96 protein-coding genes are annotated in these 108580 nt (G+C 60.5%); 49 read left to right on the top strand and 47 right to left on the bottom strand.

The genetic code is table 11. The annotated features are described in order from the left end of the window. Positions 1–594: Gfo/Idh/MocA family protein (locus tag ACILSL_RS12525; RefSeq protein ID WP_395732375.1), on the bottom strand; the 594-nt coding region annotated here is incomplete at its 3' end. A 6-nt stretch (positions 595–600) separates the two neighbouring features. Beyond that, entirely contained in the window at positions 601–1221 is a 621-nt protein-coding gene (locus ACILSL_RS12520; RefSeq protein WP_395732374.1) for a Gfo/Idh/MocA family protein, read from the bottom strand. A 297-nt stretch (positions 1222–1518) separates the two neighbouring features. On the opposite strand from ACILSL_RS12520, the gene bioB reads away from it, so the two are divergent. Further along, entirely contained in the window at positions 1519–2556 is a 1038-nt protein-coding gene (gene bioB, locus ACILSL_RS12515) for a biotin synthase BioB (protein ID WP_395732373.1), read from the top strand. Between the two features lie 12 nt (positions 2557–2568). Continuing rightward, positions 2569–3288 carry a hypothetical protein gene (locus ACILSL_RS12510; RefSeq protein WP_395732372.1) on the top strand — a complete coding sequence of 240 codons (720 nt, stop codon included), beginning with the start codon at positions 2569–2571 and terminating at the stop codon, positions 3286–3288. A gap of 4 nt (positions 3289–3292) precedes the next feature. Here the strand turns inward: ACILSL_RS12510 and ACILSL_RS12505 are convergent, their stop codons facing one another. From ACILSL_RS12505 to ACILSL_RS12490, 4 genes are all read right to left on the bottom strand, one after another. Continuing rightward, positions 3293–4051 (bottom strand): purine-nucleoside phosphorylase, encoded by a 759-nt coding sequence (locus ACILSL_RS12505; protein WP_395732371.1) that lies wholly within the window; start codon positions 4049–4051, stop codon positions 3293–3295. A gap of 90 nt (positions 4052–4141) precedes the next feature. Continuing rightward, positions 4142–5068: a 2-dehydropantoate 2-reductase gene (locus tag ACILSL_RS12500; RefSeq protein ID WP_395732370.1), complete on the bottom strand. Its 927-nt coding sequence runs from the start codon at positions 5066–5068 to the stop codon at positions 4142–4144. A gap of 100 nt (positions 5069–5168) precedes the next feature. Beyond that, positions 5169–7634: a DEAD/DEAH box helicase gene (locus tag ACILSL_RS12495; protein ID WP_395732369.1), complete on the bottom strand. Its 2466-nt coding sequence runs from the start codon at positions 7632–7634 to the stop codon at positions 5169–5171. A gap of 61 nt (positions 7635–7695) precedes the next feature. Next, positions 7696–8307 (bottom strand): hypothetical protein, encoded by a 612-nt coding sequence (locus ACILSL_RS12490; protein WP_395732368.1) that lies wholly within the window; start codon positions 8305–8307, stop codon positions 7696–7698. A gap of 129 nt (positions 8308–8436) precedes the next feature. On the opposite strand from ACILSL_RS12490, the gene epsC reads away from it, so the two are divergent. The 3 genes from epsC to ACILSL_RS12475 all read left to right on the top strand — a co-directional run bounded on the left by epsC (position 8437) and on the right by ACILSL_RS12475 (position 12391). Then, positions 8437–9318: a serine O-acetyltransferase EpsC gene (epsC, locus tag ACILSL_RS12485; RefSeq protein WP_395732367.1), complete on the top strand. Its 882-nt coding sequence runs from the start codon at positions 8437–8439 to the stop codon at positions 9316–9318. A gap of 2 nt (positions 9319–9320) precedes the next feature. Next, on the top strand, positions 9321–9950 hold the full coding sequence (locus ACILSL_RS12480; protein WP_395732366.1) for a SprT-like domain-containing protein: 630 nt from the start codon (positions 9321–9323) through the stop codon (positions 9948–9950). 107 nt (positions 9951–10057) lie between these two features. Next, entirely contained in the window at positions 10058–12391 is a 2334-nt protein-coding gene (locus ACILSL_RS12475; protein ID WP_395732365.1) for a heparinase II/III family protein, read from the top strand. Positions 12392–12475: 84 nt separating this feature from the next. On the opposite strand, the gene ACILSL_RS12470 is transcribed toward ACILSL_RS12475, so the two are convergent. The 5 genes from ACILSL_RS12470 to ACILSL_RS12450 form a co-directional block, all read right to left on the bottom strand. Continuing rightward, positions 12476–12865 (bottom strand): DUF3368 domain-containing protein, encoded by a 390-nt coding sequence (locus ACILSL_RS12470; RefSeq protein ID WP_395732376.1) that lies wholly within the window; start codon positions 12863–12865, stop codon positions 12476–12478. Between the two features lie 96 nt (positions 12866–12961). After that, entirely contained in the window at positions 12962–13213 is a 252-nt protein-coding gene (locus tag ACILSL_RS12465; protein ID WP_395732364.1) for a UPF0175 family protein, read from the bottom strand. Positions 13214–13263: 50 nt separating this feature from the next. Beyond that, the gene (xerA, locus tag ACILSL_RS12460; RefSeq protein WP_395732363.1) at positions 13264–14184 is read right to left on the bottom strand and encodes a site-specific tyrosine recombinase/integron integrase; all 921 of its coding nucleotides are present in this window, start codon (positions 14182–14184) and stop codon (positions 13264–13266) included. Continuing rightward, complete coding sequence (locus ACILSL_RS12455) at positions 14157–14945, bottom strand: hypothetical protein (protein ID WP_395732362.1); 789 nt, start codon at positions 14943–14945, stop codon at positions 14157–14159. The genes xerA and ACILSL_RS12455 overlap by 28 nt, the downstream gene beginning before the upstream one ends. Positions 14946–14969: 24 nt before the next feature. Beyond that, positions 14970–16637: an FMN-binding protein gene (locus tag ACILSL_RS12450; protein ID WP_395732361.1), complete on the bottom strand. Its 1668-nt coding sequence runs from the start codon at positions 16635–16637 to the stop codon at positions 14970–14972. Between the two features lie 130 nt (positions 16638–16767). Between ACILSL_RS12450 and ACILSL_RS12445 the strand changes: the two genes are divergently transcribed. From ACILSL_RS12445 to ACILSL_RS12415, 7 genes are all read left to right on the top strand, one after another. Continuing rightward, positions 16768–16899, top strand: a complete 132-nt coding sequence (locus ACILSL_RS12445) for a hypothetical protein (protein ID WP_395732360.1) — start codon at positions 16768–16770, stop codon at positions 16897–16899. A gap of 18 nt (positions 16900–16917) precedes the next feature. Then, positions 16918–18075: a type III polyketide synthase gene (locus ACILSL_RS12440; RefSeq protein ID WP_395732359.1), complete on the top strand. Its 1158-nt coding sequence runs from the start codon at positions 16918–16920 to the stop codon at positions 18073–18075. Further along, positions 18072–19268, top strand: a complete 1197-nt coding sequence (locus tag ACILSL_RS12435; protein WP_395732358.1) for an FAD-dependent oxidoreductase — start codon at positions 18072–18074, stop codon at positions 19266–19268. Before ACILSL_RS12440 ends, ACILSL_RS12435 begins: the two co-directional genes overlap by 4 nt. A gap of 194 nt (positions 19269–19462) precedes the next feature. After that, complete coding sequence (locus ACILSL_RS12430) at positions 19463–19819, top strand: phosphopantetheine-binding protein (RefSeq protein WP_395732357.1); 357 nt, start codon at positions 19463–19465, stop codon at positions 19817–19819. Further along, entirely contained in the window at positions 19816–21075 is a 1260-nt protein-coding gene (locus tag ACILSL_RS12425; protein ID WP_395732356.1) for a beta-ketoacyl-[acyl-carrier-protein] synthase family protein, read from the top strand. The genes ACILSL_RS12430 and ACILSL_RS12425 overlap by 4 nt, the downstream gene beginning before the upstream one ends. Before the next feature lie 16 nt (positions 21076–21091). After that, entirely contained in the window at positions 21092–21739 is a 648-nt protein-coding gene (locus ACILSL_RS12420; RefSeq protein ID WP_395732355.1) for a hypothetical protein, read from the top strand. Between the two features lie 63 nt (positions 21740–21802). Continuing rightward, positions 21803–23371 (top strand): hypothetical protein, encoded by a 1569-nt coding sequence (locus tag ACILSL_RS12415; protein WP_395732354.1) that lies wholly within the window; start codon positions 21803–21805, stop codon positions 23369–23371. Here the strand turns inward: ACILSL_RS12415 and ACILSL_RS12410 are convergent, their stop codons facing one another. Then, a complete protein-coding gene (locus tag ACILSL_RS12410; RefSeq protein ID WP_395732353.1) occupies positions 23372–24943 on the bottom strand; it encodes a peptide ABC transporter substrate-binding protein in 1572 nt (523 codons plus the stop codon). A 106-nt stretch (positions 24944–25049) separates the two neighbouring features. Between ACILSL_RS12410 and ACILSL_RS12405 the strand changes: the two genes are divergently transcribed. The 3 genes from ACILSL_RS12405 (at position 25050) to ACILSL_RS12395 (ending at position 29913) form a co-directional block, all read left to right on the top strand. Further along, positions 25050–26732, top strand: a complete 1683-nt coding sequence (locus ACILSL_RS12405) for a sialate O-acetylesterase (protein ID WP_395732352.1) — start codon at positions 25050–25052, stop codon at positions 26730–26732. 86 nt (positions 26733–26818) lie between these two features. Continuing rightward, positions 26819–28321, top strand: a complete 1503-nt coding sequence (locus ACILSL_RS12400) for a PDZ domain-containing protein (RefSeq protein WP_395732351.1) — start codon at positions 26819–26821, stop codon at positions 28319–28321. Between the two features lie 41 nt (positions 28322–28362). Further along, positions 28363–29913: a PDZ domain-containing protein gene (locus ACILSL_RS12395; RefSeq protein ID WP_395732350.1), complete on the top strand. Its 1551-nt coding sequence runs from the start codon at positions 28363–28365 to the stop codon at positions 29911–29913. 3 nt (positions 29914–29916) lie between these two features. On the opposite strand, the gene ACILSL_RS12390 is transcribed toward ACILSL_RS12395, so the two are convergent. Continuing rightward, positions 29917–30606 (bottom strand): YceH family protein, encoded by a 690-nt coding sequence (locus ACILSL_RS12390; RefSeq protein WP_395732349.1) that lies wholly within the window; start codon positions 30604–30606, stop codon positions 29917–29919. Between the two features lie 133 nt (positions 30607–30739). Between ACILSL_RS12390 and ACILSL_RS12385 the strand changes: the two genes are divergently transcribed. Next, a complete protein-coding gene (locus ACILSL_RS12385; protein ID WP_395732348.1) occupies positions 30740–31276 on the top strand; it encodes a hypothetical protein in 537 nt (178 codons plus the stop codon). A gap of 145 nt (positions 31277–31421) precedes the next feature. Here ACILSL_RS12385 and ACILSL_RS12380 read toward each other — a convergent pair whose 3' ends face one another. After that, a complete protein-coding gene (locus tag ACILSL_RS12380) occupies positions 31422–32117 on the bottom strand; it encodes a pseudouridine synthase (protein WP_395732347.1) in 696 nt (231 codons plus the stop codon). Positions 32118–32480: 363 nt separating this feature from the next. On the opposite strand from ACILSL_RS12380, the gene ACILSL_RS12375 reads away from it, so the two are divergent. Beyond that, a complete protein-coding gene (locus ACILSL_RS12375) occupies positions 32481–33236 on the top strand; it encodes an SDR family NAD(P)-dependent oxidoreductase (protein WP_395732346.1) in 756 nt (251 codons plus the stop codon). 90 nt (positions 33237–33326) lie between these two features. Beyond that, positions 33327–34580: a hypothetical protein gene (locus tag ACILSL_RS12370; protein ID WP_395732345.1), complete on the top strand. Its 1254-nt coding sequence runs from the start codon at positions 33327–33329 to the stop codon at positions 34578–34580. A gap of 3 nt (positions 34581–34583) precedes the next feature. Here the strand turns inward: ACILSL_RS12370 and ACILSL_RS12365 are convergent, their stop codons facing one another. Further along, complete coding sequence (locus ACILSL_RS12365; protein WP_395732344.1) at positions 34584–35456, bottom strand: NAD(P)-dependent oxidoreductase; 873 nt, start codon at positions 35454–35456, stop codon at positions 34584–34586. 56 nt (positions 35457–35512) lie between these two features. Here ACILSL_RS12365 and ACILSL_RS12360 point away from each other — a divergent pair, with 56 nt between their 5' ends. From ACILSL_RS12360 to hflC, 3 genes are read left to right on the top strand one after another with little or no spacing between them, the layout of a single operon-like run. Next, entirely contained in the window at positions 35513–36481 is a 969-nt protein-coding gene (locus tag ACILSL_RS12360) for an NAD-dependent epimerase/dehydratase family protein (protein ID WP_395732343.1), read from the top strand. A 37-nt stretch (positions 36482–36518) separates the two neighbouring features. Beyond that, positions 36519–37520: an FtsH protease activity modulator HflK gene (gene hflK, locus ACILSL_RS12355; RefSeq protein ID WP_395732342.1), complete on the top strand. Its 1002-nt coding sequence runs from the start codon at positions 36519–36521 to the stop codon at positions 37518–37520. After that, positions 37517–38569, top strand: coding sequence for a protease modulator HflC (gene hflC, locus ACILSL_RS12350; RefSeq protein WP_395732341.1), 1053 nt, complete (start codon positions 37517–37519; stop codon positions 38567–38569). Before hflK ends, hflC begins: the two co-directional genes overlap by 4 nt. Before the next feature lie 247 nt (positions 38570–38816). Here hflC and ACILSL_RS12345 read toward each other — a convergent pair whose 3' ends face one another. Continuing rightward, on the bottom strand, positions 38817–41690 hold the full coding sequence (locus ACILSL_RS12345) for an alanine--tRNA ligase (RefSeq protein ID WP_395732340.1): 2874 nt from the start codon (positions 41688–41690) through the stop codon (positions 38817–38819). Positions 41691–41891: 201 nt separating this feature from the next. Here ACILSL_RS12345 and ACILSL_RS12340 point away from each other — a divergent pair, with 201 nt between their 5' ends. The 3 genes from ACILSL_RS12340 to ACILSL_RS12330 all read left to right on the top strand — a co-directional run bounded on the left by ACILSL_RS12340 (position 41892) and on the right by ACILSL_RS12330 (position 47273). Further along, positions 41892–42305 (top strand): type II secretion system protein, encoded by a 414-nt coding sequence (locus ACILSL_RS12340; protein WP_395732339.1) that lies wholly within the window; start codon positions 41892–41894, stop codon positions 42303–42305. A 102-nt stretch (positions 42306–42407) separates the two neighbouring features. After that, positions 42408–45803 carry a DUF1553 domain-containing protein gene (locus tag ACILSL_RS12335; RefSeq protein WP_395732338.1) on the top strand — a complete coding sequence of 1132 codons (3396 nt, stop codon included), beginning with the start codon at positions 42408–42410 and terminating at the stop codon, positions 45801–45803. A gap of 18 nt (positions 45804–45821) precedes the next feature. Continuing rightward, positions 45822–47273, top strand: a complete 1452-nt coding sequence (locus ACILSL_RS12330; RefSeq protein ID WP_395732337.1) for a DUF1501 domain-containing protein — start codon at positions 45822–45824, stop codon at positions 47271–47273. Positions 47274–47275: 2 nt separating this feature from the next. Here the strand turns inward: ACILSL_RS12330 and ACILSL_RS12325 are convergent, their stop codons facing one another. The 3 genes from ACILSL_RS12325 to hpt are packed head-to-tail and all read right to left on the bottom strand — an operon-like array spanning position 47276 to position 48743. Continuing rightward, entirely contained in the window at positions 47276–47902 is a 627-nt protein-coding gene (locus tag ACILSL_RS12325) for a macro domain-containing protein (protein ID WP_395732336.1), read from the bottom strand. Between the two features lie 41 nt (positions 47903–47943). Then, on the bottom strand, positions 47944–48189 hold the full coding sequence (locus ACILSL_RS12320) for a MoaD/ThiS family protein (protein WP_395732335.1): 246 nt from the start codon (positions 48187–48189) through the stop codon (positions 47944–47946). Continuing rightward, complete coding sequence (gene hpt / locus ACILSL_RS12315; protein ID WP_395732334.1) at positions 48186–48743, bottom strand: hypoxanthine phosphoribosyltransferase; 558 nt, start codon at positions 48741–48743, stop codon at positions 48186–48188. Before hpt ends, ACILSL_RS12320 begins: the two co-directional genes overlap by 4 nt. Positions 48744–48816: 73 nt before the next feature. On the opposite strand from hpt, the gene pdxH reads away from it, so the two are divergent. The 7 genes from pdxH (at position 48817) to ACILSL_RS12280 (ending at position 55625) form a co-directional block, all read left to right on the top strand. Beyond that, the gene (gene pdxH / locus ACILSL_RS12310; RefSeq protein WP_395732333.1) at positions 48817–49470 is read left to right on the top strand and encodes a pyridoxamine 5'-phosphate oxidase; all 654 of its coding nucleotides are present in this window, start codon (positions 48817–48819) and stop codon (positions 49468–49470) included. Positions 49471–49597: 127 nt separating this feature from the next. Continuing rightward, entirely contained in the window at positions 49598–50119 is a 522-nt protein-coding gene (locus tag ACILSL_RS12305) for a GbsR/MarR family transcriptional regulator (protein WP_395732332.1), read from the top strand. An 85-nt stretch (positions 50120–50204) separates the two neighbouring features. After that, entirely contained in the window at positions 50205–50621 is a 417-nt protein-coding gene (locus ACILSL_RS12300; protein ID WP_395732331.1) for a hypothetical protein, read from the top strand. Next, positions 50621–51085: a hypothetical protein gene (locus ACILSL_RS12295; RefSeq protein WP_395732330.1), complete on the top strand. Its 465-nt coding sequence runs from the start codon at positions 50621–50623 to the stop codon at positions 51083–51085. The genes ACILSL_RS12300 and ACILSL_RS12295 overlap by 1 nt, the downstream gene beginning before the upstream one ends. Continuing rightward, complete coding sequence (locus ACILSL_RS12290; RefSeq protein WP_395732329.1) at positions 51082–51507, top strand: thiol-disulfide oxidoreductase DCC family protein; 426 nt, start codon at positions 51082–51084, stop codon at positions 51505–51507. The genes ACILSL_RS12295 and ACILSL_RS12290 overlap by 4 nt, the downstream gene beginning before the upstream one ends. Positions 51508–51748: 241 nt before the next feature. After that, the gene (locus tag ACILSL_RS12285) at positions 51749–55030 is read left to right on the top strand and encodes a PVC-type heme-binding CxxCH protein (RefSeq protein WP_395732328.1); all 3282 of its coding nucleotides are present in this window, start codon (positions 51749–51751) and stop codon (positions 55028–55030) included. A 16-nt stretch (positions 55031–55046) separates the two neighbouring features. After that, entirely contained in the window at positions 55047–55625 is a 579-nt protein-coding gene (locus ACILSL_RS12280) for a xanthan lyase (RefSeq protein ID WP_395732327.1), read from the top strand. A 196-nt stretch (positions 55626–55821) separates the two neighbouring features. Here ACILSL_RS12280 and ACILSL_RS12275 read toward each other — a convergent pair whose 3' ends face one another. Then, positions 55822–56715: an RNA polymerase sigma factor RpoD/SigA gene (locus ACILSL_RS12275; protein ID WP_300199627.1), complete on the bottom strand. Its 894-nt coding sequence runs from the start codon at positions 56713–56715 to the stop codon at positions 55822–55824. A 397-nt stretch (positions 56716–57112) separates the two neighbouring features. Here ACILSL_RS12275 and ACILSL_RS12270 point away from each other — a divergent pair, with 397 nt between their 5' ends. Together ACILSL_RS12270 and ACILSL_RS12265 are read left to right on the top strand one after the other, a co-directional pair. Further along, positions 57113–58108, top strand: a complete 996-nt coding sequence (locus ACILSL_RS12270) for an alpha-ketoacid dehydrogenase subunit beta (RefSeq protein ID WP_395732326.1) — start codon at positions 57113–57115, stop codon at positions 58106–58108. 48 nt (positions 58109–58156) lie between these two features. Continuing rightward, entirely contained in the window at positions 58157–59449 is a 1293-nt protein-coding gene (locus tag ACILSL_RS12265) for a dihydrolipoamide acetyltransferase family protein (RefSeq protein WP_395732325.1), read from the top strand. Positions 59450–59546: 97 nt separating this feature from the next. On the opposite strand, the gene ACILSL_RS12260 is transcribed toward ACILSL_RS12265, so the two are convergent. Both ACILSL_RS12260 and ACILSL_RS12255 read right to left on the bottom strand, forming a co-directional pair. After that, positions 59547–60446, bottom strand: coding sequence for an HTTM domain-containing protein (locus ACILSL_RS12260; protein ID WP_395732324.1), 900 nt, complete (start codon positions 60444–60446; stop codon positions 59547–59549). Further along, complete coding sequence (locus tag ACILSL_RS12255; RefSeq protein ID WP_395732323.1) at positions 60443–61015, bottom strand: hypothetical protein; 573 nt, start codon at positions 61013–61015, stop codon at positions 60443–60445. The genes ACILSL_RS12260 and ACILSL_RS12255 overlap by 4 nt, the downstream gene beginning before the upstream one ends. Positions 61016–61161: 146 nt before the next feature. On the opposite strand from ACILSL_RS12255, the gene ACILSL_RS12250 reads away from it, so the two are divergent. Next, on the top strand, positions 61162–61521 hold the full coding sequence (locus tag ACILSL_RS12250) for an MmcQ/YjbR family DNA-binding protein (protein ID WP_395732322.1): 360 nt from the start codon (positions 61162–61164) through the stop codon (positions 61519–61521). A 32-nt stretch (positions 61522–61553) separates the two neighbouring features. On the opposite strand, the gene ACILSL_RS12245 is transcribed toward ACILSL_RS12250, so the two are convergent. Beyond that, complete coding sequence (locus tag ACILSL_RS12245; RefSeq protein ID WP_395732321.1) at positions 61554–61985, bottom strand: hypothetical protein; 432 nt, start codon at positions 61983–61985, stop codon at positions 61554–61556. 19 nt (positions 61986–62004) lie between these two features. Then, the gene (locus tag ACILSL_RS12240; RefSeq protein WP_395732320.1) at positions 62005–62760 is read right to left on the bottom strand and encodes an exodeoxyribonuclease III; all 756 of its coding nucleotides are present in this window, start codon (positions 62758–62760) and stop codon (positions 62005–62007) included. A 91-nt stretch (positions 62761–62851) separates the two neighbouring features. Here ACILSL_RS12240 and ACILSL_RS12235 point away from each other — a divergent pair, with 91 nt between their 5' ends. From ACILSL_RS12235 to ACILSL_RS12220, 4 genes are all read left to right on the top strand, one after another. After that, on the top strand, positions 62852–63487 hold the full coding sequence (locus ACILSL_RS12235; protein WP_395732319.1) for a class I SAM-dependent methyltransferase: 636 nt from the start codon (positions 62852–62854) through the stop codon (positions 63485–63487). A gap of 156 nt (positions 63488–63643) precedes the next feature. Further along, positions 63644–64492 (top strand): hypothetical protein, encoded by an 849-nt coding sequence (locus tag ACILSL_RS12230; RefSeq protein ID WP_395732318.1) that lies wholly within the window; start codon positions 63644–63646, stop codon positions 64490–64492. 166 nt (positions 64493–64658) lie between these two features. Next, entirely contained in the window at positions 64659–65672 is a 1014-nt protein-coding gene (locus ACILSL_RS12225; protein ID WP_395732317.1) for a DUF5077 domain-containing protein, read from the top strand. 9 nt (positions 65673–65681) lie between these two features. Further along, on the top strand, positions 65682–66293 hold the full coding sequence (locus tag ACILSL_RS12220; protein ID WP_395732316.1) for a YdeI/OmpD-associated family protein: 612 nt from the start codon (positions 65682–65684) through the stop codon (positions 66291–66293). Positions 66294–66296: 3 nt separating this feature from the next. Here ACILSL_RS12220 and ACILSL_RS12215 read toward each other — a convergent pair whose 3' ends face one another. The 3 genes from ACILSL_RS12215 to ACILSL_RS12205 form a co-directional block, all read right to left on the bottom strand. After that, the gene (locus ACILSL_RS12215) at positions 66297–68561 is read right to left on the bottom strand and encodes an FAD-dependent oxidoreductase (protein WP_395732315.1); all 2265 of its coding nucleotides are present in this window, start codon (positions 68559–68561) and stop codon (positions 66297–66299) included. Between the two features lie 41 nt (positions 68562–68602). Beyond that, positions 68603–69868 (bottom strand): tyrosine--tRNA ligase, encoded by a 1266-nt coding sequence (gene tyrS / locus ACILSL_RS12210; RefSeq protein ID WP_395732314.1) that lies wholly within the window; start codon positions 69866–69868, stop codon positions 68603–68605. 89 nt (positions 69869–69957) lie between these two features. Further along, positions 69958–70470 carry a hypothetical protein gene (locus ACILSL_RS12205; protein ID WP_395732313.1) on the bottom strand — a complete coding sequence of 171 codons (513 nt, stop codon included), beginning with the start codon at positions 70468–70470 and terminating at the stop codon, positions 69958–69960. A gap of 92 nt (positions 70471–70562) precedes the next feature. Between ACILSL_RS12205 and ACILSL_RS12200 the strand changes: the two genes are divergently transcribed. Continuing rightward, the gene (locus ACILSL_RS12200; protein WP_395732312.1) at positions 70563–72644 is read left to right on the top strand and encodes an arylsulfatase; all 2082 of its coding nucleotides are present in this window, start codon (positions 70563–70565) and stop codon (positions 72642–72644) included. Here ACILSL_RS12200 and ACILSL_RS12195 read toward each other — a convergent pair. From ACILSL_RS12195 to nrdR, 8 genes are all read right to left on the bottom strand, one after another. Continuing rightward, positions 72619–73941, bottom strand: a complete 1323-nt coding sequence (locus tag ACILSL_RS12195; RefSeq protein WP_395732311.1) for an O-antigen ligase family protein — start codon at positions 73939–73941, stop codon at positions 72619–72621. The two genes, ACILSL_RS12200 and ACILSL_RS12195, sit on opposite strands and share 26 nt — an antisense overlap. Continuing rightward, complete coding sequence (locus tag ACILSL_RS12190) at positions 73938–74378, bottom strand: DUF3592 domain-containing protein (protein ID WP_395732310.1); 441 nt, start codon at positions 74376–74378, stop codon at positions 73938–73940. Before ACILSL_RS12190 ends, ACILSL_RS12195 begins: the two co-directional genes overlap by 4 nt. A 71-nt stretch (positions 74379–74449) precedes the next feature. After that, entirely contained in the window at positions 74450–75094 is a 645-nt protein-coding gene (locus ACILSL_RS12185) for a class I SAM-dependent methyltransferase (protein WP_395732309.1), read from the bottom strand. Beyond that, the gene (locus ACILSL_RS12180; RefSeq protein ID WP_395732308.1) at positions 75094–76245 is read right to left on the bottom strand and encodes a DUF3419 family protein; all 1152 of its coding nucleotides are present in this window, start codon (positions 76243–76245) and stop codon (positions 75094–75096) included. The genes ACILSL_RS12185 and ACILSL_RS12180 overlap by 1 nt, the downstream gene beginning before the upstream one ends. A 216-nt stretch (positions 76246–76461) precedes the next feature. Then, positions 76462–76890, bottom strand: coding sequence for a hypothetical protein (locus tag ACILSL_RS12175; RefSeq protein WP_395732307.1), 429 nt, complete (start codon positions 76888–76890; stop codon positions 76462–76464). 86 nt (positions 76891–76976) lie between these two features. Next, the gene (locus tag ACILSL_RS12170) at positions 76977–77237 is read right to left on the bottom strand and encodes a hypothetical protein (RefSeq protein ID WP_395732306.1); all 261 of its coding nucleotides are present in this window, start codon (positions 77235–77237) and stop codon (positions 76977–76979) included. A gap of 250 nt (positions 77238–77487) precedes the next feature. Further along, positions 77488–77841, bottom strand: a complete 354-nt coding sequence (locus ACILSL_RS12165; protein ID WP_395732305.1) for a histidine triad nucleotide-binding protein — start codon at positions 77839–77841, stop codon at positions 77488–77490. A 6-nt stretch (positions 77842–77847) separates the two neighbouring features. Further along, a complete protein-coding gene (gene nrdR / locus ACILSL_RS12160) occupies positions 77848–78336 on the bottom strand; it encodes a transcriptional regulator NrdR (protein WP_395732304.1) in 489 nt (162 codons plus the stop codon). A 105-nt stretch (positions 78337–78441) separates the two neighbouring features. On the opposite strand from nrdR, the gene ACILSL_RS12155 reads away from it, so the two are divergent. Then, positions 78442–78984, top strand: a complete 543-nt coding sequence (locus ACILSL_RS12155) for a flavoprotein (RefSeq protein ID WP_395732303.1) — start codon at positions 78442–78444, stop codon at positions 78982–78984. On the opposite strand, the gene ACILSL_RS12150 is transcribed toward ACILSL_RS12155, so the two are convergent. Further along, positions 78968–79810, bottom strand: coding sequence for a hypothetical protein (locus tag ACILSL_RS12150; protein ID WP_395732302.1), 843 nt, complete (start codon positions 79808–79810; stop codon positions 78968–78970). The genes ACILSL_RS12155 and ACILSL_RS12150 overlap by 17 nt on opposite strands. 16 nt (positions 79811–79826) lie before the next feature. Continuing rightward, positions 79827–80867 (bottom strand): SMP-30/gluconolactonase/LRE family protein, encoded by a 1041-nt coding sequence (locus tag ACILSL_RS12145; RefSeq protein ID WP_395732301.1) that lies wholly within the window; start codon positions 80865–80867, stop codon positions 79827–79829. Positions 80868–80945: 78 nt separating this feature from the next. Here ACILSL_RS12145 and ACILSL_RS12140 point away from each other — a divergent pair, with 78 nt between their 5' ends. From ACILSL_RS12140 to ACILSL_RS12130, 3 genes are all read left to right on the top strand, one after another. Beyond that, a complete protein-coding gene (locus ACILSL_RS12140; protein WP_395732300.1) occupies positions 80946–82418 on the top strand; it encodes a glycoside hydrolase family 10 protein in 1473 nt (490 codons plus the stop codon). A 133-nt stretch (positions 82419–82551) separates the two neighbouring features. Further along, positions 82552–83142, top strand: coding sequence for a PAS domain-containing protein (locus tag ACILSL_RS12135; protein ID WP_395732299.1), 591 nt, complete (start codon positions 82552–82554; stop codon positions 83140–83142). A gap of 100 nt (positions 83143–83242) precedes the next feature. Continuing rightward, entirely contained in the window at positions 83243–83527 is a 285-nt protein-coding gene (locus ACILSL_RS12130) for a hypothetical protein (RefSeq protein ID WP_395732298.1), read from the top strand. A 25-nt stretch (positions 83528–83552) separates the two neighbouring features. On the opposite strand, the gene ACILSL_RS12125 is transcribed toward ACILSL_RS12130, so the two are convergent. From ACILSL_RS12125 to ACILSL_RS12115, 3 genes are all read right to left on the bottom strand, one after another. Further along, positions 83553–84416, bottom strand: coding sequence for a hypothetical protein (locus ACILSL_RS12125; RefSeq protein WP_395732297.1), 864 nt, complete (start codon positions 84414–84416; stop codon positions 83553–83555). A 240-nt stretch (positions 84417–84656) separates the two neighbouring features. Continuing rightward, positions 84657–86336, bottom strand: a complete 1680-nt coding sequence (rpsA, locus tag ACILSL_RS12120; RefSeq protein ID WP_395732296.1) for a 30S ribosomal protein S1 — start codon at positions 86334–86336, stop codon at positions 84657–84659. 238 nt (positions 86337–86574) lie between these two features. Further along, positions 86575–88170, bottom strand: coding sequence for a sensor histidine kinase (locus tag ACILSL_RS12115; protein WP_395732295.1), 1596 nt, complete (start codon positions 88168–88170; stop codon positions 86575–86577). 133 nt (positions 88171–88303) lie between these two features. Here ACILSL_RS12115 and ACILSL_RS12110 point away from each other — a divergent pair, with 133 nt between their 5' ends. Continuing rightward, entirely contained in the window at positions 88304–88936 is a 633-nt protein-coding gene (locus ACILSL_RS12110; RefSeq protein ID WP_395732294.1) for an RNA polymerase sigma factor, read from the top strand. An 18-nt stretch (positions 88937–88954) separates the two neighbouring features. Here ACILSL_RS12110 and ACILSL_RS12105 read toward each other — a convergent pair whose 3' ends face one another. From ACILSL_RS12105 to ACILSL_RS12090, 4 genes are all read right to left on the bottom strand, one after another. Next, a complete protein-coding gene (locus ACILSL_RS12105) occupies positions 88955–90004 on the bottom strand; it encodes an MlaD family protein (protein ID WP_395732293.1) in 1050 nt (349 codons plus the stop codon). 37 nt (positions 90005–90041) lie between these two features. Continuing rightward, positions 90042–90845, bottom strand: coding sequence for an ABC transporter ATP-binding protein (locus ACILSL_RS12100; protein WP_395732292.1), 804 nt, complete (start codon positions 90843–90845; stop codon positions 90042–90044). Positions 90846–90847: 2 nt separating this feature from the next. After that, complete coding sequence (locus tag ACILSL_RS12095) at positions 90848–91651, bottom strand: MlaE family ABC transporter permease (protein WP_395732291.1); 804 nt, start codon at positions 91649–91651, stop codon at positions 90848–90850. 131 nt (positions 91652–91782) lie between these two features. Beyond that, entirely contained in the window at positions 91783–92532 is a 750-nt protein-coding gene (locus ACILSL_RS12090; protein WP_395732290.1) for a hypothetical protein, read from the bottom strand. Between the two features lie 169 nt (positions 92533–92701). On the opposite strand from ACILSL_RS12090, the gene ACILSL_RS12085 reads away from it, so the two are divergent. The 3 genes from ACILSL_RS12085 (at position 92702) to ACILSL_RS12075 (ending at position 98370) form a co-directional block, all read left to right on the top strand. Beyond that, the gene (locus ACILSL_RS12085) at positions 92702–93142 is read left to right on the top strand and encodes a 23S rRNA (pseudouridine(1915)-N(3))-methyltransferase RlmH (protein WP_395732289.1); all 441 of its coding nucleotides are present in this window, start codon (positions 92702–92704) and stop codon (positions 93140–93142) included. 132 nt (positions 93143–93274) lie between these two features. Beyond that, entirely contained in the window at positions 93275–96217 is a 2943-nt protein-coding gene (locus ACILSL_RS12080) for a PAS domain-containing protein (protein WP_395732288.1), read from the top strand. 56 nt (positions 96218–96273) lie between these two features. Then, positions 96274–98370, top strand: a complete 2097-nt coding sequence (locus ACILSL_RS12075) for a hypothetical protein (protein WP_395732287.1) — start codon at positions 96274–96276, stop codon at positions 98368–98370. A gap of 350 nt (positions 98371–98720) precedes the next feature. On the opposite strand, the gene ACILSL_RS12070 is transcribed toward ACILSL_RS12075, so the two are convergent. Both ACILSL_RS12070 and ACILSL_RS12065 read right to left on the bottom strand, forming a co-directional pair. Then, on the bottom strand, positions 98721–100787 hold the full coding sequence (locus ACILSL_RS12070; protein ID WP_395732286.1) for a hypothetical protein: 2067 nt from the start codon (positions 100785–100787) through the stop codon (positions 98721–98723). Positions 100788–100897: 110 nt separating this feature from the next. After that, positions 100898–101614 (bottom strand): YebC/PmpR family DNA-binding transcriptional regulator, encoded by a 717-nt coding sequence (locus tag ACILSL_RS12065; protein WP_395732285.1) that lies wholly within the window; start codon positions 101612–101614, stop codon positions 100898–100900. 104 nt (positions 101615–101718) lie between these two features. Between ACILSL_RS12065 and ACILSL_RS12060 the strand changes: the two genes are divergently transcribed. Together ACILSL_RS12060 and ACILSL_RS12055 are read left to right on the top strand one after the other, a co-directional pair. Then, entirely contained in the window at positions 101719–101922 is a 204-nt protein-coding gene (locus ACILSL_RS12060) for a ribbon-helix-helix domain-containing protein (protein WP_395732284.1), read from the top strand. Then, positions 101919–102425, top strand: a complete 507-nt coding sequence (locus tag ACILSL_RS12055; RefSeq protein ID WP_395732283.1) for a hypothetical protein — start codon at positions 101919–101921, stop codon at positions 102423–102425. Before ACILSL_RS12060 ends, ACILSL_RS12055 begins: the two co-directional genes overlap by 4 nt. A gap of 511 nt (positions 102426–102936) precedes the next feature. On the opposite strand, the gene ACILSL_RS12050 is transcribed toward ACILSL_RS12055, so the two are convergent. Then, on the bottom strand, positions 102937–108555 hold the full coding sequence (locus ACILSL_RS12050) for an excinuclease ABC subunit UvrA (protein WP_395732282.1): 5619 nt from the start codon (positions 108553–108555) through the stop codon (positions 102937–102939). Positions 108556–108580 lie beyond the last annotated feature (25 nt).

Here is a 108580-nt window from a genome sequence, read left to right as displayed (position 1 = left end):
GAGCTTCAGCGCCTCCGCGTTGTTCAGCACCTTGCCGGTCTTCGGATCGCACTTCACCACGGTATTCGTGCGGTAGGCCATGTTGCCCAGGTGGCACATCATGGTGCTCTTCTGGCCTTCCTCGATGGGGCTGTTCAGCTTCGCATTGCCGCGAATGGCCTCGATGAAATTGCCCATGTGCGCGGGGTCGCCGCCACCAGCGCCTTTGCCCTTGCTCATTTCCACGCCCTTCAGGTCGTAGTTGATCCAGGAATCACGCGTGATGGCCATGGTGCCGTTGTCGCCATAGAAGATCACTTCGCCCAGCGGCTTCTCTGCCGCGCGCGCATGGCAGCTGCTCTGCACCCACTCGCAGCCGGCGTGGCCGAAATCATACACCGCCGTGCCGGTGTCCGGCGTCTCCTGCGCATCGTCGTAAAAATAGCGGCCACCATTGTAGGTGGTGCGCAGCGGATAATCGCCCTTGAGGCCCCAGCGCAGGATGTCCAGTGAATGGATGCCATTGTTACCCAGCTCGCCATTGCCCCAATGCCAGAACCAGTGCCAGTCGTAGTGAGCGAGCGATTTGAAATCATGCTTCGCATCATCCGGCACCGGGCCCTACCACAGATTGTAGTCGATGTCCGGCGAGGCGGGTTTCTCGTTCGTCGCCACGGATTTGCGCGTGTTGTAGTAAAACCCACGGCCAAAGCGCACCGGGCCGATGGCGCCGCCGTGCAGTGCCTCGATCGCCTCCTTCATCCAGGTGCGGCGCTGGTTGCCCATCTGCACCAGGCGGTCGTACTTCTTCGAAGCCGCCACGATCATCTCGGCTTCCTGCGCGTTCTGGCTGCCGGGCTTTTCCACATAGACGTGCTTCCCAGCCTGCATGCACAGGATGGCCGCTGGCGTATGCCAGAAATTCGGCGTGGCGATGAAGACGGCGTCCAGCGTCTTGTCATCCAAAATGGTGCGGAAATCCTTCACCCCCACGCAGGAGACCTTCTGCGTGTCATTCACCACCTTGAGGCCCAATTCCAAGCGCTTCGGGTCCACCTCCGCCAGGTAGGCGATCTCCACGCCCGGGATTTTGAGCAGGGCCTGCACATGCTGCATGCCACGCCCCAGCGCCACCACGGCCACTTTGACTTTCCTCCCGGCCTCATCCGCCGCGTAAAGTTTTGGCAGAGCGGACACCGCGGCGAGCGCGGACGTTTGGTGGAAAAAAGTGCGGCGGTTCATGATGGTGAAACCAAATCGCCCGCGAAGGGGGCTGTCTTGCACGCCATCGAATCGTCCTCGTCCTCTTACTCGAACTCGTCCTCGATCAAATCGAATTCGATGGGTCTGGGACCGGCGGATCACCTCCATGCCTCGCTGGCGAACGGCTTGGGATGACTCGATCACTCCGCATCCCCCTCGTGGATACAATCGGTCGAGGACGAGTTCGAGTAGGAGGACGAGGACGAAGCAGGGGGCCGTACTTTCCCCGTGCATCTTCCCCGTTTTTCGGCCACTATCCGGGCTGCATCATCCGCCATGACTTTCGCTGAACTCCACCGCATCTACCACCAGCCCTTTTTCGATCTCCTCAAGCAGGCCCGCGCCGTGCATGACGAGCATTGGACCGGCAATGAAGTCCAGCTCTGCACCCTCCTCAGCATCAAGACCGGCGGTTGCAGCGAGGACTGCGGCTACTGCGCCCAGAGCGCCCGCTACAGCACCGGCCTGCAAAAGGAAGATCTCATGCCCAAGGAGCAGGTCATGGAGCGTGCTCTCGCCGCCCGCGCCAATGGCTCCACCCGCTTCTGCATGGGCGCCGCCTGGAAGGGCGTGCGCAAAGGCACTCAAAAGTTCGACCAGGTGCTCGACATCGTGCGGGATGTTTCCAAGCTCGGCATGGAAGTCTGCGTCACCCTCGGCCAGCTCGGCGCGGAAGAGGCCACTGATCTCAAGGAAGCCGGCGTCACCGCCTACAACCACAACGTGGACACCTCCCCGGAGCATTACCCGAACATCGTCAGCACCCACACCTTTGACGACCGCCTGCGCACCATCCGCCACGCGCAGGATGCCGGCATGTCCGTCTGCTGCGGCGGCATCCTCGGCCTCGGCGAGACCATCGAAGACCGTCTGAAAATGCTGGAAGTCATCTCGAACTTCAACCCCCAGCCCGAGAGCATCCCGATCAACGCCCTCATGCCCATCAAAGGCACCCCCATGGGCGACAACGAAGTCGTCGATTCCTTCGCCTTCATCCGCATGATCGCTGTCACCCGCATCGCCGTGCCGAAGGCCAAGGTGCGCCTCAGCGCCGGTCGCACGAACCTCAGCCGCGAAGCCCAGGCCCTCGCCTACTTTGCCGGAGCCAACTCCATCTTCTACGGAGACAAGCTCCTCACCGCCGCCAACCCGCGCGCCAACGAGGACATGAAACTCCTCCGCGACCTCGGCCTCGCCGCCCAGGCCCCGAATCCGGAGATGGAAGCCCCCGAAGCCACCCAAGGCCGCCCGCTGATGCCCTGCTGCACCGAGGAGCACGCGTGTGAGATGGAGAAGGCGAACGGGTGCTGCTAATCACTCTCAGCCATGACTCTGCAAGAAGAGCGGGACTTCCTGATGCATTGTCGTCTTGGGAAGCTCGCCGAATGCAGGAGCTATCTTGAGTCAGGAGGCGACCCAAACGTCAAGGATGCTGCTGGGCGAGGTGCACTCGCCAAAGCGGCACTGGTTGCCCAAAATTTGGAACTTGTCCGCCTACTGATAAAGTATGGGGCGGATATCCGAAGTTTGGAAAATCATCTTCTCGTTTTGAAAGTCACGGGCGGGCCTGAACTTTCCCCAAAGTTGAAAGCTCTCAAGGAACGGTATGCCGAAGACCTGGCAGCTTTGGAATCAGATGTGCTGGTATCTTCGGCTATGGGCAAAATTGAAGCCAGTGCTCTACAAACACAGAAGACCCCTAGAGGCTTGATCAGCTTCTTGTGCTTTGCATGGCCTGCGAAAAATCGATCGGATAACTGCTTCAATGATGTTGCTACGAGCGAAAAGGAGACCCTGTCTACATCAGGGGAGTATCTTTACCGCCTGGGGTTGGTTCCAATAGCAGCGAATGCAGGCGGGGACGATTTTTGTATCGATCTGCATAACACCAAGTCCCTTGAAGAAATGCCGGTCTATTGGTTAGAAAAAGCTTCCTGTAATCAAGATTCCGCTTATCCAGCGGTGCTTGATGATGGCGAGAAGGTCGCAAGCTCTTGGAGGGATTTTGTGCGATACGTCGCTTTCAACGCCATGGAAGAATGGTGAAGTCTCACACCGCCGCCTTCAACAACCTCGCCAGGTACAAGCTCGCTGTCTTCCCCACCTCGACCACCTCGGCGTGGTGCAGTGTCTGCGCTCTCAATCCTGCGGCCCAGTTCGTGAGCATGGAGATGCCCGCGACCTCCATCCCTAGCGCGCGCGCTTGAATCGCCTCGGGCACCGTGGACATGCCCACGGCATCGGCGCCGAGGGTGCGCAGCATGCGGATCTCGGCAGGGGTTTCATACTGCGGGCCCAGCAGACCGGCATACACACCGGCGTGCAGCTTCAAACCGATCTCCACACTCGCCGCATGAAACTTTTCGCACCACTTCCGCGAATACACCTCGCTCATGTCATGGAAGTGCGGGCCGCCGAGCAGCGGGGTAGTGCCTTGCAGATTGAGGTGGTCGGTGATGAGCATGAGTCCGCCCACATGAAAATCCTCGCTGATCGCGCCCGCCGCATTCGTGAGCACGATGCGCCTCACGCCGATCTCGTGCATGAAGCGGATGCACGCTGTCACCTCATGCGCCGTGAGGCCCTCATACAAATGTCGCCGCCCCTGCGCGAGGAGGATCGGCTTGCCGTGATGCTGCGCCAAAACAAAGCGCCCTGCGTGCCCCGGCACCGTGGAGGCGCTGAGGCCGGGCACATCGGAATAGGCGACTTCACTTTCGATGCCAAAAGCCTCCGCCACACCTCCGAGACCGGAGCCGAGTACGATGGCTGTTTCAGGACGGGCGTTTTCAATATCAGTGAGCGACATAGGCGTGAGCAAAGTGGTCCGCACAGTCCCCTGTGCGGTCAGACGAGCGTCTCGTGACGGCGATCCCCGCACAGAGGACTGTGCGGACCACTATCTGGCGGCAATGCGCTCCTTCAACTCCTCATACAACCTGCCCACCTGCGGCATCTCCATCCCCGCGGCCTTGGCCTGACGTACCGGCTCGCCCCAGATCGCCTCCAGCTCCACCTCGCTGCCCGCCAGAAAGTCGATGAGGCTGCTTGGCTTGTACGGAGACATCGTGCGCGTGCGCTCGATCATGTCATCCATCAGCACCAGCGGAATCGCATGCCCCAGCTTCCCTGCAGTCTCGATGATCTCACGCATCAAATCACGCACCCGCTTTTCCAGTACCGCATCCGCCAGAATGGCCGCCGTATCCTTGTTTCCTGCTGCAATCGAAAGCCCATTAAAGGGAATATTCCACACCAGCTTCTTCCACCGCGCCGTGAGCAAACTCGGCTCCACTTTGCACTCGATCCCACAGCGCCGGAACTCCGTCGCCAGTGTCTCCGTGCGCACCTGCGGCGCACCGCTGTGCTCGCCCAGCGAGATCTGCCCCTGCGCGATGTGATGGATCTCTCCGGTTGCGGTGCGATTGATGCACACAAAGCACAGCCCGCCCAGCACATGCGTGGAGCCAAAGTGCCGCGCCAGAAAATCATCGCTGCCCAGCCCGTTTTGCAGCGTGAGGATCATCGTCTTGTTGTGCAGCAGCGGCGGCAGCAGTTCCAGCAGCGCCGCATTGGCCGTGGCCTTCATCGCGATGATCACCAGATCACACTGCCCGATCTCCGCCGTGCGTCGGTGGCAGTACACCTGCGGCAGCTCGAAGTCCCCATGCACGCTGCGGATTTTGAGCCCATGCTGCTTCACATGCGCATAGTCTGAGCGCATGAGGAAATGCACCTCATGCCCATGCTGCGCCAGCCGCCCGCCATAGTAGCAGCCGACTGCGCCGGAACCGACGATGGCGATGCGTGGATGCTCGAGGTTCATGTGCGCAGTGTGTAAAGCATTCGTGATTCTTCAAATCTCATCAGTAGTGCGGGCCATCCTGCCCGCCGATGAGCGCGTCATTCGCGGACAGGATTACCCACTACTTGACCATCAGATAATGCCGCGTCTTGCCATGCTTCTGCTTGTTCGTCAGCGGTGGCAGGTCGAGGTGGAAGAAGTGGCGCAGGGTTTTGGTGTGATGCTTGAGCGTCTGCTTCGCTGCTTCCTTCAAATCCTTCCATCTCCTCCACGGATGATCCGGCGCATGGGTGATGTGCCGCAGCAAACTCAGCCACTCCACATACGCACGGGAGATGTCCCCTTCCGCGATGCCCGCCTTCAAATCCTGCGCACCGGGCTGCTCCGGATGCAGCAGCGCATCCAGCAACTCCGCCGCGCCTTCGCCATAGTCGTCCGGCAGGCCGTTTTCGAGATAGCCGTGGTGATTCACAAACCCATAGGTCCCACGACACACCGCCGCGAGGCGTTCAGAACCGCAGTTCAGCGGCAGATCAAACTTGGAGCCGCTGCGCAGGTTTGCCATGTGATGCACCAGGTCGTCCGCAGGATAGCTTTCGTCTTCGAGTGCCGCGACGATCGCCAGACCCTCGCCATGCTGGAAGAAGCTGAAGATCTCTCCACGCCTTGTGGGCACACCCGCAGCATCGATCAGCCCCAGCGTTCGCCATGCATGAATCGGTGATCCGCCGCGCGGTTCACGGTCCGTGGTGGCCGTCTCGGCCATGTGCACCCCCGTTTCATTCTTCACCACCACGCTGCGTTCCTGCGGTGCAAAGAGCAGCCTGCCATGACCATCTTCATAGGCCATCACCTCGATGGGCGCGAGATCGAAGCAGGCAAAGACTAGGTTCTCCTTCATCACGGTGCCGATGAATTCCGGAGCCACGTCTGGGATGACGTCTTCCCCATGCGCGAGGATGGCCTGCGCGATGTCACCCACATGCAGCACGGTGATCTCCTCCAGGGGCACCGTCTCCGCGTTGCGCGGCAGCTTGAGCAACCGACGGATCGACTTCGTCGGCTTCACATCCTCCCCCACCGGAGTGCCGAGGCTGATCTCGACTCCGTAGGTCACTTCCTTCTCGCGGCGTATTTTTCCCACGCGGCCGATGCCGTGCGCAAACTTTGCCACAAAGGCCGGGATCGTCAGCACCGCATGCACGCGGCTCAGCGGCACGCGCTGCAGCGCATGGCGGTGCTTGCGCTCCCATTCGCCATATGAATTCAAGACCTGCTTCTCCGTGGCTTCGAGACCAAAGAGTGCCTTTGCATTCTCGTGCTGCGGAGGCACCACGTTCGGCTCCAGTTCCTCCAGCCCGAGCAGCGGCGGCACTTTGGCAAACAACCTTCCGGCAAAGCGCGTCGCGGCATCAAAGGGGTTCTCCTGCTGCAACGCCGCATGTTTCATCACCCGCAGAAAGATCGGCCACGCCAGCAGGGTGCTGCGGTGCAGCCGTGCAGGCCGCGCATCAAAGATGGAAGGACTGTCGCGGCTGGTGATCACATGACCCATGTCATCCAGCCCGCGTCTTCCGGCACGGCCATACATCTGCAGCAGTTCATCCGGCGCGAGTTTGTGCTCGCTCTTCCCGTCATGAAACGTCGTGCCCGCCACGTGCACGCTGCGCACGGAAAAATTGATCCCCGCCGCCAGGCCCATCGTTGCCACCACCACACGGAGCTGCCCCGCCTTTGCCAGCGGTTCGATGACACCTGCGCGCGCTCCATACGAAAGCCCGCTGTGATGAAAGGCCACGCGCTTCTCCAGCAGCGTTGCCAGATCCTTGCCGCACACCGCACGTTGTTCCGCTGTGAGTTCCAGCGGATCACCCATCGGGAGATCAGCGGCGAGTCTTCTCGCAATCGACTCCGCCTCCTTGCGGCGCGGTGCAAAGATCAGCAGCGGCGCTAGATCGGCCATCATCACCGCAGCCGCAAAGCGCGGCCAGTAGTTCTGAAACTGCTTCTGCCGTTGCGGCAGCGTCTCCATCGGTACTTCTTCCAGCGGCACGGGCCGTTCACGCGTCATCACCACTTCCGCCTTGCGGCCCAGGCTCACCAGCCACGCCGCCACATCTTCCGGGTTTGCCACAGAGCCGCTCAGCAGCAGCAGCCGTGTGTCCTGCGGTGCCAGCGCGATAGCCGCCTCGTAGTTCGCACCGCGTGAGTGATCCGAGATCATCTGGTACTCATCGATCACCAGCAGCGCCGGACCTTCGCCGCGCACCAGCCGCTCGATCTGCGTCTCCAGCGTGGCCACCACGACCGGCGCGTCCACATTCTCCGCGATGTCCCCTGTGGCGATGCCCACATTCCACTTCGCTTCCTTCCACTCCGCGTACTTGTCATTCGCCAGCGCCCGTGTCGGCACCGTGTAGATCGCCGGCCCCTGCAAATGCCGCCCCTGATGCAGCAGCTCAAAGATGTACGTCTTCCCTGCCCCCGTGGGTGCGCTGACCACCACATCGCTTCCAGTGCGCAGCAAATTCACCGCCTGGTGCTGCCATGGATCGGGAAGTTTGAGCTGGTTGAGAGAGGGGAGCACGACTCCTGTCTCTAGAACGGCGTCGCTCTGCCCGCAATGCTGGCGGTAGAAAACTCGGTGTTTAAATCGAGTCGATCAACGCCCGCAGATTCTCCCGTGCCTGCGATTCATAGCGCTCCCGTGCCCACGCGGTGAGGTAGATTTGAGCGCGCTTCACAAAGCCGCTCAGGATTTCTGCCCGCTTCTCCACATACACGGCTTCCGGCACCCACGCATACTCGGCACGAATCTGCCGTTCATACTCCCGCACACGCTCCATGGGCTGTGCGAAGATCGCGAGATCGATGTCGATGATCCAGGCATCATTCGGTCCGTCTCCCGGCTGGTGTGACTTCGTCAGCAGGATGAGCCGAGCGACCTCACGCGACAGCTGCCCTTCTCCAAGGGCCTCCACGGCCATCTGCGCGCTGAGTTCTTCGTTCTCGTTCCCCTGCGGGTCATACACCGCATCATGAAACCACAGGGCCATCTCGATGAGGTCCGGCTTCGCGATCAAACCGACCGCCTTGGCGTCGTCCAAGATGAGCAGGCATTCTTCGAGATGCTGAAGCGTGTGGTAGGCACGCTGCGGCTCCGCGTAGCATTCCAGCAGCCGCGCATGCCACACGGAGGCCTCGCCCGACAAACTCAGACGTCTCCAAAGGTTTTCAAAGCGTACGTTCGAAGTCATCATGAGGAGGAAACAATTTGGGACACGGGGCTGCAAATGCCAGACGAAGCTGCAAACCCTGAGTTATTCACAGCAATCATCTCACCCCCGCGCTTGAATCCAGATCGCAGCACGGTATCGCTGAGTGCACACATGGATTGCCGCCAAAATGAAATCATTTCCAGCTTGATGACCTCGTATCACGAGGTCGGCGGGATCAACCATGTCGATTGCGGCAATCTGCCGTCCAAGCGCGCCATTGCCACGCTCTGCGAGGACCTGCTGCATCTGCTCTTTCCCGGCTTCTTTTCGGATGAAGCCGTGTCTTCCCAGGAACTGGAGCTGATGACCAATGAACTCGTCGCCAGCATCCGTGAGCGCCTGAATGTGGAGGTGCGCCGCAGCCTGCGGCTCAATGGCAGCCATGAAAATCGCGATGCCGAAGCTGCTGACGTGGTGTGCAGTTTCTTGATGAAATTGGCCGAAGTGCGTGCCCTGCTGAAAATGGATGTCGAGGCCGCCTATGCCGGCGATCCGGCAGCGCGCGGCTTTGAGGAAATCATCCTCGCCTATCCCGGACTTGAAGCCATCGCCATCCAGCGCACGGCCCATGTGCTTTACCAGAAAAACGTGCCGGTGATCCCACGCATGATGACGGAGTGGGCGCACAGCCGCACCGGCATCGACATTCACCCCGGCGCGGAGATCGGCACGCACTTCTTCATCGACCACGGCACGGGCGTGGTCATCGGAGAGACGGCGACGCTGGGCAACCATGTGAAGCTCTATCAAGGCGTCGGTCTCGTGGCACGCTCCCTCGCCGCCGGGCAGGCGCTCCGCGGCAAGAAGCGCCACCCCACGCTGGAAGACCACGTCACCGTGTATGCCAATGCGACGATTGTCGGCGGCGACACGGTCATTGGTGCGCGCAGTACCATCGGCGCCAACGTATTCATCCTCGAGTCCGTGGCACCGGACATGCTCTACGCGCTTGGTCAGCAGGAGCACAAGGTGCAGGAAAAAAAGAAGAAGTGAGCATGCTCGATCTCTCCCAGTTGAATTTTGATTTTTCCGCCCTGCCGCACTGGGTGCCGTTTCGCAAGGTGCGTGACCTGACGCCCCCGCCAGAACCGGCGGAGGGTTCAGCCGAGGAAGCCATCCCTGATGGCCGCGATGCAGAACTGGAAGAACAAACGCGGGCTATGCTGCTCGCGCTGGATCTGCCGGGCGGAGCCAAACTCGTCACCGTGGCCTGGAATGCGCGCCTGCGCAGCACGGCAGGCTATGCGCGCTATCCGGGCTGGGCCATTGAGCTGAACCCGAAGCTGCGCGAATTTGAAGGCCAGGTGGAGCGCACCCTGAAGCATGAGCTGGCGCATTTGATCGCCTACCACCGCAGCGGCCGAAAGCGCATCGAGCCGCATGGCCGCGAATGGCGTCAGGCCTGTGCGGATCTCGGCATCCCTGATGAAAAAGCGCACCACCGCCTGCCGCTGCCGCGCAATGAAGTCGAACGCAAGCTGACCTACGCCTGCCCCGCCTGCCAGACCACCGTGCAGCGTGTGCGCAAGTTCCGCCGCCCCACCGCCTGCCTGCGCTGCTGCCGGTTGCATGCTGGCGGCCAGTATGATGGGCGTTTTCGCCTCGCGTTGGTGACCGGTAATTAGTTGCTGGGATACACGTCTTTCCGCCAAACTCGGGCATCCGAGCTGCGTTTATGCTTGACCTAGGTGCTCCCACCCGCTGCTTTAGCGTCACTCTCAACCCTTCCGTCATGAAAACCGCTTCGCGTTTCCTCTCTCTTGCTTCCATCTGCCTGTTCGCTGCCAGCGCCAGTGCGCAGCTCGCAGAAGAATTCCACACCTGGACGAACACCTCGGGCAAGACGGTGGAGGCGACCCTGATTTCGGTCGATGCCGTTGCCAAGACGCTGAAGATCAAGACGAAGGACGGGCGGGAGTTCGACGTGCCCATTGCCAATTTGAGCCCGGCTGACTTTGAATACGCCAAGGGGCGCTATGCCGCCATGCAGGCCGCCCCCGCTGCCGCACCCGCAGTGGCCATGCCCGCGACTCCAGCGGGGACACCCCCCGCCACTCCGCCCGCTGCCGCGCCCAAGGGAGGTGCCAAAACTGCCGCCGTCGTGAAAAAGCCTGCGCCTCCGCGGCCAGCCATCACGGTGGTGCCTGCGGCAAAATTCAAGGCCCCCTCGGCCAACGATTACCTCAGTGGCGTCGCCAAAGTGCGGCCGCGCCTGATTCACAATGCCGCTGGCTGGGCGGCGCTGAAAGGGCAGGTCGCAGTGGATCCGGTGCTGGCAAAAATCATGGAGGCCATGAAAGCCTCCGGGGAGGATCTGTTGAAGGACCCGGAGCTGACCCGTATCAACGGTGAAACCGGCGGTGAAGGTCCCAAGGCCGTTTACCGCATGGGCCTGCTCGGAGCCCTGCATTTCGGCGATGGAGACCTCAAATGGCAGGAGCGCGGCGCGCGTGAACTCATCGCCCTGACAGACAAAGTGACCTTTCGCGACTGGCACCCTGATCTGATGGACAATTTGACCGACTTGGTGGTGGCCACCTCGCTGGGATATGATTGGTTCCGCGCCGGATTGAACGCTGAGCAGGCTGCTGTCATCCGCACCTATCTCGCGGAGAAAGGTATCGGGGCTCTCATTGCACATCTTGAGGGCGAAGAAATCCCCGAGAGCGCCAAAGGCACCTCCGGTGGTCAGACAGGAACCAAATCCAAGGCCGCCCCCCCGAAGGCTCCTGCGAAGCCCCAGGCGAAACCCGATGTGGGCAAGCTCCTGCCAGACAGCAAGCAGATGGCCGCCGCCTCCGCCCTGCTGATCTCCGCCATCTGCCTCGTGGATGAGGACCCCTCCATCGCCAAGAAAGCGGCGGATGCGGCTGCCAAGGTCTTTGGCAAGGGCATCGTCCGTTTTGCTCCGGCAGGTGTCTGGCCCGAAGGCCTGCAGGCCGGTGAAACCGTGATGGATTACGTGGCCATGCTCTCCGAGTCCCTCAAGGCTGCTTCCGGGCGTGATCTCAACATCAGCCTGCTGGAAGGCATTCCGCAGTTCAACACCGCCCGCATGCACATGATGGGTCCCAGCGGTCAGACCTTCAATTTTGGAGATGCCACAAGTGCTGCTTCCTCCCGCCCATGGGTCGCCACCTGGCTCAGTGGCATCGCGGGCAATCCTGGCCTCCGTGCCGTCGCCGCCGCTGGCAAGCAGCCCGTGACCTCCGCCTACTTCGGCCAGGTCGGTAACTTCATCTACTACAACCCGCATGCCGCCGGAGACGGCACGGCAGACTCCTTGGACTACGCGCAGCCCGGTGGCTTTGTGGCCACCTCGCGCTCCGGGTGGGAAAAGACGGATTACTTCGTCGCGGTCAAAGGCGGCGAAAATGAAGACACCACGGCGCAGCTCGACATCGGCAGCTTTGTGATGGAGGCCGGCGGTCAGCGCTGGGGCATCGAGCTCGGTGCTGAAATGGACAAAGCCCCCGGCTTTGAAGTCAAACCCGGTGCGGACCGCACCAAGCGCTTTGCCCTTTACCTCGAAAACACGCTGGGTCAGAACACCCTCGTCATTGATGGCAATCAGCAGGAGTTCGACGCCAAGGCAGCGGTGCTGCTCGGTGCTTCCACACCGGAGCGCGGTCTCGCCGTGGTGGACATGACCAAGGCCTATTCCAAACCCGCGAAGGACGTCCATCGGGGCATCATGGTCGTGCGCGGGGACAAGCCCTACATCGTGGTGCAGGATGACCTCATCATGAAAAACACCGGCAACATCACCTGGAGCATGCACACCATGGCGGAGATCACCCCTTCAGGCACCTCGGCCAAGCTCACCCTCGGTGGCAAAACCCTCGTCGCCACGATTGTCTCACCCGCCTCGGCAACCTTCAGTGCAGGCGTACCGCCAGAGCCTGCCAGCGAACAGTCCCGTGATCTGGTGAAGGCCAACGTCCACGTGCTCAAGGCTTCGGTCGATGGTGCCAAAGGTCCACAAAGCCTCTGCATCACCTTTGCCATGGATGAAGCGCCGACCCATACGCCCACCCCTGTGGCGACGTGGGTGCCGAAGAAGTGATCATTGCAGCATGCTGCCGTTTTCTGATTGCCTTCAGGTCCGGCGCGGAGAACGGCGGCAGGCAGAAAGGTGACGCCCAGCACGCTATTCCCCAGCTTGGCGCAGGCACTCCGTCATGAGCTGAGGACCAATGAAGTAGCCTTTGGTGACAAGATTCTCCAGCACGGGTCTGATGCTTGGGAGCAAGCCTTCACGCTTTGCACGCAGGAACACTGCGCAGGTGCCGCGTACTTCCAGATGATAGGCCTCTGCTGCGATACGTCGCGCCCGGCGTTCATCAATCAAGACACCGGTGATGCCATGATCCCGCGCCGCCTGAATGATGGATGCCTCACCGGCATCCAGTTCGGTGACGAGCAGAGGGTCGGGTGTTGATGACTCCACGATTTCGACATGAGCGAGAGTTTGCCTGATCTCGGCGGCATCTCCCGCATCTTTGGCGGTTAGTTCGGCGACCACTGCCTGCGTGGTCATCACGCGCGGAAACAGCTTTGACAGTAATGCCCGAGGTTGGCACGGCTCACCGCAATGAGCGGGCCGGTGTTGCAGACAATGGGATGAGCAAAGAAATCAGCCATCGGCGAATTCCCGTTCGAGATCATCACCGTCCAGTTCGCTTACTGGAACTCCACAGCGGCTGCATTCGGCGAGGAAGGCCACCCGGCCCATGCCGCACATGGTTGCGGCCTGTCCTGAACTGACTTCTCCGAGTTCGAAGTACTTCAGCGCCAGCAGGAAGCGGCTGCGTTGTTCCACGTCTGCACGGCTCTTCGCGTGCAATGTCAAGGTGACCGGGAATTCGACTTCAAGCAAAGAGGTCATGAGAGTACTGATATTCTAAACCGACTCCTGGCTGCTTTCAATCTCTCAACTCACGCCCGAGGGTGCGCGGCCTCGTAGACTTCCTTCATGCGCTGCGTCGAGACGTGCGTGTAGATCTGCGTGGTCGAAAGGCTTGCGTGCCCCAGCAGCTCCTGCACGCTGCGCAGGTCCGCGCCGTTGTTCAGCAGGTGCGTGGCAAAGCTGTGTCGCAGCTTGTGCGGTGTCAGGTGCACCGGCAGGCCGGAGGCGCGCCAGTATTTCATGATCACATCGTCCACCGCCTGGCCGGTGATGCGGGTGCCCAGTTTGCTGCGAAACAGCGCCCCGTCATGCACGCCGGCCTTCGCACGGTAGCGCTGCACCGCCTCCAGTGCTTTGGAGCCCACCGGGCAGATGCGCTCCTTCCTGCCTTTGCCGAACACGCGCACGGATTCGGTGTAGGTGTCGATGTCCGCCACGTTCAGCGCCACCAGCTCGCTCAGTCGCATGCCGGTGCTGTAAAACAGCTCCAGGATCGCCGTGTCACGCTCTGGGGCCCACACAGCATCACGCTTGGATTTTTCCAGGCTCAGCGGCAGCGCCAGCATGGCCTCCACCTGCGTCACCGTGAGCACCACGGGCAGCTTCTTTTCCCGCTTGGGCAGCTGCACCTCCAGCAGCGGATTGGCTTTCCAGCCCCGCCGCCGCGTCAGCCATTTGAAAAAACTGCGCAGCGCCGCGAACTGCAGCCGGATCGTCGCCCGTCCGCGTTCGCGCTTCATCAGGTCAAACAAGAACGCGCGGAAGTCATCGGCGGTGAGTTCGCTCCAGCCTTTGAACGGCGTGCGCCATTCACGGAACTGGCGCAGGGCCAGCTCGTAGTTCGCCAGCGTGCGCTCCGAGGAGCGGCGCTCCACCTCCATGAACTCCAGAAACTCTGCGGCGAGCTTGTCCTCCATGGCGTTCAGCCTCCGGCCCGTTTTGCACGGCATTCGCTGCAGATTTCATCGCCGGAGTCCAGCACGCGGAACTCCAGGTGCGAATCATCCAGCTCCGTCTTCTTGCAGACCGAGCATTGGTGGAAAAAAGTGTCCTGGGGGATCTGGGCGGACTCAAAGCGGCTGCGGCGTGAGGCCACCTGGGCCATGCGCGCACGTTCGCTGAGGAATCCGGGGCCGAACGCGATGAAAAAATTCAGATGCCCCACCAGCACCGGAAACAGCAGCGAGGACTCACGCATCACCAGAAAGGCTGTCATACCCGCCGTCAAAGCGGCCACCCATTTCATTTTGATCGGCAGGATGAAGTAGATGTAAATTTCCTCATTCGGAAACAGGGACGCAAAGGCGAACAGCAAGGTTTGGAAGAGAAACATGCCTGAGGCAGGCCAGTGAAACAGCAGCGCCCCCAAAGTCACGGCAATCATCCAGCCGATGATGTAGAGATTGACCCGAAACGCTCCCCAGGCCGATTCCAAACCGCGGCCAATCCACATCATGAACATCGCGCCGATCAACGCCCAGATGAGGGAAAAATTGCCGGGGATGAACACATGCGTGACCAGCCGCCAGACCTCGCCGTGCATCACCCGGATCGGATTCAGTTCAAGAAACTGCAAATAGGCCGCCGCACCCTCCGGCGACATCACCATGACCATGAAGAGCACGAGCAGTTGAAACGCGGCGATGATCTGCACCAGGCCGGGAATGGCGAAGCGGCCGAATTTGGACTCTAATTGGGGAATGAGGGGCATGTCTGGTGTGTTGGTAGTCCGGTTTCAGCCCGGAGCCAAGAGAAGAACGAATGCCACGCACAGCGCGGCTAGCCAATCGTGCGCGCCGAAGCGATCTCCATCTCCGGTGAAGCGCAGCAGTTTGAACAACGCCCCCGTCGGGCAGCCGTAGCGGCAGTAGGCCAGCGGGGTGAAGAGCGACCACAGCAGGCCTGCGATGGCGATGACGATGCTGGCCCAGCCCGCCACGCGAAACAGATACGCATCAAAGGGCTCCAGCGCGTTCAGATTGACCGGCAGCGCCAGGGCCACGCTGAACAAAACGAAGGCGAGCAGCACGAAGGGAAGTTTGGAAAGCAGCTTGTCGAGCGCTTTCGAGGGCGACCACTGCCACGGCAGCCGCCGCGCCAAGAGCTGCTGCAGCGCCCCATGCGGGCAGATGTGGTGGCAGTAGAGCTGCTTGCTGGTGAACACCGGTCCCAGCAGCGCCACGGCAGCCAGCAGCACCAGCCCATGGGCGTTTTTCCAAGGGGTGCCGTGTGTCGCCCAGCCCGCGAGAAGGCCCTGAGACAGCATTTCCCCGGCGATGAACCCGCCATAGATCACCAGCAGCGCATGATGCAGGTGGCGGCACCATGCCCGGCCCCGCAGCGGGGTGAAGGCCATCACCAACGCCGCCAGCAGGATCACCACATGGCCGCTGTCCTGCCAGCGCCAGCGAATCTGCTGCCACCAGCCGCTTCGAGCTTCCTCTTCGTGGAGGAGTGACTCAGCCCGCACCCGCACTCCTTCGGCGATGCCGTAGCTCGTCTGCGTCGCTCCGGAAACACCTTCGACTCCGGCGGCATTGAAATCGATGTGCGCGATCTTCTCCGTCGTCATCCCATCAAACGTTTTCAAAAACGCCGGATCGCCGGTGACGTAGCCTACATACTGCTCCGTGTCATAGCTCCGCCGCAGCGCGATGCCACGCAGCGTCTTGCCGCTGGCATCCATCAGCATGAAGGTGTCACTCGGTCCCTTGTAGCCGACCGTTCCATCCGAGACCGGCGCCGTGCGCACCGCCAGCGCGATCACCGCGCCCTTCTCATCGAGCACTTCCTGGGAACCGGGATGCTGTTTGGATTCGCGCAGTTTCACCGCCCGGGGTTCGAGCTTTTTGACTTCCTCCAGCGTGATTGCGTCAGGGAAGCGCAGCGAAGTCGTCGCACTTTTGCCAAGCCGGCGCAGCACCCCTTCGGCAATCGCGCTGCTCGTCAGTGTTGCGCCTGAAACAGCCTGCGGTTGCATGTTCGCCAGCTCCGCAGCCTTCTTGCCCGTGAACTGCTTGAAGAACGAACGTTCGCGCACCACCTCGGCCAGATGATCCGTTGTATCGCCGCTGCTCAGGATGCGCAGCCCCAGGACTTTGCCACGTGAGTCGAGCGCGATGAGCGTGTTCGTCGGCCCCGAGTAGCCGATGATGTCATCCGCTTCCGGGGAAGTCTGCATGACATGACCGATCGTGATGCCGGATTCATCCTTCACCGCCTGCATGCCGCCCTGGGAGATCAAAGCCGCTGCGGCAGGAAAAAAATCCCGCACCCGGTCCACCGTCAGCTCCAGCACTGCCGCCGGCGGGTGGGAGCGCCGGATGGCCATGACTGCGAGCGCCAGCAGCGCCACGCGCCAGAGGCGCAGAGCGAGGGATTTCCAGCGGCGGGTGGAGGGCATGGTAAATCGTTAGCAGCATGGCCTGGAATGTCATTCACGAAGCCGTTGCCGTGCTGATTCGAATGATGAATTTGCATTTCAGGATGGAATTAACGTTCCAAGTCCCCAGGCTGGGTTATGATGGCACAACATGAACTGCCTTCTTCGTTCCCTGCTGGTGGACACTGGCAACTGCGACAAGACCATCGTTATCCTCGATTTCGATCTCCCGCTCAAAAGTGGCGACACCCAGCCCCCCTTCCGGCATGCCGCGTATCCCTGAAACGTAATCTTCCTGATCATGCCCGCTTTCATTCATCACATCGCCACCGAGACGCCAGATCACATCTACAGCAGTGAGTTTTCTCGTGAGCGCATGAAGAGCTGGGTGTCCGAGCCGCGGGCCAAACGTCTGGTCGAGATGATCTATGACCGCACGGGCATCGAGACGCGTTACAGCGCCAGCGACGACTTCATGACGGACAACGGCGATCTGTTTTACACATTGCCGGATGGCTCCATCAATTCCCCCACCACCGGCCAGCGCAACGCCCTTTATGCGAAGGCTTCGCGTGAACTCGCGGTGAAGCTCGCGCACAAGACGCTGGCCGAGTACCCACACTTTGCGAAGAGCGACATCACACATGTGGTGTTCGCCTCCTGCACCGGCTTTGCCAATCCGGGGCCGGACTACCACATCATCCGCGAAGTGGGGCTCAATGAAAACGTCGAGCGCTACACCGTCGGGTTCATGGGCTGCTACGCCGCCTTTCCGGCGCTGCGCATGGCCGCCCAGTTTTGTGAGGCCAATCCGCAGGCCGTGGTGCTGGTGATGTGCCTTGAACTCTGCTCCCTGCATCTGCAGGTCAGTGACAAACCGGAGAGCATCGTGGCCAATGCACTGTTTGCGGACGGCGCTGCTGCGGCCATCGTCAGCGCCCGCGAGCCGGCGCATGACCGGTCCTATTACCGGGTGCATGGATTTCAGTCGGCGCTGGTGCCTTCCAGCGAAGCGCACATGGCCTGGGACATCGGAGACCATGGTTTCAACATGGTGCTCTCGGCTTATGTCCCCGATCTCATCGGCAGCAACATCCGCGCGATGGTCGGCGGCATCCTCAACAAGCGCGGTCTCACGCCGGCGGACATTGACGAATGGGCGGTGCATCCAGGAGGTCGTGCGATTCTTGACCAGATCGAGGAGCAGCTCGCCCTGCCTGCCACGGCTCTGGAAATGTCCCGAAGCGTGCTGCGTGACTACGGCAACATGAGCAGCCCGACGGTATTGTTTGTTCTCAAAGGCTTCCTCGAAGAAGCAGAAACCGAGCGCGCCATGACTTGCGCCATTGCCTTTGGTCCGGGACTCACGGTGGAAACGGCGGTGCTGGAACGCTGCGGTGCCGCGATCCCGGCAGCCCAGAAAGCCCGGCCTGCCGCGCTGGCACACGTCGTGGCATGAGACCTAGCACTGCATGTCCGGCGGGTACCACTGACTACGATGTGATCATCGTGGGTGGCGGGCCTGTGGGTTTGTTGCTGGCCTGTCTGTTGAAGCAGCAGGGACTGCGCCTCCGCGTGCTGGAGCGGCGTGCGGAGCCCATCGCGTACTCGGCGGCCATCGGCATCACGCCACCCTCATTGCAAATTCTGGACAAGCTGGGTCTCGCCGCCGAGTTCGTCGCCAGGGGCGTGCAGGTACGCGACTGCCTTGTGCATGGCCAGCGTGGCCAGCTGGGTTGTGTTTCGTTCCGGGAGATTCCAGATGCGTACCGCTTCATTCTGTCACTTCCGCAGGCCACCACCATCGCAATCCTGCAGAAGCATCTGGGGCAGGAGCACGTCGAGTCTGGCTGCGAAGTCCGCGAGGTCAGGCAGTTTGATCAGCACTGCTGTGTCAAAACGGATGAGCACGCGCTCACTGCACGCTTCGTGATCGCGTGTGATGGCAGCCGCAGTCGGTTGCGTGAGCTCATCGGCATGCGGGCACCGGTCCATGTCTATGACTGCCACTTTGCCATGGGCGATTTTACCGACCGCAGCGGTTTTGGTGAGGAGGCGCACTTGTTTTTCACCGAGGCGGGTGCGGTGGAGTCTTTCCCGCTGCCCGGCGGCCAGCGGCGCTGGATTGTGCAGACTGAAACGCATCTGGATCATCCCCCACGGGGGTTGGTCAGTGAGTTGATCAAAAAGCGCACCGGTCTCGACATACCCGCCGCTGATCAGCTCAGTGAAAGCGCCTTCACACCGCGCAAATTCAACTGTGCCCGCTACGACGAAGGGCGCATCATCCTCTGCGGTGACGCCGCGCACGTCATGAGCCCCATCGGCGGCCAGGGCATGAACACCGGCTTTGCAGACGCAGAGTTCCTCGCCGCCATTCTTTGCCAGGCCGATCCGCGGAAATGGCTGCCAGCCTACAACCACTTCCGCCGCAAGGCGGCCCAAACAGCCATCATCCGCGCCGAGTGGGGCATGTGGCTTGGCACCCGGCGTGGCAAAGCGCCCTCGCTGCTGCGGGATGTCCTTTTGAAGTTCCTGCTCCGCCAGAAACCCGTCGCCAGACACATGGGATCTTTTTATGCGATGCTCACGATCCCGTTCAACACCCTCAAACAGGTTCCTTTGACCAGTCTGCAGCCGCGGCAGATCTGAACCCGAGTCCTTTGGGCGCAGCCCGTGTGTGGGCAGGTGGTACAAAAGGCGAAAGAGGGCATCATTCATACCATGCATACCCTATTTTAGCTCCACTATATAAGGGATAGCGCTGGCTGCCACGGCTGCCTAGGTGCCTTCCGCGCTGAAAAGCGTTGATCCATCAACATAATTGACTAAACACAGCCATGGCCGTGAGCGAAGACCGAAAACTGGAAATCACCAAATCCCTCAAACGTTGCAGTGAGGAGACGCTGGCCGCCGCGCTGCGCTTTGAAGAAACCAAGAAGCTCGACGAGTTGGACGCCATCATTCTAGGTGTGCTGGCACGTGATGCGGCCAATCCGCGGCCTGATGGTGTCGCATCGGTCACGGACGACATGAAGCTGATCGATGACATCGGCATGGATTCCTTTGGCATGATCGAGGTGGTGATGACGGCGGAAGAAGTCCTCGGCCTGACGATCGCCACGGAAGAACTGAGCGGCATTATCACGCTGGGTGATCTGAAGAAATTCCTCCGGGCCAAATTCGGTGCGAGCCTCTCATGAAGCGGGTGGTCGTCACCGGACTGGGGTTCATCTCCAGCATCGGCAACAACCGCGCGGCGGTGACGGAAAGCCTGCGTGAAGGCCGGTCTGGCATTGAGTTGGTTCCAGAACTGGCCGCCGCGAATGACCGTGTGAAGCTCGCAGGCACCGTGAAGGGCTTCGAGTTCCCAACATCTGATCCGCTCGACTGGACCTTTCCCGAACAGGTGAAACTGAGCCGTGCGCAGCTGCGCACCATGGTTCCCAATGCCGTTTTCGCCTATGCAGCCATGCAGGAGGCCATCGCTGATGCCAGACTCGATCCTGCGCAGGTATCAGATCCGCAAACCGGCTTGTACTGCGCTTCGGCAGGATCACCTTGGTTGACTTATCTGGCGATGGATTCGGTGATCAAACGTGGGCCGGCGCGTACTTCTGCCCCCATGGTCATCACGGGCATGCCGAATTCACTCCATCTGAATCTCACAGCCCTGTTCGCCATCAAAGGCGCTACCCTGGCCTTCAACAGCGCCTGCGCCTCCTCCTCGCACGCCCTCGGGCACGCCTGTGACATGATCCGGATGGGCCGGCAGAAAACCATGTTCGTTGTCGGTGCCGAGGACGCCCAGTTTCTGCACACCGTTTTGCCGTTTGCTTCACTGCGGGCCCTGAGTTCTCAAAGCGATCCTGCTTTGGCACCACGTCCGTTTGATGCAGGCCGCGATGGCTTCATCACCACCGGCGGCGGTGTGACCCTCGTGCTCGAAGAGGCTGAACACGCCGCCGCACGCGGGGCCACGGTCTACGCCGAGGTCACAGGCTGGGGCCAGGGCTCGGATGGCTACGATGTGGTGGCACCGGACCCAAGCGGCAGCGGACTGGCGCGTGCCATGACCAATGCACTGCAGGACGCCAGGCTGGAGGCTTCGGCGATCGACTACATCAACGCGCACGGCACCGCGACGAATGCGGGCGACATCGCCGAGCTGAGCGCGCTGAAAACCGTATTCACCGGTGATGTCCGGCCGAAGGTCAGCAGCACCAAGGCGCTGACGGGTCACGGACTCTGCCTGGCAGGAGCTTTGGAGGCAGGCATCTGCTGTCTGGCATTGAAGGAAGGCTTCATGCCGATCTCTGCGAAGATTCAGAATCTCGATCCCGCCTGCGAAGGCGTGAACATCCTCACCAGCCCGGTTGATCAGGCACCGCGTGTCGCGATGAGCAACTCCAGCGGCTTTGGCGGTTCGAATGTGGCGCTGATTCTCTCGCAGCCTTGACCCCGGCGCCGAAGCCATGAAAGAGCGCGTCTTCCAGCCCGAACTGCTCGACACGCTGCCGCCGAACGACCCTGATGCCATCCGCGCGCGCGAGGAAATGCTGCAGGTCAACGGCATCATGGGCAATCATCGCTGGATTGAGCGCATGGTTCGCCGACATCGCGAAGAAGGATGGCGCATTACGGAGCTGGGTGCGGGAGACGGGGCGCTGTCCCTGCGGCTCGTGGAAGCAGGCTGTTGCAAAGTGGCGGCGCTGCATGCTTTTGATCTGGCACCCAGGCCGGAGCTCTGGCCCGCACAGGCTCACTGGACGCGTGGCGATGTTCTGGCGCAGGCGCTGCCCGACACAGAAATCGTGATCGCGAATTTGTTTTTGCATCATTTCACCACGGGACAACTGCGCCTGCTGGGCTCGCGCCTGTCACCCGTGACACGACTGATCATCGCAGCTGAGCCAGCCCGTTACTGGATTCACAGCCTCTCCGGCAGGTTGTTTTGTGGACTGGCGGAACTCAATCATGTGCAGCGCCATGACATGCAGGCGAGCATCCGTGCGGGATTTCGGGGTGACGAACTGCGAGAGGCGCTCGCACTGGATTCCACCTGGCGGACCTGCGTCAGCCATCATCCGTGCGGGGCCTATCGTTTCATGGCGTGGCGCTGAAGCCGGACATTGAAGGCATGACACCCGTTGCCGTGGGGCGTGACTGCATTCATACTGCGGCACATGATCCGGCCCCATACGCCGCCAGAAACGCCCGAAGACAAGCCAGCGCACCGCGGAGAAGCGGGTGGTGCATGGTCGTCCCCTTGGGAGCTGGATCTGGAGTGGCTGGATGCGCCGCCCGGAAAAAAGAGACGCTACATCGAGGAGAAAAAGCGGCCTGCGCCACGAGAGCCCAAGACCGTATCCAAGCCGCCGGTGGAAACGCCGCCGCCAGTGGAGGTGGAAAAAGTACCCGCCGCACCGCGCCAGGCACCCCCTTCCCGGCTGGTCACGAAGCCTCGGCCCAAGGTGGCGGTTGGGCGTGAGGCCTCATGGTCCACGCTGGCCATTCTGAGCATGGGCTTGCTGGCGTTGGTCTTCATCGCCTGGCTCTATGTGGACGATCAGGCCCCGGGCCTGGATAAAGACCTGCTCTTGAACCGGCCGGTCGATCAGGCAGTTGCGATCCAAACACCCGACAAGCTGCGCAAGTTTTTGAATGCGTTGGTCCCTCTCGAAAACACACAGCTCTCAGGCAAACCGCCGTGGCTGTGGGACACCCCGACGCTCTCGCGCTTCGTGCAGTCCAATGCCACTACTCTCGAGAATTTGCGTGATCTTCTGGAGGACGCCGACTGGCATGCCACGCACGCCGCATGGCATGCTGCGGACCCCTGCGAGAATCCGCGCTGGCATCAGGTGCTGGTGCTCAAGCAGGCTGAGGCCGCCTATCTCTCCCGCCGCATGCAGGAAGAGGCTGCGTTCACTGCGGCCATTGATCTCGCGGAACTCGGCTGGCGGCTGGAGCAAATCTGGGCCTGGCCCACCTGCTACCAGCGCGCGCTGCAGGCACACACTCTCGCCGCCCAAACGCTGGCCGATCTTCTGCGGCAGACCAAGCTGCCAGAAGCCACGCTGCGGCAGTTTCAGCGCCAGTTCAAGGTCTGCCAGCCCACCGTAGAAGTGCTGGAAGGCGCGATGAATGCCTTCTACGTGCATGAGAAAAAACTCATCCTCGGCCCAAAGAGCGGCGAGAACCTCGACACCATGCCCGGCGGAGTTCAGCTGCATCGTCCGGGCCGGTTGTTTTTCAAACCCTATGAAACCCTGCAGCATTTCGCCACGGCTTTCCGGCAGATGAAGACGGAAGTGCAGACACCTCTGGCCCAAACCGCCGAAGTGCGGCTGAAAGAGGTTGCCGCCTCGGGTGCTTCTTACCAGCCCAATTCCGCCGGGCTTGCCTACTACCATGAGCGCATGAAGACCTACACTTCCATGCCTGCTGAGCTTGGGAAGGTGCGCGCCCGGGGAAATCTGATCATCACCTTGTTCGCCGTACGACGCTGCATTGCAGAGAAAAAATCGGTGCCCGCCAACCTCGAACAACTGCGCACTTTCAACTTCCTGCTCGATGTCCCTGTCGATCCCTACACCGGCGCTCCACTGCAATACAGCCTCGCACGCGGTCTGATCTGGTCCGTGGGCAATGATCTCAAATCCGCCAACGGCTCACCCACGGAACCGCCGATGAACGATGCTGCTGAGCCAACCGTGGAACTCGGCATCGCCGTGGCGGGCGTGGCGAAGTGATCACTTCCACCGCATGCAGCGGAAAGGATGGTCGTCGATCAGGTTCGCCTGCACGCCGGTGAGGCGGTCGGCGTGGAAAAACTGGACGCCGACATAATGGTAGATCGGGATGATGACGGCTTCGTCGGTGACGAGAAGCTTTTCGGCCTGCTGAAACAGCGTGTTACGCTGGTTCAAATCAGCTTCGCGAGCGGCTGCGGCGATGAGGGCGTCGTATGAGGCATTGGCGAAGCCGGTGCGGTTGTTGCCACTGGATGAGAGGAACATCTCCAAAAACGTGCCGGGGTCGTTGTAGTCGCCCACCCAGCTGCTGCGGCAGAGGTGGTAGTTTTTCTCCTTCATTGAGGCGAGGTAGATCTTCCATTCCTGCTTCGCCAGATCCACGCTGACACCCAGGTGCTCCTGCCACATGGCCTGCAGCTCCACGGCGATGTTGCGTTCGACCGGCTTGGGGAAGTAGAGGTACTCCACGCGTGGAAAACCTTTGCCACCGGGATACCCCGCTTCCGCGAGGAGCTTGCGCGCGCGCTCAGGATCAAACTCAGGGCCGGGGGGCGGCTGGTAGTTTTGTCCGGCACCGGGCGGGGTGAGGCTGAAGGCGTTGCGCTCGCCGAGCTGGGTGATCTTTTCGGTCACGCGTTTGCGATCAATCGCCAGCGAGAAAGCCAGCCGGATCTTCGGATTGTCAAAAGGCGCGCGGTTGACGTTGAAGCGGGTGAAGTAGCTGCCGAGGAAGGGGCCTGTGTGGAAGTAGGGCTCCTGTTTGAGCTTGGCGGTGAGGGAGGTTGGCACCATGCCCTTGTCCATGATAAGATCGGCCTGGCCGGTGAGGAAGTAATTGATGGCGGTGTTCGGCTCCGAGATGGGCAGGATTTCGATGCTCTTCATCGGCACATTGGCGGCGTCCCAATAACCCTCGTTGCGGCGCAGCACGATGCGGTCGTCCAGCAGCCAGTCTTCCAGCGTGTAGGAGCCGTTGCCGATGAGCGATCCCGGTTTGATCCACGCGGTGCCGTGCTGTTCAACGATGCGCTGCGGCACCGGGTAGAACGCGGTGAAGGCGCAAAGGTCGATGAAGTAAGGCGTGGGGTTTTCGAGCTCGACGCGCAGCGTGCGGTCATCCAATGCCGTCACACCCACCTGCGTGAAGTCCTTGAGCGTGCCTTCGTGGTACGCACGGGCGTTTTTGATGACGTAAAGCTGGCTGGCGTAGTCGGCCCCGAACTCAGGCGTTAGCACGCGCTTCCAGGAATAGAGGAAATCCTGCGTGGTGAGCGGCGCGCCGTCGCTCCAGGTCGTGTTCGGGCGCAGGTGAAAGGTGTAGGTCTTGCGGTCTGGCGTCATTTCCCAGCGTTCCGCCATTCCAGGCTGCGGTTTCCCCGCCTCATCAATGCGGCAAAGCCCCTCAAACAAGGCTGAGGCAATGCGCATGCCCACCTGATCGGTCACGACGTGCGGATCAATGCTCTCAGGCTCGGCCCCGTTGATAAAGACGAGGTCTGCACGCGGCCGCGATTTGCCGCAGGCGGCGAGGGTAAGCAGAAGTGCGGCGGCGAGGGCGAGGCGGATCACGTGAAAAGCTAGCACACGGTTGGCGCGGTCCGCAGCACATTCCTTGCATCAGGCTGCAATGATTTGCCTGCACGCAGCGTTCCCAACGCCCAGCTTTTTCCAGCCCATGCGCATCCTCTGCCTTCTCACCCTCCTTGCCGTCTCCGCCCGCGCGGAATTGAAACTCCCCGCCATCATTGGCGACAACATGGTGCTGCAGCAGAAGCAGGCGAATCCCGTCTGGGGCTGGGATGCCCCCGGCACCGAGGTCACCGTGACCTTTGCCGGCCAGACCAAGACCGCCAAGGCCGGCGCGGATGGCAAATGGACCGTGAAGCTGGATGCAGTGCCGGCGAATGCGAAGCCAGCGACGATCACCATCAAAGGCAGCAGCACCAAGGAGCTGAAAAACGTGCTCGTGGGCGAGGTGTGGATCTGCTCCGGCCAGTCCAACATGGGCTTCAATCTCTCCAGCGTCTGGGATGCGGACCTCGACATCGCGCAGGCGAAATTCCCGCAGATCCGCCTCATCTCCGTGCCACAGGTGGGCACGCAGGAGATCCAGAACGACTTCAAAGGCCAGTGGGAGGAATGCAGCCCCGCCAATGCCGGCCAGTTCACCGCCGTGGGTTACCATTTCGGCCGCGTGCTGCATGAGATGCTCGGCGTGCCGGTCGGCCTGATTGACAATGCCTGGGGCGGCAGCGCCTGCGAAGCTTGGGTGAAACGTGACGTGCTGGAAAAAGATCCGCGTTTTGCCTCCATCATCGCCCGCTGGAAGCAGACCGAATCCACCTTCACTAAGGAAGCTTTCGACAAGCAGCTGGCTGATCACAAGGCGAAAGTGGATGCCTGGTCGAAGGCCCGCGCCGCTGCAGTCAAAGCCGGCGAAATGTTCACCGCGCAGCCTCCACGTGCACCGCAGAATCCCATGACCGGCCAGCATCGTCCGGGCAACCTGTATGCGGGCGTGCTCCATCCGACGATTGGCTACGGCATCAAAGGCGTCATCTGGTATCAGGGCGAGTCCAATGCCAGCCGCGCAAAGGAATACGGAGAGCTGTTTCCCTTCATGATCGAGCATTGGCGCAAAGAATGGCAGCAGGGAGATTTCCCCTTCTACTGGGTGCAGCTGGCCGACTTCAAGCCCTACCAGACGGAGCCGGTGGAAAGCGACTGGGCCGAGCTGCGCGAAGCCCAGACCCTGACAATGAGCAAGCTGCCGCACACCGGCCAGTGCGTCATCACCGACCTCGGCGAAGCCAACGACATCCATCCGAAAAATAAGCGTGATGTGGCCGAGCGTCTTGCCCGCTGGGCTTTGGTGAATGATTACGGCCAGAAGCTGCCCTACCGCAGCCCTGAGATCAAAGACGCGAAGTTTGACGGCGGCAAAGCGTTGCTGACTTTTGACTACGCTCCGCAGGGACTGCGCACGGTCGATACGGATGAGGTCAAAGGCTTCATGATCTGTGGTGAAGACAAGAAATGGGTCTGGGCCAAGGCCAGCATCATCGGCGGTTCGAAGAAAGGCACCAACCAGATCGAAGTGACTGCCGATGGCATCGCCAAACCCGTGGCCGTGCGCTATGCCTGGGCTGACAATCCGGTCTGCAATGTCTATTCCGCCGAAGGCCTGCCCGTGACCCCGTTCCGCACGGATGACTTTCCGATGATCACTGACCCTTCCAATCCAAACAGCCTCGAGGCGCAGAATGCCAGGCAAAGGGAGGAAATCCTGAAGCTCAGAAAAATTCAGGCAGAACAGCAGAAGGCCATCGAAGCAAAGAAAAACGCCGGTAAAAAATAGGCGCCGGTCGACGCTGAGATTATTTCTTCAGCAAACTTGTGTTAGAAGCGGCGGACCGCGTATGTTTGTGACTTCACGTCACCCGCATGAACATCCGACCGCTTCTGCCTTTTCTCGCCCTGGTTCTGCTTCCTTCAGCCCTTTGCGCGCAACCCGCGCCGGCCCCTCCCGCGGCGAATCCGGCCATCGACACAGCTTCGGGAGCATGGGAAGGCATCGTAAACATCGATGTTTCAGTGCTGGTTCCCGACTACCGTGAGCCGTGGAACGCCGGCCAGCCCAGCGGTGGCAGCGGCACCGGATTCCTCATCGGCAAAAACCGCTTTCTGACCAATGCGCACGTCGTCAGCAATGCCACGCGCATTCTGATCCGCACCACCAACGATCCTGAGCCACATCCGGCCAAAATCGTTCACATCGCGCATGATTGTGATCTTGCCCTGATCGAAGCCGAGGACAGCAGCCACTTTGAAAAGCTCAAGCCGCTCGACTTCGGCGGCATCCCCCAGCTCAACACCGAGGTGATCGCCATCGGTTATCCCATCGGCGGTGATCGCATCTCCGTGACACGCGGTGTGGTTTCACGCATCGACTTCCGCCCTTACAGCCATACCAGCGTGGACTCCCATCTCGCCATTCAGGTGGATGCCGCCATCAATCCCGGCAACTCCGGCGGTCCGGTGATGCAGGCGGGCAAAGTCGTCGGCGTGGCCTTCCAGGGCTTCAGCGGCCGCGTGGCGCAAAACGTCGGCTACATGATCCCGGTGCCGGTGATCAAGCGCTTCCTCAAGGACATCGAAGACGGTCGGTATGATCACTATGTGGATCTCGCCGCCAGTGATTTCCCCATTGAAAATCCGGCGCAGGCCAAGGCGCTCGGCACCGGCAGTGATGGTGTCGGCGTGATGGTCGGAGATGTGGAGCCCCAGGGCAGCGTGGGCGATCTGCTGAAAATCGGCGATGTCATTCTCAGCATTGATGACAACCCGGTGATGAACAACGGCCTCGTGCGCTTCGAAGGCGAGCTGATGGACATGAATGAAATCGTTGAGCGCAAGTTCGCCGGCGACACCATCAAGCTGAAGTACATGCGCGCTGGCAAAAAGCTGGAGTCCACCGTGACGCTGAAACGCTTTGATCCCTATGTCCGCCTCGGCGCCCAGTACAACCAGCGCCCGCGCTACATCGTCAATGCGGGCCTCGTGTTTCAGCCGCTGGACCGCAACCTGATGGACGCCCATCAAATGCGCGACGACACGGTGAACTACGTGTTCGACAACTTCCTGACCGACAAGCTCTACGTGGAGCGTCCTGAGCCCGTCGTGCTGACGAACGTGCTGCCGGACGAAGTGAACACCTGGATCACGCCTTACGCCCACAGCATCGTGGATGAGATCAACGGCGTGAAAATCAAGACACTCAAGGATGTGGAGACAGCCCTGGCTAAAAAGGACAAGCCCTTCATCGAGATCGTGCTGCTGGAAAAAAACCGCCCGCTGGTGCTCAAGCGTGAACTCGCCGAGGCCGCCCACAAACGCATCATGGAGACCTACAACATCCTGGAAGACTCCTATCTTGGCGACGAATAGCCGCGTGATCCGACCTTGAACTTTTCAGCCTCGACGCATCCATGAAGCTCTCCCCGATTTTCCTTTTTCTCGCACTCGGTGCCACCACTTTGTCGGCGCAGGCGCCCGAGACAGAAGCTCCCAAAAAGAAGCGTGCCCCTGCGGTCGCAGAGGCGGGCTCTGCTCCGCAGCAGGTCGTGCAAAACAACTCGCTGGTGCGGGTGAACGCCACCTCCCAGCCCTACAGCCTGCACCTGCCCTGGCAGAAGGAATCGCCTTCCAGCCGGCGTGGACTCGGTGTCGTGCTTGCTGGCAACCGTGTGCTCGTCACCGGGCAGATGGTGGCAGACGCCACTTACATCGAGCTCGAACTGCCGGAGAAAGGCCAGAAGATTTCCGCCAAGGTCGTGGCGGTGGATTACGAAGCCAATCTGGCCCTGCTGGAATCAGCACCCTCCGACAAGCAGAAGGCGTTCTTTGCCGGTCTCAAGCCCATGGCGGTGGACAGCAGCACGCGCATTGATGACAAGGTGGACATCCTGCAGACCGGCCGCGTCGGTGAGCTGATCAAAAGTGAGCTGAGAATCAGCAAGGTGATGACCCGCCGCTACAATGTCGAAGGCTCCGGCTTCCTCGTCTATGAAGCCAACAACATCGTGCGCAGCGAGGCGAACAGCTTCACCCTGCCGGTGGTGAAAAGCGGCAGGCTCGTCGGCTTGCTGCTGAGCTACGATTCCAAGAACCAGGTCACCACCATTCTGCCTGCGCCGATCATCGAGCACTTTCTCAAAGACGTGGCGGACGGCAGCTATGAAGGCTTCCCCAGCCTCGGCATGGAACTGCAGACCACGCTGGACGAGCAGTTCCGCGAATTCCTCGGGCTCAAGCCCGATGCCCCGGGTGTGCTCATCAGCATGGTCATGAAGGGCGGCTCGGCTGAGAAGGCCGGCATGAAGAAGGGAGATGTCCTGGTGGCCATCAATGGCTTCGGCATTGATTCACGCGGAGACTACCGGGACCCGCAGTTCGGCGCCCTCAGTTCCAGCCATCTGGTGCGTGGTCGTGCCTATGTGGGTGACAAGGTCGAGATCCAGGTGATTCGCGAAAGCAAGGAAGTCACGCTCAAGGGAGAGCTCACCCGCCGCAAGCCGGATGACTTTCTCGTGCGGCCCTACCTGTTCGACAAAGGCCCGCGCTATGTGCTGATGGGCGGCCTGCTGTTTCAGGAGCTGTCACATCCGTATCTGGACGCCTTTGGCGAGGAGCAGCGCGGGGGTGCCATTCTGCGCCTCTCACGCGTCGCCTCTCATCCTGACAAGCATGAGGAGGAAGGCCGCAAAAAACTCGTCTTCCTCAGCCTCGTGCTGCCCACTCCCAGCGCCCAGGGCTATGACAAGCTCGGCGGACAGGTGGTCAACAAGGTGAACGGCAAGGCCATCAAGGATCTCAATGATCTCGCAGAAGCCTTCAAGAGCGTCAAGGACACCACGCATGTCATCGAGCTCAATGACTTCCCGCACATCCTCTACCTCGACACCGCCAATGCTGAACGCGACAACAAACGCCTGCTCGGCGGTGCGTATCGCATCGGCAGCCTGATGCGGCTGGAGTGATGGCTACTTCACCGCACCGATCAGAGTCTGCAGCCGTGACACCTGCGCCTTCAGCAGGGTGATCTCCGCCTCCATCTTCGCACGCCAGTCAGCATCAGAGGTGTCTTCTACCATCGGCACCGCCGGTGCATGGGCGGAGAGGGTCGCATCCGCTGCGCCTGCCACCTCACCGCAGAGCAAGTGCATGAACTGCGCCACGCGCTGCCCAGGGCCTGCGGGAATGCACTGCACCAGCGGGCCTTCGTTGTAGCCGATCAGCTCGGCCAGCGCGTTCTCCACGCTGGGCATGTCCGGGAATTCAAACAGGCGTTCGGTGCGCTGGCGCAGCTCGCCTGCCGTTTGTGATCCGCGCAGCATCAGCATGCACAGCAGTGCCATGTGGGGACGTTCCAGGCCTTTCAGCTTGCCCTTCAGGTTGTGCCGGTACTTCAGGGTGCGGCCACCCACGATGTTGACTTCAAAAACATAGCCGTGGGATTTCAGCGACTCCAGCGCCCGCAGCACCGTGCGCTCGTCATAGCGTACGATGGGGTCACGGTTCGTCGTCTGATTGCAGGCGGTGACCAGTGCATTCAGCGTCATCGGATAGTAGTCCGGCAGCGTGATTTCTTTTTCGATCAGGCAGCCCATGACTCGGGCGGCTTCGGGCGTGAGCGTGAAGAGGATGGCGGAGGTGACGGATTCGGCGGACATGTGAAAATGGCTTGGGAAAAGCGGTTAACTTCCACGGCTGCAGGCTGCGTTCAACATCCGGTCGGGGTTGGTTTTCAAGGAATGCGAATTTATTTCTGAATACATCTCTCTGGGGGGCGTCGAACTCACTGTCATGAAAACGAAACTTGTCCTCCTGTGCGGCGCAGTCTTCGCTGCTCTATCACTCTCCTCATGCGACATATACGGCTATCCCGGCTATGGCTACGGAGGGTACGGTGGCTATGGCCGCAGCTACTACAACAATAACTACTACTCGAGTCCTCTGCTCGGCTTCGGCGGTTACTATGGCGGTTACTCTAGACCCTACACTTATAGCAGCTATAACCGCAACTATTACTCCAGCCCCTATCGCTCCTTTGGTAACTTCAGCAACTTCGGGAATCTGGGCTATAACCGGAGTCACTACAGCACTCCGTTCTTGGGCGGCGGCAATTTCTCATCCTTGGGTCGTGGCTTTGGCGGCTCCTCATTCGGCGGACACAGCTTTGCCAGCCATAACATTGGCGGCTCTCCGTTCGGCGGCCATTCGATGCATAGCGGCTCCTTTGGCGGCCTGGGTGGCGGCCACAGCTTTGGTGGTGGCGGCCATAGCTTCGGCGGTGGTGGCCACAGTTTCAGCGGCGGCCATATGGGCGGCCATCATCATTGATCTGATGTAAGCCATTTCGGCGAACCCTCACGCAGCGCCCAAGGAACCTTGGGCGCTGTTTTTTATTCACTCACCTGGCCCGTTCGTAGTGCCGGAGTTCAACACTGGAAAAGCGTGCGGCATTGAAAGAAAGTCGTGCACGAACTCAGTGCACCACTTGTTCCAGCGAAAGCATCTGCCATTCGCCTTCCGCGAGATCTCCGAGCACATACGGGCCGAAGCGTTCGCGGTGCAGATTTTCCACATGCCAGCCCTGGCTGGCAAACATGCGGCGGACCTGATGGTAACGACCTTCTGTGATGGTGAGGCGGGCGGTGAGAGGGGAGACGATTTCGAGTTGCGCCGGGAGGCAGGGTTTGTCCTCGCTGCGGAGCATGAGATCGCCTTTGGCAAAGATGTCGATGAGCGAAGCATCGAGCTCGCGATCCACTTCCACAAGATACGTCTTCTCGATGTCTGATTTCGGCGAGGTGTAGCGATGCACGAGACTGCCGATGTCGGTGACGAGCAGCAGCCCGCTCGTGTCTTTGTCGAGACGTCCCACACTCGTCACGGCGGGGTTGCGGTCCGGCCAGTGGGAGGGCAGCAGCTCATAGATGTTCTGGCCTTCCTCCTCACTGTGCGTGCAGGCGTAGCCCACCGGCTTGTGCAGCATGGCCAGCAGGCCATCGGGGGCTTCCAGCGGTTCGTCATCCACAGTGATCAGCGCGGAATCCACGCGCTGATCCGAACGCTTCACCACCACACCGCCCAGCTTCACCCGGCCCTCTTTGACAAAGGCCATCGCCTCACGGCGTGAGCAGTAACCGAGGGCGGAGAGCAGTTGATCGAGGCGGCGCATGTGGGGGGAGGGCGAAGTGGGGCGAAGGGTCGCTGCTTGAGGCAGGATGTCATGTGGGAAGTGAGGGGACCTCCAAGCACGGCAGTATCTGCTCTAGCCAGCGCTGGAGGGCGGGTATCTCGGGGCTTTCGTACAGAACCGCCCTCACAGGATATGTGAAAAAGACTTCTCAGATGGGACCGGAGGCATGATTCAGCAGATCAGGATGGCCTCAGCCACCTTCGAGCAACTCATCGCGGTGAAGTTACAGATGCTGCCGCCATGACTTCCAGGCCCGGGGCAGAAAGTACGCTGAGTTGAAGTTTGCGGTCATGGCTGCAGCTGATCTTTGCACAAGCCGCGAGTGCGTTTCATAGTGGGGGTATGAATTTGAATCTTGAAGGGCAGTCGGTCGCTGTGTTTGGAGCTGCGCGTGGCATTGGCCGGGCGATTGCGGATGGGTTTGTGGCGGAGGGGTGCAGCGTGCGCGGGTTTGACCGGGAAAAGACGGCGGAGTTTGTGACTGCGGGGGATGTGGCGAGCTATGAGGCGGTGAAGGCTTTTGCGGGGGAGTTTGAGAGGGTGAACCATGTGGTGTTTTGCGTGGGCATCGGCTCGGGGAAGTTTGGGTTTCCGTTTTGGAACTTGGAGCCGTCCGATTGGGCGCGGGTGCTGGAGGTGAACCTCATCGGTGCGGTGAATGTGGCGCATGCGTTTGCGCCGAGGCTGATCGAGAGCGGCGGTGGATCGATGCTGTTTCTGGTTTCCGTGGCCGGGCAGATGGGATCGCAGACGGATCCGCCGTACAGTGCGTCGAAGGCGGGGCTGATTAATTTTACGCAGTGCGCTGCGAAGGATCTGGGGCCGCACAACGTGCGCGTGAATGCGCTGGCTCCAGGGATGGTGAAGACGGAGCTGAATCAGAGCATCTGGGCGGCAGGGCAGAAGAAGCTGCCGGAGGAGAAGCGGCAGAGCTTTGATGCGTGGGCGGCAGAGAAGATCCAGAAGGTGTCTCACCTGGGCCGCTGGCAGATGCCTGAGGAGTATGCGGCGATGGCGACGTTTCTGGCGTCAGATCATGCGAAGAACATCACCGGGCAGACGATCAACATTGATGGGGGGCAGGTGATGCATTCGTGAGGCTTCCGAGCTTTGCTCCGTCCCACTATGAATGACCATAATTCTCCTCCGTTGCGGTCTTCCCATGTCAAAACTCTGTGGCTGCCGTTCATGGCTGCCCTTGCCAGTTTATGCATTGCCTTCTATCCCTACCCTATCAGCAGATCTTTCCGGTGGGTTTGCGATGCCTCTGGATACTTCTATCTGGGAGGGCTGCTGTGGTTTCTCGGTCTTTCGATTCGCAGCTTTTTCCAAAAGCGCACGAGCAGGGGCCTTGGAGCACTCGGCCTATTTTTATTGCTGGGAGTGGCACTGGTTTGCGCCATCGCCGTCACTGTCGCCAGAGCGATGTTTGAATCAGAAGATGGCTTCGCCAACGATTTGAAGCTGCCTGAGGGCGTCGCTCTAGCGGAACCGCACAACGAATCAACCGGCATCGACTCCCAACCAAGCAATTCCGCCGATACTTTTCAAGCCGCGATCAAAAAGTCCCTGGAACGACCCGGCAATGACAAGACAGATGCGATTTTTCATCTGCCTTCGCTGGCCCATTTAAGAAAAGACCATCCGGCTTTGCTGGATCGCTATCTCGCAACTCATCCGGGCTGGAGGGTTTACAAAGAGGATGGCAATCGTTTTGCCACGCGGCGCTGGATGGATGGGGGCGAATGGCAAATCACACTCCACGGCTACTATTCTGGTTTTGACCTAGACATGCCGCGATTTCAGTCACGCACCACCCTGGGCTTTTCAGGGAAGGCGTGGGCACGGGGTGCCCAACGTATTACTCCCGATGTCTTGACGCCTATCGAGACCAGTCGCGGAAACGACCTCTGGCAAAGTCATGTAATCATTCTTGTAGAGGATCTGCTGGTGGAGTTGTTTGAACAAAGCGATGCGAGGGAAAGACGGTTGAGCATGGCAGCAACGACAGAACTCGAGCTAGAATTCAAAGCGCTGCTCGCCTCTCCTGACTGGAATCACGCGCGGAATCTTCTGCCTGCGGGATCCATCTTGAAGGGAACTGCTTCCATCGAGCTGACGAAATCCTTTCAGGGAGGCATTTACAATGCCCGGATTCGCTGCAATCCAGGGGCACCCGGAAGGATTTATCTCAAGGCGTTTGAAATCACTCACAATGACCGGCTTTCCGAAGACCGGTTGCAGACGGCCACCAATGAATGGGTGGGCTGGTCGGATGATCCTTCCGAGCTTTTTCTCTCCGAAACTTACTTCACCATCTATGAAGGAGACTGGGGGCAGTACTATGGAGCACGATTCGAGGTTTGGTTTGAACCCGATGATCACAGCGGTGAACGCAAGCTGCTGGAACGCAACTTTAAGATTGAGGGCTGGATGCGCTGAGCGCTACTCGTAGAGGCGGAACAGTCCGCTGTGGTCGAGGTCGCCGAGGTGTTTTTCGTGGACGAATTTTTCCCACTGGGCGAGGGAGTTTTTGAGGGTGGGTGAGTCGAGGCCGACGGAGTCGGCGAGCTGGGACATGAGGCGGACGTCCTTGAGCTGGAGGGTGGCGCGGCCGCCGGGGGCGAAGTCGCGGCGGACCATGCGGTCGCCGTGCAGGTCGAGGATGCGGCTTTCGGCGAAGCCGCCGAGGAGGGCTTTTCTGACTAGAGCGGGATCGACGCCGGAGAGCTCGGCGAGGCGGAGGGCCTGCGCGACGGCGTCGATGGTCTGGGCGACGATGAGCTGATTGGCGAGCTTGGTGACCTGGCCGCTCCCGACGGGACCGAGGTGGGTGATGTTTTTGCCGACGGCCTGGAAGATGGGGAGGGCGCGCTGGAAATTGGCGTCGCTGCCGCCGGCCATGATGGTGAGAGTACCGGCCTCGGCACCGACCTGGCCGCCGGAGACGGGGGCGTCCACCCAGTTCACGCGGTCGGCGAATTTTTTGGTCTCGGGGACGCCGGTGGTGCCGAAGTCGATGATGAGCGCGTCTTTGTGCAGGCCCTCGATGAGGCCGCCGGGGCCGAAGACGACCTGCTCGACGACGTCGGTCATGGTGAGATTGATGCAGATGATGCCGGGGCCGATCTCGCGGGCGAGTTCGGGGAGGGTGGCGGCGCGGCGCATGCCGAGGGCGACGGCGGCCTCCGCGGGTGCGGGGCTGCGATTCCAGACGACGACGTCGGCTCCGGCTTCATGGAGGTGGCGTGCATTGGCGCGGCCCATGTTGCCGAGTCCGACGAATCCGATCTTGTGTCCTGCGAGTGGCTTGCTCATGTCCGGCGAACTCACATCAGGCGGTGCCTGATGGCAAACTCCTTCCCAACCTATCCATGAAAATCATCATCACCGGCGGCGGCGGCTTCCTCGGCTCCCAACTTGCGCAGAAACTCCTGGAACGCGGCACGTGGTGCGGCAAGGCGATCACGGAGATGGTGTTGCTGGATGCGTTTTTCCGCAGCGAACCGACGGATGCGCGGGTGAAGCATGTGAAGGGCGACATCGGCGACCGTGCGACGGTGCTGGCGGCGACGGGGCCGAAGTTTGATGTGATTTTTCACCTGGCCTCCATGGTGAGCGGGGAGTGCGAGGAGAGATTTGACGATGCGATGCGGGTGAATCTGGAAGGCGGGCGCAATGTGTTTGAGGCGGCGCGTGCAGCGGAAGGACGGCCACGGGTGGTGTTTGCGAGCAGCGTGGCGGTTTATGGCGGGCTGGACATGTCGCAAATGATGTCCGACCTGACGAAGCAACTGCCGCAGACGACCTACGGGATGACGAAGGCGATGTGCGAGATGATGGTGAACGACCACACGCGTAAAGGTCACTTTGACGGGCGCAGCGTGCGGCTGCCGACGGTGATCGTGCGGCCGGGCAAGCCGAATGCGGCGGCATCGAGCTGGGCGAGCGGGATGTTTCGTGAGCCGCTGAACGGTGAGCCGTGCATGCTGCCGATCCGTCGCGATCAGCCGCACCCGATGACGGGGTACCGGACGGTGATTGAGTCCTTCATCTTCCTGAGTGAGGTGGCGGAGGAGAAGCTGAGCAAGGACCGCGCGTATGTGCTGCCAGCGCACCGGGTGACGCCGAACATCGCGGAGAAGGTGATCCAGGAAGTGGCGGCGGAGAAAGGCATCAAGCTGGGGCCGATTGTGGATGCGTTTGATGCACGGATTCAGGGGATCGTGGACAACTGGCCGCAGCAGGTGGATGGCGCGCGTGCGGAGGCGATTGGTCTGCCCAAGCCGCCGCCGCTGAAGGAGATCGTGGAACAATATGTGGCGGACTTTGGAATGAAGTAGGCTTTGCCGTGACCGTGGAATGCAGTAGCCTCACAGCATGAGTGAGATACGACCTTTTGCGAACGCGCCGCAGATAAGCTTCAACCCGCGCCTGATACTCACGGGACTGATCGGACTGTTTCTGGCGGTCGGTATTTTCTCGGGTGTGTATCAGGTGCCAGCGGAGTCGGTGGCGGTGGTGCAGCGTTTTGGCGGCTACTTGAAGACGGAGACTCCAGGGCTGCACTTCAAGCTGCCGTGGGGGATCGACCAGATCACGCTGGTGGAGATTTTGCGGCAGCAGAAGCTGGAGTTTGGCTTTGGCACGCAGGGAGCGACTAACCCTTATCAGTATGCGGATTATCGTGACCAGGAAGGCGAAAAGACGATGGTGACCGGAGACCTGAACACGGCGCTGGTGGAGTGGGTGGTGCAGTACCACATCAGCGATCCGGTGGCATATGTGTTCAACTTCCGCGAACCGGTGCCGACGCTGCGAGACCTTTCCCAGGCGGTGATGCGCGAGGTGGTGGGAGACCGCACAGTGGATGAGGTGCTGACCATTGGCCGTCAGGAGATGGAGGCGAAATGCGCAGAGCGGCTGCGCGAACTGGTGGCGGCGCTGAACATGGGCGTGCGCATTGACCAGATCCAGCTGGGCAACATCAACCCGCCGGCGGATGTGCAGGCGAGCTTCAGCGATGTGAACCGCGCGAAGCAGGAGAAGGAGTCAGCGATCAACACGGCGAGCGGGAACTATTATCAGATCATCCCCAAGGCGCGTGGTGAGGCGGAGCAGAAGATCAAGAGCGCGGAGGGCTATGCGGCCAAGCGTGTGAATGAAGCAGAGGGTGATGCAGCGCGGTTCACGGCTGTGCTGGCGGAGTACCTGAAGGCGCCGGAGGTGACGAAGAAGCGCCTGTATTTGGAAACGATGGGCGAGGTGCTGTCCCAGGTGCCGGGGAAGATCATTTTGGATGACAAGGCCTCCTCGTTTCTACCGCTCATGAATCTCCGCCAGGCGGAACCGCAAACCAACCCTGCCCCTGCCACACGATGAAAGCCTCCCTTGTTTTGATAGTTGTCCTCGCGCTGGGCATCGTGGCAAGCTCCGGTTTGTACACGGTGAACGAGACCGAGCAGGTGGTGATCACCCAGTTTGGCAAACCGGTGGGAGAGTCCATCCGCAGTGCCGGGCTGCACTGGAAGACGCCTTTTATCCAAACGGTGAACCGGCTGGACAAGCGCGTGCTGGAATGGGACGGCCCTTCGGCGAACATGACAACGAAGGACAAGGTCATCGTGGTGGTGGATGTGTTTGGGCGCTGGGAGATCAACGATCCGCTGGTGTTTTTCCGCCAGCTCACGGATGAACGACGCGCGCTGTCGCGGCTGGATGACATTCTGGCGAGCGAGACGCGCATCGTGATTGCGAAGCATGACTTCATCGAGGCGGTGCGCACGACGAAGGACCGCAAGGCGATCCGTGATGTGGCCAACACGACCACAACGGGCAGCGCACCATCGAGTGCGGATTCACGCCTCGGCGTGCTGCCGCCCATCACTTACGGTCGTGTGGAGCTTGAGGCGGAGGTACTGAAGAATGCGGTCCCAAAGATTGAGGGCTATGGCATCCGGCTGCTGGATGTGCGCTTCAAACGCATCGACTACGATTCTTCGGTGAGCCAGTCGATCCACCAGCGGATGATCTCCGAGCGCGAGCAGATCGCAAAGCTGCACCGTGCGGAAGGCGAGGGCGAGGCGGCGAAGATCAACGGTGAGCGTGAGCGTGATCTGGCGACGATTGAGTCTGAAGCTTACCGCAAGGTGCAGGAGATGGAAGGCACGGCGGATGCGAAGGCGACGGAGATTTATGCGAAGGCATACAACCAGACGCCGGAAGCTGCACAGCTGTTTGAATTCCTGAAGACGATGGAGACTTACAAGCAGCTGATCACGGCGGATACGACGATGATCTTCACGACCGAGAGCGAGCTGTTTCGCTTTTTGAAGTCGAGCAATCCGCAGGCGGTTAAATCCGCGACGGGGGCGAGCGGGGAGTTTACCCCGCTGCACAAGCTGCCGACGCTGATGGAAGTGGGGCGGTGAGGAGCTGCATGCTTCGCATGGGCTGAACCGGAACCGCTTTCACAGGTTGTGTGAAAGCACGTCTTGAGGCGCTTCTGTGGCGACCCAGTCATCCAGACATGGCGGCAGCATCTGCACTTCGAAGCGATGAGCCCTCGAAAGTGACTCATGCCTTCGGGCAACTCTGAGAAGCAGTTTTCACCCAGCCTATGAAGGCGGGACGACACTACGGAAGATGGGTATATGACGACGGGAAGCGAAAGAAGGTTCAGGCTCCAATCACCTTCCGCGCTTCCGCCAGTGCCGCATCCACCTTGGCCACGTCCTTGCCACCGCCGCGGGCAAAGTCCGGCTTGCCGCCGCCTTTGCCACCCACGATGGGGGCGATGCTCTGGATGATCTTGCCGGCCTGCACTTTGGCTTGATGCTCCTTCGCCACGCTGGCGATCAATGCCACGCTCCCGCCGCCAGTGGCAGCAAGAACGACGATGCCATTGAAGGTGCCTTTCAGCGCTTCAGCCACACCCACGGCGTAGTCGGCATCCACGTCACCGAGGTTGGTGATGATGGTGTTGTTCGCGGCGGTGGCGATGAGGTCCTTGGCCTTCACAGCGGCTTCGCGTTGCTGGGCGGCTTTGAGGTTCTTTTCGAGTTCCTTCTGCTGCGTGAGGAGTTGATCGAGCTTCTTTTCCAAATCGGCGGCACCTTGGGCGCTGACTTTGCCGGCGAGGAGCTTGAGCAGGTCCGCATCCGCACGTGCAGCGTTGTAGGCTTCGAGTCCGGCGATGGCTTCGATGCGGCGCACGCCGGAGGCCACGGCGCTTTCGCTGACGAGGCGGAACAGGCCGATCTCGCCGGTGCCACGCGTGTGCGTGCCGCCGCAGAGTTCCATGCTCCAGCCGTCCAGCTTGTTGCGCTGACCACCGATCTGCACCACGCGGACGAGGTCGCCATACTTCTCGCCAAACAGCGCCATGATGCCGCTGTTGGCCTTCGCTTCCACGTAGGGGACTTCGGTCCAGGAAACCGGATCATTCGCCACGATACGCTCGTTCACCAGACGCTCGATGTCGCTGAGCTGCTGCGCGGTGAGCGCGGCGCTGTTGAAGTCAAAGGTCAGCTTGTCCGGCGTCACGCTGGAGCCCTTCTGCGTGGCATCCTTGCTCACGACTTCATGCAATGCCCAGTGCAGGATGTGCGTCACCGTGTGATGGCGCTCGATGGCATGGCGGCGCGGTGCGTCCACGATGAGCTTCACCGTGGCGTCCACCGCAGGCGCTTCGTCGCCTTCCAGGAAGTGCAGCCAGGTGTTGCCGACCTTGGAGGTGGCGCTGATCGGATACGTGTTGGCACCAAGAATCAACTGACCCGCATCGCCGATCTGCCCGCCCATTTCAGCGTAGCAGGTGGAGACATCGAGCACGACGGCGGTCTTGTCCTTCATCTCGACGACTTCGAGAACTTTGACGTCGGCTTCGAGGTGGTCATAGCCAATGAACTTCGTCGGAGCTTTGGTTTCGATTTCGGAGACGGAGACCACCTGCTTGTTCTTCTTGCCGGCTTCACGGGCGCGCTGCTTCTGCTCTTCCATCAGTTCATTGAACGTAGCCACGTCAATTGGAAGACCGACTTCACGAGCCATGAGTTCAGTAAGGTCAAAAGGGAAACCTTCCTGATCATAAAGACGAAACGCCAATGCTCCTGAAAGCATCTTTGTGACGGAGCCATCATCGTTACGTTTGGAAACCACCAACTCTCCCTTGCTACCCTTTGACCAGGTCATACCATCACTTCCCTTGGATGGATTAGTATCCTGCGAACGTGCTCCAGCGACTGCTTCTTCAAAAAGCGCGATCCCCTTGTCCAAAGTCCGGTTAAAGCTCTCCTCCTCCAGCTTCAGCACGCTCTTGATCTGCTCCTTCTTCGTTCGCACTTCCGGGAACACATCCCCCATCTGTGCCGCGAGGACATCGACGAGCTTGTAGAAGAACGGCTCCTTAAACTCCAGCGTGCGGCCGTATTTCACGGCGCGGCGGAGAATACGGCGGAGGGTGTAGTTGCGGTCGCTGTTGCCGGGCTGGATGCCGTCGGCGATGGCAAACGAAAGCGTGCGCAGGTGGTCGGCAATGACGCGGAAGGCGACGTCGATCTTCTCCTGCTCGGTCACGGGCACCACATGCCCTTGCTCATTCGCCTTCGGCAGCGTGCTCGCGTACGTTTTGCCGCTGAGCTTGGTCAGCTCATCAAAGATCGGCTTGAAGACGTCGGTGTCGTAGTTGCTGATCTTGGCGTTTTCAAAGTCCGTGAAGCCCTTGGTGCCCTGGATGATGGAGCAGACGCGCTCAAAGCCCATGCCGGTGTCCACGTGCTGCGCTGGGAGCGGGACGAAGCTGCCATCCGGGTTGGCGTTGTATTGAATGAAGACGTTGTTCCAGATCTCGATGCAGCTCGCGTCGCTGCCGTTGACGAGCTTGGCTCCGGCGCGCTGGCGGTCTTCGTCGAGGTTCGGAGCGCCGGGAGTGAGGTCGATGTGGATCTCGGTGCAGGGGCCGCAGGGGCCGGTGTCGCCCATCATCCAGAAGTTGTCCTTCTTGTTGCCGTTGACGATGTGGATGTCGGGATCGAGGCCGATGCTGCGGAATTTTTCGGCCCAGATGTCCCAGGCTTCCTGGTCGCGCTCAGCAGGGTCGCCTTGGCCGGGCTGGTAGATGGTGGCGAAGACGCGGGTCGGCGGGAACTTCCAGCGCTCGATCACGAGCTCCCAGGCCCAGGAAATGGCCTCCTTTTTGAAGTAGTCGCCAAAGGACCAGTTCCCCAGCATTTCGAAAAGCGTGTGGTGGTAGGTGTCCAGGCCCACGTCCTCGAGGTCGTTGTGCTTGCCGCCGGCACGGATGCACTTCTGCGTGTCCGCCGCACGGGTCGGCAGGCCCTTGTGCAGCACGCCGGGCCAGGTGTCCACATCGGCACTGCGCTCACCGAGGAAGATGGGCACAAACTGGTTCATGCCCGCGTTCGTGAAAATGCGTGCGCCATCGCGGCTGGTGTAGCCCACGTTGTCACTGGGGACGATGGTGTGCTGCTTCTCCTTGAAGAAGTCGAGGAAGCTCTGGCGGATCTGGGCGGCGGTGGGGACGGCGGACATGGCTGGAAAAGGGAGCGCGGATGTTAGCGGGAGGAAGCCGAAGGTAAAGGCGCGGTTTGCCTGCAAAAAAACGTGGGAGCAGCCACCCGACTGGGAATCAAGCCTTTGCATGCGGGCTGGAGAGAGCCCAAACGGCATGGCAGCAAAAAGTTTGTAAAATTACTATAAATAAAGTAATATTTAGAAAGATTTAGTCTGCAGATGACCCACGCCGCCTTCAAATTCCACAAAACCGGCCCTTCCGCCTCCGGATTCAGCCTGATAGAGATGCTCCTCACCATGGTCATTCTTTCCATCGTCATGAGCATCGCCATGATGACCATGGGCAGCGCTCGGCAGGGGGCGGAGGATCAGAAGGACAAGCGCAATGCGCAGGAAATTGCCAGCGTGGCGGCCATGGCCAACGCGGCCGGAGCGAGTTTCATCGTGCCGGGCGACCCGGAGGCCACCATTTACAAACTGCGCGATGGCACCGCACCGGATACCGGCGCCTTTCGCGGGCGCACCTTTAGAATCCCGGACATGCACGACACGGAGATCCAGGGGGCCATGCGATTTCTGGCGCTGAATGACACGGATCTGCAGTACCGCCAGGATGGCAGCACCGGCCCGTAAGACGGGATGACGGGAAAAGATCGTCTCCGCCTCAGCGCCGCCACTCGCATGGAGAATGCCGCTCCCAGTCAAGATCGGCCCATCTACGGCGTATCACAGAGCGTGATCCGTCTTTTCATCACTCTTCCTCTCGTTGCCTCTGCCATGGCGGAGCCTGCACCGCGCCCCATTCATTTCTCCAAGGAGATCCGCCCCATCCTGAGCGAGAACTGCTTTTTCTGCCACGGCCCTGATGAAAAGAAGCGCGAGGCCGGCCTGCGCCTCGATGACGAAACCAGCGCCAAAAAGAACCACGAAGGCACCACAGCGGTGGTGCCGGGGCATCCTGAAAAAAGCGCCCTGCTGGAGCGCATCCTCAGCAAGGACGCCGACGAGGTCATGCCGCCGCCCAAGCAGCACAAAACCATCTCCCCGGCACAGATCGCCCTTCTGACCGAATGGATCAAACAGGGCGCGCCCTGGGGGAAGCACTGGAGCTATGAAAAGGTGGTGAAACCAGCCGTCCACGCAGGCTCCAAACAGCCCGTGGACGCCTTCCTCCTGCAGCGCCTGACTCAGGAAGGCCTCAAGTATTCGCCCCAGGCCGACACCGCCACGCTGATCCGCCGCGTCGCGCTCGATTTGACCGGCCTGCCGCCCACGCTCGCAGAGCTCGATTCCTTGGCCAAGCAGCCCTACGACAAGATCGTCGATCATTACCTCTCCCTCCCCGCTTACGGCGAGCATTGGGCACGGCAGTGGCTCGATCTCGCACGCTACGCGGACAGCTCCGGCTACCCCAGCGACCAGCCGCGCGAGATCTGGGCCTACCGCGACTGGGTGGTGCGCGCGCTGAATTCAAACATGCCGTTTGATCAGTTCACCATCGAGCAAAACGCCGGCGATCTGCTGCCCAATCCGACGGACGACCAGCTCATCGCCACCGCCTTCCACCGCAACACCATGACGCAGAACGAAGGCGGCACCGACGACGAGGAATTCCGCAACGCCGCCATCATCGACCGCGTCAACACCACCTTCGCCGTCTGGATGGGCACCACCATGGCCTGCGCCCAGTGCCACACGCACAAGTTTGATCCCATCACGATCAACGAGTACTTCCAGTTCTACGCCTTCCTCAATCAAAGCGCCGACAGCGACAAGAAGGACGAAGTGCCCCTGCACAGCTTCGACACCCGCGAGCTGATCCAGCAGCGCACCAATCTGAAAAAGGAGATCGACACTTTGGAGCAGAAGTTCACCTCCCCTGCCCCCGCATGGCTCGCCGGGCTCGATGCCTGGGACCAGGGTTTTGCCCGCGATCTCGGCTGGCAGACACCGCAGCCGGCCAAGGTGACGACACAATCGAAACAAACCGCCACCATCGCCGCTGGCGGCACCGTTTCGATCCCCAAAAACAGCGACAAAGACAGCTATACGATCGAATTGCCCGCCACCGGCGACAAACTCAGTGCCCTGCGCATCGAAACCATTCCAGTCGCCGGTTTCGGCAATTTCGTCCTCACCGACGTGAAAGCGGAAGTCGTGCCGCCAGACTCCAAACAGGCACCGCAGGCCCGCTATGTGCGCATCGAATTGCCCGGTGAGAAAAAGATGCTGCAGCTGGCCGAAGTGCAGGTGTTCAGCGGCAGCGAGAATATCGCACCCGCCGGCACCGCCACCCAGAGCAGCCTCTACACCGATGCTGCCGCCAAGCGCGCCATCGATGGCAACACCGAGGGCGAGTACGCGAAACGGAGCGTGGCTCACACCGCCGGCACCGACAACGATCCCTGGTGGGAAGTCGATTTGAAAGCCGCCAAACCGGTGGACCGCGTCGTCGTGTGGAACCGCACCGATGGCGGCGTGGGCACGCGCCTTGATGGCTTCCGCGTTTTGGTGCTCGATGACAAACGTCAGATCCTGTGGAAGAGCGAAAACACTCCTGCACCTGCGAAAGACAAAGCCTTCACCATCAGCGGCCCGGTCGCCGTGAGTTTCACCACCGCGCTGGCCGATTATGAGCAGAGTGGTTTTACTGCTGCCTCCATCTTGAAGCCGAAGGATAAAAAACAACAGGGCTGGGCCGTCTCAGGTGCCGCCGACAAGCCGCACACACTCACCCTGCTGGCCTCATCTCCGGTGGTCGTTCCCTCCGGCTCCAAGCTTCGCATCACCCTCGCTCAAAACAGCGAGTTCAAGCAGCACACCCTCGGCAGCTTCCGCCTCAGCTACACAGGAGACGCCCGTGTGCAGCAGGTCACCAAAGTGCCGCAGAATGTGGTCGCCGCGCTCGCTCAGGCCAAGGACAAACGCACGGCCGCGCAGCAGCAGACGGTGGTGGGGTACTTCGTGCGCAATGTATCCAAAGCCTCCGCTGCGGAGCGCACGCGCCTCGCCGCCGCGAACAAAGAACTCGCCGCACTCAAGCCCGTCACCGTACCCATCATGCGTGATCTGGATCCCAAGCAGCGCCGTGTGACGAAAATCCAGCTCCGTGGCAACTGGCAGGCGCTGGGAGATGAAGTCAGCGAAGGCACGCCCGCCACCTTCAATCCCCTGCCCGCGAATGCGCCGCGCAACCGACTCACCATGGCCAAATGGCTCGTCAGCCGCGACAATCCGCTCACCGCACGTGTGACGGTGAACCGCCTGTGGGAAAGCATCTTCGGCACTGGCATCGTGCGCAGCAGCGAGGAGTTCGGCAGCCAGGGAGATCTGCCCGTGCATCCCGAACTGCTCGACTGGCTCGCCGCCGAACTCATGGACAGCGGCTGGGACATCAAGCACATGCTCAAGCTCATGCTTACCAGCCAGGCCTACCAGCAGAGCACCAAGACCACTCCGGAACTCAACGAACGCGATCCTGACAACCGCCTCCTCGCACGCGGCCCACGCTTCCGCCCCACCGGCGAGCTTCTGCGGGATCAGGCACTCGCCGTCAGCGGCCTGCTCAGCGCCAAAATGTACGGCCCTCCCGTGCGTCCGCTGACTCCCAATCTCGGCCTTACCACCGCCTTTGGCCGCAGCAACGACTGGACGATCAGCCTCGGCGAGGATAAGCACCGCCGCAGCCTCTACACGGAAGTCCGCCGCAACAGCCCCTACGCCAGCTTCACCACCTTTGATGCTGGCAACCGCGAAGTCTGCATGATTCGCCGCAGCCGCACCAACACCCCGCTGCAGGCGTTTGTGACTTTGAATGACCCCGTCTTCATCGAGACCAATCAAGCCATGGCCCGCCGCCTCGTCGCCGAAGCCAAGACCCAGCCCGAGCGTCTCGCCCTCCTCTTCAAACTCTGCCTCTCACGCACTCCGAATGCGCATGAAACTTCATCTTTGACGCAGCTTTACAACGAAACCCTCGCCACCTACCGCGCTGACCCAGCGGATGCCACCAAGATGGCCACCGACCCTCTCGGCCCCGCCCCCAAAGACGCCGACATCGCCGAACTCGCCGCATGGACGACCATCGCGAATGTGGTGATGAACCTCGATGAGTTTTTGATGCGTCGTTAATTTGAACCTGATTTCCCCATGAACCCCATCACTCACGACACCCTCCAGCTCAAAACGCGCCGCCAGTTCCTCGGCAATGCGGGGCAGTTCAGCCTGGGAGCCATCGCCATGCATGCGATGCAGCAGAAGGCGGGAGCCAGTGCGGCAGCGGACAATCCGCTGGCACCCAAGAAGTCGCAGTATGCGCCGAAGGCCAAGCGCGTGATCTACCTGCACATGTCAGGTGCCCCGCCGCATCTCGATCTGTTTGATTACAAACCGGAGCTCGTGAAGCGCAGCGGCCAGGACTGCCCGGACTCGATTCTCAAAGGCCGCCGCTTCGCCTTCACCACCGGCGTGCCCAAGCTCATGGGCACACCGCGTACCTTTGCGCGCTACGGCAAAGGCGGCGTCACGATGAGCGATGCCTGCCCAAACTTCCACACCATCGCCGATGAGATGTGCCTGATCCGCTCCATGAACACGGATCAGTTCAATCACGCCCCGGCGGAGCTGCTGCTCTTCACCGGCCATGCGCGCCAGGGCCGCCCCTCCATGGGTTCATGGGCCACCTATGGTCTGGGTACAGAGAATCAGGATCTGCCGGGATTCGTCGCCCTCATCTCCAGCGGCACACAGCCCAGCGGCGGCCAGGGCTGCTGGGGCAGCGGCTTCATCCCCAGTGTGTATCAGGGCGTGCAGTGTCGCAGCAAGGGCGATCCCGTCCTCTTTGTGAGCGATCCCGCCGGCATGAACCGCGCCATGCGCCGCAAGACGCTGGATGCCCTGCAGGATCTCAATCAGCAGCAGGTCGCCGAATTCGGCCATCCCGAGACCGTCACGCGCATGGCCCAGTATGAACTCGCCTTCCGCATGCAGACCAGCGTGCCCGAGGTCATGGACATCTCCAAGGAGCCGCAGCACGTCATTGAAGCCTACGGCGCCAAACCCGGCGAGGCCAGCTTCGCCAACAACTGCCTGCTCGCACGCCGCCTCATTGAAAAAGGCGTGCGCTTTGTGAACCTCTTCGACTGGGGCTGGGACTTCCACGGCACCAGCGAAGGCAGCGGCATCACCACCGGTCTCACCGCCAAAATGGCCGCCACTGACAAGCCTGTGGCCGCACTCATCAAAGACCTCAAGCAGCGCGGTCTGCTGGACGACACCCTCGTCATCTGGGGCGGCGAATTCGGCCGCACCCCCTTCCGCGAAGGCCGCACCGCCGCCAGCAAAGTACTCGGCCGCGATCACTACCCCGACTGCTTCTCCCTCTTCATGGCCGGTGGCGGCGTGAAGGGCGGCTTTGAATACGGCAGTACGGATGAACTCGGTTTCAGCGTCGCTGAAAACAAAGTCCACGTGCACGACTTCCAGGCCACCGTGATGCACCTGCTCGGCTTCGATCACGAACGCCTCACCTACCGCTTCCAAGGCCGCGACTACCGCCTCACCGACATCCACGGCCACGTGGTGAAGGATATTCTGGCGTGATTTTAATGCTCTGACGAGCGTGGATTGGCAAACCCGTATCGTCCGCCGTAGTGGATGCGTTCGTGTCTTTCCTGCGCCATGGTTGGATTGATGAATTTTGCCGGCTTCTGAAAGTGCTCATAAGCCAGACGCAGCTGTATGGCTGCTTCAAGCTCATTCACTCCACCAGTCCCCGTGCCAAGACCGGGACACGCTAGAGTTTTGATCTGCCTTGCCTCAACACGATTGTGCCGATGCACCGCGGTGAGTGAGGCCCACAGGGCCAGATAAACATGGTCCGTGCCTTGGATGTTCATAGGGACTCGCATCGTGGGTGCGTGCGCCACAAAAGGATGTGCTGCATGATCTGTCGGAATGAGCATGCAGGTGCCAACCGGTTGTTCGCCAAGGTAGTCATCGAGGATCTGCTGTTGAACGCGCTCCATGACGTGCCTGCCAAAATAACGCACGACTGCTAGGTCCATTCCTGCGTCCATCAAACCAAAGGAATTGCCCGCAGTGATCACGCAATCAAACACAGGCAGATCTTCGAAACGCCCATTCACGATCTCGACTTCGGGATGAGTGCGGAATTCCCAGCGCAGCACGTCACAAAACTCTTTTCCTCTATCGACGAAAATCAATCGCATATTGGGTTGGCGGTTAAGTTTCAGAGCGCGCGAGATGCTCCCTACCCCCCCTGCACTGGCGGCATGATCGCCACTTCACCGCCATCATGCAGCGGCTCATCTCTTTTCACGTAGGTCTGGTCCAGCGCCAGCAGCAGGCTGTTCTGCCAGTCGCGCAGCTTCGGCCAGCGGGCTTCGATCTGAGCGAGGAGGTCGCCCATCGTGGCACCGGCGGGTACATCGAGAGCGATTTCATCCGTGCCGGTGATGTCACGCAGGACGGAGAAAAAGAGCACGCGCAGCTTCATGACGCGGGATTCGGGTTGAGGATGCCGATGCAGGGCAGATTGCGGAAGCGACCCTGGTAGTCCATGCCGTAGCCCACGACGAATTCGTCGTCGATCTCAAAGCCTGCATCGTCCAGCGCCACATGGCTCAGGCGCTGCCGCCGCTTGCTCAGCAGCACGCAGGTGCGCAGGGAGGCGGGCTGCTGGGCGAGGAGGCGTTCGGAAATGGCGCTGAGCGTGAGCCCGGTGTCGAGGATGTCATCAAGCAGGAGCACGTCCTGACCGTGGATGTCGAAGTTGGCGGGCCAGCTCACCTTCACCTCGCCCGTGGTGGCGGTGCCTCCCTGGTAGCTGCTGGCGCTCAGGGTGTACAGTCGCACGGGCATTTCGAGTTTGCGCAGCAGATCGGCCACAAAGAAAAGTCCGCCATCCATCAGCGCCACCACGGTGACCACTTTGCCGGTGAGTTCCGCATTCAACCGCGCAGCCATGGCGTCCACCCGGGCGCTGATTTGCGCCGGGGTGAGCAGGATGCGTTCGAGATCTTGGATGACGCCGGTGACGGAGGAGGGCATAGAAACAAAAGTATGCGTAAAGGCCAAAGCTGACGTAGCGCAGGCCGCGCCGCACGCGTTTCTTGTAACCTGCATGAACCCGACTGACAAACCGAACCTGCCTGACCTGCGCGTGAGTTACGATCAGGGCGAACTCGATGAACACAGCGCCCCGGCCGATCCCGTGGAGCTCTTCACCCACTGGATCAACGACGCCCTCGCTCACAAGCTGCCGGAGCCCAATGCCATGAGTCTGGCCACCAACGGCCTCGATGGCACCCCGACCGTGCGCACCGTGTTGCTCAAAGGCATCGACGAGCGCGGTTTTCACTTCTACACCAACTACGAAAGCCGGAAGGGCCAGGAGATCGCCGCCGATTCACGTGCCTCTGCCTGCTTCCTCTGGACGGACCGCCATCATCAAGTCTGCCTCAAAGGCACCATGTCCAAGCTGGATCGCGCCGACGCGGAAAAGTACTTCGCCAGCCGTCCCTACGGGCATCAAATCGGTGCCTGGACCTCGGCCCAGAGCGTGGAAATTCCCGGCCGCGAGTGGCTGGAGCAGCGCGATACCGAATTCAAGGCGCAATACCCCGAGGGCCAGGTCCCCTGCCCCCCGCACTGGGGTGGCTACACCCTGCTGCCCTACGAAATCGAGTTCTGGCAGGGCCGCGTCAGCCGCCTGCACGACCGCATCCGCTATCGCAAAGAAAACGGCGTGTGGGTCAAAGTGCGCCTGAGTCCGTAAGGCCCCCTCCAAGGAGCGGCACTTGCCAAGTGCCGCAGTTGGCGGCTTGGAGTCTTCCGCTTGCCGCAGGAATGCAAAAAACGAGAAAGCTCCTTGCCTTTCATTGTTTTCAGTTTTTAATGAAACCGTGAGCAACGAACTACCAGCATGGGAAAAAGCCCGCGAGGAATTCGTGGTCCAGTGGGGTTCGCTCGGCACCCAGTGGGGCATCCCCCGCACCATGGCCCAGATTCACGCCCTGCTCATGACCGCCCCGGAACCCATGTGCACGGATGATGTCATGGAGCGCCTGGAGATCAGTCGCGGCAATGCTCACACCAATTTGAAGGATCTCGTCGGCTGGAACCTCGTTCGCATCATCACCAAGAAGGGCGACCGCAAGGAGTACTTCGAGGCCGAAAAAGACGTCTGGAAGATCTTCATCACCATCTCGAAAGAGCGCAAACGCCGCGAGATCGAGCCCGCCATCCACCTCCTCCGCGACTGCGCCGCCCGCACCAAGGACGAAGCCGTCGGACCCGGCAAGGACTTCCACCAGCAGATGCAGGACCTCGACGAATTCCTCAGCTTCGGCGTCAAAGTCGCCGACACCGTGATCTCCATGAAGCACGCCTCCGCCCTGCAGTGGGCCATGCGCCTCCTCGGCTGATTTTTTCATGCCTGTATATTTCACAAATAACTGAAAATTCAGAATAAACAGTTTCACTCAACCCAAACTCAAACCACACACCGCCATGAACCACACCGTCATCACCTACAGCCTCTACCTCATCCTCGCCGTCAGCATGACGGTCTGGGTCGCGCGCACCCTCCACAAAAGCGGCCGCATCTTCCTCGTGGACTGCTTCCACGGAAACACCGACCTCGCAGACAGCGTCAATCACCTGCTCGTCGTCGGCTTCTACCTCATCAACATTGGCTTCGTCTCGCTCTACCTCAAGACCACCGAGGAGATCGAGGCCGCCCGCGGCGTCTTTGAGGCGCTTAGCGGCAAGATGGGCGTCGTGCTCCTCATGCTCGGCGGCATGCACTTCTTCAATCTCTACGTCTTCACCCGCATGCGCCGCCGCGCCACCCTGGCCAACCTGCCGCCGCCCGTTCCCGCGATGCATCGCGTCAGCAAAGCCAATGACATCCTGGACACCCTGTGATGAAAACCTTCCTGCGAAAACTGAAGCTCTCGTTCCTCGCGATGTTGTGCGGCTGGATTGCGTGCAATGTCGCGTGGTGGGTGGGAGAGTTCTGGCACAGCGAGCGGGCATATCCCGTTGCATTGTATGAGATAGCCCTTCTGGGAGTCAGCTCCTGGTTTGTGATCCTGGGTTCATGGCTTGTGATTTTTCTACCATTGGATGCGAGCATTCCTGAGACATCGAAACTGAGAAGACCTGCCACGGCACCCCTCTACGGATTCCTTGCACCTCTCGTCTTGATGGCGTTGATCTTTGTGTGCAATGCGCAGGACCGCATTTCAGCACAAGGTCTGCTCAAAACCATTCGCATGGACCTGGGCATGGATGTGCTGCGCTTTGTTATCGCAACTTGTGTGGCAGTGACGGTGGCAGCCTGGGCCAGGGCTTTAATGGACAAACCAAACCGGAGCCAAACGCCATGAACACCCTCACCATCTTCTACGATGCCCGCTGCGGCCTGTGCTCGCGCTTCCGCCGCTGGATGCTCGATCAGGCCGCGTATGTGCGGCTCCAGTTTCTGCCCTACGACTCGCCCCAGGCGCTGCGCCTCTGCCCGGCTCTTCCCAGCCTGCGTGCCGATCAGGAAATCGTCGTCATGGGCGATGACGGCTCCCTCTGGCAGGGGGCCGGCGCGTGGGTCACCTGCCTGTGGGCGTTGTACGACTTCCGCGAGTGGTCGCTCCGCCTCGCCAGTCCCACCCTGCAGCCCATCGCCCGCAAGGTCGTGCACTGGATCTCGACCAATCGCATCACCCTCTCGCGCCTCCTCCACCTGCACAGCGACGACGACATCAAACGCCTGGTCACCGACGTCACCTGCGACACCGGGACATGTGCTCTTTAGCCATTCCGCCCAGCGGTGAAACACATTCACGGCACTCTGCGAAAGGCGCCAGCATAGTGGTCCGCACAGTCCTCTGTGCGGGATCCGCCACACCCCACCAACCGCGCACCTCCCCACCGCTTATTCCCCCCCAGCGCCATTCCCATCCATTCGCGGATATTCGCGCCCATTCGCGTTGCCATCCTTCCCCCACTCGAATCCCCTCTTGAACGAACCCTTGCGTCTGCGCTGTAATGCCTTCATGCCATTCCTCCGCAGCCTGCTCATCCTCGGCACCCTCGCCGTCAGCCTCCACGCCGCCGAGGACAAACTGCGCCTCGTGCGCGAAACCGATGCCCTGACCCCCGAGCAGGAGCGCGCGGGACTCCACGTGCCGCCGGGCTTCACCGTGCAGCTCTTCGCCGGCGAGCCCATGATCAACAAGCCCATCAATATGGCCTTCGACGCACGCGGCCGTTTGTGGGTTTCCTCCACCGTCGAGTACCCTTACGCCGCCGACAAAAGCCGCTGGTCCGATCCCGAAGGCACCCGCGTCAAAGACAGCCGCGATGCCATCAAGATCCTCGAAGACACCGATGGCGACGGCAGGGCCGACAAAGTCACCGACTTCGCCGACGGCCTCAACATCCCCACCGGCGTGCTCCCCTGGCACAAGCCCGAGCACAAGGCCGGATGCATCGCTTGGAGCATCCCCAACATCTGGTACTTCGCCGACACCGACGGTGACGACAAAGCCGACCACCGCGAAATCCTCTTCGGTCCCCTCGGCTACGAAAAAGACACCCACGGCATGTGCAGCAGCTTCCGCATGGGCCTCGACGGCTGGGTCTACGCCACCCACGGCTTCAACAACACCAGCCACATCAAGGCGAAGGACGGCAGCTCGCTCGATCTCCACAGCGGCAACGTCTTCCGCTTCCGCCCCGACGGCTCACGCGTGGAAATCTGGACGCACGGCCAGGTCAACCCCTTCGGCCTCTGCTGGGACCGCTTTGGCAATCTCTACAGCGCCGACTGCCACAGCTCTCCCATCTACCAGCTCATTCGCGGCGCCTGCTACCCCAGCTTTGGCAAACCGGACGACGGCCTCGGCTTCGCCCCCGTCATGTGCCAGCACAGCCACGGCTCCACCGGCATCTGCGGCATCGTTTACATCGACGGCGGCGTCTGGGGCCCCGAGTGGGACGACCACATGCTCGTCGGCAACTGCGTCACCTCCCGCGTAAACCACGACACCGTCACCTTCTCCGGCTCCACGCCGAAAGCCAACGAACAGCCCGACTTCATCACCAGCGACGACCCCTGGTTCCGCCCCGTCGATCTCCAACTCGGCCCCGACAACGCTCTCTACATCGCCGACTTCTACAACAAGATCATCGGCCACTATGAGGTGCCGCTGGACCATCCCGGGCGTGATAAAGAGAGAGGGAGAATTTGGCGGGTGGTGAAGGATGACCACGCCAAATCCCTGACCGATTGTCAGCTGGAAACATTGTCGGACAAGGAACTGGCGCAGCAGCTGGAGTCCCCCAACCTCGGACGCCGCTATCTTGCGGGAGAGCAGATTTGCCAGCGAGGCGAGGCAGCGTTCGAAGCGGTTGTTTCAGTCATACCTCAATCGAGCCCCAGAATTCCGCCGGCTCCAGGAATGTCACTGCGCATGGCCCATGGACTTTGGATCGGCGCTCGGTTTGGCAAAGCGGGAGCAAGCCCGTTCAAGCGCATCGAGTCGCTCGATCTCCTGAACTCGGCCCACTGCTACAAGGTCCTGAGTGCCTTCAGGGATCAGACAGCAGTTCCCGGTTATTTCGCACACGTCCGGCCTGTGTTTGATCATGTCAATGTTCCAGGAGTAAACAGCTCTGCTGGGATCACAATACAAATTGGAAGCGCCATCAGTGAGGCAACGCAACTCAAATTGAAAAATGGCAAAATGACTGAAACCCGAGATTCTGCGGAAAACCGCAAGGCAAAGATCGAGTGCCTCGGTGCTTCTGAAGATCCGGGCGCTGCACAGGAGCTGCAATCTTTGCTTTCTGTCGGAGCCAGGGAGAACGACCCCACGATCACGCTGACGACCAAGATCGCCTTGAGGCGAGTTCTCTCCCTGCCCGGGAACTTCAAGGCTCTGTCTCCCGACGCTACAGGTGCCGCCGAGGTTGTCCTGGCCACGCCAAATGCCGAAGCCAGCGCCTGGCTGTGGCGGATGGAAACTCTAGACTCGAAAAGCTCCATGGCGCGGCCTTTGATTCTCGGACACGTCGCTCGTTATGGTGACCCGGGGCTGTTGAAATCCGCGCTTTCAAAGGAACATCAGGAACGCGCCACGAAGTCATCTTCAGCTCAGCTTGAAATGATTCAGGCCATCCACAACGGCCTCAGCGAACGCGGTGCCCCCGCCAATCCCGAGTTGCTCCAATGGGCCCAGCAGCTCGCCACACAGATCCTCGATTCCGCACCGCAGCAGCCTACCCCCGCATGGAGCTCCTCAGGCGATGCCATATGGTCTTTGCAGCCACGCCAATGCACCGACGGCATTCAGGCCCAGGTGCTGCAGAGCATGGCGAAAGGCGGTGGCGATGAGGAAAAGCGCACAGGCATTCTCAAATCCAAAGACTTCGCCGCACCCGCCAAACTCGTCGTGTGGATCAACGGCCATCGCGGACCACCCACCAGCAAGGCGCACGACAAAAACCTCGTGCGTGTGGTGGACGCACAAAGCGGTGCCACGCTCGCCAGCCTTTTTCCACCCCGGCACAACGACTGCCGGCGCGAGGAGCTCGACCTCTCCGCACACACCGGCAAATCCGTGCGCCTGGAGATCGTCGATGGCGACGACGGCAAAGCCTACGCCTGGCTCGGCATCACACGCATCGAACCCGCCGTGGTCAGCGTGAACGATTTCCAAAGCGAGGACAGCACCCGCAGCGCGCTCAAGACCCTCGCCATGATGCTCCAGCACACCGCTCCCGCCGCATTGCGCGAAAAACTTGCTGCCTACCTGCCGCCACGCCCCGCGCCACCACCGTTGCCCGTTTCACCCGAGCAGCGCCTGCAGCTTGATGCCCTCATCGCCACCCGCTCTGCCGCCTATGCCAAAGCCAAGCCGGACATCGCCGCAGGCAAAACCGTCTTCACCGCCAACTGCGCCGTGTGTCATCAGATCCGCGGCACCGGCGGCCTCATCGGCCCGCAGCTCGATGGCATTGGCGCACGCGGCCCCGAGCGCCTGTGCGAGGACATCCTCGATCCCAACCGCAACGTGGACGCCCACTTTCACCTGCACACCCTTACCCTCAAAGACGGCAGCACCCTCAGCGGCTTCCTCAAAGGCGAAGCCGGCCAGGTCCTCATCCTCGCCGACGCCGCAGGCCAGGAACAGCGCATCTCCAAAAACGACCTCTCCAAAGACACCCCCACCCCCATGTCCCTCATGCCCCCCGTCTTCGGTCAAACGCTGGACGAGAAGAGCTTCATCAATCTTCTCGGCTACCTGATCAACGAGAAGGCCGCCCCAAAATGACCCACCACCCGCTGCCATGAGATACCTTTTGATCGGCGTGACACTCCTCAGTGCCGCTCTCGCCGCCGAAGCCCTCAAACCCCATCCCAAGGCTCTCGCCAACATCCACCCTCCCGGAGAGGTGGATCGCCCTGAGATGGTCCAATACATCGTGGTAGATCCGGCCACACTGCCCGGCATCGTCGTGGACGAAACCAGCGCCGAGCTCGTCGGCGACTGGCAGTACTCCACCCACACACCGCCCTACGTCGGCCTCGGCTACCTGCACGACATGAAGGCGGGCAAAGGCACCAAGTCCGTCACCTTCACCCCCACGCTGCCCGCAGCAGGCTGGTATGAAGTCCGCCTCGCCCATTGCTACAACATCCGCCGCTCCACCAAGACCCCCGTCACCATTCACCACGCCGATGGTGAAACGAAAGTCGTCATCAATCAGCAGCAGGAGCCCCCGCACGCCCGTCTCTTCCGCACGCTCGGCACCTTTCGCTTTGAAGCAGGCCGCACTGGCTGGGTGCGCGTGTCCAATGAAGGCACTGAGCCGGACAAAGTGGTGATTGCCGATGCCGTGGAATTTCTGCCGGTGGCGGGGAAATGACCGGCAATCTTCCTCCTTCTCTTACTCATACTCCTCCTCCCGGAAGGATAACCACCCAGTGTCTCCAAACATCCGGGAGTAAGAGGAGGAGTAGAAGGAAGAGGAAGATGAGCGAGCGCAAATTTTTCCGCGTTTACACAAGGCCACAAAAAAGCCGGGGGTCTTGCGACACCCGGCTTCAAAGTGTGGACAGATCTTAATCGTCCTCGGCTTCGGCAGCAGCGGCCTTTTTCCGCTTCTTCTTGCCGCCAGCATTGCGCAGCGCCTTGGGAATCGGGTCTTCCTTCTTCTGCAGCGCACGGCGCAGCTTGCGCAGCGCGATGTTTTGCAGCTGACGGATACGCTCGCGCGTGACGCCGAACTCCTGACCGACTTCTTCCAGCGTGCGCGGCTTCTGGCCGGCGAGGCCGAAGCGGGCGTCGATGATCTTGCGCTCGCGCTCATCAAGAACCGTCAGCAAGCCGTCGAGCTGGCTGTGCATGTTCTTGTGCGAGAGCAGGTCGAACGGGGTCTGGGCGTTTTCGTCGCCCACGATTTCGCCGAATTCCGTGCTGTCGTCGTCGCTGATCGGCGCATCGAGCGAGGCCGGGCGCATGGAGGCGACCTTGAGCTGGCTGAGCTTGGCACGATCAATGCCGATTTCTTCGGAGAGTTCGTCGTCGGTGGGCTCGCGGCCCAGTTCTTCGGACATCGCCATGGCCACACGGCGCATCTTGCTGATCTTGTCCACCATGTGGACAGGAAGGCGGATGGTCTTGGACTGGTTGGCTAGGGCGCGCTTGATGGACTGTTTGATCCACCAGGCGGCGTAGGTTGAAAGTTTGCCACCCTTGTTCGGGTCGAAGCGTTCCACGGCCTTCATCAGGCCGATGTTTCCTTCAGAAATGAGGTCGAGAAGTGGCAGACCGTAGTTGGCGTAATCCTGGGCGATCTTCACCACGAGGCGCAGGTTCGCACGAATCATGTGCGAACGGGCTTCGGGGTCGCCGCGTTTGATGCGTTCAGCAAGCTCGACCTCCTGGTCGGGAGTCAGCAAGTCAGTCTTGCCGATCTCACGCAGGTAAATCTTAATGCCTCCGTCGAGTTCCATATGAGCGTTCTAGTTGGGTAATACGATACAAGGACCAACGTCCTTGCCCCGAGCTGGGACGCAGGGGGTAGTCAGTATAAAAGCAATTTCACACTTCGCTCGTGTTTTTTGAGCAAGTTTGCGGCCAGCATAGAGGGATGGACCGGGGGAAAGTGGCACGTGTGATATAATGACAGTCTCCGTTCAACTAAACTTTCGGGTAATCGTCAACATCATTTCTAAAAAAAGTTAAGGATTGTTAATAAAATCACCTGCAAATCGGCACTTTTTCAGCTTTGAGAGTCTTGGAGTTGCCATTTTCGCTCTCATCTGGGCCGGGAGTTTGTCCTTCCTCGGTGAAGCCGCCCGCTTGACACCGCCCGCTCCTTCCCCGACTTACTGCTCCCTCAAAATTGCCATGCCCCGCCAAATTTCCTACCGCGAAGCCATCCGTGAAGCCCTTGACGAAGAAATCGCACGCGATCCCATGGTCGTGGTCATGGGCGAAGAAGTGGCCCAGTACAACGGTGCTTACAAGGTGACGGAAGGCCTCTGGGACAAGTGGGGCGACAAGCGTCTGGTGGACACCCCCATCAGCGAGGCTGGTTTCATCGGCATGGGCATCGGTGCCAGCATGCTGGGCGTGCGTCCGGTGATGGAGCTCATGTTCTGGAGCTTTTACACAGTCGCCTGGGATCAGATCGTCAACAACGGCGCGATGGTGCGCTACATGAGCGGCGGCAAGATCAACGTCCCCATCGTCATCCGCGGCCCTGCCAACGGCGGCACCAGCGTGGGTGCCACCCACTCCCACACCCCGGAAAACATCATGGCCAGCTTCCCCGGCATGAAGTGCGTCTGCCCCAGCAACGCCTACGATGCCAAGGGCCTCATGAAGGCGGCCATCCGCGACAATGACCCCGTCATGTTCATGGAGAGCACCAAGCTCTACGGCGAAAAATGGGATGTCCCCTCCAACGACGAACTGCCTGACGGCGAACTCTTCATCCCCCTCGGCCTGGCCGATGTGAAGCGCGAAGGCACCGACATCTCCCTCATTGCCCATGGCAAGGCGGTCATCACCTGTCTGGAAGCTGCGAAGATCCTCGAAGAAGAGCACGGCATCAGCGCCGAAGTCGTCGATCTGCGCACCATCCGCCCACTGGATGAAGACACCATCCTCGCCTCCGTGGCGAAAACCCACCGCGCCGTCTACGTCGAAGAAAACAAGCCCTACTGCGGCATCGGCGCCCAGATCGCCTACATGATTCAGGAGCGGATCTTTGACGAACTCGACGCCCCCGTGCAGCGCGTGTGCAGCCTCGACTCCCCCGCGATCTACAGCCCGCCGCTCGAAGCCATCCAGCTCCCCACGGCTGAAGTCGTTGTCGCCAAAGCGCTGAGCATTTTCTGATCCGTCCCCTTCCCCGCCCCCTCTCAAAACTTTTCATTCGTCTTCGCCATGCCCAAATTCATCGAAATGCCCAAGCTCAGTGACACCATGACCGAGGGGACCCTCGCCAAATGGACTGTCAAGGAAGGGGACAAAGTCACCGTCGGCAAAGCCATCGCCGACATCGAGACCGACAAGGCCACCATGGAATATGCCAGCCCGTTTGAAGGCGTGCTGCACAAGTTCATCGCCACCCCCGGCGGCAAAGTTCCCCTGGGCGCCCCGCTGGCTGTGATCCTGGAAGACGGTGAGGCTGCTCCCGCGGATCTGGACGAACTCATTGCCAAAGCAAAGGCCTCTGCGGCCCCTGCCCCGGCGGCTGAGAAAAAACCGGCCGCTTCTGCCGCCAAGGTGGCCGCTTCCGGCCCTCGTCTTCCTCTGGCCCCGCAGCACAAGAGCCGCGCCGTCGCCGGCGGTGCTGCCCTCCGCGTCAAAGCCTCCCCGCTCGCCAAAAAGGTCGCTGCGGAACGCGGTGTGGATCTCAACTCACTCATCGGCACCGGCCCTGGCGGACGCATCGTCCGTGAAGACGTCGAAAACGCCCCTGTGGGCGGCGGCTCTGCGGGTCGCGTGGCTGCTACACCGGCCATCCGCCCCGTCATTGGTCCGGAAGACGAGCGCGTGCCCACCAGCAGCATGCGCAACATCATCGCCGAGCGCCTCCTGGCTTCGAAGACTCAGATCCCGCATTTCTACCTGCAGATGGAGATCGATGCCGGCCCGCTCATGGCCTTCCGCGCCCACCTCAATGCCTCTGCTGATAAGACCGGTGGCAACAAGTACACCGTCAACGATTTCATCCTCAAGTCCGTCATTCGCGCCGCCCAGGCCCAGCCTGCGATCAACGCCGCCTGGGATGGCGATGCCATCGTGAAGTTCAAATCCGTCGGCCTTAGCGTCGCCATCGCCATTGATGACGGCCTCGTCACCCCGGTTATCAAGGAGGCGGAAAAGAAAACGCTGCTCCAGATCAGCCAGGGCGTCAAAGATCTCGCCGGCAAGGCCAAGAACAAGAAGCTCAGCCCCGATGACTTCGCTGGCGGCACTATCACCGTCTCGAACCTCGGTGCCTACGGCATCGACCAGTTCGCCGCCATCATCAATCCGCCGCAGGCCGCCATCGTGGCCATTGGTAGCATCCGCTCCGCCCCCGTCGTCAATGACAAGGGCCAGATCGTCGTCGGTCAGCGCATGTGGGTCGGACTCAGCGGTGACCATCGTGTCGTCGATGGTGCCGTCGCCGCCACCTTCCTGGCTGAAATGCGCAAGCTGCTGGAAAACCCGGCGCTGATGCTGGTGTAAGCGATGCAGATTTGTCGCAGGATGGGTGTGGCGACAGCCCGCCCGTCCTGAGCGTGTCGCAGGCATCGAATTGTTCTCGACGCCAAATACATCCAACCTACGACCTGCGTGGCAGGCGGCGCTCCAGCCAGTCCATATCTTCCGGTCGCAGAAAGCTCAGGTAGAGAGTCATCATCGCCAGGAAAAACAGCATCAGGTTGTACGACATGAGGCTGATGCCCGCATGCAGCAGGATGCCAGCGGCAAAGCCAAACCAGCGCCAGCGGGGAACCATGAGAAGAAAGGGAATCGCGAGCTCCACGAGCAGCACCAGATAGGTGACGCCTTTCAGCAGCAAGCCATAGTTCAGCACCCAGAGCCCGGGCCACCGCGCGTTGTGGGAGAGCAGGAAGAAGCTCATGAAGTCTCCGCTCATCCAGTATTCATTGTCCAGCCTTGCCAGCACGGCCTGCAGATAAATGGCCGCCAGCTGCACCTTCATCAGCGTCAGGCCATAGCACGGCACCTGCAGCTCAGGCGCCGCCCGTTTGAGTGCTCTGCGTGATCGCAACGACCAGCAGGCGGGCATGGGCGAGATCAGCACCAGAAAAGCCGTGCAGCGCAAGACCTCATCCCAGCCCACCAGGATCAGCGGTGCGCGCATGGCATAGGACACATACCAGACATACACAACCCCAGCCGCCAGCCGGGGCCACACGCCCAGCAGCAGCAGCACCATGCCGCAGCCGCTGAAAAACATGTAGTTGCTGACGGCTCCCACGTCATGGCACAGGTCAAACACAGACAGATAAGCCCCGACGGTGTACTTCCGCACGACTTCCTGATCCACCATCCCCGCATCCGTGAAGAAGATCTCACGGTCCGGCCAGATCTGCATCAAATTCAGCAGCGACACGAGCGCGAACGCGATCCGTATGCAGGCATACAAACGGGAATCCGCCGGATCCAGAAACAGGCCGGTGACACGGGCTGAAAGACTTGGTGTGCCCGTCTTCATGGAGTGGTTTGAACGTGGGTTTTTTGGGCAACAAGCGCTTCCAGCTCAAACGGACCCAGCACGGAAGGCCGCTCCACCGCGATCTCCTTGAGCGAGCGCACCCCCAGCAGGCTGCGGGTGTAGGCGGGGATCACCTCCAGGCTCACCTGGGTCCGGGGCCCGTAACGCCCGGTGCGGAGCAGCGTCTCCGCCGCACTTTTCATGTAGGACTCACGAAACACACCCCGGGTGGGGTTGAAGATGACATTGACCATCCAGTTGTTGAGCCGCACCTGGTCATGCTGGGAGAACCGCCGCAGTCCCGGCAGCACCATGCCCACCTCCTTGGGTTTTTGTCCCCGCTCCTGGACGATCAGCCGCGCTTCCGTACGGTGCATGTTCGGAATGGTCTCAAACATGTTCCAGAGCTGGTGGCAACGCGTGATGCGCTCATAAACGTTAAACACCGCAGACACATGGATCGAGTCACGCCAGCGCACGGGCAGCATGCCGAACAAAAGAAAGACCAGATGTGCCGAGGCAAAAACCACGATCATTATTTTTCGGCTGGACAGGAAGGACGCGCGCATGGGCTGTGCCGCCAAGAAAGAACCGTGATGCACCATTCATCAAACGAATAGAGCAGCATTCGGCACGTTCCTCCTCCGTCAACCAACGGACACGAACGCCCCTCGGAGCATTTGCACGGCGCGCCTCCATTCGCCTATCATGCGGCATGGAACTGCCCGATGTCATCGAACAATGCCTGAGCCTTCCCGGTGCGGAAGAAACGCAGCCCTTCGGCCCTGAAGCCCTCGTGTACAAAGTCGGCGGCAAGATGTTTGCCCTCACTTCACCGGATGAATTTCCCGCCCGCATCAATCTCAAATGCGATCCCGAACGCTCCATTGAGCTGCGCGATGAATACCAAGGCATCAAACCCGGCTGGCACATGAACAAGAAACACTGGAACACCGTCATGCTCGACGGCACCGTCCCGCCAGCTCTGGTGCGGGAGCTGGTCACCCATTCATATCAGCTCGTGGTGGATGCGCTGCCGAAGAAGGTGCGGGAGTGGCTAGCGTCAAATCATTAAAAGCTGTTGGCGAACCAACGGGTCCCAAACCTTCAGCGCCGCGCAGGTCTGGTGCTTTTAACCAAAGGGAGAATATCAATGGGATCTTGCGTGTGTGCTCCTGACTCATGGATGACCATGTATGCTGCACGATTGTCGGGATGGTGAAGATCACCATCTTGGAGAGTATAAATGATACGACCCGGTTGATGGGCCGCATGTGCCACCAGGAGCTTGAATTGTGGCAAGGTCACCCAGGCATATTTGTCAATGTCTCTCCGATAAACAAAAATCTGTCCACGATCCGTGATGTAGGAATACAAAACACCGGTATCAATCCCAGGTGTAAAAAAGGTGCGAGTATCGGGAGGGGCCTGGATCAGGGGCAGGTCTTGTGCGGGATCTTTGCCATTTTGCCCGCAGCCGGAGCAAAGGGTCACAAAGACGGTCAGCAAGAGTCGGGTGAAATGCAGCTTTGAATTCATAAAGCGAAGGTGGCTTGTATCACCCCACCACCAGCTCCACCGGACAATGATCACTGCCCATGACATCATCACGGATCGTGCATGACTTCAGCGCGGGTTTCAGCTTCTCCGAGGCCAGCCAGTAGTCCAGACGCCATCCGATGTTCTTCGCCCGTGCATCCGGCGTGCGCTGGGTCCACCAGGTGTAGCGGCCGGGATTGGGATCAAACTGGCGGAATACGTCGAGGAAGCCAGCATCCAAATGTTTGGTAAAGCTGGCGCGTTCGTCATCGCTGAAGCCGGGGTTCATGCGGTTGGATTTCGGATTGGCGAGATCGATCTCCTGATGTGCGCAGTTGAGGTCGCCGCAGGCGATGACGGGCTTGGTCTTCTCCAGCTTCTTCAAGTGCGCACGATAGGCATCGTCCCAGGAGAGGCGATAGCTGAGGCGGGCGAGCTCAGCCTGCGAGTTCGGCGTGTATACATTCACAAGGTAGAAATCTGGAAACTCGACGGTGATCAGCCGGCCCTCGCGGTCATGCTCGTCGATGCCGAAACCCAGGGTGTTCGTCTTGAAGGGCACGCGGCTGAGAATGAGCGTGCCGGAATAGCCTTTCTTCACCGCACTGTTCCAGACGGCGTTGTAGCCGCTGAACCAGCTCAGATCCACCTGCTCCTGCTGCGCCTTGGTTTCCTGCAGGCAGATGACATCGGCATCGCCGTTGAGCATGTATTCGCGGAGGCCTTTGCCGAGGGAGGCACGGATGCCGTTGACGTTGAAAGAGGTGAGTTTCATGTGAGAGCGGAGTGAAGCCGGAAACGCTGCGCAGGAAAGGAGGGAATCAGAGAAGGTTGCGAATCGTGGCGTCCGCAGCTCTGAATGCGGCATGAGTTTTGACCTGCTGGCACCGCATTACCGCTGGATGGAGGCCTTATGCGCTGGCGGGCAGTTGCAGCGCTGCCGCACGGCCTTGCTGGGGGCCATTCCAGCGCCGAGGATGGTGCTGATCTATGGCGAGGGCAACGGGCGCTTTCTCGTGGAACTGTGCCGCCGCTTTCCTCAGGCGCAGGTGACGGTGGTGGAAGGGAGTGCGGTGATGATTGAACTCGCGCATGCAAGATTAAAGCGGGAGGGGCTTGCTGGTGCGCGGGTGGAGTTCATCCATGCGGATGCGCTGAAGTGGCAGCCGCCCGTGGCGGCGTTTGATCTCCTCGTGACGTGCTTCTTTCTCGACTGCTTTCGTGCGGATCAACTGCAGCAGCTGGTGCCTGCCATCGCAAGTGCTGCTGCTGCGGGGGCGCATTGGCTGCATGCGGATTTTCAAATCGCGCCCACAGGTCTGATGCGCATGTGCAGCCGCGTGATCGTGAAGTTTTTGTATGTGTTTTTTCGCTGCGTGACACGACTTCCGGCCCATGAACTGGTCGATGTGGCGCCCTGTTTGAGCGCTGCGGGATTCACGCGGCGGCAGCGGCGTGAGTTCATTTTAGGCTTGTTGTTTTGCGACCTTTGGAGGCTTTGAGAGATTGCGTCTCATGATCGTCGCATAACTTGCTCATTGGATGCCAAGCCATGCGGATCATTGCGACCGAAACCATGCTTTATATGAGGCATGGACCCTAAACCATACTCCCAAAATCGGTGGTTGCTTGCGCTGAGCTTCAGCGTCGTAGCAGCCGTGTCATTTTCAACTGCCACCGCGGGCACGCCCGTCGGTGCGAAAAACCCCGCACCCGATCCGTTTGACTGGAAGGAGAACACCATCTCCCCGGTCACGAATCCGATGTACTTCGAAGATCCGGTGATCCGCTCCGAAATCCGCCCGATCTTCATCTATCACAACTTCGACAACCAGTTCGTCACGGGTCGTGGCAGCGCACGGGTGGCAGCCGTTCAGTTCCGCTATGCCATCACGGACCGCCTCGCCTTCATCGCGACGCAGGACGGTTATCTGAACATCAATGGCACCGGAGTGAAGGGCAGCGGCTGGATGGATCTGGCCGTCGGCTTCAAGTACGCGCTGATCAATGATGTGCAGAATCAGTTCATCCTCACCCCGGGCTTCACCTTCCAGCTTCCGACAGGTGACAAAGATGTGTTCAATGGTCGTGGTTCAGGCCAGTTCAATCCCTTCATCTCCTTTGCGAAGGGCTATGGCGACCTCCACGTCACCGGCAATGTCGGCGCACTCATTCCGATGCTGCGCGATGAACAGAACACCATGGCTCATTACAGCGTGATGGTGGACTACTACGTCAGCAAATGGTTCATCCCATTCGCCACCGCGAACTTCTGGACCACGCTCAACAATGCCTCCAACATCCCCGGCCTGCGCAGCAACGGCTACGATGTGATCAACTTCGGCGCGGGCAATGCCAGCGGTGCCACCCAGGGCATGCTGGGCCTTGGTTTCCGCTCACGCATTCAGAAGAATGTCGATATCGGTTTTGCCTATGAAATGGCGGTGGTGAAGCCCTACGGCCTGGCCAACACCCGCTTCACCATGGACATGAGCATCCGCTTCTAAGTTCGAGTTTTTGTCTGGTTGAGTCAGAAGTTAAGTTGGTTACTCGCACGGGGGCGAAAGTCCCCGTGCGTTTCTGTTTTGGGCCTGTTGTTTTGCGGTTGGCGGGGCAGGGCAAAATGATCTAAGTTCCCACGCAGGGTCGCCGTTATGATCCCCCCTGACAACCATGACACGCCACCCTCTTTCCCCTGCCGCCGGCGCCTTGGCGCTGCTTCTCGCTCTCAATTCCTGCGGCAAGCAAGAGCAGCCCGCCGCCACACCGCCGCCAGCGCCAGCACCCGTGGCGGCCAAGCCTGCCGCACCGGCTCCTACCCCCGCTCCAGCTCCCGTCAAACCCGCAGATCCGGTGTTTGCCGCCACACCCGTGGATCTCAATGGCTTCGGCAGTGACGAGCCCGTTCTGCGCGTCAATGAACCCACCCGGGGGGTGATCGTCATCGAGCCCAAGGACATCAAACACTCCTCACAGCAGCACTGGGATCAATACGACTGCACCAGCTTCAACGCCAAGCGCTGGGGACGCTACCAGGTGCGCGTGACTTACACGCTCAGAAATGCCACGCTGGGCACCCAGTTCCGCTTCGCCCAGCAGCCGCTGAAAAAGACGCTCATGGCCACCAGCCAGCCCAAGCAAGTCGTGTACGGCACGGTGTATGTGGAAAAGCCCACCATGTATCCTTTTTCTCTCTATGCCGCCGCAACCGGAACGGAACCAGGATTTGAAATTCATGAGGTAGCCTTTGTGCCTGCGCCCGAAGGCCCCGCACCCGTGCAGGCTGCGGATGGCAGCATCGTGCTCGAAGCCAGCAGCGCCACCACCTGGTCTGAAAACATGCGCTTCGAACCCAAATCCGAGAAAAACTGCCTCGGCTTCTGGACCAGCGAGGACGACTTCGCCGAGTGGGATTTTGAAGTCACCAAACCGGGCCGCTACAAGGTGACCGTGGTGCATGGCTGTGGCACTGGGAATGAAGGCAGCGAAGTCGCCGTGAAACTCGGTGAGCAGGAGCTGAAATTCAGCGTCAAGGACACCGGTGGCTTCCAGAAGTGGTCTGAAGAGCATGTCGGTGAAGTGGAGATCAAGAAACCGGGCAAGATGCGTCTCGTGATTGATCCGGTGTCGAAAGCGAAGAGCGCCGTGCTCGACGTCAACAAGGTCGTGCTCAAGCCGGTGAGCTGAGTTTTTCCCATGGACTTCTCACGGAAGCCTACTCAAGATCCGGAGGCGTGGCTCGATTTTGCGCCGGAGTTTTCGCAGAGCATGGCCCGGCAGGTGCGCGGCTGGATTCAGCGCTGGGAGCCGGATCTGGCCGAGTCCATCAAATGGAACATCTTGTGCTTCAGCGGGCGGAAAAACATCTGCGGGCTCAGCGCCTGCAAGAAGCATCTGGGCATCACTTTCTTTCGCGGGACGGAACTGCGTGAGATCACGAACTTGTTTGAAGGCGGTGAGGCGAACACCAGCATCCAGACCATCCGCGTCACCAAAATGGAGAAACTGAATGCGAAGGCCTTTCAGCGCCTGTTGCACGCTGCCGTGGCGCTGGATGCCGATGAATCCGCCAAGCCACCACCACCCAAGCAGCGCGCCGAATGGCCCATGCCTCCCGCACTTGCCAAGGCACTGAAACAAAATCCGGCTGCAGCAGCAGGCTTCAAGGCCATGAGCATTTCCTGCCAGCGTGAATACAAGGTGTGGATCAGCACCGCCAAGCAGGAGGAGACTCTTCAGCGTCGGCTGGTGGAAACGCTGCGTGCGCTCGCCTCAGGCAAAAAGTGGGCGCAGCGCAAAGAGGCCTGAAAACTACGGCAGGTGCTCCAGCCGGTCAGGCACGCCATTGTTGTTGCTGTCAAACGGCAGCGGATCATCCAGATCCTTGCGGCCATCTTCATCGTGATCGTTGTCAGGCTGCAGCCATGAATCATCCTCGTTGAGCCATTCGTCCTGCTGGCGCAGCGCATGCCAGAGCTGCACCGCTGCATCGGCGCGTGTCAGTGGACGTTGCGCAACGTCTTTGCTGAATAGCCCGGGATTGACGGGCAGTTTCAAAGCCGTGGCCCAGCGATAGAGCGTGGCCCAGTCGGCCTTCTGGTCGGGGTTGAAGGTCTTGTCTTTTGTCACAATAACCCAGCTGCAAAGCGACTCGATGGCAGCGCGGTCTGCATCATCCTGGCCGACATCGCTAAAGCGCGCTGTAGCAGCGACTTTCCACTCCGGTGCATTCGCTCTGGCGCGGATGATCCGGGCCAGCACGCGGGCGAGCTCGCGGCGCGTCATGGGATGCTCTGCATTGAAGAAAACGCTGTTGGCTTCCGCAGGCCAGATGCCGCGCACCGCCAGCAGGTTCGCCGCTTCAAAATACACCGCATCGGTGGGCAGATCCTGCCAGGGCCAGAGCAGCACGCCCGGACCGCCGGTGCCGCGCACCAGACGCAGCTGAATCTCACGCCAGTACTTCTGCGCCGCCGCCGCCGCGCGGGGCTGGATGCCATCACGCAGGCACAGCCACGCCAGCGTCGCGCTGGCCTGGCCCACATGCATCATCTGCCCGTGCAGCCGCAGCGCGCTCTGCACCACACTGCTGACACCGATGTTCTTCGAGCAGCCCAGCAGTCCGTTCAACTGCACCGGCACGAGGCCGCGCAGCGGAAACATCGCGCGGTCCGTGTCCGTGTGCCAGCCACGTGAGGGCGTCTGCACGTACAGCCATGGGCCGTTGCGATCTTCGCTGAGGAAACGGCGGCGCGTGGGGTGGAAGTCGATGTTGAACTGAAAACCAAACACGCCATCCGGCACCATCACCTTCGCCCACTTCGGCTCGCGGGTTTCAGCGCGGATGTCCTGCTCCCTCAGCATGTACAGCGCCTCCAGCCGCAACCCCTCGCGTACGTAAGGCTTGGGTGGCAGCAGATCAGGCGTGCCGAATTCGGAGGTGAGCTGCATGTAGCGGAAGCTTTGGGGGAAGTCTCCCACACGATCATGCACCGCCGTTTGCAGATGATGGAGCATGCCCAGCGTGTGCTGCTTCGCGTCAGCGAAAATGATCTGCCGCTGCGCAGGTGTGAGATCGACGATGTTTTTCTTCGACGCCCCCGCCTCGGTTTTTTCCAGCGCATCCACCACCCGCTGCGGCAGCTGGCACAGCGGATAATCCTGCACCGGCCAGTTCAAAAACGTCGCCTCCGTGCCGGGTGCCAGACCATTGTGCCACCGATCCACCAGCCGCCGGTGCGTGTACACGCTCCAGCCCGACTGGCTGTAGGTGCCCGTGCTCATGTCGCTATCCACCCACGGCGGCGTCTTGTCGAGCTGCGCAAACGAGCGCGCATCATAGCTCCCCGGTTTGGGAATCGTGCTGGTCTTCCCTGCTTCGCGCAGCACCACGCACCACGACAGCGGGTTCATCTCCTGCTGGCCCGCATCATCAAACGCTGCGGGAGCACTCGCCTCGCCAAAGCGCGCTTTCAAATCCGGCCCCGCGCCATACTTCGCGCCGCTGAGCCGGATCACATCGCCCCAGTCGGATGAGTCGAGAGTGAGCCGCGCCTTGACCGTGAGCGAGCCCGAATCATGGACGAAAATGCAACCTGTGACCTGATGGTTCTCCACCATCACCTTGTCCACCTGCCAGCCGCGCTCAATGCGCAGCACCCCGGCTTCGACATACGGCTTCACGAGGTCCTCGAAAATCTTCGCCGCCGCCGCTGGCTCAATGGTCTCCGTGCCACAGTAGGAGTTGCCCGGTGCTGGCATCCCATACGTCTGCGAATTGTGCGCCCGGATGCGTTCGATCACCTCGCTGTAAATCCCGCTGCGCGGAAAATTCACCCGCCGCCCGTTCACCCCCGTCCACTCATCCGGACATCCCACGCCCTCCGCGCTGAACTGCCCGCCCAGCCACTCGATGTCATTCACCAGCACGATCTTCTTCACCCCCAGCCTCGCCGCCTGCACCGCCGCCGCACAGGCCGATTCATTGCCCCCGACGATGAGGAGATCGGCTTCGATGACTTCGGCAGACGCAGGCATGATGAAGCCTGCGAACAAGAGTAAGATGATTCGCTTCATAGAAGTCATTATTCCACACCGCGAGCGACTGCATCGCTAACTCACACCCCCGTCACCCTCACCGTCGCATAGCTTTTTTTCCCCTTGCGCAGAATGCAGAGTTTGGCGCCGAGGAAGTTTCCAGCCGTCAGCACCGGCACTTCTCCAGCAGGCACCTGGACGTTGTTGATGTAGAAGCCGCCGCCTTTCATGAGACGACCCGCATCCCCCTTGGAGGTGGCCAGGCCGAGCGTCACCAGCAGATCCGCAATCGGCGGGATGTTCGCAAGATCGACTTCCGTGCTTGGTGCCGAAGCGGTGGCTTCGATCAGCGTGCCCACATCCGCAGTGGCCAGATCAGCACCTCCAAAGAGTGCCTGGGAGGCGAGGATGACCTTTTGCAGCTCCTCTTCGCCATGCACCATGCGGGTGACTTCGGCGGCGAGGCGTTTGTGGCCGCTGCGCTGTCCGGGATTCGCGTTGTGCTCGGCTTCGATGGCTTCGATCTCCTCATGCGAGAGCAGCGTGAACTGGCGCAGGAAGCGCGGCACGTCGGGGTCTTCGGAGTTCATCCAGAACTGGTAGAAGGCGTAGGGGCTGGTCTTGGTGGCATCCATCCAGATGGCCCCGGCTTCAGACTTGCCGAACTTCTTGCCCGAGCTCGTGGTGATGAGCGGGAAGGTGACCACGTGGGTCTGCTGCCCGCGCATTTTGCGCACGAGGTCGATGCCTGCGGTCATGTTTCCCCACTGGTCGCTGCCGCCGATCTGCACGGTGCAGCCATGGCGTTCATTGAGCACCACAAAGTCGTAGGACTGCAGGATCATGTAGGTGAACTCGGTGTAGGAAATGCCAGTCTCAAGCCGGGCGCTGACGGATTCCTTCGCCAGCATCCATGCAATGGTGAAGTTCTTGCCCACGTCGCGCAGCAGTTCGATGGCGCTGAGCTTGCAGAGCCAGTCGGCGTTGTTCTCGACGATGGTCTGCTCAGGAATCAAGATGCTGCGGATCTGCACCTCGATGCGCTTCACAAATTCAGCCACGGTCTCCGGCGAGTTGAGCGTGCGTTCGTTGGCCTTGCCGCTGGGGTCGCCGATCAAACCGGTGCCGCCACCGACGATGGCGATGGCCTTGTGGCCATGCTCCTGCACACGGCGCAGCGCCATGAGAGGCAGTAGATTGCCGATGTGCAGGCTGTCCGCGGTGGGATCAAAACCGCAGTAGAAGGTCTGCTGCGTCTTGAGGGATTCCTTGAGGGCTTCGAGGTCGCTGCACTGCTTGAGCAGGCCGCGCCATTCGAGATCGGCGATCAGGTCGGTCGTGGGCATGAGAGGGGGAAATGACGAATTTAGACTGACGAAAAGGCGGTGGCCCGCTCAACTTCGTTCCTTGCGATGCGGATGGCGGTAAGACGCCTTTAGGGAGTCGAGCCCGGTTCAGAGCGCAGGAGCTGGGAACCGTTGAATCTTTCGTTGGGCTTGAAGAGCCAGCCGGGGCTTTCATTGCGGACTTCCCAGCGGCGAAGTTCAAACTCAGGCAGCACCAGGTTGCTGTTGGGGTCAAAGACCTTGCGGCCCGTGAAGCGGCCATAGAGGGTGTACTCGGCATTGTGGTCGTCGCCATAGGCATAGCCGCCGTCGGTGGGCGCTTCGGGCAGGCGGTAAGGGATCTTCTGATAGCGCTCGTTCATGATGACGAGCTTTGAGTTCTCCCAGGTCTGCCCCGGACTGCGCACGTAGCCCCAGAGATGCGTGTGATTGATGTAGAAACGGCGGCCGATGAAGTAGTCCCCGCGCGGCTCCATGGCGATCTGGCGGTGGCGCGCCTCCACCGCCGCAGCCTGCTGCGGGCTGAGACCGGTGGTTTCACAGCCGGTGATGAGCAGGCTGGCAAGGCAGAGCAAAAAGGAGAAGAGAACGCGACGTTTCATGGCGGCCGGCACTGTGAAGCGTGACCGGGCCGTCGCAATGGGAAACGCGCAACTTGATGAAAGTCAGCCCACCCCTGCCTCGTCAACGGGCCATGCGTTTTCTGTACCTTTTCGCTTTCTTCGTTTCCGCCGCCTTCGCCGCCGACACACCCAACATCGTCATCATTCTGGCCGACGACTATGGCTACGGCAGCGCCGGATGCTACGGCGCGGATGGCAGCCTGGTGAAGACGCCGAACATTGATCGTCTGGCCAAAGAGGGGCGGCGTTTCACCGATGCAAACACCACCTCCTCCGTCTGCTCGCCCACCCGTTATTCGATCATGACCGGCCGCTACTGCTGGCGCACCTCCCTCACGCATGAGGTGCTGGGCACGTTTTCTCCGCTGCATATTGAGACGACGCGGCTGAACATGGCCTCGCTGCTCAAAAAGCACGGCTATCAAACCGCCGCCATCGGCAAATGGCACCTCGGCTACGGCACGGACGACGGCTCGCTGAAATGGCGCACGGATTACACCGCAGAGCTTTCTCCCGGACCACTGGACATCGGCTTCGACTACCATTTCGGCGTTCCCAGCAATCATGGCGATCTCACCGGCGTCTATGTCGAGAACCGCTTCGTCTATGGCCTGCGCAGCGGTAAAATCCCCGCCGGGATGAAGCTGCACGTGCCCGATTCTGACGATCCGAATTTCCAAGCCACCTACGGCCCCGAAGATACGGAAGGCGGCAAGGCGACGATCCTCAGCCTCGATGCACCACGCCGTGTGAATGAGCGTGTCATGCCTCTGCTCACCACCAGGGCGGCCGAGTGGATCTCTCAGCAAAAGAAAGGCACCCCCTTCTTTCTCTATTACACGCCCGTCGCGGTGCACAATCCCGTCACTCCCGAAAAGGACATCGCCGGACAGAGCAAAGCCGGACCTTACGGTGATTGGATTCTCGAGCTCGACCGCAGTGTCGGCGGCGTGTTAAAAGCGCTGGATGCCAAGGGCATCGCGCAGGACACGCTCGTCATTTTCACCAGCGACAACGGCGGTGTGTTCACGCCCACGCGGGACACCGTGCAGACGCAGGCCTTCAAAGCCGGGCTCAAGGTGAATGCCGGTCTCCGCGGCGGCAAGCACGACGTCTGGGAGGGCGGCTTCAAAGTGCCCTTCATCACCCGCTGGCCCGCGAAGATCCCTGCGGGCACCGAGTGCAGCGACATGATCAGCCTCGCTGACATCCTGGCCACCACGGCGGCCATCGTCGGTGAAAAACTGCCCGCCGCCGCTTCCGCTGCAGAAGACAGCTTCAACGCGCTGCCTGCATTCCTCGGCACCCAGGACGCCGCCCCCACACGCGATCACATGTTCATCCACAGCTCCGACGGAGTTTTTGCGATTCGCAAAGGCCCCTGGAAATGGATCGAAGGGATTCCTGTCAGCGACATCAAACTCGGAGCACGCAAAGCACACGCCACCCAGTTCAAACCCCAGCTTTACAATGTGAAGGACGATCCCGCCGAGACCACAGATGTTAGCGCGCAGAATCCAGAGGTGGTGAAGGAACTGAGTGCGCTGGTGAACCGCTACCGCGATGGCGGCTTCAGCCGCGAACTGCCACCCATCGTCGAGAAAAAGCCGCAGGCAGCACTTCCCGCACTGACTGGAAGCCCGGTGCTGTCGCAGGATTTCAAATCACTGCCCGCCAAACCGTGGACCATGACGCGTGGTGCCTGGCAGGTGCATGACGACGCCATCTGGAACCCCGTGCCAAAAACCGAAGAACAGGGCGCTACACTGACCAGCCCGCTCCCGATCACCGACGGTGCCTTGCAGTATGACATGCAGCTCCACACCGCAGGGCGGCATTCGCTGCGGATTCATACCGCTGGCAAACACTCCATCCGCATCGTCGTCAGCAGCACGGTGCTGGAGATCACCAAAAATCCCGATCAAGGCCAGGACAAAACACAGACCGAACCTCTCGCCCGGCAGAAGATCAAACTCAATGCCGAAGACTGGCAGACGCTGCGCATCACCTTCAAAGGCGATCAGATCACCGCTCAAATCGCAGGGGTCACAGCGACAGGCAAACACCCCGTCATCGCCGAGGTCAAGCAACAGCTCAACATGATCGTGTTCGATGGCGAGGCAGGCTTCAGGAATCTGCAGGTTGTGAAGTAACCGATCCACGCGCCAGCGCGACCGTCAGCGGCAGCCAGAACAGCAGACCCTCGAAACGCGGTGCAGTTGCCAGCGAGGCCAGGGATTCGCCATCAAAGAGCAGTCCACCCCAGCCAAAAGCCAGCAGCGTGATCCACGTGGCATCGCCATGTGCAGACAGTCGGTACGCACGCTTGATTCCATGGCCGAGCACCAGCACCAGCAGGGCCGCACCGATGATCCCACCATGTACGAACGTGGCCAGGAAGGCGCTGTGCAGGTGTGACATCATGGAGATGCTCGTTTTGGCCTGCAGCTCGCATTGCCAGGTGCCGCAGACGCCCCACTGGCCCGTGCCGAGCCACAGGTTGTCCATCGCATGCCAGCCGGCTCGGTAGATGTCGAGGCGGCTGTTGTCGCCACGCTCGACCGCCTTGTGAAAATGATGAGTGATGCCAGGCGCAGAAATGCTGGCCGCCGCCGTTTCTGAACGCCAGCGCACCATGTGTGCAAACAGGGGCGCGCTGGTGAAATAGACCAGCCCCGTGAGCAGGAACACACAGACCGCCATCCTCCCACGCCGCCAGCCCCGTGCTGACAGCAACACTGCATGACCGCATCCCATCGCCAGCATGGCGCCACGGCTGCCGGAAAGAAACGCCGCGAAATGCAGCAGCGCGATGGCGGCCCACGCCATCCGGCGCGGCAAAGGCGTGGCTCCATGCTCCATCAATGCCGCGAGCCACAACGCGGCAAAGCCGAAGATCAATCCCGTGCAGACCGGATTGAGCCCCCCATGCACGAGCAGATTCGTGAGCCGCTCCCCAGCCTGATGCTGGGGCAGCACGAAATACGAAAGCACGATGCTGATCAGCGCGGCGAGAGCACTCGTCATGCCCGTCACCCAGCCCAGGGCGTGCAGGGATTCACGGCTTTGCGCCTGCTGCCAGACAAGCGCGCAAAACATCACCAGCAGGCTGCCGCCGACGATGCCACGCACGATTTCATCCAGGGTGCGGTCTGGCATGAAGGGTATCTGGCTGCAGGAGCGCACCGTCATCCACAGCAGGAACGCGATGACTGAAAGCGCGGCGGCATCCGCCTGCCAGCGCCTGCAGTGAGGCGTCCAGTCTGTCAATGCCAGTGCAGGCAATCCTGCGATCAACAACCACCCGAGATGCACCCAAATATTGGGCAGGCAGGAATGACCCGCCACAAAGCCGGTCACGGCGATTTGTCCCGCCCAAATTCCGGCCATGGAGCGCCGCCACTCATGCGTCGCGCACTCGTTGATGAAGGCAGGCGTCAGGCTTTTCACGCGAACCAGAGTACGGCGGCCAGCATGACCAGCAATAGCGCACAGGTGAGCGCCGCCATCGCTGACCCCTGCCAGGGCAGCGGTTGCACCACGGCCTGCTCAGGATTGCGCGGATGGTAATACACCGGCACCTCTGAACCTTGTGTGAGCCGGGTGATGAATTGGGTGGTCAGACTCGGCGCGTTGGTCACGGCCTGATGGGTGAAACGTGTGCCTTCAAAAGTTTGTCCGCCCACGGAGTAGGAGTAGCGCAGCACCGGGGCATACAGCAGGCAGCCGTCCGGTGTTTTGTGTTTTTCGCGCCGCATTTCCGCCATCACCACACGGCCCTCGGTGCGCCGCCATTCACGCATCGACCATGCAGTGCTGAATCGACGGAGAAAGTAGATGAAGGCAAACAGCGCGAAAACGGCGCCGAGAAGTACAAGGTGGGTCATGAGATGAAGTGGCTTGCGCCACTCCAAAATGAAGGTGGTTCACCGAACTGCACGAAACACTATCGCCACACTCAGGCCTGCTTCCGGCCGATGAAGATGCCGTAGTTCCAGACACCACCGTAGGCGGCAAAACGTTCATCGAGCAGCGGTGCAAACTTCTCGCGCAGACGCGGCCACAGATGGCCCTCCATGCGCACATGGTTCACGCCCATCCAGTTCCGAAACCAGGAGAAGTATGAATCGGAAAAATCCACCACGGCGATGCAGCCGCCTTCAGCAAGATCCTCCCATGCGGCATCAATCGCTTTTTCCCAGCCGGGATTGAACATGGACAAGGCGTACGAAAACAGCACGAGATCATATGGCTTCCCGTCTTCATGCACGGGTGCGGAGTAGGAGCGGCGCAGCAGTGTGGTCTTGTCATCCTTCACTTTCTTCGCGGCGATGGCCAGCATCTGTTCGGAGAGATCCACACCGGTGATGTGGGCCTGTGGAAAACGCCGGCGCAGTCCTGGCAGATTGCGCCCGGTACCGCAGCCGACTTCCAGAATGCGCCGGGGTTTGCTCACACAGGAGGCGCGCATGAGCACACTCTCCCGTCCAAACAGAAAGCTCCAGCGCGTGGCGTCATAGATGCGCGAATGGAACTGGTAGTAGCGCTCCAGCGCCGCGCCGGTTCGGTGGGCGGATGGGGATGTGTCTGCGGTGCTGCTCATCACAGCACCTCCGCAAAGTGCAGGCTGCCATAGGTGCCCACGCGGTCCAGCTGATGCAGGGCTTCCGTGCGTTCAGGGAAGAAGCGCACGCGTGAGCGGATCGCCTCCGGCACAAAGTCGAGGTTCACGCCTGCCGAGCGCATCAGAATTTTAGCGTCGGGAGCGCTGTTGGCGAGGATCAGCTCCCATTCATCCCGCAGAGCTTCGGTGTCGTGGGCCGCGAGCCAGTCCTGATGATCCAGCAGCACGAAGTGCGTGTACTGGCCGGGATACTCGCGCAGGAAGCCGGAGAGCGTGGTGGTGTAGCTCTTCAGGCGGTCCACACGTGCCTTCAGCTCCGGCTGGTTTTCCTGCTTCAGATAATTCGGGCAGCAGCCCAGCGTGTAGGATCCGGTCATGTACACGCGCCAGAAGTAGTTGTCGCTGATTGGCAGCTCCGTGAAGACGTGGCGCAGCTTGTCCTTCACATAATCCGTGAGCCCACCGGGATACGAGTCCTGGATCAGTTTGATCTGCGGACGCGGCACGCCCAGCAGCGTCATCAGCGTGGGCTGCCGCAGCAGCCAGTTGCTGAACGGACCCCAGATCTCGCGTTCGAAGAGTTCATACGCATCGCGCTGCTCCTCCAAGGAGCGGGCATCCAGCAGGCAGGTGGCGAAGTTCTTCACGTTCGGCCGCAGCTTGAAGAGCGCATTGCCCATCACATACGCGGCGATGCCCGATGTACCGTGATAGTAGAACGACTTCTTCAGACTCGTGGGATTGAAGAAGCTGATGCGTTTGTCCCAGAACTTCCGTGCAGGTTCGGACAGCGTTTTGCGCACACGGTCATAAACAAAAGCGTACTCGGCATGGGAGCCGAAGCCGAACATCTCAAACAACTCTTCAAAGTTGCCCTGGCGGATGAGCGCCTGCTTGAGCTCCAGCAGCGCATTCTGCCGGTAGTTCATGTCCACCGCATGGATCTCCGCCGGATTGTCCAGCAGGTAGTCGAGCGCGTTGCAGCCGGCGCTGGTGATCATGACCACGCGGCTGTTCGCATCAAGCTTCATCAATTGCCGGTCGAGTCGCGGATCCTCCCATGCCGTGTTGTAGATGAGGTTGGAATTGTGAACATGGCGGAAGACCAAGTCATGAGCCGATTTCAACATTGGAACCGGACGGCGGGGTGGGGACTCTTTGAGCATGTTCGCGAGGGAGTGAGCATGTGTTCACGCGAAACGTGACAATCAGCCAGCAGGCGAGTGTGTTTGTTTCGTCACACAGCCGCAGGGTGATGCATCACTTGGAGCATCACGCCATTTGGCGTCCTCTCGCACTTCGTCCGTCAGCAAGTGCCGACGCTTTTGCCACACGGCGACCGCCGGTTAATACAGCAGGAAACCGATCTCGCTGTCCGTGAGCTGGGACGTGTCATCCACCGCCAGCAGAGCCTGCGTATCAAAAGTCGCCTCCCAAGGAGTCTCCGCCGCCGCAGCGAGCAGTGGCAGATCAGGCGCGGCCACCACAGGCGCTTCCTGTTTGGCAAGCTGGGTCTCAGCCGCAGGCTGGGTTTGGAAAATCACGAGCGCCAAAGCAAGGGTGGCCACGGTGACCGTGGCGAAGGCCCACTTGGCCGCAGGGGCCGCAAACGAGACATCTTCCCACCAGGTGCGCAAAGCCGCGAGCCAGCCGCGATCCTGCGGCGTCTGCCGGGCGGCACGCACCACGTTCTGGGCGAAATTGGTGCGCACCTCGACCGCGCGGGCCTGGGCCAGCAGCTTGGCGATGGGGTCTTGGGGCGAGAGGGGTTCCATGGCGGACGGGGGGTATGATCAGTCTTTCAAACAGCCCTCACAAACCAAAGTTGCACCCAGACCGGATTTTTTTTGCCCTTTGGCGGCTAGAAATACATGCGCAGTGCGCTGGACCAGCTCCGGCCATTGTAGCTGCCGCCATGACCACCGCCGCTCAGGGTGCCGAAATCGTCCCGGTCCGACCAGCCTTGATCATCCTGCAGATGGAGAAGGCCCTGGAAGGCAAAGCTCGTCAAAAAACCGCTCTCCGCCTTGTAGAGCACGGCACTGCCCCAGATCTGGTCAAAAAACGACGCTGGTTTGGCGGTGGCAGGAGCCAGGGTTGCATTCGCAAGGCTGCCGGTCACGGCTTGCTGCGCAGAGGCCAAGGAACACAGGGCTAAACTGGCAAGCAGCAGCGCACGGTGGAGTTTGCGAGGAGAAAAAAAGGTGCGTGCTAGCGGAACCATTGGGGGGCAATGGGTCCAACGACGGCACTGAAATCATTGTTGCGATATTGTCACAATGTAGGCCGTAGCACGACAACCACGCACGCATGCAACACGTCTGCGCTAAAGGGGATTGGGCATATGGCCCCTGCCCTTTTGAACTCGAGATTCAGCCCGGCGGCCATTCCAGGCTGCGCCCTGCCAGCAGATGCACGTGCAGATGCGGCACCGACTCGCCAGCGTCTTTGCCGTGGTTGATCACCAGCCGAAAGCCCGTGCTGCGGTCCTTGATGCCCAGCTTGTCGGCGATCTTCCCCGCCGCCAGCAGCAGCGCGCCCAGCGTGGCCTGATCCTCCACCACAGCCTCACCCACCCGTGGAATCACCTTCTTCGGGACGATCAGCACATGGACCGGAGCCTGCGGATTGACGTCATTGAAAGCAGCCACCTGATCGTCCTCATAGACGAGCGGGGCGGGGATTTCGCGATCAATGATCTTTTGAAAAATAGTCTTCTCACTCATGGCGGATTAACGAAAAAGTTCCGGCTGCTTCCCATCGCGCGGACGGCGTTCGCCGAGGCTCTTGATCTCGTCGATGAACTCGCCCACGTCCTCAAACTGGCGGTACACGGAGGCATAGCGCACGTAGGCCACATGGTCGATCGACTCCAGACGACGCATCACCTTCGCACCGATCACCGTGCTCGGGATTTCGCGGTAGCCTTCCTCTTCCAGCTCGTTGGCGATGTCATCCACCAGCTGCTCCAGCTGTTCCATCTTCACCGGGCGCTTTTCACAGGACTTGCGCACGCCGCCCAGCAGCTTGTCGCGGTTGAAGTTCTCGCGGGCGCCGTTCCGCTTCACCACGCGCAGTTCTTCGCGCTCCACGATTTCGTAGGTCGTGAAGCGGAAATCGCACTTCATGCATTCCCTGCGGCGGCGGATGGCATGCCCTTCCCGCGCCTCGCGGGAGTCGATGACTTTATCCTGGGAGCTTCCACATTTGGGGCAGCGCATTCAGTTGGGGGGTAGGGGTGGGGAATGTGCTTTCTCGCAGGCACTCTGGCAAGCAGCTTCGTAGTTAGGGCTTTGCGGGCTGATTTTCGCGTTTATCGTTAAGTTATGTCTCGCATCATCCTCGGCGTCACCGGTTCCATCGCAGCTTACAAGGCGGCGGACCTCGCCAGCCAGCTCACCAAGGCCGGCCATGGGGTGACCTGCGTGCTGACGAAATCGGCCTTGGAATTCGTTACGCCTCTCACGCTGGGAACACTGTCTAAAAACCCCGTCATCACCGATTTATTCGCCGAAAAGGAAGGCTGGCAGCCCGGCCACATCCAGCTCGCCGACGAGGCCGATCTCCTTCTCATCGCCCCCGCCACCGCGAATACTCTCGCCTCCATGGCCCATGGCCTGGCCAACGACGCCCTCACCGCCATCGCCTTGGCCACCCGCGCGCCGATCCTGATCGCCCCCGCCATGAACGGCAAAATGTGGCAGCATCCCGCCACCCAGAAGAACGTCGAAACCCTCCGCAGCTTCGGTGCCCAGTTCGTCGAACCCGCCTCCGGCATGCTCGCTTGCGGGTATGAAGGCGTCGGACGGCTGGCGGAGGTCGAAACCATCCTCCAGGCCGTCGCCAAGGTGCTCAGCGCGAAGAAGTGACCCGCCGCAGCCATTCCCTCGCCTTCTCCCGTGCAGGACTCGGCCGCAGCGTCCACGCGTCATTGTGATTACGGAACCCGGTGCTCAGGAAGGTCAGATCGGCCTTCGGCAGCAGTGGGCGCAGATAGGCCTCAGTCTCCTGCGCATTCGCTCCTTCACCGCAGATGAACTGCGGCCGGTTGCCGAGCCGCTTCAGGCGCACCAGAGCCGACTCCCGGTCCGAATGCGGATAAGGCCACTTTTTCACCCCGTCGTAATGGCTGTACGCCAGAAACCCGCACCACAGCCGGGCCGTTTCATCATCGTAAAGCCCCAGATAATTGCAGGCGATCGCTCCGCGCGAAAATCCACACAGCACCACCTTCGCTTCATCACCACCGTAGTCCCTGCAGACCGCCTTCACCGTTTCGCGCAAATTTTTGAGCGTCGGCTGCGGATCATACGTCGGTGCATCGCCCCACCACTTGATCGCGATTTCATCGCCCTTCGCATTCAGATACGGCACGCACAGCCAGATGAATCCACGCCCTGCAGACAGGCCATAGCCCAGATTACTGCCCTCCGGCAGGCCCGTGCTGACATCCCCAAACTTGTTGGTGTAGCCCCCGTTGCCCGCCAGCTCCACGATCACCGGCATCTTGGCACCCGCCTGCCAGTCCGTGGGCAGATACAGCACGCTCAGTCCCACTCGCACCCGCTTTCCGGCCGCAGGCTTGCCTTCGCTCAAAGCAGGCACTTCCAGATCCGGTGGCACGGTGCGGATGTCCGGCAGGTCGGCTGCCATGAGCAGCGCTGGCAGCAGCAAAAAGGGAATGAAGGCTTTCATGCAATCAAGGCTCCTTTCATTTCAGCGGCACGCTCCACAGATGGCTTCCGGAAGTGATGAAAAGCGTCTTGCCATCCTTGCCGCCAAAGGCGCAGTTGCAGCACTCATCCGGACCCACAGGGATGAAGTCGAGCAGGCGTCCTGAAGGAGACAGGATGTAGCAGCCCGCCTTGAAGCGCGTGTTTTCAAACTCAGTCGCCTTGTTCGTGCCCGCAGCCACATAGATGCGCCCTTCACCGTCCATCTTCATGCCATCGGGACCCCGACCATCTTTCCAGTCAAAGATCACTTTTCGCGTGCCTGGCTTCACATCCCCGTTGTTATCCAGCGTGTAGCGCAGCAGCTTCCGCGAACCGCCGTGGGTGTTGTTATTGTTGTCGGCGATGTAGAGATAGCGGTCGTCGGGGGAGATCAAAATGCCGTTGGGTCGTTCCATTCCTGAGAACACTCCAGTGACCAAGCCCCCGGTAAGCACCTTGGTCACTTTGTTGGGCGCGGTGATTCGATAAACGCTTTCAACTTTGGGTGGGTATTCCGTGAATATGCCGTCAATGCTTTCATTGTGAATTACAGGTCCTTCTCCAAGTTTTGCAGCGCTATAGTTGGTCGTATCCAGGGTGATCTCCATCCCCTTCCGCGATCCATACCTCGGATCGGTGAAATAAATCCGCCCCTTCGAATCCATGCATAGATCATTCGGCGAATTGAAGCGCTTCCCCTCAAACCGGTCCGCCAGCACCGTGATGCTCCCATCCTTCTCCGTGCGCGTCACCCGCCGCAAACCCGACTCACAGGCCACGAGCCGCCCCTCCTTGTCAAACAGCAGACCATTCGAGGCATTGTGCCGAAACACCGTCGTCTTCCCATCCGGCCCCATTCGGTTGATGTGCTTGCCATCCGTGAAATAGAGCGAGCCGTCTTTCCACGCGGGACCTTCTGTCGCGCCGACGGCCCCATGATCTTTGGGTTTGGCACCGGGAACGACCGGTGAGCGCTGCGATGAGCAGGAGGCCAGGAGGACTGCCAGGGCGAGATGGGAAAGTGTTCGAAAGGACATGAATTGCATCAATACGGCACACATTGGAAAATTTCAGCGACACATCCATCACACAGCGTTTTCTTGAGGCGCATGCTTTTGAAATTTCTGCTCCCGATTTCCCTTCTCCTCACCGCCACGCTGCACGCCCAGACCAGCGTGCCCCTGCCGGCGCGTGAGCTGCGTGGATCATGGATCGCGACGGTGCATTGCATCAATTGGCCCAGTGAGCCGGGGCTGCCCGTGGCCAAGCAAAAGGCGCAGTTGAAGACGCTCATCGATTCGGCGGCGGACGTGGGCTTGAACGCCCTCATTTTCCAGGTGCGTCCGGCGGGAGATGCCTTGTATCCCTCGCAGATTGAACCTTGGTCGCCTTTTCTCACGGGCCAGATGGGCGTAGCACCCTCACCCTTGTGGGACCCCCTGGAGTTTGCGGTGAAGGAGGCACACAAGCACGGCATGGAGCTGCACGCCTGGTTCAATCCCTTTCGCGCACTCGCTGGCGAAAAACGCGTCCCCAGCAAAGACCACATCGTGCGCAAGCATCCCGAATGGACGATGAAATACGGCCCCGACACCTGGATGGACCCAGGCATCCCCGAAGTGCGCGCCCAGGCCATCGCAGTCATCATGGATGTCACGCGCCGCTACGATTTGGATGGCATTCACATCGACGATTATTTCTATCCGTATCCGCTCACGGATGCCGCCAAGAAAAAGATCGAGTTTCCCGACAGCGAAACGTTTGCGCGCTACAAAGCCACCGGCGGCACACTGGAACTCACGGCATGGCGGCGGCAGAATGTCGATGAGACCGTACGTCTCATTTACGAGGGCATCAAGGCGGAGAAGCGCCACGTGAAGTTTGGCATCAGCCCCTTCGGTCTGTGGCGGCCCAATTATCCCGAAGGCACCGGCGGCGGGTTGGATCCCTTTGAAGATCTCGGCGCGGACTCGCGCAAATGGCTGCAGCAGGGCTGGGTCGATTACCTCACGCCACAGCTCTACTGGACCATCGACCGGCCCAAGCTCGGCTTCATCACCTACTACGACTGGTGGCTGGAGCAAAACACCCAGGGCCGCCACATCTGGCCCGGCATGAACTCTTCCAAGGTCGGTGATGATCGCAATGCCGGCGAGATCCTCCACCAGATGAGCGTGCTGCGTGAGCGCGGCCTGAAAATGACCCCGGGCCACTTCCACTGGAACTTTGGCTCCCTGCACAAAGACCTCGGCAAGCTCGGCACCTACACCAAGCAGCGCGCCTACACCTCGCATGCCATCCCGCCCGCCTCCCCATGGCTCAGCCAGACGCAGCTGCCAGCACCCGTTGTCGGCAAACTCACGCCCGGCGGCAAGCTCACCGTCGCCTGGCAGCACAGTGACATACGCTGGATGAGCGCCACTCGCTGGTGGGTCATGCAGGCGCAGATCAACGGCAAATGGATCACCTGGGAAACCTATTTCAAAGACCAGCTCAGCGCCCCCTGGCCGGACAATGCGACTGCTGTGGCCATTCGTGCAGGCGGCCTTGGCTGGGAAGTGGGAGAGGCGGGAGTCGTGCTCAAATGAGGGTGCAAATCCAGCGCCTGTGCTTGGAGTCCATGAGCACCTGGCATTGGTATTCTGCTGCAAGAAAGAAGCCGTAGATTGAACGATCACTCAATGTGAGAGTGTTGATAGGTGGAGCGATACAGCTTTTTGAATGGACATAAAACTTAAAGACCCTGCCCAACTCGCTCTGAGAGCGGTCAATCAAATTTCAGCCATGGTGGCCTACTGGGATTCAGAGCAGCGTTGCCTGTTCTCCAATGAAGCCTACCGCGAGTGGTTTGGAAAAAGTCCGGCGGAAATGCTGGGCATGTCCATGCAGGATCTTCTGGGGCCTTTGTATGCATTGAATCTTCCCTACATTCATGGAGCACTCCGCGGTGAGCCCCAGCAGTTCGAACGGCATATTCCCCTTCCTCAAGGCGGGGCCAAAGACAGCATCGCCACCTACACACCGGATGTGGAGGGCGGAGTGGTACGGGGATTCTGGGTGCACGTGGCAGATGTGACGCCTCTGCGCATGCGTGAAGCTCAGCTGGAACGTGCCATCACAGAAAGAGACGAGGCGCTGGCAGAAGTCCGCACCCTGCGTGGCCTGCTGCCCATCTGCGCTGCCTGCAAAAATATCCGCGATGCCAGCGGGGAGTGGCATGGCCTTGAGGCCTATGTCTCGGCACACACGGAAGTCAGCTTCACGCATTCCCTCTGCCCGTCCTGCCTGCCCATCTACTTTCCCGAAGGCTGAAGGGTCTGGCCTCCTCTGCGAACAAGGAGACTACAAAGCTGCTCCTTTTGTGGAGCCACATGAGGGTTGTCATCCCGGACACAGGCCGCATGTTATTCCCATGAGACCGAGGACATTCGAAATCCGTGGGCTGCCCGCCATGCTGCTGCTGGGAGTGGTTGCCGTCGTCGGAGCCGGGCTCATTGCGTTGGTTCTCATGGTCGGTGCTGCGGTGGCCGTGGCCGGCCTGGCGATTTCCGCTGTCGCGGCGCTTTACTACACGCTGCGCCGCAAACTCTCCGGACCCAAGCGAGACATCTGGCTGGAGCCCGCTCCACCTCCCACGACGGCATCGCTCGAAGTGCGGGACATCGAAGTGGAGGTGCTGCCGGATAAGGAACGCTGAAGCTAAAGGGCTCAAGCCGTGAAGCTCACGCGCAATATTCACGGAACAAGCCGCCCATCATGCAGCCCAGCTGATTGCCAGGCGCGAAGTTGCCGCGTGTGTACAGCACAATCGCGTACGGCGTGTTGCGGTGATAAAAGAACAGCGACTCGTGATCCCATTCGCCGTAGTTCCCCGTCTTGCCGCCGATGTAGGTAATGCTCGCGGGCATCACCCAGCGGCCGAGGCCGTATTGATCGCGCCTCATCGCCTCCAGCAGCAGTTCGCAGCCATAGTCGAGCCTGTAGTTCACGCACCGCTCATAAAACTCGGCGTAAAAGCGCGGCGACTGCCAGTTGTTGAGGATCTGCACATCCGGCAGGTGGTACTTTCGCTCAAAGTACTGCTCATCGGCAAGCGTGAGGCGTGCCATCAGGTAGAACCAGGAGGCGTTGATGCTCTGATCACAGGCATACACGATGTTCTGAAACTCCTCACGAGTGAGATTGCCACGGCGTTTCTCCAGCAGCACCGCGGCCACCGCAGGTTTGGGCATCGAGCCCCCCACGAACAGTTTGTCGGCCTGGAACTCGGCGAGGTATCGCCCCGTGGCCAGATTTTTGACTGCGTAGCCGATGCGCGGATCGCGCTTGTGAGTACGATACACGTACTCCATGCCTGCCGTAAACGGCCTGCCATGCGCGCTGTGAGAGCGGAAACGCAGCCGGGCCCCCGAAGCGAGAAAGCGATTGTGATACTCCCACTGCGCACGCGTTTGACGGGCCGAGGGGCTGAGCATCGATGAAGAAGAAGCCGCGCAGCCGGTCAATGCCGTAGGCAATGCCAGCAGGCCACGCTGCAGCCACGTGCGGCGTGTCTCTGGAAGCGCTGAAATAACGTCCTCGGACATCTCCGAAACTGCCCTCCCCCACAGGAGTCTGCCAGCGGGAAAGTGTCAGAAGATTGTGGCCATCGTGCGAGTGCGAAGGCCGCATTCCACTCTTCCTCCTCCCGGTCCCATGGAGCGTCCCCACTCACCCAGCGCCAAGAAATCCAAACGCGGGAGGAAGATTAGGATTGAGTCAAAAAAAGAGGGCACCTTTCGGCGCCCTCTTCGTGGTTGATTGGATGTTGAATCTCAGATCGCGGATTACTGACCGCCTGGACGCCACTCTTCGGTGGCGAACTTGAAGGCCTGCTCCAGACCGACGAGGTCGGTGCTTGGGCGCAGCGCTTCGAAGGCCTGGCTTTCCTTCTGGATGTCGGCTTCGCTGTAGTTCATGGCCTTGATGGAAAGGCCGATGCGGCGCTCCACCTTGTCCACCTTGATGACGCGTGCTTCCACTTCGTCGCCAACGTTGAGCTTGTCCTTCACCTTCTCGATGCGGTCTTCGCTGATCTGCGAGATGTGCACCAGGCCGTCGATGTCGTCTTCCAGTTCGACGAAGGCACCGAAGGAGGCGATCTTGGCCACGCGGCCCTTCACGACGTCGCCCACCTTGAAGCGGGTGTCGATGATGGACCATGGATCGGTGTCCAGCTGCTTCATGCCGAGGCTGATGCGCTGGTTGGCCTTGTCGATGCCGAGAACCACGGCGTCCACTTCCTGGCCCTTCTTGAGGAGCTCGGAAGGATGGTTGATCTTGCGGGTCCAGCTCAGGTCGGACACGTGGATCATGCCGTCGATGCCTTCTTCCAGCTCCACAAACGCACCGTAGGCGGTGAGGTTGCGGACGGCACGCTTCATCACAGTGCCAATCGGGTAACGAGCGTCAATGTCGTCCCAAGGATTCGTGTCGAGCTGACGCACGCCGAGGCTGATCTTGCGCTCTTCCTTGTTGATGCCAAGGACGGAAGCTTCGATTTCCTGACCCACGGTAAGAACGTCGGAAGGACGGGCGATGCGCTTCGTCCAGGACAGTTCGGAGACGTGGACGAGGCCTTCGACGCCTTCTTCCACTTCCACAAACGCGCCGTAGGCGACGAGCTTCGTGACCTTGCCGCGCACGCGCTGGCCGACTGGGTAACGGGCTTCGATGTTTTCCCAAGGATTGTTCTGCAGCTGCTTGAGGCCCAGGGAGACACGCTCCTTCTCGCGGTTGACTTCGAGAATCTGGACTTCGATCTTCTGCCCAATTCCGAGCATTTCGGAAGGATGGTTGAGGCGGCCCCAGGACATGTCCGTGATGTGGAGCAGTCCGTCCATGCCGTTGAGGTCCACGAACGCACCGAAGTCGGTGATGTTCTTGACCACACCGATGACCTTGTCGCCAGGGGTGACGCCATCGAGGAACTTCTGGCGTTGTTCGGCGCGCTCGGCCTCGATGACTTCGCGGCGGGAAAGCACGATGTTTTTGCGCTCGTCGTTGATCTTGACGATCTTGAATTCGAACACCTTGCCGACGTATTCGTTGAGATCCTTCGGCGGGATGATGTCGATCTGGCTGCCGGGCAGGAAGGCTTCGACGCCCACGTTGACCATGAGGCCGCCTTTGACGACGCTCTTGATCTTGCCTTTGACGAGACCGCCGTCCTTGAAGACGTTGTAGATCTTCTCCCAGTTCTGACGGTGGGCGGCTTTCTCCTTGGAGAGAACGACCATGCCTTCGTCGTTTTCGAGGCGTTCGAGGAGGACTTCCACCTCATCGCCCACCTGGATGTCTTCATCTTCGAACTCGTTGGAGGGGATGGCTCCTTCGGACTTGTAGCCGATATCGACGAGGATGACCTGCGGTTTGATTTCAAGGATCTTGCCTTTGACGATGGATCCTTCGGAAAGCTCGCGGAAAGAACCTGCGATCAGGTCTGCGAGTGTAGCGGTTGCGCTCATTATCTGTTGTTTACGGGTTGCGAGTGTTTAGAGGGTAACCGCTCGCAAACCTCCACTCCTGAGGCGTACGGCGGGCTTTCGTCCCGCAAAGCCAAAAGGCCTCCGGACAAGAGGGGCGGGATTCTCGGAGAAGTTCCGCGTTTGGCAAGGGGGAAGTTAAGGGTGTGAAAGCGCCATTTTGCCCCTCTCTCTGCCCGTCAACCACCTCCCGGATCCATTCTGTGCCCGCATGACTCCACTACGGTGCCTTCATCCGCACCTCAAACACCGTCTCATCCTCTCTCGAACTCACCAGCCGCAGCTCTGCCCCATTCGCACGCGCCAGCTCGGTGGCGATGTTGAGGCCGAGGCCAAAACCGTCCGTCTGCCGCGTGTGGGCCTTGTCGCCACGAAAGAAGCGCTCAAAGAGCCGCTGCTGATTTTCCGCCGGGATGGCCGCGCCGGTGTTGGCGACGGCGAAAACAATCTGCCCGTCGTGCTGTGCCAGCGTCAGCGAGACGCGGCCCTGCGGCCGGTTGTATTTGATCGCATTGCTCAGCAGGTTCTGAAACACCTGCTGCAGCAGCGCGCGGTCGGCGTGCACCATGATGCCCGGCTCGATGTGATGTTCCAGCGTCAGCCCAGCCTGCCCGCAGAGGATTTCCCCGTCTTCGATGAGGCGCTCAAGATCGAGGCTGAGGTCATAGTTCTCCGGGTGCGTGGGCAGCCGCCCTGCATCTGCCTGGGAGAGCAGCAGCAGGCTTTGCGTGATCTGTTTGAGGCGAGAGGCCTCTTCAAAGAGTGAGACAAAGCGCTCATGTTCTGCGCTGCCGGGAGCGGTATGGCGCACGGCATCATCCAGATCTGCCAGCATGATGGCCAGCGGGGTTTTCAGCTCATGCGATGCATCAGCAGTGAATCGCACGGCCTGTTGAAAGCTGCCCTCAAGGCGCTGCATCATGCCGTTCAGCACGTCGATGAGCTGGGCGAACTCGCGGTTGTCATCGCGCTGCACAGGGATGCGCTCGGCCAGGTCACTTGCCGTCAGCCGCTGGGCCGTGCTGACCACACGCTCCAGCGGCCGCATCGCCTGCCCGGAAGTCCACAGCGCCCCGAATCCGGCCAGTACCAGCCCCAGCGCTCCCGCACCCACGTACCACCAGGCCATGCGGTTGATTTCCGCATAAAAATCCGTGAGCGAGAGACCGATGAAGATGGTGTACGTGGGGCTGCTGAAGGCACCGAAACGCCAGTCGATGCCGCCCGAACGCGCGGTGAAGGTGACCGGCTCACGCACCATGGGCATCTGCGGGCGAAAGGACAGTTCGCGCTCCTGCGGTGGAGGTGGCGGCCTGCCAAATCCAGGCGTGCCGAGCAAATCGCCGAACTCGCCATCCCTTCGCGGTGGCGGGGGGCTGTGTCGTCGGCCGCTGGGTGGGCCGGGGCCGCCGCCCGGGGGCGCGACTGGCGGCGCCCGCCCGATTTCTTCCTGCGTCGGGAAGCAGCTGCGGAAGTACGCATTCAGATCTTTGGGGGCGTTGGGCGTGGCAAACAAGGTCTTCCCTTGAGCATGCTCCTGCACCACCAGCACTGCATGGGTCGCATTGTGCTCCGCTGAAGTGCCAAAGACGAGGTCGGCGATCAGTTTGAACTGATCATCCGTCGTGTAGGGGTCGATACGGTTCCACACCCGCTGGGCAGGAGCAATGATGCGGTCATCCACACTGCGTTCCAGCGTCTGGCTGGCATACCACCAGGCGGCGGCACCAAAGCCCGCCACCAGCGTCCCTGCGACGATCATCGTCTGCAGGGCCAGGCGGGTGCGGAAGCTGCGGGTGTTGGCCGGGGCGCTCATTCAATGAGGTAAACGCTCAGACTCTCACTCGGACTGTGGCGCCACGCACGAAGATAAATGCCTATTAATGTCCGCCCGCAGCCCGGTGTCATGCGCCGTTGCTCCAATGCATGGGTAACCACCCCTCACCGCCATGCACCTTGGAGAAGACCACGCCAGCAGCCACACCACAGACTCATCCGCCTGCAATGCAGCCTCAATGCTCTACAGCCGCCACTGGCCCGTGCTCTGCGCCTTTGCACGGGCGCGCGGCTGCGAGGCTCACGATGCCGAAGACGCCGTACAGGAACTGTTTGCCAAACTCGTGGCCCAGGGCCAGCACGAGCGTGCCGCAGCCATCGCGGATCATGGCGAGCAGGCCGCCTTCCTCTTTGCCCGCCTGCGCACGCACCTGATCAAGCGCTGGCAGCACCGCACCCGGCAGCGCCGTGGCGGCGGCGCGGTCTGCTTCTCGTTGAGTGATGAAAATGGCGGCAACATCGACTTGGTCGATTCACGTCCGCCCCCAGACGGAGAAATGGACCGTGAGTGGGCCAGGGGCGTGATCGAGCGCGCTCTGCATTCATTCAGTCTGGAACTGCACGCACAGGGTCGGGGTGAAATCTGGGACTGCCTGGAGGAAAACATCGTCAAAGGCTGCCGTGCCGCGCGTCCGCAGAGCGGTGCGCTGCGCACGGCTCTTCACCGTGCCAAACGCCGCCTGCGCGCGCTGATCCTGGCCGAATGCCGCGAGGACGAAAGCATGCTGCATGCAGTGCTGGCGTGAGCCGGCACCCTCACAGGCTCAGCGGAAAATGCCGCGTTTCGGCGGAGATTCTTCAAGATGCTTTTTCGCTTCCTCGGCACGGAGTCTTTCCGCCGTGTCCTTGTACCAAAGCGGTCCGTTGACCTTGAAATTGTAAATCAAGTCACGGAAGTCGTTCATCAAACGCTGGTCGTTCATCACCGCTCCCAGCAGACCTTTGCCCGTGGAGATGTTGGCTCCTACCACAGAGAATGTGTCGGCGGCTTTTTTGATCGACCTCAGGGATTCATCGGCAGTCGCCATGAGCTTGTCTGCCTTGGCGATGGCGGGGTCGAGTTTGTCAAACATCGGGCCGAGTTTCTTGCTCGACTCCTCCATGTTCTTGGCGGCGCCTTTGAAACTGGTCGCCGCATCCTTGAGTTCCGCCAGCGCGGTCTTCAGGGTCTGGGCATTTTCTTCGCCCAGCACCTTGTCATCCACCCGCTTGAGTGTGCTGTTGAGGTGCTCCATGCCTTCCTTGAAACTGAGAATCGTGGCGTCGGAGAGGGCTTCTTTATTGACCTTGCCCATCACCGACTGGACATCTTTGAGAGCCACGCGCACGTCATCCAGCACCACATCGACTTTTTTGCCGACCTTCTCCGCCTGGCTTTGCAGGTCGTTCAGGCCGCCGCCTTTTTCACCTTCGATGATCTTGTCATAATCATGCGGCAGAAACACATCCGTTTGTTTGCCGCTGGGTTTGATTTCCACCAGCGCATCTCCCATCAGACCCGCTGAACCGATGCCAAAGGTGGCATCAGCGGGGATCATCACGTCCTTGAAGAGTTCCAGGTCGAGAATGACGCCCGTGAAGGTTTCGTTGAGCTGCGGCTTTTTGTCCACCTTGCCCACGCGTGAACCGCCGAGAAAGACGGGTGAGCCTTCTTTGATGCCGGATGCGTTTGGAAAGGACACCTGCAGGTGGTAGGTGTCCTTGAACACTTCACGCACACGTCCGAAGGTTAGGATCAGGCCGCCGAGCAAGAGCAGCCCGATGAACAGGAAAAGCCCGACGAGCATTTCGGTTTTTTTGTCACTGTCGATCATGAGATAAAAAGAATGAAAAGAGGGTGAAGAAGCGGGTTCAGCAGGTGATGTCGGAACGCCCGTTGATGAAGTCCTGCACGATTTTGTCGTCGGAGTTCTTCAGTTCGTCGGGGGTCCCCAGGAAGCGGATCTCCCCACGATACAGCATGGCTACGCGGTTGGAGATCTTGAAGATGCTGCGCATGTCATGGGTGACGATGATGGAGGTGATCCTGAAGCGCCGCTGCATGCGCAAAATCATCTGATCGATGATGTCCGAGCCGATGGGGTCGAGGCCCGAGTTCGGCTCATCATACAGGATGCATTCGCTGTGGTCGATGATCGCCCGTGCGATGCCCGTGCGCTTGCGCATGCCGCCTGAAAGAGCGGTGGGAAACTTGGTCCGGTGCTCGTCCAGATCCACGGCCTGCAGGGCTTCGCGCACACGGCGGTCGATTTCCTTGCGATCACGCACGCCGTGCTCCAGCAGCGGAAAGGCCACGTTTTGCTCCACCGTCAGGTTGTCAAAGAGCGCCGCTCCTTGGAAGAGCATGCTCACCTTTTTGCGGATCGGAGCCATATCACGTTCCTTCAGCCGGTTCACATGCACGCCATCCACGTAGATCTCGCCTTTGTCAGGTTTGATCAGACCGATGATGTGCTTCATCAACACCGTCTTGCCTTCACCGCTGGGGCCGATGATGCACAGCGTTTCCCCATGCTGCAGCGTGAGGTTGATGCCGCGCAGGACCTCCTGCTTGCCAAAGCGTTTGTAGACGCCTCTCAGTTCGATGAAGGCAGGGGCGCTGCCGTCGTTGGCGGCAGGGGGCGTCGGCCTCGTGCTGGGGGTGGGTTCAGCCATGGTCAGACGGTGCCGATCGGGAAGATGTAGTTGAGCAGCAGGGAGAGGAAGAAATTGACGATGAGCATCACCAGCGAGGAGATGACCACCGCACGCGTCGTTCCCGCACCGACGCCGACGGCGCCGTTTTCAGCCGCCAGTCCCTGGTGGCAGGAGATCAGGGTGATCAGCATGCCAAACACAAAGCCTTTGATCATGCCAATGCTCAGATCCTCCATGTTGGTATGCTCCAGCATGTGGTTGAGATACCAGGTGGATGGCATGTCATAGCCGAAGCTCGTCACCAGATACGAGGCGAAAAGGCCGAAGGAAATGCTCTCCGCCACCAGAAACGGCATGGAGATCATCATCGCCAGAAAGCGTGGCAGCACGAGGTAATCGACCGGGTGCACGCCCATCACCCGCAGGGCATCGACCTGTTCCGTCACTTTCATCGTGCCAATGTCAGCCGCCATGGCCGCGCCCACACGGCCCGCCACCATCAAGCCTGCCAGCACCGGGCCGAGCTCTCGGCACAGCGCCACGGACACCACCGCACCCACAGTCGTCTCAAAACCGAAGTCCTTGAACTTGGCGTAGCTTTGAAAAGTGAACACCGCTCCTGTGAAAGCTCCGGTCACAATGACCACTGCCTGGGAGCCATACCCGATGGCCACGATCTGATGCGCCACCAGCCTGAGGCGCCACACACCTGACCGAAATGCGATCAGCAGCTCCTGCATCAATGCAGTGAGCTGTCCGAGGTAGGCTAAAAAATGTAGAAACGTGCGGCCGGGGACGGTCAGCAGGCCTGAAGGAAAATCCATTGCCGTTCATCATCGCATGTTGTTGCGTGAAGGCAAATCACGGAACCGTCGAACACGGAAATGAAAAGCCCCGTCAGGAGAAGAATCCAGACGGGGCAAAGGTATTGAACGACTGCTTGTAGCAGCGAATGCTACTGCGGCGGCACGCGGAAGAGCTTGCCGGTGTAGGGGCACTTGACTTCCATGCCCACGGGAAGGCCGGTCACATCCACCAGCTGATGCTTGGCGGCAAACGGGCTGTTCACGAAGCCAGGGCGTCCAGCAATGGGAGAACCGTAGGGCAGCTCGACCACGGGGGCGGAGGGAGTTGTCGGTGCCACCGTTGGAGCGGAGGGTGCAGGCGTCGTCATGGCGGCCACGTTGCTGTTGGGTGCCACGGGTGTGGTGCGCGGGCGCTCAGGCGCTGCGGGTGTCTTGGGACGATTTGCAGCGACGTTGGAAGGGGCGGCGGTCACGCTGCCCGGAACCAGGAAAGGACGCTGTGTGTAGGGGCAGACCACTTTCGAGCCAGCAGACATTCCGCGCACATCCACCAGGCGTGGCGGATTGGTGAATGGAGTGCGAACATAGCCGGGGAGGTCGGGCACTGCCTGCGCAACTGGCATCGTGGATGCATTCAGCATCGCAGGGGGCGGCGTCGCAGGACGCTCAGGACCCACGGTCGGGCTGGGCGTCTGCACTGGCGTCGTGCTTTTTGCCAGTGTCGGCGAACCAGCAGTGACTCCGAGCGGACGGCTCTCGTGTTCCAAATAGTAAGTGATGAGTCCACGACTCTGGATTGCCTGCCATGCCTCACGGGGAGGAACGGCGCAGGATGCCAGCATGAGCGTCACAACACATGTCGCGACGAGATGAACCGGGGTGTGAGGTGCTTTGGACATAGGCTTAGCGAACGGTTAATTTTTAAAGTGGCGTTCTCATTTTAACGATCTTTTTAAATTATGCAACAACAAGGGCGGTAAGGTTAATCAACAAAATCCATGTTTATTAAAATAGCAATAGCAGCATGCCTGCCTTGTATAACCCGCTGAGATGTGCGCTTTTGGCCTCATGCAATGGCGCATCATCACTGTCGGGAAACCCGGCCACCCTTGGGTCAAAGAGGCTGTGGAACTCTATTGGAAGAGACTTCAGCACTACAGTCATTTCGAGCATGTGGTGATTAAAGAGGCTCCCTTGGAGCGGGTGGAAAAGCAGATCGAGGCCGCGTGCGCAGGTGATCTATGCATACTTCTAGACGAACGTGGCAGGCAATTGCGCAGTTTGGAGATGGCCAGATGGATTGAAAACGAAGAGGTTTCCGGCCGCAAACGCATCTGCCTCGTGATCGGAGGCGCAGACGGTCACTCCCCGCAGTTTCGTGCCAGGGCCAAAATGTCCTGGTCGCTCTCCACCCTCACCATGCAGCATGACATTGCCTGGGTCATGCTGATGGAGCAGATCTACCGCGCCTACACCATCATTCGGGGGGAGCCCTACCATCGGGAATGATTTCAGCAGGCTTAAGGATCAAACTTGCCTCCCGGCTCGTTTATTGCTGAACTGAGTCGCAAATCTCTGCACTTTCGCCTTGCTGATAACTTGGGAGAACCTAAATTTCAAATTTTCTCAACTAATCACGACATGTCACCTTCGGTCCTCAGAAACGTCATCCACCCCAAGGCGCAAACAGCGCCTTTGGAGAGGGCGCGTGACGAGGCCCAGGACCCGCGCACGGGAGTTCAGGGGAGCGCAGAACTCCCCAAACACGAATCAGAAGACATGGAGCTGGTAATGGGCGCGCTGGTGGAAAATGCTCCCGTTGCCATGGCCATGTTTGACCGTGGCATGCGCTACATGCTCGCCAACCGCCAATGGATCACTGAATTCGGCCTTCAGCAGGTGCAGCCGCTGGTCGGCAAGAGCCAGTATGAAATTTTTCCAGGCCTGCATCCAGGCTGGAGGCAAGTCTATGAACGCGCGCTGCAGGGGCACATCGTCCGCAGTGAGCATGATTCCCTCAGCGGACCTGACGGCCAGAATCTGGTCTATCGCTGGGAAGTGCGGCCCTGGCGCAAGAAGCGTGATGCCGCTGTTGGCGGCCTGATGGTCACCTGTGAGAAATTCAGTTCTCCCCAGCCTTCCGGTGAAGATGCTGTCAAAGCAGCTCCCGCCTCGGAGGATGAGGACGGTTCCCCGTCTGCGGCGAAAACGCCCGATCCGCTGGACTGCTCCATTCCAATGCTGATTCTCAATCTGGACGGGGCAATCCTGCGCGCCAACGTCGCCGCTGCGCACCTGACCTTGGACAAAGGGATTCAGGAGGGCACCACCTGTTTCTGGGAAGTGTTCGGTGAAGGCCGGGACTACAGCGCTCTGCGTCAGCAAACACTCGATGCACTCACCCGCGTGGCATTGGCGCACTCACCGGTTCCGGTCTATATCACCACGCACAAGGCTTCCTCTCCGGATCCCGCCACCCCTTCCCGCTGGCTGGTTTCAGCCCTGGCACGCAAAGGGACGGACGATTCCCCGCGCCAGATCATGGTGATGGGCTTCCCTTCCCCGCCAGCCGCAGAAATCGTGCCTCGCTTCAATCTGCCGGCGGCTCCTCCTGCGCCCGTGGTGCCTCCCCCTCCTCTTCCTGCGCCTGCCCCTGTAAATGATGCCGCACAGCAGCGTTTGGAAAACGAGCTTTCTCGTGCACGGCAGGAGCTGCGTACGCTCGCCGAGGCGCAGCAGGCCTTCGGCAGGCGTGAGTCCCGCCTGCGCAGCTATCTCGAAGGCATTCCCTGCGGAGTCTTCGTTTTGGATGAACGTGGCGTTCCCGTGTTTCAAAATGAAGGCCTGGCCAAACTGCTGGGGCGCCCGCTCGAATCAGATCAGACCGTGGAAAGCTGGCTGGCTCATGCATGCTCCACCGAGGAGCATCGCGCCCAGGTCGTGCTGGCCTGGCGTGAAAGCGTCTGGCGGCGTCAGTTGACGCGCACGGTCTCTCTCGCCACGGCGGATGGCCTGCTCAAAGAACTCGAGTTTCATCCCATTGCCCTGCCCGGCGGGGGCCTGCTTGTCAGCATTCAGGACGCCACTGAGCACACCCGTCATGAAGAGCAGCTCCGCAGCATGGAGGCCAAGCTTCGCACGCTCATGCAGGGCAGCCCCATCGCCATTGTCATGACGGACAAGGCCGGCGTCATCTTCGAGGTGAACCAGCATGCCGAAGAACTCCTCGGCCAGGCCAAGTCCGAGCTGCGTCGCTATCCGCTGGATGCCTGGCTGGATCCTGACAGCGCCACCGCACGGCGTGATGCCCTGCGCTCCCTCCAAAGCAGCGGCCGTCAGGCTGAGGCGCTCGGAGTTCGCATCAAACGTGTCGATGGTTCTTTCTCGCGTGCCATCCTCCATCTTGCAGCCGTTCCAGATGCGCAGGGGGAAACCCATTGCACCATCCACTACCTGCAGGAGGTCACCGAGCCCGCAGCCGCCACCATGCCTGAGGCCGCCTCTTCCGACGCATCCGCTTCCCAGGCATCTGGCACAGCATCCCGGCCGACCAGAGCGGTGCTTCTCACCACCGATGCCAATGGCCGCGTCCGCACCTGGTCGGTGCATGCCCAGCAATTGTTCAGTCTCGAGTCTGCTGCCGCCATCGGGCGGCCGCTGCATCAGTTTTTCCGTCCTTCGGACGCCACCGGCTTTTTTGCAGATCTCGCCGCGCAGGCAGCCAATCCTGACAGCATCGTTCAGCGTCCGTTTTTCGGCGGAAACGGCAAACGCGGGGAAGTGGAAACCAGCGTGCGCGTGCTTGAGGAGGGCGGGCTTGAACTCAGCACCCACTTCGCCGCCGAAATCGCACCTGCAGCGGTCCCTCCGCTGCCTGTAGAGATGCTGAAAGCCGCCATCCCGCTGGCTTTCCAGGTGGTGTCACCTTCCAGCCAGCGCTGGCCGGTGGTTGACCTTGAGCGCGAAAAACTCCTGCTCACCGAGACGCATCATCGCATCAAGAACCATCTCCAGATCATCTCCAGCCTGCTGAACATGCAGATCAATGGCGTGAGTGATCAGGATGCACGCAATGCCCTGCGCTCCAGCCAGAACCGCGTGCGTGCCATCGCCGCACTGCATCAGCACTTGTATCAGGTCGCTCTTGGAAAGGGTGACACCTTCAGCGACTTCTCCTGCGATCTCGTCACTCACCTGCGTGAATGCTATGAGGTGAACTCGGACCAGATCAAGGTGCACCTGGAAGTGCAGGAAGGCCCCATTGAGCAGGAGTGGCTCATGCCGCTCGCCCTCACGCTCAATGAGGCGCTTTCAAACTGCTTTGAACATGCCTACCCGCATGGCCGCAAGGGCTTGATCACCGCCATGCTGACTTACACCCAGGGCAGCGGCGAACTCGTCATCAGTGACGATGGCGTGGGCCTCCCCCCCGGCTTTCACCCCGGTGAAGGCGGCGGCCTCGGCCTCAAAATCCTCGCGGTCTTCGCTGATCAAATGCGCGGCCAGCTCTTTGTCCGGGGCAATCCCGACCAGGGCACCGAGATCAAGCTGCGTTTCCCGCTGGCGGCTACGCCCGAAGGTTAAACTCTCTGTGCAGCATATTCCTTTTGCCAACAGCGGCGCTGCCATGACAATGCGGCGTGCTGACCCCACCCACGGCCTGCCTGTGCCTCCTGGCGTTTCTGACGCTTGGCCTTTCGGATGTCCTCGCACAGTCCGTCACCACACGAACGGACAAAGTCGCCGGGCTGCTCAATGACTGGTTTGCCAAAGGCACCGCCGCTGGACTCCAGGCCATCACCTATGAAAATCGGGACGGCCAGCATTCGCCGCTGAACACCGCGCAGTATCCGCAGCTGCAGGTGTACAAGGGGGCCGAGAATGAAAAAGGGGCTGCCACGCAGGTCCGCTCCCAGCCGACCTTCGGCAACTGCTCCATGGCCTCCGGCGCCACGCAGATGGGCTGTCTGCCGCGGATTATCACGATGGATCCTGGCGGCAATCTTTTCCTCGCCAAACAGTACCTCTCCAACAACCTCTTCATCTATCCTGAACACCAGGACTACGACATCGGTGCCAATGGAAACGCTGGCGGCGGTTATGGCGATCTCCTGCCGCTGAACACCCCCTGCCTGCTCATTTCCCAGGGCTCCTCCTACACCGATCAGCCCTTCCTCAAGGCCCTGCTCTCCACCACCGCCTCCTTTCCTCCGGACACCCAGAAGCTCCTCATCGAAAAGCACCTGCTCATGCCCACGCTGCAGTCCATCTTTCGCCGCTCAAACACGGCGGTGCAGACACCTGAGGACTACTTCACCGGCAAAGCCCATCCGCCTGTCTTCGACGGCGCGCAGATCGATGAGGAAAAAATGGTGCGCATCGCCCATGACATGACGCCGCAGAAAATCCCGCCACTCGTCCTGCTGCGTGTCATCGAGGAAACCAAGATCGAGCCCGGCAGGAATTTCTTCGAGCTCCCCAACCCTCATCCCTGGAAGCTCTCCGACACTCCCGTCTCCATCGCCCGCATCCTGCGTGGCAATGAAGCCGAGCACGGCATGCTCATCGGCTTCGACAAAACCGTGAACCTGGTCAAAGCCCCGCTGCAAATGCGCGCCGCCGTGCTGCAGGGGGATCCGCGCTTCGTTCACATCGAGTCCGAACCCGGCGGCGATGTCATGCGCCTGCGCATTCGCTGGCAGCCGCCCGTGATCACCTCCACCGGCATCCGCAGCCATCGCATCGACATCGGCATCTTCGCCGACAACGGCTCCAGCGTCAGCGCCCCCGCCATCATCAGCTTTTACATGCTGCCCAACGAGATGCACTTCTACGATGAGAAGGGCCGCGTCTCTGAAATCCACTATCAAACTCACAATCCAGACTTCGGTCTTCCCGTCACAGATACCGACCCCCGCTGGGTGAAGATCCTGCTCGCCTTCAGCATGAAGGACACCAATCTCCGCAGCCGGTTGCTCGATCAACTTCTCACGCCCGACGAACGCGGCGGTCTGCAGCAGCACTACCTCGTGCTTAAACCCCTGCTCGATGCCTTCACTGCCATCGAAAACGCCGACAAACGCAAAGACGAGGCCGCCCAGCTGCGCGCAAAACTCGGCGAGGCCATCAGCTCCACCTTGAAGAAAAAGGTCGCGGAAAAGTCCGATCTCATCGTGCGCGCCACCATCGACAAAGTGCTCAACGCCATCGCCAGCTTCCATCCCTTCTACCTCGGCTCCCAGCACGAGCTCGACGCGCTCGCGGCCGCTTCGCCCAAAGCCACCGCCGTCGCCGATGTCCGCGCCGAACTCCACCGCCTCATCGTGCAGGGCATCCTCGTTGAGCAGGCCTCCGGGCAGATCGACACCATGTCCCCGCCGGAAAAACTTTCTCTCGGCGAGCGCTACATGCTGCGTGGCCTGAACCTCATCCTCCTCAGCCAGGTGCTCTTCCCCGACGTTCTCGACCGTTCCACCGCACCCGCCTACGTCAGCCCTCGCCTCACCACCCCCAAGCAGTGGCGGGATGTCTATCGCTACGATTCCACCACCGGCGCACTCCAGGGCTGGATCCGCTATGCCGACGCCCGTATCGCCAACTTCGACGCCGAAGGCCGGCTCCTCCCCGACGGTCCGCAGGGCAAGTCCATCCCCGTCCTCTACCTCATGAACGAAAAAGGCATGCTCACCTGGCGCCCACAGCCCGAGCCAGCACCGGTGTCCTCGTCATCGAAGTGACGATGTGAGCCGTCTCATACCACAATTCATTGAAAACGGGTCTATTTCGGAGTCGATGAAAGTTCGGCTCTGAAGAAGAGACTTTATGTTCAGTGGGAGGCTTCAAGGCCAATCGGGCAGTCAATGCTTGCATGCCTGCCATACGTAGGATGGGTGTGGCGACAGCCCGCCCGTCCATCAGCGTTCCGCAAACATCGGGGCGTGCGAACACCCTCGTGGCAGGACGGTTTGTCGGAGGGAGTTGTGGAGCGAAGAAGCGGTTTAGACGCCAAACACATCCAACCTACGACCGGAGTGCCACGCTGCCCGTCCACAAACCTGCTCAGACCCGTTTTCAATGGCGCGTGGTATCAGTCATAGCTCAGCACATCGTGCATCTTCCACGCCATTCGTCCTCTGCTCACTCCCTCTTCGCTCCACCGCCGCAGGTCCAGCTCCTCAAACGGCTCCAGCCATTTCAAGGCCGCCTTAAGTTCCCCTGCACCACCATTCTGCTCCCTCACCGCGGCAAACGCCTTCAGAAACTCCCGCAGCTTCGCGAAGTTCAGCTTCACCCGCATTCCTTTGGCAGGACTCGCATTCGGCTGCTTGAGTACTTCCGCCAGATGACTCTGCTGCACGCGTGATGTGCCCAGCATGAACAGCCGGTCATTCAGCGATGCACAGGGCCCCAGCTCGCTCGAATCAAACGGCAGCTCATAGCTGTAGCTCGTCAGATCCCCGCTCCGCTTCACCACCACTTTCGGCAGCTCAATCGGCTGTGGTGAAGGCACGTTTTTCAGCAACGTCTGCAGCGCCGTCTCCATGTTGTCCCAGGACACGCCGATCAACGCACGGTTCTTGATCTCGTGCACACTCGCAAAGCGTGGCACCGGTACCGCTTCACCTCCCGGCGGCATCCCCGGCAGCAGCGGCATCTTCCCGCCGATGTCCAGGATGAATGCCCCGTCTCCGCTCAGCGCCTTCTGCCAGATCGTCTTCGTGCCGTCATACACGGCAATGACGCTCGGCAGCACCGCCAGATCCGCCAGCTTGAACATCTGCGCAGACTGCTCCCCGCCCACGCCCGCCTTGACCAGTTCATGCGCCGTCGCATGCACCGCACGCATCCACGCTTCAAAATAAGCTCTCCCGGTGCCGGCGTCCGATCCCTGCCCGCTCACGCCAAACACCAGCTCCGGATCATCCAGCAACGCCGAGAACTGCGATGCCTTCGCCAGCTCTTCGGTTTCCGCCTTCGAGTCCCCACCGGCAACTTCCATCTGCACCCCGCCGTCCCACCACGCCACCGCCGCGCCGTTCGTATGTTCGTTGCGGTAATAAGCACGCTCCGCCGCCGCCAGCTCGACCACCTGCGGCTCCAGCGCACGCGCCACGCCTGAAAAAGTTTTCTCCCTCTGCAGGCCCGCCATCACGCCGCGCACGATCGGCTGAAACGGGTGGTCCGATTGCAGCGTGTCCAGGAACACACCGTCCCAGCACACGATCAAACCCAGGCCTTTCAGCGCATGCGCATCCAGCCCGCGCAGCTCCGGCCGCGCCAGCAGCGATTCCTCCACCGAGTTGGCCAGCCGGACTTGATCCTTCGATTTCCCCACCGCCACATACGCACGCTCAGCGCTCAGGCCCAGCGCCAGCACCCACTTCTTGCGCGCCAGCACCTCCAGACCACGCGCCATCCGGTCCTTCATTTCCGCCGTGATCCCCGGCACGGCCTGCGCCAGCATCTCCAGCCACTGCCGCCGCCGCTCCGCCGTCAGTACCTGATCCATCGCGATCTCATTCACCGTGATCTTCTCCCCCTGTGCCGTCACGATGCGCGACTGCGGCGCATCTCCCAGCCAGTCAGCCAGATGCAGCAGCTCGCTCATCCGTTTCAGCACCTGCTCCGGTTCTGGCGATGCCACACCGATCATCACCGGCGGCATTTCAAACCGCTCCAGCAGCAGGATCAGCGCCTCCAGTACTTCGGGGTCACGCAGCGCGGCCTCCATCAGCTTCTTCGCATCAAAGCTCGTCCCCAGACCCGCCAGCACCCCGCCGCTCATCATGCCTCGATACGCCGTCTCGTTGTACAGATCATTCAACTGCCGCAGCAGCACCAGGCTCTTCACGCTGTCTTTGCCAAAGGCCACAAACGCCTCATCCACCGTCACGCTGCTCGTCTTGCCAGGCGTCGGCGCCTTGTCCTCCAAAAACGCCATCATCTGCCCCCACCAGCGTGAGGCCTTCAGCGCCTCCGTGTGCTTTTTCAACTGCACGCTGCTCACACAAAAATCCACATCCGCCGGCACGCGGCCCGCCAGCCCCAGCCGTTCCGCCTCCGTCAGCAGCGTCGGCACCACCACCACCGGAGCTTCCGCCTTCGGCTTCACAGCGGCCTTCTTCTTCCCGCAGCCGCACAGGAGCAGCACCACGGGTAAGATCAAAAAGGACGAAATCCAAAATGCGCGAGTCACGAACCAGCACTGCCCGCATTTGTCATTCGGGCTTTGGCATTCATTCGTCATTCGCCATTCGGGTTTCGTCATTTCAGCGCAGCGTAAACCCGGTGCACATCATCATGTCCGTCCAATGTTTGCAGGAAATTCGTCACCTCTTCACGCTGCTCATCCGTCAGCTCCGGGTACTCCTTCGGCACGTAGCTCATTTCAGAGGTCGTCACCACCCAGCCCGCCGCCTTCAGCGCCTTCGTCACCGCATCCAGCGTCGTCGTCTGCGTGAAAAAACGCGCGCCGAGGTGACCCGCCGCCTCTTCATCCTCCACCTCCATCGGCTCCACATTCTCCGCTTCGGCATTCAGCGCGGCCTCCTCGATGTCCAGCGTCTTGTCCGCATGGTGCGCCTCGATCAGCCCCACATGGTCAAACATCCACATCACCTTGCTCATGGTCCCTGCACGGAACAGCACCTTGATGTCCGAGGCCGTGCGGTTGTTGTTGTCCGTCAGGCATTCCACGATCACCGGCACACGGTGCGGCGTGAAGCCCTCATACGTCGTCGTTTCATACTGCACCGCATCCGGCCCGGTTCCCGACCCCTTTGCGATCGCACGTTCGATCGTTTCCCGCGTCACACTTTGCTTCTTCGCCACGGCCACCGCCGCCGCCAGTCGGGCATTGTATTCCGGGTGCGGCCCGCCCAGCTTCGCCGCCACCTGGATTTCACGCACCAGCTTGCCCGTGATCTTCCCCTTTTGGTCCGCGGCCATTTCCCGCCATTTCTGTTTCCATTGTGCGCCCATGATGTGTCTTTCAGTTCAAAGTTAGACCCCAATCAAAGGTGGGAGCGGAGCGAATGCAAGGAGCACGACCTTGCGAATACGCCTTGGAGGGCATATGCTTCACCATGACAACGCTGACACTGGAACTCCCCGAGGCGCTCTCCGCTGAACTCGACGCCGCTGTGCAATCCGGCTGGTTTGAGAGCCAGGCGGAGGCCGTGCGCGCCGCTGTCCGCGATCTGATGAGCAGCCGCAAACTAGCCCTGCTCGAAAAACAGCAGCTTGATGACATCGACTGGGCCTTGGCTGCCGCCAAGTCCAAGTCATGAACATCGTGGTGACAGACACCGGCCCGCTCCTGCATCTCTATCAAGCGGGGGCCATCGATCTGATCGCCAGTCTGGGTGAAATTCAGATGACGCCGCAAGTTTGGTCTGAACTTCAACGGCATGCGCCATCATTGCGGCAGACAGGTTTCCCTTCGTGGCTCCGGCTGATCAAGCCATCCTTAAAGGTCAATCGTCAAGCTGCTGAATGGCTTCAGGCTGACTTGCTTCATGCCGGTGAGGCCGAAGCTCTGGCCTATGCCAAAGAAATCGGTGCCGGCTTGTTTCTGAGCGATGACACAGCGGCCCGCACTATCGGCCAGTCTCTGGGGCTTCAGGTGCGTGGTTCTCTTGGTGTTGTCTTGTATCTGGCAGCAACCGGTGTCTTGAGCCGGGAGAGAGCTGCAAAAGTGCTCGATGATCTGGAACACCATTCAACACTTTGGATGTCCGCCAAAGTTCGGAATGCAGCGCATCACGCATTGCGCCAGATATTTGGTGACTAGCGAACCAAGCAAGTCAAAAATGAGTTTTCGTCTTGGGCGGCCTTCATCCTGCATCTCAGGGAATACCTGAAAAGCGCCACTGAGATTCGGTGATCCGTGGTAGTGGCGGGGCGCTGATGAGACGGTGGCGGTGAGACATCAAACGAGAAAGATAAACGCGCCTGCCTCTCATATGCACAGTCTGCTTGCCGTCGATCCGAAGAATGCGCGGTGCCGAAACCCGTTGATCGTTTTCTCCTTTCCGCCTCAATGAGAATTTCAATGAGACTTCGGAGGTGACATACTGGGAAAGCTCCCTCAAAACCGCATCATTCCAAAGAGAGGTTGCTACCACCATCAAGATCAACAAACCCGCAGCACTGATGCTCCAGGGCAGACTCCACCTCCACTTGCTGTCAATACACCCGGCCTGCCAGTCAGGGATGCTGCGGGAGGGTGATCTGGGCGGGCGCATGTGAAAGACGACGAAGATGATGAACCTTTTCTTGGGCTCATCATCTCGACATGACCCTCACAAAAACCGCGCCGTCTCGCTCCCCTTGCACTTCTTCACCTGCTCAGGCGTCCCCGCTGCCACCAGCTTCCCACCCTCAGGCCCAGCCTCGGGACCAATATCAATGAGGAAGTCCGCCTCCGCATACACATCCGGATGGTGCTCAATGACCACCACCGTGTGCCCTTCGTCCACCAGCCGGTGCAGCACATCAATCAAACGCGCCACGTCCTGCATGTGCAGGCCGATGGTCGGTTCCTCAATCAGATACAGATTCCGCTTTCCGGCCACCGTGATGCCCTTCAGCCGCTCCTTGTTGGTGCGTCCGTCACCGCTGCGCAGTTCCGTCACCAGCTTGATGCGCTGCGCCTCACCACCACTCAGCGTCGGGCTCGGCTGTCCGAGCTGCAAATAGCCCAGACCCGTATCCGCCAGCAGCTTGAGAGGCCGTGCAATCTTCTGCACCGGCGCAAAAAACTCCGCCGCCTCCGTGATGCTCATGCGCAGGACATCGCCGATGTGCTTGCCGTTGTACTCAATCTCCAGCGTGGACGAATTGAAGCGCAGCCCGTTGCAGGCCTCGCAATGCACGCGCGTCGTCGGCAGGAAGGCCATCTCCACCTTGATCTCGCCGTTGCCTCCGCAGGCCTCGCAGCGCCCGCCTTCCGTGTTGAAAGAGAAGCGGCTTGCCGTGTAGCCACGCGTCCGCGCCAGCGGCACCTGCGCAAACAACGCGCGAATGTCATCCAGAATGCCCACATACGTTGCCGGACACGAGCGGCTCGTCTTCCCAATCGGCGACTGATCCACCTCATGCACCGTCTGCAAATTCTCAAACCCGCTGATGCTCTTCCACGCCTTCACCACCTTCACCTTCGACTTGCTGATCTTCTCGCGCACCGCTGGCGAAAGCGCCCCATGCATGAACGAACTCTTGCCGCTGCCGCTCACGCCCGTCAGCACGGTCAGACGACCCAGCGGAATGGACACATCGATGTCCTTCAAATTGTTCGCCGTCGCGCCCGTCACCCGCAGCCAGCCTTCCTTCGCCTTCAGCGCAGGCAGCGCACGGCGTGAGCCGCGCACCGGATGCTTCAGCGGCTCGCGCAGGCTCGCACCGGTCACGCTCTGCTTGTTCTTCAAGATCTGCGCCATCGTGCCCTGCGCCACGATCTGACCGCCAAACTTCCCCGCGCCCGGCCCCAGATCCAGGATCGTGTCCGCACGCTTCATCGTCTCATCATCATGCTCCACCACCAGCAGCGAGTTGCCCTTGTCCCGCAGCGCCATCAGCGTGTCCAGCAGCTTCTCATTGTCGCGAGGATGTAAACCGATGGTCGGCTCATCCAGCACATACAGCACCCCGCGCAGATTGCTCCCAAGCTGCGCCGACAAACGAATCCGCTGCGCCTCACCACCGCTCAGCGTGTCCGCACTACGGTTCAGCTGCAGATAGCCTAGGCCCACCTCCTGCATGAATTTCAAACGCTGGGCGATCTCCTTCACAATGTCCCGGGCGATGATTTCTTCAGTGCCTTCAAACTTAAACTTCGACAACAGCTTACCCGCATCCCCCGCCGTCAGTCCAGCGAACTGCTGAATCTTCGTGCCCTGCAGTTGCACCGCACGCCCGATCTCATTAATGCGGCTGCCATGGCAGCTCGGGCAGATCTCACGTGGCTTCTCACCTTCATCATCCGCACTTTCAAAACGGCGCTCCTCTTCCAGCTCCGCCTCCAGCACCGAAACATCGGGCTGCCGGTCGCTCAGATCCGTCTTGTGCCCCACCACACCAAAGCCACGGCATTCTTTGCACCAGCCATGCGGGCTGTTAAAGCTAAACAAACGCGGGTCCAGCTCTTCAAACGACAGTCCGCATGAAGGGCAGCTCATCTCCGTGCTCAGCACGTGCATCGTCTTGTCATTCAGCCGCAGCTTGATCGTGCCCTTGCCCATCTTCAGCGCCGTCTCGATCAAAGGCCTCAGCTTCTCCGCATCATCACTCTTGGCCACGCGGCCGATGACCGCATCGATCGTGTGCTCCTTGAAGCGCTCCAGCTTCTGGAAACCCATCGTGTCGCGGAACTCACCATCCACCAGCAGCGTCTCAATGCCATGCTTGCCTGCATGCTCCGCCACATCCGTGTGGAAACCTTTGCGCGCCTTGATCAGCGGCGCCAGCAGATGTCCCCCACCGCTGCGCAGGTGCTGCTGCACCGTTTTCAAAATCGCCTGCACGCTCTGCTTCTTCACCGGCACGTTGCATGTGGGGCAGTACTGCGTGCCCAGCTTCGCATACAGCAGGCGGAAGAAGTGATACACCTCCGTCACCGTCGCCACCGTCGATTTGCCACCGCCGCGCGAGATGCGCTGCTCGATCGCCACCGTCGGCGGCACACCCGTGATCAGGTCCACCTCCGGCTTCTCCATCTGCTCCACAAACGTCCGCGCATACACCGACATGCTGTCCAGGAACCGCTGCTGCCCTTCCGCAAAGATCAAATCAAACGCCAGCGACGATTTCCCCGATCCACTCAGCCCCGTCACCACCACAAATTCATCCCGTGGAATCTCCACCGAGATGTTTTTCAGATTGTGCTCACGTGCCCCACGGATCGAGATCGCATTGCTAGTCTCCTGCGGCAGTGAAAGCTCTCTCCTTGGAGTCTCCGCCACACGGCTCGCCGCATGTCCCTTCGAACCTGAAAGCAGCTCATGCAGATAACGTCCGGTATGCGAAGCCGCACACTCCGCCACCTCCTCCGGCGTTCCCGCAATCACCAGCCCGCCACCCGCTTCGCCACCTTCCGGTCCTAGATCAATGACCCAGTCCGCGCATTTGATGACTTCCAGATTGTGCTCAATGACCAGCAAACTGTGTCCCTCTTCCACAAGCCGCTGCAGCAGCTTCACCAGCAGCGCGATGTCATCAAAGTGCAGCCCCGTCGTCGGCTCGTCCAGCAGCAGCAGGCTGCCCGCCGCAGACCCCGCAGGATTTTCAATCAAATGCCCGATGAGCTTCAGCCTCTGCGCCTCACCGCCCGAAAGCGTGTTCAGCGGCTGCCCCAGCTTCAGGTAGCCCAGCCCCGCCTCATTCAGCAGATGCAGCTGCGCCACGATCTGCTTCGCCTTTTTCGACGCCTCAAACAACGGGCTGCTGAACCACTCCACTGCAGCCTCCGCTGTCATGCCCAGCACATCATGAATGCTCTGCCCGTGCAGCAAGATTTTGAGCGCATGCGGCTGGTAGCGCTTCCCTTCACACTCAGGACAGGTCACATACAGATCGCTCAGGAACTGCATCTCGATCTTCTCAAAGCCATTCCCCGCGCAGCGCTCGCAGCGCCCTTCACCCGAGTTGAAGCTGAAAAATCCCGGCATGATCCCCTGCGCCTTCGCGTCCTCTGTCTCGGAGAACAGCGTGCGGATGTGATCAAACGCCCCCAGAAACACCGCCGGGGTCGAGCGCGGCGTGCGTGCCAGCGGCGACTGATCCACCATCACCACGTCATGCAGTTGTTCCCAGCCCGTGATCTTGCTCACGCGCCCCGGCTCTTCCTCACACACCTCGCCCCGCAGCCGTTGCAGATTCCGGTACAGCACATCATGCACCAGCGTCGATTTCCCCGAGCCGCTCACCCCCGTGATGCAGCAAAACACCCCCAGCGGAATATCCACATCCAGTTTTTTGAGGTTGTTCTGCCGCGCGCCGCGAATGGACAGTGTGATGGACTGCTGGCTGGCAGCCCCGCCTTTCCGGCTGCCTTTGCCCTTGGTAGGGGCTGCTTCCGCCTCTGACAAAGGAGGGCTTGTAACTGGCCTCCGCTGCGCAGGCACTGGCACACTCTTCCTCCCAAACAAATAATCTCCCGTCAGCGACTTCACCTTCGCCCCCAGCTTCTCCAGCGGCCCGCTGTACACCAGCTCGCCACCCTTTTCACCACGCCCCGGCCCGATGTCGATCAGGTTGTCCGCGCTGCGCATCACCGCCTCCTCATGCTCCACCACCAGCAGCGTGTTCCCCTTGTCGCGCAGCCCTTCCATCACGCCAATAAGCTTCCCAATGTCACGCGGGTGCAGCCCGATGCTCGGCTCATCCAAAACAAAAAGCGTGTTCACCAGCGAGGCCCCCAGGCACGTCGTCAAGTTCACCCGTTGCAGTTCCCCACCGCTCAGCGTACGCGTTTGCCGGTCCAGATTCAGATACCCCAGCCCCGCACGATCCATGTAGCTGATGCGGCTGGCGATCTCCCCTCGCAGCATCGTCGCCACATGATCGCTCGCCTTGATCGGCCACGATTCCACCAGCGGATGCAGCTCGCTCACCGGCAGCCGCGACAGATCCGCGATGGTATGCTCACCAATGCGATAGTTATACGCCTCCTTTTTCAAACGACCGCCGCCACAGTCGCCACACTCCGTGTAGGCGCGGTAGCGGCTCAGAAACACCCGCACATGCATCTTGTAGCTGCGCGACTCCTGCCATTTGAAAAAGCCCCGCACCCCATACCACTCGCCACGATTGTACGCTTCCTCCGGATCATCCCGCGTACCTTCGATCAGCCACTTGCGGTCTTCTTTCGAGTAATCCTCAAACGGCTTGTGAATATCCACGCCACGCTTCCGCGCCGCCTTCTCCAGATCAAGCTGCGACTCCCCATACGTGCTGCCCTGAAACGGCCGCACCAGCCCCTGATTGATGCTCAGCGACTCATCCGGAATCGCCTTCCCCATGTCCAGCCCCAGCGTGCGCCCAAAGCCCCGGCACGTCGGACATGCCCCAATCGGACTGTTAAAACTAAACAGCCCCGGCGTTGGCGCCGGCAGCGTGATTCCACAGTCCGCACAGCTCCAGTCCGTGGAAAAATGCAGCGTCTCCTCATCAATGCTCGCCGCCACCTTGCCCTTGCCATAGCGCAGCGCCGCCTCCAGCGCCTCGCTCACACGCGCACGCTGTTTCGCCTCCAGCACCACGCGGTCCTGCACCACCATCACCTGCGCCGGCAGCTTGCGCCCCTTGAGGGCATCCGCCTCATCCAGACGAATCACACTTCCATACAGCCACACCCGTAGAAAGCCCTGCGCCTGCAGAAACGCCGCAAAGTCCGCCGCCACCGCATCCTTCGGCACCGCCACCGGAAACAAAATAAGAGCCTGCTTCCCCGCATGCGCATTGATGAGTTCATTGAGAATGCTCTCCGGCGACTCCGGCCTCACCGGCCTGTGGCACGAGGGGCACGTCGCCTCCGCCAGTCGCGGAAACAGCATCTTCAGGTAATCATTGATCTCCGTGATCGTCCCCACCGTCGAGCGCGTGCTGCGCATGTTGTTCACCTGCTCGATCGCGATCGCCGGCGGAATTCCTTCAATCGAGTCCACCTTCGGCTTGTCCATCCGCTCAAAGAACTGCCGCGTATACGGCGAAAATGTCTCCACATACCGCCGCTGCCCTTCCGAATATATCGTATAAAACGCCAGCGTCGACTTGCCCGTCGCGCTCGGCCCCGTGATCACATTCAGCGTCCCCTGCGGCAGATCCAGATCCACCCCCTTCAAATTGTTCTGCCTCGCCCCACGAATGCGAATCACATCATTGAGAGACTTCCGGGCGGCAGTTTTTTTGGCAGTTCGAGACATGGAGGCGCGAAATTAACGATACGCC

Origin of the sequence: Prosthecobacter sp. (assembly GCF_044222345.1) — a bacterium.
Classification (GTDB): domain Bacteria; phylum Verrucomicrobiota; class Verrucomicrobiia; order Verrucomicrobiales; family Verrucomicrobiaceae; genus Prosthecobacter.
This window is presented reverse-complemented; position numbering and strand designations above follow the sequence as displayed.

What these genes read in the sequence shown, in the direction of transcription:
- ACILSL_RS12520 (WP_395732374.1), bottom strand. Translation starts at nt 1,221, where the DNA reads ATGAACCGCCGCACTTTTTTCCACCAAACGTCCGCGCTCGCCGCGGTG.
- bioB (WP_395732373.1), top strand. Translation starts at nt 1,519, where the DNA reads ATGACTTTCGCTGAACTCCACCGCATCTACCACCAGCCCTTTTTCGAT.
- ACILSL_RS12510 (WP_395732372.1), top strand. Translation starts at nt 2,569, where the DNA reads ATGACTCTGCAAGAAGAGCGGGACTTCCTGATGCATTGTCGTCTTGGG.
- ACILSL_RS12505 (WP_395732371.1), bottom strand. Translation starts at nt 4,051, where the DNA reads ATGTCGCTCACTGATATTGAAAACGCCCGTCCTGAAACAGCCATCGTA.
- ACILSL_RS12500 (WP_395732370.1), bottom strand. Translation starts at nt 5,068, where the DNA reads ATGAACCTCGAGCATCCACGCATCGCCATCGTCGGTTCCGGCGCAGTC.
- ACILSL_RS12490 (WP_395732368.1), bottom strand. Translation starts at nt 8,307, where the DNA reads ATGATGACTTCGAACGTACGCTTTGAAAACCTTTGGAGACGTCTGAGT.
- epsC (WP_395732367.1), top strand. Translation starts at nt 8,437, where the DNA reads ATGGATTGCCGCCAAAATGAAATCATTTCCAGCTTGATGACCTCGTAT.
- ACILSL_RS12480 (WP_395732366.1), top strand. Translation starts at nt 9,321, where the DNA reads ATGCTCGATCTCTCCCAGTTGAATTTTGATTTTTCCGCCCTGCCGCAC.
- ACILSL_RS12475 (WP_395732365.1), top strand. Translation starts at nt 10,058, where the DNA reads ATGAAAACCGCTTCGCGTTTCCTCTCTCTTGCTTCCATCTGCCTGTTC.
- ACILSL_RS12470 (WP_395732376.1), bottom strand. Translation starts at nt 12,865, where the DNA reads ATGACCACGCAGGCAGTGGTCGCCGAACTAACCGCCAAAGATGCGGGA.
- ACILSL_RS12465 (WP_395732364.1), bottom strand. Translation starts at nt 13,213, where the DNA reads ATGACCTCTTTGCTTGAAGTCGAATTCCCGGTCACCTTGACATTGCAC.
- xerA (WP_395732363.1), bottom strand. Translation starts at nt 14,184, where the DNA reads ATGCCGTGCAAAACGGGCCGGAGGCTGAACGCCATGGAGGACAAGCTC.
- ACILSL_RS12455 (WP_395732362.1), bottom strand. Translation starts at nt 14,945, where the DNA reads ATGCCCCTCATTCCCCAATTAGAGTCCAAATTCGGCCGCTTCGCCATT.
- ACILSL_RS12450 (WP_395732361.1), bottom strand. Translation starts at nt 16,637, where the DNA reads ATGCCCTCCACCCGCCGCTGGAAATCCCTCGCTCTGCGCCTCTGGCGC.
- ACILSL_RS12445 (WP_395732360.1), top strand. Translation starts at nt 16,768, where the DNA reads ATGAACTGCCTTCTTCGTTCCCTGCTGGTGGACACTGGCAACTGCGAC.
- ACILSL_RS12440 (WP_395732359.1), top strand. Translation starts at nt 16,918, where the DNA reads ATGCCCGCTTTCATTCATCACATCGCCACCGAGACGCCAGATCACATC.
- ACILSL_RS12435 (WP_395732358.1), top strand. Translation starts at nt 18,072, where the DNA reads ATGAGACCTAGCACTGCATGTCCGGCGGGTACCACTGACTACGATGTG.
- ACILSL_RS12425 (WP_395732356.1), top strand. Translation starts at nt 19,816, where the DNA reads ATGAAGCGGGTGGTCGTCACCGGACTGGGGTTCATCTCCAGCATCGGC.
- ACILSL_RS12420 (WP_395732355.1), top strand. Translation starts at nt 21,092, where the DNA reads ATGAAAGAGCGCGTCTTCCAGCCCGAACTGCTCGACACGCTGCCGCCG.
- ACILSL_RS12415 (WP_395732354.1), top strand. Translation starts at nt 21,803, where the DNA reads ATGATCCGGCCCCATACGCCGCCAGAAACGCCCGAAGACAAGCCAGCG.
- ACILSL_RS12405 (WP_395732352.1), top strand. Translation starts at nt 25,050, where the DNA reads ATGCGCATCCTCTGCCTTCTCACCCTCCTTGCCGTCTCCGCCCGCGCG.
- ACILSL_RS12400 (WP_395732351.1), top strand. Translation starts at nt 26,819, where the DNA reads ATGAACATCCGACCGCTTCTGCCTTTTCTCGCCCTGGTTCTGCTTCCT.
- ACILSL_RS12395 (WP_395732350.1), top strand. Translation starts at nt 28,363, where the DNA reads ATGAAGCTCTCCCCGATTTTCCTTTTTCTCGCACTCGGTGCCACCACT.
- ACILSL_RS12390 (WP_395732349.1), bottom strand. Translation starts at nt 30,606, where the DNA reads ATGTCCGCCGAATCCGTCACCTCCGCCATCCTCTTCACGCTCACGCCC.
- ACILSL_RS12385 (WP_395732348.1), top strand. Translation starts at nt 30,740, where the DNA reads ATGAAAACGAAACTTGTCCTCCTGTGCGGCGCAGTCTTCGCTGCTCTA.
- ACILSL_RS12380 (WP_395732347.1), bottom strand. Translation starts at nt 32,117, where the DNA reads ATGCGCCGCCTCGATCAACTGCTCTCCGCCCTCGGTTACTGCTCACGC.
- ACILSL_RS12375 (WP_395732346.1), top strand. Translation starts at nt 32,481, where the DNA reads ATGAATTTGAATCTTGAAGGGCAGTCGGTCGCTGTGTTTGGAGCTGCG.
- ACILSL_RS12370 (WP_395732345.1), top strand. Translation starts at nt 33,327, where the DNA reads ATGGCTGCCCTTGCCAGTTTATGCATTGCCTTCTATCCCTACCCTATC.
- ACILSL_RS12365 (WP_395732344.1), bottom strand. Translation starts at nt 35,456, where the DNA reads ATGAGCAAGCCACTCGCAGGACACAAGATCGGATTCGTCGGACTCGGC.
- ACILSL_RS12360 (WP_395732343.1), top strand. Translation starts at nt 35,513, where the DNA reads ATGAAAATCATCATCACCGGCGGCGGCGGCTTCCTCGGCTCCCAACTT.
- hflK (WP_395732342.1), top strand. Translation starts at nt 36,519, where the DNA reads ATGAGTGAGATACGACCTTTTGCGAACGCGCCGCAGATAAGCTTCAAC.
- hflC (WP_395732341.1), top strand. Translation starts at nt 37,517, where the DNA reads ATGAAAGCCTCCCTTGTTTTGATAGTTGTCCTCGCGCTGGGCATCGTG.
- ACILSL_RS12345 (WP_395732340.1), bottom strand. Translation starts at nt 41,690, where the DNA reads ATGTCCGCCGTCCCCACCGCCGCCCAGATCCGCCAGAGCTTCCTCGAC.
- ACILSL_RS12340 (WP_395732339.1), top strand. Translation starts at nt 41,892, where the DNA reads ATGACCCACGCCGCCTTCAAATTCCACAAAACCGGCCCTTCCGCCTCC.
- ACILSL_RS12330 (WP_395732337.1), top strand. Translation starts at nt 45,822, where the DNA reads ATGAACCCCATCACTCACGACACCCTCCAGCTCAAAACGCGCCGCCAG.
- ACILSL_RS12325 (WP_395732336.1), bottom strand. Translation starts at nt 47,902, where the DNA reads ATGCGATTGATTTTCGTCGATAGAGGAAAAGAGTTTTGTGACGTGCTG.
- ACILSL_RS12320 (WP_395732335.1), bottom strand. Translation starts at nt 48,189, where the DNA reads ATGAAGCTGCGCGTGCTCTTTTTCTCCGTCCTGCGTGACATCACCGGC.
- hpt (WP_395732334.1), bottom strand. Translation starts at nt 48,743, where the DNA reads ATGCCCTCCTCCGTCACCGGCGTCATCCAAGATCTCGAACGCATCCTG.
- pdxH (WP_395732333.1), top strand. Translation starts at nt 48,817, where the DNA reads ATGAACCCGACTGACAAACCGAACCTGCCTGACCTGCGCGTGAGTTAC.
- ACILSL_RS12300 (WP_395732331.1), top strand. Translation starts at nt 50,205, where the DNA reads ATGAACCACACCGTCATCACCTACAGCCTCTACCTCATCCTCGCCGTC.
- ACILSL_RS12295 (WP_395732330.1), top strand. Translation starts at nt 50,621, where the DNA reads ATGAAAACCTTCCTGCGAAAACTGAAGCTCTCGTTCCTCGCGATGTTG.
- ACILSL_RS12290 (WP_395732329.1), top strand. Translation starts at nt 51,082, where the DNA reads ATGAACACCCTCACCATCTTCTACGATGCCCGCTGCGGCCTGTGCTCG.
- ACILSL_RS12285 (WP_395732328.1), top strand. Translation starts at nt 51,749, where the DNA reads ATGCCATTCCTCCGCAGCCTGCTCATCCTCGGCACCCTCGCCGTCAGC.
- ACILSL_RS12280 (WP_395732327.1), top strand. Translation starts at nt 55,047, where the DNA reads ATGAGATACCTTTTGATCGGCGTGACACTCCTCAGTGCCGCTCTCGCC.
- ACILSL_RS12275 (WP_300199627.1), bottom strand. Translation starts at nt 56,715, where the DNA reads ATGGAACTCGACGGAGGCATTAAGATTTACCTGCGTGAGATCGGCAAG.
- ACILSL_RS12270 (WP_395732326.1), top strand. Translation starts at nt 57,113, where the DNA reads ATGCCCCGCCAAATTTCCTACCGCGAAGCCATCCGTGAAGCCCTTGAC.
- ACILSL_RS12265 (WP_395732325.1), top strand. Translation starts at nt 58,157, where the DNA reads ATGCCCAAATTCATCGAAATGCCCAAGCTCAGTGACACCATGACCGAG.
- ACILSL_RS12260 (WP_395732324.1), bottom strand. Translation starts at nt 60,446, where the DNA reads ATGAAGACGGGCACACCAAGTCTTTCAGCCCGTGTCACCGGCCTGTTT.
- ACILSL_RS12255 (WP_395732323.1), bottom strand. Translation starts at nt 61,015, where the DNA reads ATGCGCGCGTCCTTCCTGTCCAGCCGAAAAATAATGATCGTGGTTTTT.
- ACILSL_RS12250 (WP_395732322.1), top strand. Translation starts at nt 61,162, where the DNA reads ATGGAACTGCCCGATGTCATCGAACAATGCCTGAGCCTTCCCGGTGCG.
- ACILSL_RS12245 (WP_395732321.1), bottom strand. Translation starts at nt 61,985, where the DNA reads ATGAATTCAAAGCTGCATTTCACCCGACTCTTGCTGACCGTCTTTGTG.
- ACILSL_RS12240 (WP_395732320.1), bottom strand. Translation starts at nt 62,760, where the DNA reads ATGAAACTCACCTCTTTCAACGTCAACGGCATCCGTGCCTCCCTCGGC.
- ACILSL_RS12235 (WP_395732319.1), top strand. Translation starts at nt 62,852, where the DNA reads ATGAGTTTTGACCTGCTGGCACCGCATTACCGCTGGATGGAGGCCTTA.
- ACILSL_RS12225 (WP_395732317.1), top strand. Translation starts at nt 64,659, where the DNA reads ATGACACGCCACCCTCTTTCCCCTGCCGCCGGCGCCTTGGCGCTGCTT.
- ACILSL_RS12220 (WP_395732316.1), top strand. Translation starts at nt 65,682, where the DNA reads ATGGACTTCTCACGGAAGCCTACTCAAGATCCGGAGGCGTGGCTCGAT.
- ACILSL_RS12215 (WP_395732315.1), bottom strand. Translation starts at nt 68,561, where the DNA reads ATGAAGCGAATCATCTTACTCTTGTTCGCAGGCTTCATCATGCCTGCG.
- tyrS (WP_395732314.1), bottom strand. Translation starts at nt 69,868, where the DNA reads ATGCCCACGACCGACCTGATCGCCGATCTCGAATGGCGCGGCCTGCTC.
- ACILSL_RS12205 (WP_395732313.1), bottom strand. Translation starts at nt 70,470, where the DNA reads ATGAAACGTCGCGTTCTCTTCTCCTTTTTGCTCTGCCTTGCCAGCCTG.
- ACILSL_RS12200 (WP_395732312.1), top strand. Translation starts at nt 70,563, where the DNA reads ATGCGTTTTCTGTACCTTTTCGCTTTCTTCGTTTCCGCCGCCTTCGCC.
- ACILSL_RS12190 (WP_395732310.1), bottom strand. Translation starts at nt 74,378, where the DNA reads ATGACCCACCTTGTACTTCTCGGCGCCGTTTTCGCGCTGTTTGCCTTC.
- ACILSL_RS12185 (WP_395732309.1), bottom strand. Translation starts at nt 75,094, where the DNA reads ATGAGCAGCACCGCAGACACATCCCCATCCGCCCACCGAACCGGCGCG.
- ACILSL_RS12180 (WP_395732308.1), bottom strand. Translation starts at nt 76,245, where the DNA reads ATGTTGAAATCGGCTCATGACTTGGTCTTCCGCCATGTTCACAATTCC.
- ACILSL_RS12175 (WP_395732307.1), bottom strand. Translation starts at nt 76,890, where the DNA reads ATGGAACCCCTCTCGCCCCAAGACCCCATCGCCAAGCTGCTGGCCCAG.
- ACILSL_RS12165 (WP_395732305.1), bottom strand. Translation starts at nt 77,841, where the DNA reads ATGAGTGAGAAGACTATTTTTCAAAAGATCATTGATCGCGAAATCCCC.
- nrdR (WP_395732304.1), bottom strand. Translation starts at nt 78,336, where the DNA reads ATGCGCTGCCCCAAATGTGGAAGCTCCCAGGATAAAGTCATCGACTCC.
- ACILSL_RS12155 (WP_395732303.1), top strand. Translation starts at nt 78,442, where the DNA reads ATGTCTCGCATCATCCTCGGCGTCACCGGTTCCATCGCAGCTTACAAG.
- ACILSL_RS12150 (WP_395732302.1), bottom strand. Translation starts at nt 79,810, where the DNA reads ATGAAAGCCTTCATTCCCTTTTTGCTGCTGCCAGCGCTGCTCATGGCA.
- ACILSL_RS12145 (WP_395732301.1), bottom strand. Translation starts at nt 80,867, where the DNA reads ATGTCCTTTCGAACACTTTCCCATCTCGCCCTGGCAGTCCTCCTGGCC.
- ACILSL_RS12135 (WP_395732299.1), top strand. Translation starts at nt 82,552, where the DNA reads ATGGACATAAAACTTAAAGACCCTGCCCAACTCGCTCTGAGAGCGGTC.
- ACILSL_RS12130 (WP_395732298.1), top strand. Translation starts at nt 83,243, where the DNA reads ATGAGACCGAGGACATTCGAAATCCGTGGGCTGCCCGCCATGCTGCTG.
- ACILSL_RS12125 (WP_395732297.1), bottom strand. Translation starts at nt 84,416, where the DNA reads ATGTCCGAGGACGTTATTTCAGCGCTTCCAGAGACACGCCGCACGTGG.
- rpsA (WP_395732296.1), bottom strand. Translation starts at nt 86,336, where the DNA reads ATGAGCGCAACCGCTACACTCGCAGACCTGATCGCAGGTTCTTTCCGC.
- ACILSL_RS12115 (WP_395732295.1), bottom strand. Translation starts at nt 88,170, where the DNA reads ATGAGCGCCCCGGCCAACACCCGCAGCTTCCGCACCCGCCTGGCCCTG.
- ACILSL_RS12110 (WP_395732294.1), top strand. Translation starts at nt 88,304, where the DNA reads ATGCACCTTGGAGAAGACCACGCCAGCAGCCACACCACAGACTCATCC.
- ACILSL_RS12105 (WP_395732293.1), bottom strand. Translation starts at nt 90,004, where the DNA reads ATGATCGACAGTGACAAAAAAACCGAAATGCTCGTCGGGCTTTTCCTG.
- ACILSL_RS12100 (WP_395732292.1), bottom strand. Translation starts at nt 90,845, where the DNA reads ATGGCTGAACCCACCCCCAGCACGAGGCCGACGCCCCCTGCCGCCAAC.
- ACILSL_RS12095 (WP_395732291.1), bottom strand. Translation starts at nt 91,651, where the DNA reads ATGGATTTTCCTTCAGGCCTGCTGACCGTCCCCGGCCGCACGTTTCTA.
- ACILSL_RS12090 (WP_395732290.1), bottom strand. Translation starts at nt 92,532, where the DNA reads ATGTCCAAAGCACCTCACACCCCGGTTCATCTCGTCGCGACATGTGTT.
- ACILSL_RS12085 (WP_395732289.1), top strand. Translation starts at nt 92,702, where the DNA reads ATGCAATGGCGCATCATCACTGTCGGGAAACCCGGCCACCCTTGGGTC.
- ACILSL_RS12080 (WP_395732288.1), top strand. Translation starts at nt 93,275, where the DNA reads ATGTCACCTTCGGTCCTCAGAAACGTCATCCACCCCAAGGCGCAAACA.
- ACILSL_RS12065 (WP_395732285.1), bottom strand. Translation starts at nt 101,614, where the DNA reads ATGGGCGCACAATGGAAACAGAAATGGCGGGAAATGGCCGCGGACCAA.
- ACILSL_RS12060 (WP_395732284.1), top strand. Translation starts at nt 101,719, where the DNA reads ATGACAACGCTGACACTGGAACTCCCCGAGGCGCTCTCCGCTGAACTC.
- ACILSL_RS12055 (WP_395732283.1), top strand. Translation starts at nt 101,919, where the DNA reads ATGAACATCGTGGTGACAGACACCGGCCCGCTCCTGCATCTCTATCAA.
- ACILSL_RS12050 (WP_395732282.1), bottom strand. Translation starts at nt 108,555, where the DNA reads ATGTCTCGAACTGCCAAAAAAACTGCCGCCCGGAAGTCTCTCAATGAT.